This is a genomic window from Nocardia salmonicida NBRC 13393, assembly GCF_001613085.1.
In the GTDB taxonomy this organism is placed as follows: Bacteria; Actinomycetota; Actinomycetes; order Mycobacteriales; family Mycobacteriaceae; genus Nocardia; species Nocardia salmonicida.
Genome location: NZ_BDBR01000004.1, coordinates 229,379 through 344,721, shown reverse-complemented (window position 1 = coordinate 344,721; position 115,343 = coordinate 229,379). Strand labels below are relative to the sequence as shown.

Genomic DNA, 115,343 nt, shown 5'->3' with positions numbered 1-115,343 from the left:
ATAGCGCCGCTATTCGCAGTTTCGGGAGACGTTGGAGTGTTCCGGGATTCTCGATATTGAAACGATGAGTGAATTGCGGACAATTCCTGCGATGTGGAATCGTATTGTGCACGGCCAAGAAAATTCTTACTCGCTCGCCGATGTCGAGAATGCGACAGATCGGCTGGCTGACCTTACAACACACCTCGTTCAACAAGTTGATGGGCGAAGGCCGCCGGAAGACACAGGAGAGCCCGAAGCTGATTCAGATGCGGAGCTCTAACTGAGGAAGGAGCAGTTGAATGTCTCCTTTTTGGTTATCGGCTGGTACCGCATCTCTACACCATGTTCAGCCCGGATCTCCGGACAACTGGAACCCGCGACAGGTGGTGGCCTGTCAAAATCCCGTCAACCCGACAGAAAACCACTCTGACCTCGGGTGGAGGGCCTTCTGTGCCCGGAAACTTGGCGTGTTCTGCCCGATATGGTCGTGAGCAGTTCGCGGCACTCGTCGAAGTTCGGCAGCGCGGATGCGCACGGCCAGCGTCTCCGTGCCACTCCCTGCAGTGCGGCCACCACAGCCACGGTCGGGTCGAGCTGTCCCTGACCGTGAAGTAGCCACCGCGCTTCGATCCGCGCGAGGGCGCCGTCTACCGCAGGGCGATGAGGGTGGTCATCGTGGGGCGGTAGGGGAAATCCGCGACTGAGCACTGATTCGGCGAGAGGTGTGCGGCGGTCATTCTGGAGTTCGTTCGATCGACCGACGAACGGCTTCACTACCTGAGAAGGGTTGGACCGCAATGCTTCACGACGCCGCGTTCTTGCTCGCCGACCCCGACTACTTCCAGCCCGTCGAGCGCACCGATCCTGGTCGGCGATATGCCCCCACAGTGCCACCGGCTGGGTGGGCGCGGGGGGAATCGGGGGTGTGGACCTATTGGATGCCGCCCGAGGTTGTACTGCCTGATCAGGGCTGGAAGGTTCATGTCTCCAGTTCGCTGGACAACACCCATCTGGTGTTGGACGTCGTCGCGGGTGTGTGTGGCGAGCTCGGGGTGCCGTTCAAGCATCTGACCGGGCGGACCTTCTTCGGGTGGTTGCACAGCAAGCACGGCAGTCGGGTGCAGAGCGGGAAATTCTGTGCGCTCTATCCGCCGACACCGCAGTGTGCGCACGAGGTGCTGGTGCGGCTGGAGCGGGAACTCGCCGGCATCGCCGGACCGTATGTGCTGACCGACCGCCGGTTCGGGAGCTCACAGTGTGTGTCCTATCGGTTCGGTGCGTTCCGCCCGAGCTATCGACTGCAGGCCGACGGTTCCAAGTTGCCCACGTTGCGGGGTGTCGACGGTACGGAGGTCCCCGACGAGCGACGTCCCGAATTCTTTTTGCCTGCCGGGGTGGTGGATCCGTTCGCGTCGTCGCCGGAGCCGCTCGACGAGGAGTCCGAGGTCAGCTTTCACGGTTACACCTTCGAGGCGGTGCTGCGCCACAGCAATGCGGGCGGCGCCTATCGGGCCCGTGATCTGGAGGGGGCAGCCTGTTTCGTCAAGGAGGCCCGCGGCCACAACGGCTACGTCGGCGTGCAGGATGCGCGGCGACGTCTCGAGCAGGAGTACCTGACGTTGCGCGCGCTGCACGCGGCGGCGCCCGGACTGGCGCCGCGACCTGTCGAGTTGTTCACCGAGTGGGAGCACACCTACCTCGTCACCGAGTTCGTGCCGGGCCGCACGCTCACCAGCTGGATGGTCGCCACGACACCGCTGATCCACGCGGGCGCGAACGCGACGACGATCGCCGACTACTACCAGCGGTGCCGCCATATCCTCGACCAGGTCACCGCGCAGATCGCCACCTTGCACCGGCTCGGCTACGCCTTCGTCGACATCAGCCCGGGCAACGTGCTCGTCGCCGACGACGACACCGTGCGGCTGATCGACGTGGAAGCTGTTCAGCGACTGGACCATCCACTCGGACTCCTGTCCACCCCGGGCTTCATCCCGCCGGAGTTGCGAACGACCGCGGGGCGCTCGAAGGCCGACCCACGCTATGTCGATTCCTACGGGCTGGCCGCGCTCGCGCAGATGCTCATCTTCCCGATGCACGAAGTGGCCGAGCGGTCACCGCAGTGCTTGGACCATCTCCTCGCCGATCTCACTGAACTGGCGGCACCACCGCGGCAGCTGTGGGACGCGGTAGTGCGCTATCGGGGCAGCGAACACGGGCCGAGTCTGCCGGATCCGGGTGCTGTACGGGCCGACCCCGTTGCCGCGCTGCACTGGCTGCGCGACCGCACCGCTGATGCGCTGGTTCAGACGTCCGATCCGTATCCCTTCGGGCCGGAGGGACACAGGACCAATACGCGCGGTATCGCCCACGGTACGGCAGGCGTGCTGCACGCATTGCGACTGGCGGGATGCGCCATCGACCCGGCGGTGGTCACGCGATTACGCGATGAATCCCTGGCCGCCCGCGGCGACACCTGCCCCGGCCTGCTGTTCGGCAATGCCGGAATCGCCTGGGTCCTCGACGATCTCGGTGAACGCGAGGCAGGCTTGACCTTGCTCGCTGCCGCGAGCGAGCATCGATTGAGTACCGAATCTGCCACCTGGGGCGGAGGTGCGGCCGGTGTTGCCATGGCGCACTTGGCATTTCACCATCGGACCGGCGACTTCGCCCACCTCGAACACGCCCACCGACTGCTCAGCGGGTTGCCCGAGGATCTGGTTCCCCTGCTGGGCGCCGACAATGCTTCCGGGCTGGTGCACGGCCGCCCCGGTGTCGCGTTGGCGCTGTACTATCTGGCCGCGTTCACCGGCGAGCAGCACCACTTCGAGCGCGGCCTGCGGCTGCTGCGCGAGGAACTCGTCCATGCTGAGCCGATCCCGGTGGACGCCCTGGGTTTTCGCGCCTCGCAGCGCGACCTCCGCGTGATGCCCTACCTCGCATCCGGGAGCGCAGGCTATGCGCAGGTGCTCGCTCGGTATCTGAACAACTACGACGAGCCGGAGCTGGCGGACAGCTTTCGCGGTTGCCTGCGAGCGCTGAGTATCCGATTCACGGCTGCTCCTGGACTCTTCCATGGGCAAGCGGGAATGGCTCTGGTACAAGCGGATTCCGCAATTCGAGCCGACCTCCCGGCCGGTGCGGGGTCGCGATTGACCGCACTGTTCAAATACGCGATTCCCGGTGAGACCGGCGTGCGCTGGCTCGGCGGACACGGTCAACGACTCAGTGCCGACCTGGCGACCGGATCGGCGGGTGTCCTACTGGCCCTGCACCACGCCCTGACCGGCTTCCCTGATCCGTTGTTCACCCTCGACGCGGCCGTGCCTGCACCAGTAGCCCAGCCCGTCGAGCGGTAGACGACCACCGGACCACACACCCCACCACATCCCAGAGGAGGTGAAACATCATGATCCAGATCCTGAAGCTGCAGGCCGAGACCGCCAAGAACGACGGCGAAGACGCCGGCTGGAGCACCCTCAGCATGGCCAACTGCACCAACGGCCACGAAATGCAGTGAGCCCCGGACGATCCGAATACACCTGAAGGGAGGTGATCACCATGGTCGAGATCTTGAAGCTGCAAGCCGCGACCGCCAAGAACGAGGGCGAGGACGGCGGCTGGAGCACCTGGAGTGTCCAGAACTGCACCAATGTTCACGAAATGTAGTGAGCACCAGTTATTCGAAGGGAGGTGAACACCATGACCCAGATCCTGAAGCTGCAGGCCGAGACCGCCAAGAACGACGGCGAGGACGCCGGCTGGAGCACCCTCAGCATGCAGAACTGCACCAACGCCGTCGAGGCGTAGAGGCACGAAACAACTACTGGGCGCGGGCCTTCCAAGGCCCGCGCCCAGCGAATATCCGCTATCCGGCAAGGAACCGACCATGGGCGATCTACTCTCGACGCGACAGATTTCGGATCTGCGGCGCTACACCGTCGCCCAAGTCGCCTCGACCTTCGGAAGCGCGCTGACCAGCACCACAGTCTCCGTTACCGCTGTCGCTGTCCTCGGAGCAGGGCCGCGCGAGGTGTCATTGGTGGTCGCCGCGTCGGCGGTGCCGCCACTGGTACTCGGACCTTTCGCCGGCGTGCTGCTCGACCGAGTGAGCCGGCCACGAAGGTTGCTGATCGTCGCCGATCTGATCGCGGCTTCGGCGATCACGGTCTGTGCGGTGGCGGTGTTCGCTCGCGTACTGACCGTGACCACCCTGATCGGTCTGTCCCTGACGCTCGGGGTGACCGGGGTTGCGCGAGCGGGACTGTACTTTTCGCACTTGAGCACCCTCGGTGTGCGCGATCTGAGCACCACACGAGCACGGCTGCAATCGAATTCGCTGCTCGCGCGCTCGGCCGGGGCCTCGGTGGCGGGGCCGTTGCTCACCGCCGTCGGCGCCGCGGTGATGTTCGGCTGCGATGTGCTGACGTATCTGTTCAGCGCCTTCTGCCTCGCGGGCCTGTCGACACCCGATCACCGGGAGACCGCTCAACGAGGCGGCATCGCCCGCGAATTCGCCGACGGGGTACGTGTGCTGCGCGACTCGAAGGTGCTGGCCGCTTTGGCGCTGTATCTGCTGATCGGCGGCGCGGCGTCCGGCGGTGTGGCTGCCATGCGTGCGGTGTTCCTGCTCAACGACATACGAATCCCGGTATCCGCGTACGGTATTCCCGCCGTTGCCGCCACCTTGTCCGCAGCTCTCGGCGCGCTCGCGGCACCACGCATCCTCGCTGTCGGGATCTCGGCCGACCGAGTGCTGCGAGCGACCGTTCTCGCCGCGGCGGTCTGCGCGCTCGCGCTACCCCTGACTACCGGATCGTTGCCCCTCGCCCTGCTGATCGTGTGCGCGAGTACCGCACTGCCGACGTTCTTCGGCGCGATCATGAACATCGCCCTGATCACGGTGATGGGCACCGACGTGGGTGACCGCTACTTCGCTCGTGTGGGGGCACTGCTCGGCACCGGCACCACCGCGGCCAACCTGGTGGGCGCGCTACTCGGCGGCGTGCTGGGCGAACACTTCGGCGTCCGCACCGGGATCTGGGTGTTCGTTCTCGCCGACCTGGTGGCCGCCGCCGCCTTCGCCTCGGTGATCGCCCGGCGTCGCTGTGCAGCGTCCGCGAGTTCGCGCAGGCAGACCGCGAAGGCATAGCCCCGAATACCTTGTCGTGGGACACTTCTGCCCATGACAGCACGCACTTTCGTAGTCGTGTACGCAGTGGACGAAGGTGGCGCCACCGGTCTGCCGGTCGGCCGGGCGACGCTGCTCGAGCGGGAATTCGCCCTCGCGCACCCGCCGTTGGCGGCGAGGCTCGCTGAGCGAGAAACGCCACTGCGGCTCGGGGTGTTCAGCGCGGCGCACGAGTATGGCGAAGTGGTCGATGTCTCGGCGACGATTGTCGTGCCGGAAGCACCGGATATCGTGCTGCTCCAACTGGCAGAAATCTCGGCGGCACCGCCCCGCGGGGTTCCGGTCACCCTCGGTGAGATCGACGGCGGGCTGGCCGAACCGAGTCGCGACGACGTCATCGCGGCCGTACGTAACGTACTCACCGACATCGCCGCCGCGACCCCGCCGCCGGCGATGTCGATCGGCAACCCACTGACCTGGGTATGGAAGCTCCTTGGCGGTGGCTGAACTCGGCCCCGAGACCACACCGCTACGCCGCCTCGCCGACGTCGCACTGGTCGTCGCTGTCGGTGGTATCGATCTGGCGGCGTGGGGTGGCGATCGTCAGCTCATCGGCGGCGGTTCGCTTCCGTTGTGGGTGGTGCCGACCGCGGCTGTCCTGCTGAGTACGACGCTGCTGGCGCGCGGACGTTTCCCGATCGCGGTGTGGGCGGTGGCCTGGGGATTCACCGCGATGAATTTCGTTGTGCCGACGTATTTCCCGGTCGGTTATCTGCTCGTCGCCACTTTCGCGGCTGCCTGCCGGGTGTCCGCGTCCGCGGCTCGACTGATCCTCGCCGGGTCCGCGCTCTCGCTCGGACTGTTCACCTATCACAACGGGCTGGCCGGAGCCGCTGGGCCGGAGCTGAGTCACTACCTCATCGCCGGAACGATGTGGGAATTGGCACTCGGTGTCGTGTGGGGTGTGGGCCGCCTGCTCTATCTGCGCGAGCACCGCGCGCTGGCGACGCAGGCGCGCCTGGCCGCCGAGGCCGAGGCCGCATTGGCGGCGCAACGGCTGCGGCTGGCGCACGAGCTCCACGACAGCGTGTCCGGTGCGGTGGCCGCAATGATCCTGCACGCCGCGGCCGCCCGCGCGTTCACCCCCGACGGTCATCCGAAGGTAGCCGAAGCCTTGGCGGTGATCGAACGAGCAGGGACACAGGCGATGGGCGAACTACACGACCTGCTCGGACTGTTGCGCGCCCCCATCGACGTCTCGCGCGCGGCGCACTCCCGTGGCAGCGCACCGGCCACACTCGAGAGCCTGATCGAGCTGAATCGCGCCGGTGGGCTGCGTATTCGCCTCGACACCGATGGCACCCGTCCACCGAACGTCGACCCCGACATCGACCTGGCGGCCTACCGGCTCGTGCAGGAATCGCTGACCAACGTCGCCAAACACGCCGGCGCCGGTGCGACCGTCGATATCAGCATCGGCTGGCATCGCACCAGTGTGACCGTCGCGGTGCGCAGTACAGGCGGGGACGGTCCCGTCGCACAGGTCGATCGACTCTCCACTCACCAGGGCCTGGCCGGGCTCACTCAAAGGTTGCAAACACTCAGTGGCACAGTCGAATACGGACCGGATGGCACCGGCTGGTCCGTGGTCTCGGAGATACCGTTGAGCCCCACCGCAATCCAGGAGAACGCCTCGTGACGATCAGTGTGATCATCGCCGAAGACGAAGCCCTGGTGCGTGCCGGTGTCGTATTGCTACTCGGCGGCATCTCCGACATCGAGGTGGTGGGTGAGGCAAGCGACGGCACCACGGCGGTCGAACTCGCCGCGGCAGTCCAGCCCGATGTGGTTCTGATGGACCTGCGCATGCCAGGGACCGATGGTATCAGCGCCACCCGCGAAATCTGCGAATCCATCGACGCACCAGCAGTTCTCGTGCTCACTACCTTCAACGAACAGCAGGCTGTGCAACAAGCCCTCGCCGCGAGTGCCAGCGGATTTCTCCTCAAGCACGCGGCACCCGCAGACCTCGCCGAGGCGATTCGCGCCTGCGCCGCGGGCGAAGGCTGGCTCGATCCCGCCGTGGTCAGCGGCGTCCTGACCGCACTGAGATCGGCTACCCCGCCCACCTCCGCTACACCAGGAACCGTGGCCGGGCTGACCAACCGGGAGCGCGAGGTGCTGGTGTTGATGGCGATGGGATACGCGAATGCCGAGATCAGCGCTCGCTTGTTCATCAGCGAAGCCACCACCCGCACCCACGTCTCCCACGTCATCGCCAAAACCGGTTCTCGCGACCGCACCCAGGCGGTGGTGCTCGCCTACCGCAGCGGCCTGATGTGCTGAGGCGGGGCGGGAGTCCGCCCGGATGCGCTGTCAGTTGAGCTGGGGCGAAAGAAGCTGTCCGCGAAGGTCTCTAGCCGGGAAACGCTGCGGCTGGTGCCCCGGACTCGCTGAAGCATCCACATCTTTGGTCGCCAGTGCCGCTGCCACGGTAGCCAGCGACGCGAGGGTCGCGATGGATACTCCGGCCATCGCGAAATAGCCGCCGGCGAGCGTGATCTGATCCCACGACAGGATCATCGTCGCGATGAAGGCGATCGTCACGACAGCGTCGATCGCGACGACTCCCACGATCCATCCCCCCTCGCCGACCTCGCGGCTGCCCCACGCAGTGACGAACGCGGCGACGGAGCACAGTGCTCCGATGAGGTACAGCAGCGGGGTCGACAGGCCGTCGTCGAGTTTCCAGAGGTCTGCCGCGAGCGCGAATGACGCTAGGCCGAGACCTGCGTTCGCCGCCGCGGCGACCTGGATGACACTTCGGTTCAACAATGGCGGCCTGCTCGGGCTCTGTTCCTTGGTGGACATACGAGGCTCCTGATCAGTAGGAGAAACGGAGGTTCGCGGTTGTGACCGGTCGTGGGATTTCGTGCGGGAGTGGCTCAGGACAGGGTGGCTGTCCACGTGGCGATGCGGTCGGCGATCGCCGAGCCAATGGCTTTCCGGTGCGCGCCATGCCCCGGAAACACCTGAGCGGGGCCGCGAATGAGTGATCCGCGGCCCCGCTCAGGGGCGCGGTTATGCCTGTGTCGGTGAAGGCTCCGGCTCGGCGATGGCCTCGGCGAGCGGTGCCGAAACGGTCGGACCCATCGGAAGGGCGGCCAGGACTACGGGGATGCACCCGATGGCGCTGAACCAGAACACCGTTTGCAGTCCGTCGAGCCAGCCGGTGGTAACCGACGTGGTGATCGCCGCGAAGGCCGCGACGCCCAGGCCACCGCCCATCTGGCGGGCGGTGGTGCTCATGCCGTAGCCAGAGGCGAACTTCTGCTCCGGCACCGAGGTCGCGGCGGCGCTGGACACCGCCGTCATCACCAGGCCGATGCCGAGGCCGAGGAGCAGGCCGACCGGGAACCACACCGTCCAGAAGTGCGGCGTCTCATCGAGCAGGAGCGCGAACAGAACCGCCGAGACGCCGAAGCAGATGGTGCCCGCGATCGTCGCGAGGCGCGCGATGTCGGGGTGCTTGGACTTGCCGACGATGGCCGCACCGACCGCCGCCGTGAAGGCGCCGGGAGTGTTGGCCAGACCGGTTTCCCAGACGGAGTAGTCCCAGACGAGCAGGGTCCACAGCGGGGTCGCCAGTAGCCAGGCGAACATCACGATGCCGAACAGGAAGGAGACGGCGCTCGCCGAGGCGAAGGTGCGATTGCGCCACAGGTCGACCTCGAAGGTCGGCACCGGCGTGCGCATCGAGCGCAGGATGCCCAGCGCGAGGAGCACGAGCCCGCCGATGGTGCAGCCGAGGAAGGCCGGACTGGTCCAACCCCATGAGCCGCCCTGGGTCAACCCGACTACGGCCGCGCCGACGCCGACCGCGACCAGGATGGCGCCGATCGGATCGGGCCGTACCGAGGAGGGAACCTTGATCTCGGGCAGCCAGGCGCGGCCCGCGATCAGGGCGAAGATCCCGACGGGGACGTTGATGAGGAAGATGGCGGGCCAATCGAAGGCCGATACCAGGAAGCCGCCGACCGCGGGACCGAACGCCGCGGACACCGATGCGGCGCCTGCCCACGCCGCGACCGCCGCGACCCGCTTCTCCGGCGGATACGCGCCGAGAACCAGGCCGAGCGCGGCGGGAATCATGCCACCCGCCGCCATACCTTGCAGTGCGCGAGCGCCGATGAGAACTTCGATGGTCGGCGCCGCGGCGCACAACGTGGACGCGACGGTGAACCCGAGCAGCGACCACAGGAACACTGTCTTGCGGCCGATCAGGTCGGCATAGCGGCCGACCGGGGTGAGTACCGCCGCGAAGAACACGGCGTAGCCGCTCACAACCCAGGACAGCGTGGAGAGCGACGTGTCCGAGAAGTCCTCGGCGATGCTGCGGAACGCGACGTTCACCACGGACATGTCGAGGAACGCCACAAAGGTGGCCAGCGCGGTGATCAGTAGAACGCGACGGGGCTCCACCGCGGACGGCGCTTCGGTCGTGGTCTTGTCGGTCATCGTTTACCTGTCCGATCGTCGCACCGTCCGCGCGGGCGCGCGGTGGAGGGGAAAACGTTCATGACGACCTCTCAGTCTTATGTTGAACCGAACGTTCGTACGCATCTATTAACGCACGGGCATCCTGGACATGCAAGAGATGTTGGCTCCGCCGCCGCGAGGTGCTCTAACTGGCCGCACGATTGTTCGGCTATCGTGGGTGATGGGTACGCCACGACAAACGGGCGTATCGGACTTTTATCAGGAAAGGAGTTCGGTCGATGAGCGATATCCAGACCGCGCGTGGGCAGGACACCCGCCGTGCCATCCTGCGAGAAGCGGTCCGGGTCGGTGCGGTCGAGGGGCTGGACCGGCTCACGATCGGGCGTCTGGCAACTTCGCTGGGTGCCAGCAAGAGCGGCGTTTTCGGGCTCTTCGGTTCCAAAGAGGAATTGCAGCTGGCGGCGATCGAGGAGGCGAAGGCCGAGTTCATCGCGTCGGTGATCAGCCCCGCGTTGCGCCAGCCGTCCGGCCTCGTCCGGTTGCGTACCCTCTGCGATGCGTGGATCGACCATCTCAACGAGGACATCGGTTCGGGTGGGGCGTGCTTCTTCCTGTCGGTCGGCGCGGAATTCGGCGCACGGCCGGGACGGGTACGCGACGCGATCGTGGCGGTCTGGCAGCAGTGGCACGAGTTTCACCGCCAGACCGTGATCGAGGCCAAGCAGCTGGGTGAGATCTCGGCCGAGACCGACCCGGCCCAACTGGCGTTCGAACTGGCCGCGATCGAGCGTGCTGCCGCGTCCGACATGATCTTGCTCGGCGACCCGGACGTCTTCGATCGGGCGCGCGCCACAATGCTGCGGTTGCTGCGTGAATGCGCCACCGGCGGGGATCGCGCGCCGGCCCTGATCGGCTAGGCGGTGTTGGCCTGCTGCGGAATATGGGCCGCGAGCGCCTTGACGGCTTCGGCGGCGAGTACGGCGTGGCCCGACATGTTGAAGTGGATCCGGTCGTTGCTCATCACGTCGGGGCGATGCCCGACCGAGTGATGCCACAGGTCGATGAGGATCGCGTCGTGCTCGGCGGCGATGCTGCGCACCAGTTCGTTGAGCCGCGCCAAGCTGCTCCGAAAGCGCACCATCGCCGCGTCGGGAAAAGCGTCGGCCAGGGTCATTGTCATCGTCTGCGCGCCGATGCTCTTGCCTGCCTCGAACAGTTCGGTGAGATTGGCCGCGATCGCGGCGTAGTCCGGGGTCTCGGCCATCAGGTCGTTGCCGCCGCACGAGATCATCACCAGATCGGGCTTGAACGCCACCATCAGGTCTTTCTGCTCTTCGACGACTTGACGTGAAGTTGCCCACGGGGTGCCGAGGTTCATGTAGTTGATCGGACCGACCGCCATCGCCAACGTATCGGCCATCCGGGCGAACGATGTCAGCCTGCGGTAGCCCCGATAGGGCGCGCCGAGACCTATCGCGGTGCTGTCGCCGATGACGGCGAGCCGCCGCCACGGAGCACCGTCGAGCATCGCCGCGGCGCTGGCGTCGTCGATGCAGTCGGGGTCGGTCTCTTCTGTCCAAGTCTGCGAGGTCATTTCCGGCCCTATCTCCCCTTGGCGTCCGATGGCGATCTTCTGTGCTCTGAACGAACGATCGTTCTTATTTACGCACGCAATGTGGGGGTCGTCAAGTCGTCATGCCGAGACGAACGCTACCCCGGTAGACGGCAGGTAGCCATCCGAACGGTTGTGCGGCAAGTAGGGGAGTAGCTAGGGGTTCCAGCGAGTGCCGGGTCCGTTGACGATGGGTGATGTTGGCCGCCGGAGCAATCGACGGCGAACACGCCAGCCGGAGTGCGATCCACGCGAAGTCGCGTCGGAATCGGCGAACCGCGAATCACATCGTTCATCGGAGGAAACGCGCAATGGCGACCGAAGAGGAGCTTCGGGCATACCTGAAGCGAGCCGCAATCGACTTGCATCGCACCCGGCAGCGTCTGCAGGAGGTGGAAAACCGGTCGAGCGAGCCCATCGCTGTGATCGGCATGGGTTGCCGGTATCCCGGCGGCGTCAAATCTGCCGAGGACCTGTGGCAGATGGTCGCCGACGGGCGTGACGTGATCTCGGAGTTTCCGACCGATCGCGGTTGGGACGTCGACGGTCTCTATCACCCCGACCCCGACCACGAAGGGACGTCGTACTCTTCGCACGGCGGCTTCCTGGACAGCGCTGCCGATTTCGACGCTGCCTTCTTCGGTATCAGCCCGCGTGAAGCGCTGGCGATGGAACCGCAGCAGCGGCACATGCTCGAAGTCGCCTGGGAGGCGCTCGAACGTGCGGGCATAGACCCGAATACTTTGCGCGGCACCGATACCGGTGTGTTCGCGGGCATCATCGAGGTCGAATACGGCCCGACCATCATGGAAGACCGCAGTGGTCTGGCGGGCTGGTTGCTGATCGGCCGGACCTCCAGCGTCGCGTCGGGCCGAGTGGCGTACTCACTCGGCCTCGAGGGCCCCGCGGTCTCGCTGGACACCGCGTGCTCGTCGTCGCTGGTGGCGATTCATCAGGCAGCGAATTCGCTGCGGTCGGGCGAATGTTCGTTGGCACTGGCCGGCGGCGCGACGATCATGCCGACACCGGAGGCGTTCATCGCCTTCTCCCGTCAGCGCGTGATCTCGGCGGACGGGCGGGCCAAGGCGTTCGCGGCCGCCGCCGACGGCACCACCTGGTCCGAAGGTGTCGGACTGCTTGTCCTGGAACGACTCTCGGACGCGCAGAAGAACGGCCACCCCATCCTGGCCGTGTTGCGCGGATCCGCGGTGAACCAGGACGGTGCGTCCAACGGTCTGACCGCACCGAACGGCCCGTCGCAGCGGCGGGTCATCGAAGCCGCGCTGCGCAATGCCAAGATTCCGGCGTCCGGCGTCGATGTCGTCGAGGCGCACGGCACCGGTACCCCATTGGGTGACCCGATCGAGGCGAACGCGCTGCTGGCCACCTACGGCCAGGACCGCACGACGCCGCTGCTGCTCGGCTCGATCAAGTCGAACATCGGGCACAGCAGTGCCGCGGCCGGTGTGGCCGGCGCGATCAAGATGATCATGGCGATGCGGCACGGGACGGTGCCGCCGACCCTGCACGTCGACGAGCCGTCGCACCAGGTGGACTGGGACGCGGGTGCGGTGGAGCTGGTGACCGAGGCCACGCAGTGGCCCGAGGTCGACCGTCCGCGCCGGGCAGCGGTGTCCGCCTTCGGTATCAGCGGCACCAACTCGCACGTCATCTTCGAACAGGCGCCCGCCCCCGCCACCGAGGCGAGCGGGCCCGAGGAGACCGGTGTCCAGGTCGAGCCCGCGGCGACGGCATGGGTCGTCTCCGCGGCCACCGCGCCCGCGCTGTCGGATCAGATCGCCCGGTTGAGCACCTTCCTCGACGATCACCCCGAGCATTCGCCCGCCGACATCGGGTATTCGCTGGCCACCCAGCGAGCCAGGTTCGCTCATCGCGCGGTGGTGCTCGGTAGCACCCGCGAGGAACTGATCGCGGCGCTGAAGACGGCCGGTGCGATTGTCGAAGACGCCGCGACGGCCGATTCCGGGGCCAACGTCGCGGTCGGTGTGGCGGGCAGCTCGGCCAAGACCGCGGTGATGTTCCCCGGCCAGGGCGCGCAGCGCGTCGGCATGGGACGCGCGCTGTACGAGCGGTATCCGGTGTATGCCGACGCCTTCGACGAGGTGTGCGCCCGGCTCGACCCCGCACTGGGGCGGTCGCTGCGCGAGGTCGTCTTCGCCGAGCCCGACACCGACGAGGCGGCGCTGCTCGACCACACCGCCTTCACCCAGGCCGCGTTGTTCGCCGTCGAGGTGGCGCTGTTCCGGTTGGCCGAGAGTTTCGGTGTGCGACCGGATCTGGTGCTCGGACACTCGATCGGCGAGATCTCGGCAGCCCATGTCGCCGGCGTGCTGTCGCTGGACGACGCGGCCACCCTGGTCGCCGCGCGCGGGCGACTCATGCAGGCACTGCCCGAGGGTGGCGCGATGCTGTCGGTGCGCGCGGACGAGCAGACGGTGCTGCCGCTGCTGTCCGGTCGCGAGAGCAATGTGGCCATCGCCGCGATCAACAGCCCGTCGGCGCTGACGATCTCGGGGGTGGCCGAGGTCGTCGACGACATCGCGGCAGAGCTGCGCTCGCTCGGGCACACGGTCAAACCGCTGCGGGTGAGCCATGCGTTCCACTCGCCGCTCATGGAGCCGATGCTCGCCGAGTTCGCCGCGGTCGCCGCGTCACTCACCTACCAGCGGCCGGCTATTCCGATCATCTCCAATGTCACCGGCGCGGTCGCCGAGCCCGAGCAGCTGTGCACCCCGGAATACTGGGTGCGCCATGTCCGCGAGGCGGTCCGCTTCGCCGACGGCGTGCGCGCCGCGCATGATTTCGGCGCGACGGTGTTCCTCGAGGTCGGCCCCGGCGCGAGTTCGACCACCCTGGTCGACGAGGTGCTCAACGACGGTGTCGACGAGGCAGTCGCCGTGGCGACCTCATTGCTGAGGCCCAAGCACGACGAGCCGATCGCGTTCTACGCGGGTCTGGCCGCCGCGCACGCCGCGGGCACCGCGGTCGACTGGACGCAGGGCATCGATGTGCGCGCGGTCGCGCAGGTCGACCTGCCGACTTACGCGTTCCAGCACCGGCGTTACTGGCTGGACAAGCCGACCGGGACCGGCGATGTCGCCGGTGTCGGCCTCGGCGTGGTCGATCACCCGCTGCTCGGCGCGAAGATCACGCAGGCGAGCGGCGGCGACGATGTGCTGGTGACCGGTCTGTTGTCGACTCGGGCCCAGCCGTGGCTGGCCGATCACGTGGTCGGCGGCTCGATCCTGGTGCCGGGCACCGCGTTCGTGGAGATCGCCCTGCTGGCGGGTGGCCAGGTCGGTGTCCCTCGGATCGGTGAACTGGTGCTGCAGGCGCCGCTGGTGTTGCCAGAGCGGGGCGGTGTCGAGGTGCAGGCCGTCGTCGGTGGTTCCGGCGACGATCGGCCCATCACCATCTACTCGCGGCCACAGCAGCTCGACGACGAGGGTGAGCAGGCGGAGTGGACAGTGCACGCCACCGGTTCGCTGGTCGTCGATGATGTACCCGCGGTCGTGACAGCGGAGCTGGCCACCTGGCCCGTGTCCGGCGCCACTGCGGTCGAGATCGGTGATCCTTACGCCGAACTCGCCGACGCGGGCTATGGCTACGGCCCGGTGTTCCAGGGCCTGCGCGCCGTCTGGCGACGTGGCGAGGAATTGTTCGCCGAGGTGGAACTGCCGGAGCAGGCGCGCGGCGCGGCGGGAGCCTTCGGGATCCACCCGGCGCTGCTCGACGCGGCGTTGCACGCGATGGCCGTCGCCGGTGGCGATACCGACGGCGACCAGATCCGGTTGCCGTTCGCGTGGGAGGGCGTCACCCTGCACGCGGTCGGCGCCACGGCGGTGCGCGTTCGACTCGCCGCCACCGGCACGGATCGGATGTCGATCACCGCGGTCGACGCGGCGGGCGCACCGGTCGTCACGGTGGACGGACTGTCGCTGCGGGCAATGTCACGTGACGCGCTCGGCGGGTCCACGAAGACGGCGGCCGCCGAGGGTCTGTACGCCCTCACCTGGGTGCCGCAGCCGGTTATCGAAGCGGCACAGGGGAACTGGGAGCCCTACGCCGACGTCGAGAACGAGTACGAAGAGGTGGTCACCACCGGGAGCGACAAGGCCGTGGTGCTGCGCTTCGGCAGCGACACCCCCGAAGTGCCCGGCCCGGACGCGGTGCGCACCACGGTGACCACGGTGCTGCGGCGGGTACAGGACGTGCTCGCCGACGAGCGCAACGCCGACGCCACCCTCGTGGTGGTCACCAGCCACGCGGTCTCGATCGAAGGAGCCGAGGCGATCGGCGACCTTGCGGTGGCACCGGTGTGGGGCTTGCTGCGCAGCGCACAGGCCGAGCAGCCCGACCGCATCCAGCTTGTCGACGTCGACGACGCGGACGACTACCGCGCCGCCGTCGCCGCGACGCTCGGCGGTTCCGAGGGGCAGGTAGCGTTCCGGCGCGGCGTGCCGCACGTCCCCCGCCTCGCCCGTCCCGGCGCGGACAGCGCGGCCGGGTCCGCCCGGGTCGGTACCCAGCCATGGCTGCTGACCTCGCTCGGCAAGGGCACGCTGCACGGCGACAACATCGTGCTGGTCGAGAGTTCCGACAGCGAGCCCTTGCAGTCGGGTGAGGTGCGGGTGCAACTGCGTGCCTCCGGAATGAACTTCCGCGACGTGCTGATCGTGCTCGGCATGTACCCGGATCCGGACGCGCCGATCGGCGGTGAAGGCGCCGGCATCATCGTCGACGTCGCCGACGATGTCACCGAGTTCGCCATCGGCGACAAGGTGATGGGCCTGTTCTCCGGGCTCGGTTCCACCGTCGTTTCCGATCAGCGCATGGTGGCCGCGATGCCCGAAGGGTGGACCTACGCGCAAGCGGCGGCCGTTCCCGCGGTCTTCGGTACCGCCTACTACTCGCTGGTCGACCTGGCCGGCGTGCAGGCAGGGGAGTCGCTGCTCATCCACGCCGCCACCGGTGGTGTCGGTATGGCGGCGACCCAGCTGGCCAGGCACCTCGGGCTCGAGGTCTACGCGACGGCCAGCGAGCCGAAGTGGAAGACCCTGCGCGAGATCGGCTACGACGACGCCCACATCGGGAACTCGCGCACCCTCGACTTCGAGCAGAAGTTCTTGGCCGCGACCGACGGGCGCGGCGTGGACGTGGTGCTCGACTCGCTGGCAGGCGATTTCGTCGACGCGTCCCTGCGGCTGCTGCCGCGCGGCGGTCGGTTCATCGAGATGGGCCAGACCGACGTGCGTGATCCGGAGAAGATCGCGCAGGAGTATCCCGGTGTCGCCTACCGCGGATTCGTGCTGATGGAAGCCGGACCCGACCGGCTGCACGAGATCCTCACCGACCTGGTGGCGCTGTTCGCATCCGGTGCGCTGCAGCCACTTCCGGTCACCACCTGGGATGTGCGCCGGGCACCGGAGGCGTTCCGCTTCCTCAGCCAGGCCAGGCACGTCGGCAAGAACGTGCTGACGATTCCGGCCCTGCTCGATCCCGAAGGCACGGTGCTCGTCACCGGCGGTACGGGCGTGCTCGGCGGGGAGATCGCTCGCCACCTGGTGCAGGCCAGGGGCATGCGTCACCTGCTGCTGACCAGCCGTAGTGGTTCGGCGGCGGCGGGTGCGAGCGCGCTGCGCGAGGAATTGATCGCGCTCGGTGCCGAAGTCGAGATCGCCGCGTGTGATGTCGCCGACCGCGACGCACTGGCAGCGCTGCTGGCCGACATCCCGCAGGCACACCCGCTGACCGCGGTCGTGCACACGGCGGGCGTGACCGACGACGCGGTGTTCGGGGCACAGACCCCGAAGAGCCTGGAGACCGCGCTGCGGCCGAAGGTCGATGCCGCGTGGAACCTCCACGAGGCCACCCAGGATCTGGCGTTGGCGGAGTTCGTGCTCTATTCCTCGGTAGCCGGTGTGCTCGGCGGTCCGGGTCAGGCGAACTACGCCGCGGCCAACGTCTATCTCGACGCGCTGGCCCAGCACCGGCAGCGACTCGGATTGCCCGCGACCTCGATCGCGTGGGGACTGTGGGCGCAGGCCAGCGGCATCACCGCCGAACTGTCGGACATCGACCGGGCACGCATGCGTCGCGACGGCATGATCGGCATCGACACCACCGACGGTGTGGTCATGTTCGACAACGCGCTGTCGATGGGTGCGGCACTCACAGTGGCCGCGCGACTCGATCTCGCGGCGATCAGGGCCGCGGGTGCCGACGACCCGACGCTGTTGCCACCGCCGCTGCGTGGTCTGCTGCGGGCCGCGCCTCGCCGGGCCAGTGGTGGCGCGGGCGAGGCGGGCGAGTCCTCGTCGTTGGCGAAGAGCCTGCTCGCGATGAGTCCGGTGGATCAGGAGCGCACGATGCTCAACCTGATCAGGTCGCATGCCGCCGCGGTGCTCGGGCACGATTCGCCCGACGAGATCGGACCGGGCCAGGCGTTCACCGACCTCGGCTTCGACTCCCTCGGCGCGGTGGAGTTCCGTAACCGGCTCAAGTCGGCGACCGGGCTCAAACTGACCACGACCGTGGTGTTCGACTACCCGACGCCGGCCATCCTGGCGCAGTACATGTGCGAGGAGATCGTCCCGGCCGACGCGGCCGCGGCGCGCATCCTCGCCGAGATCGACACCGTCGCTTCGGGTTTCGCGGCAGCGGCACTGAGCAGTGCCGAACGGGTGGACATCGCCGACCGCCTCGACGCGCTCCTTCGCGCGGTGCGGGGCGAGGAAGACGATGCCGTGATCTCCGAACTCGGCAGCGCCGCCGACGACGAACTGTTCGAGTTCTTCGACAACGACCCCGCGAGCCTGGGGTAGGTCGGCCGCCGCCGCATCCCGGGCACCGCAGCGGACGGCGGCGGCACAGTTTGTCATTTCACCCCTGACCCGGCGTCGTCGAAGACGGCGTCGGGTCGTCAGAAAGGAAATACCGACCTCATGCGAATGCGACATCATGGTGCCGCCGGAGCGATGCGCACCGCACCGGGAGCGTGGCGCCGACGGCTGACGGTGCCCGGAACCCTCCTGGTGTCCGCGTTGGCGGTGATCACCAACGTCGTGGCGTCACCGACTGCCGTGGCGAAACCGGGAGTGCCGATCGCGAGCGATCGGTGTACCGCCGAACAGCGCACCGAGTCGCTGCGGGCCGACCAGCAGCGCGTGTTCGACCTGCTCGGTCCGCTGCGGACGCTCAACGGCCCGGAGGACCTGGCGCCGCTGGCGGCCGCGGGCACCTATGGTCCCGACTCGCACGGCTGGGTGCAGTACGAGCGGATGGGTGTGGCGCTGCTCGACCTGAACCAGGCACTGCAGATCATCGGCAAGCAGATGCCCGGCATGAACCCGGGCCGCGACACCGTGGTCAGCGGCAAGCCCGCGGGGTTGTTCTACCGCTCACGACAGACCGGCTTCGACTACCACGACGCCGTGACGCCTGCGTTCCCGTACGACCTGGTCGGCTGGTTCTACGCCGGTGTCTACATCCCCGGTGAGACCCCGAACGAGGTGGGACTGTGCATGTTCCGCGGCGACTGGGCCTTCCATGAGCGTGGCGTGCACACCTTCCCCAAGTTCGACATGTACATGATGCCGCCGCAGGAGGACTATCTCGGCCAGAAGCGGGGCGAGACCCCACTGCCGGGTGGGTCGACACCGTCCGGGCTGGTCCATCCGCGCGGCTGGGACGTACACATTTTCCTCGACCCTTCGAACCCCACGACGCCGGTGGCCACGGACCTGAGCCCGTTCGGCGACATTCCCGGGGTGGTCGGCGGCATGGACACCGCGTTCCCGTACCCGGTCTGGCCCGACGAGCTCGAGGCCGGTGCCGATCCGCATCCGGTCACACCCGGTATGGCCGCCGGGCACAGCCACAATTGATCGGAGCGCACCAATGACACAGTCGGACAACGTCACCGTACTGATCGTCGGCGCGGGCGGGTGTGGGTTGTCCACGTCGATCTTCCTCTCCAATCTCGGCGTGGATCATCTGCTGATCGAGCAACGTGGCGAGACGTCGCGGCTGCCGAAGGCCCATTACCTGAGCCAGCGGACGATGGAGCTGTACCGCCAGCACGGGGTCGCCGACGCGATCACCGCGGTCGGCGCGCCACTGGACAAGTTCGGCAAGGTGGTGTGGCAGACCTCGCTGACCGGCCGAGGCCCCTACGACGGCAAGGTGCTCTACGAACTCGACGCCTTCGGGGCGGGCTCGCTGAGCGAACGCTACGCGGGCGACAGCCCGGTCGATTCGACCAACCTGCCACAGATCCGGCTGGAGCCGATCCTGCGTGACCTGGCGGAGCAGCGTGCGCCCGGTCGCGTCCGGTACGGGTGTGAACTGCTCGACTGGGTCGACGAGGGATCGACGATCGTGGCCCGGCTGCGCGACGCCGACGGCGTGGAGTCGACGGTGCGGGCCAAGTACCTGATCGCCGCCGACGGCGGTCGCACCGTGGGGCCGCGGCTGAAGGTGAAGATGGAGGGGTGGCCGAAGTTCCACCAGGTCACGACGGCGCATTTCTCGGCCGACCTGTCGCGCTGGCAGCACGACGGCGCCCTGATCACCTTCTTCATCAACCCCGAACAGGCCGAGTTGTCCGGCGCGATGCTGGTGCAGATGGGCCCCACCTGGGGCAAATTCTCCGAGGAATGGGGTCTGCACTTCACCGCGGACGCCGACGATCCGGCCCGTACCCGCAAAGACGCGCTGCTGCAACGGATTCGCGATGTGCTCAAGGCGCCGGACCTGCCGATCACTCTGCACAAGGTGAGCAGCTGGACCGTCGACGCGGTGCTCGCGGCGAAGTACCGGGTGGGCAATGTGTTCCTGGCCGGCGACGCGGCGCACCGCATGCCACCGGCCGCGGGTCTCGGCCTGAACACCGCCATCCAGGACGGACACAATCTGGCCTGGAAGATCGCGGCCGTGGAGTCGGGGCGGTCGCAGGCCTCCCTGCTCGACAGCTACGAATCCGAGCGGCGCCCGATCGGCCGGGACAACCTGGACTGGGCGCTGGGCATCCTGAAGAACACCGAGCTGATCACCGAGAACGCGCTCGGCTTCGGTCCCCAGGTGCCGCGGCTGGTGCGGCCCGCGTTCTTCCACGTGTACTTCGAGGATTCCCGTCGTGGCGCGACGACCAGGGCGCGCGCCGGTGAGGTGTTCCGCACCCACCGGGTCGACTGCCAGGCGCACGACATGGAACTCGGCCTGGCCTACGCCGAGGGCGCCCTCACCCCCGATGGCACCACGGCACCGCCCCGCGAGCCGATGGGCGATATCTACCACCCCACCACGCGGCCGGGGCACCGGTTGCCGCACGCGTGGGTGGAAAAGGACGGCACCCGGCTCTCGACATTGGACCTGGTTCCCCGCGACCGCCCGGTGCTGCTGGTCGGTCCCGCGGGGCAGCCGTGGCTCGACGCCGTGCGTGAGCTCAGCGCCGATCCTGCTGCCCCGTTCGTGGTCGCGACCATCGGCGACGACCACAGCGCGGCCACCTATCGCGAAAACGGCGCCTGGTCGCGGGTCCGCGAGATCGCCGACGACGGGGCGATCCTGGTCCGCCCCGACCACCATGTGTGCTGGCGCAGCCTGGGTACGAACGACAATCCGGCGGCCGCGTTGCGCGCCGCCTTCGCGAACATAGGAGCAAGTGGATGGCGATGACACGCCGACGCAACCGGGCCAACTGGCGAGTGCTGGCGATAGTGCCGCTGTTCGCGGGGTTCGTCGCGGTCACCGCTGGGTCTGCCGGGTCGGCTCCGGTCGGCGGTGGTTGCGGGGGAGACCACTGGGTGGCGACCTGGATGGCCGCGCCGTCGGATTCGGCGTCGCTGGCGGACTTCTCGTTCGATCCGATCACGTCGGTGGGTGACCAGACCTACCGCATGGTGATCACCCCGCATCGGGCGGGCGCGACCCTGCGCGTGCACCTGACCAACCGGCTCAGCCCCGCCGAGGTGACCTTCACCTCGGTGACGGTCGGCAAACAGGCCGGGGGACCGCAGGTCTCGTCCGACTCGCTGCGGACGGTGACCTTCGACGGTGCGTCGTCGGTGACGGTCCCGGCGGGCGGCGACGTGGTCAGTGACCCGGTCTCCCTGTCGTTCGGTTCGTTCGAACCGCTGGCGGTGAGCGTGTACGTTCCCGGCAGCTCACGCGCGCCGACCGAACACCTGCAGGGCATGGCGACCAGTTACTACGGTTCGCCGGGCACCGGTGATCAGACGCACGAGCTCGGCGGCGGATCGCTGGACCGCACAACGACTTCGGTGCTGTACGTCGCCGGTGTCGACGTGCTCGCCCCGGCTTCTGCGTCGACGCTGGTGGCCTTCGGCGATTCGATCACCGAGGGTTTCGTCGGCAGCGGCTACTCCGAGGTGCCGCAGTCACCGGCGGCCGTGGACCAGAACCTGCGCCCGACCGACTTCCTGCAACATCGACTCGACGCGGCGGGTATCCCGGTCTCGGTGGTCAACTCGGGTATCTGGGGCAATCGGCTGCTCGACGATCCGTTGCGTACCCTGCCGCAACTCGGACCCCGTGGCCTGACCCGGATCCAGCCCGACGTGCTCGAGGTGGCCGGAGTCACCGACGCGATCGTCATGTTCGGCGCCAACGACTTCGCGATCCCCGAGTGGGCGACGACCGCGGAGATGATCGCCGGCTACACCGAGGCCGTGTACCGGTTGCAGGCCGCGGGCATCCGGGTGGTGCTCGGCACCAATCCGCCGCTGAAGTACTCGCTGCTGGCGGGCAACTTCGCACCGTTCTCCGATCAGCGCCGGGTCGAACTCAACGACTGGGTGCGCACGCAGCAGATCGCTGACGGCGTCGTCGACTACGACGCGTTGCTGGCCGACCCGAACGCCGACGCGATCATCCTGTCGCAGTACCGGGGCCTGGACAACCACGTCGGTCCCGCGGGTTACGCCGCCATGGCCGACCTCATCGATATCGCCGCGCTGCGTGGCAGCGGCTGCGGCCGCAACTAGGAGCCGTAGCCATGACGCCACACGACAACGAACTGGTCGAAGCGCTCCGTAGTTCGCTGCTGGAAGGCGATCAGCTACGCAAGCGCAACGATCAGCTCAGTGCCCAGCTGTCCGAACCGATCGCCATTGTGGGCATGGCCTGCCGACTACCCGGCGGCGCCGATTCGCCGGACCGGTGGTGGACGCAGTTGCTCGAAGGCGCGGACAGCATCGGCGACTTCCCCGGTGACCGGGGCTGGGCCGACGAACCGGACGCGCCGCCGTATCCCCATCTCGGTGGATTCCTGTACGACGCCATGGATTTCGATCCGGCGTTCTTCGGGATCTCGCCGCGTGAGGCGCTCGCGATGGACCCCCAGCAGCGGCTGCTGCTCGAGGTCGGGTGGGAGGCGATCGAGAGCGCGGGTATCGATCCGGTCAGCCTGCGCGGCAGCGAGACCGGCGTGTACGCGGGGGTGATGTACCACGATTACGCCGATCGCCTGCACGCCGTGCCCCAGCAGGTGGAGGGCCATCTGCGCACGGGCAGTCTGGCCAGTGTCGTGTCCGGCCGGGTCGCCTTCGCGCTCGGGCTCACAGGTCCGGCGGTGACCATCGACACGGCGTGTTCGTCGTCGTTGGTGGCGTTGCATACCGCGGCGCAGGAGTTGCGTCGTGGTGGCTGTTCGATGGCACTGGTCGGCGGCGTCACGGTGATGTCGACGCCGAAGGTGTTCGCCGAGTTCGCGATGCAGGGCGGGCTGGCCACCGACGGCCGGTGCAAGTCCTATGCCGCGGCCGCCGATGGGACCGGGTGGTCCGAGGGCGCGGCGGTCCTGCTGGTCGAAAAGCTCTCGGACGCACGACGTCTCGGCCACCAAGTCCTCGCCGTGTTGCGCGGCAGCGCGGTGAATCAGGACGGTGCGTCGAACGGTTTGACCGCGCCGAGCCGACCGGCGCAGGAACGGGTGATCGGGCGGGCGCTGGCGGCCGCGGGCCTGACCGCCGACGACATCGACCTCGTCGAAGGGCACGGCACGGGCACCCGGCTGGGCGATCCGATCGAGGTGCAGGCACTGCTGGCCACCTACGGGCAGGGGCGGACCCGTCCGCTGCTGCTCGGATCGGCGAAATCGAACATCGGCCACACCCAGGCCGCCGCGGGCGTGGCCGGGGTGATCAAGGCTGTGCTTGCGATGCGTGGCGGAGTCGTCCCGCCCACGCTGCACGTCGATGACCGCACGCCGCACGCGGATTGGGACAGCGGCGCGATCGAACTCGTCACTACGGCCCGGCCGTGGCCCGAGACCGGCAGGCCCCGGCGCGCGGCGGTGTCGTCGTTCGGGATCAGCGGCACCAACGCGCACGTGATCCTCGAATCCGACACAGTCGACGCCATGGCCGGCGAACCGCTGACCGTTGCCCCGGTCGACGCACCGCTGACGCCGTGGATCCTGTCCGCCAAGACTTCGGCGGCGTTGCGCGCCAACGCCACCCGGCTCGCCGAGGTGCTCGCCGAGCATCCCGAACACGTGGCCGCCGATGTGGGCTTCAGCGCGGCGGTGAGCCGTTCTCGGTTCAGTCACCGAGCCGTGATCCTGGGCCACGGTCGCGACGAGCTCGAATCCGGGCTGGCGGCGCTGGCGGCGGGCACCGAATCCAGCGCGGTCCACCTCGGCTCGGCGGACTCCTCGGCCCGCGTGGCGATGCTGTTCCCTGGCCAGGGCGCTCAGCGGGTCGGCATGGGCGCGACGCTCGCTGCGCGCTATCCGGTCTTCGCCGCCGCCTTCGACGAGGTGTGCGCCCACCTGGACGACACACTGGGTCGATCCCTGCGCGAGCTCGTCATCGACGGCGCGGGCGAGCCGGGACTGCTCGACCGCACCGGCTACGCCCAGGCCGCGTTGTTCGCGACCGAGGTGGCACTGTTCCGGTTGCTCGAATCATTCGGTGTGCGACCGGATTTCCTCGTCGGACACTCCATCGGCGAGGTGAGCGCGGCGTATCTGGCCGGGGTCTGGTCGTTGGCCGACGCCACCCGCTTGGTCGCGGCGCGCGGCACCCTGATGCAGTCGCTGCCCGAAGGTGGGGCGATGCTGTCGATCGCGAGCGACGAGCAGACCGTCGCGGCGCTGATCGCCGAGCGGTCCACCCAGGTGAGCATCGCCGCGGTGAACGCGCGCCGGTCGGTGGTGATCTCGGGGGCCGACGCTGCCGTCGCCGAGATCGCCGCGCACTTCGACGAGGCGTCGGTGAAACGCCTGCGGGTGAGCCATGCGTTCCATTCGCCGTTGATGGCGCCGATGCTCGCCGAGTTCGCCGCCGTGTGCGCCGATCTCACCTATCACGCGCCGAAGATTCCGGTGGTGTCCAACCGCACCGGCGCACGCGCCACCGCGGCGGAGCTGTGCTCGCCCGAGTACTGGGTGGGCCATGTCAGCGACCCGGTGCGCTTCGCCGATGGGTTGAGTTGGTTGCGCGGATCCGGTCGGGTGGGCGTTTTCCTGGAGGTCGGGCCGGGTGCGGCGCTGTCGTCGCTGGTCCTCGCCGACGACGACGGTTCGTCGAACGCGGTTGTCGCGCCGTTGCTGCGCCCCGCGCAGGACGAGGAACTCTCGGTGTACACCGCGCTGGCCCGCGCCTATTCGGCCGGCGTCGCAGTGAATTGGGCCGGACTGCCCGCGCTGGCGAGCGGGCGACGAATCACGTTGCCTACCTACGCTTTCGAGCACCAGCGCTTCTGGTTGACGGTCGAGGCCGGTGCCGGTGATGTCACGGCCTCGGGTCTGGACGCGGCGGCGCATCCCCTGCTCGGGGCGGAGATCTCGGTCGCCGACAGCGGTCGCGTCGTCCTGACCGGCGTGTTGTCTACGCGGACGCACCCGTGGCTGGCCGATCACCGGATCGACGGCCAGATCGTGGTGGCGGGCACGGTGTTCGTCGAATTGTTGTTGCGGGCGGCCGACAGTGTCGGATGTGACCGCGTCGACGACCTCATCGTCGTCGCCCCGCTGACGCTGACCGGCACCGATGACGTGCGCGTCCAACTCATCGTCGATGTACCGCAAGACGGCCGTTACTCGGTGACGGTGCACTCCAGCGAGGGTGCGGGCTGGCGCCGCCATGCCGAAGCCACCCTCAGCTCGTGCGGCGAGCTCGGCGAGCGCGCCGCGACCGACACCGGCTCGGCGGCGCCGTGGCCGCCCGAAGGCGCGGTGCCGGTCGAGACCGCCGACTTCTATCAGCGGCTCGAGCGACTCGGCTATCAGTACGGACCGTTGTTCCGGGGTGTTCGCCAGTTGTGGCGCCGTGGGGACGACGTGTTCGCCACCGTCACCGCGCCAGACCACCTCGACACCACCGCGTTCCACCTGCACCCCGCGTTGCTCGACGCCGCGCTGCACGGCATGGTCGACACCGAACCCGGTGCACGCCTGCGGTTGCCGTTCAGCTGGGAGGGCGTGCGGCTGCACGCGGTGGGTGCGTCGGTTCTGCGCGTCTCGCTCACGGCGACGGCGCCCGATCGTCTCCGGGTCACCGCCGACGACACCGCGGGCCGACCGGTGCTGTCGGTGGACGCCCTGCTGCTGCGCGAGTCGGCGGGATCCGACGAGCGGACCCGATCGAGCGCGCATCCGCTCTACGCGGTGGAGTGGATTCCACTGCCCGGCGTAGCGCTGCCGAGTACGCCCTCGGCGCCCGTGCCGAGCATCGCCGACCTCGAGGGCACGCAGAGCGCACCCGAGCACGCGGTCCTGGTCGTCGCATCACACGGCACCGACGAGCCCTCGGAGGTGCGCGCCACCACGGCGCTGGTCTTGGACCAGGTCCAGCGATTCCTCGCGACCGAACGGCTGACCGACACCACGCTGGTCGTGGTGACGCGCGGTGCGGTGGCGGTCGAGGTGACCGATACCGTCGATCTGCGCGGTGCGGCGATCTGGGGACTGCTGCGGTCGGCCCAGACCGAGAACCCGGATCGGCTGGTGCTGCTCGACCTCGGCCCCGACACCGTGCTCGATGACGCTGTCGCCGCGACCGTCGCGGCCGGCGAGCCGCAGGTGGCCTGGCGCGGAGCGAGTGCCTCGGTGCCGAGAATGATCCGCCACGACATACACGACGTGGCCGACCCGATCCGTGATCCGCACTGGCGGTTGACGATCGGAGAGAAGGGCACGCTGACCACGATCGGTCTGACCCGCCTCGCCGAGGATCCCGTTCCGGTGTTGGCCCCGGGCCGGGTACGGGTGCGGATGCGGGCGGCCGGCATCAATTTCCGCGACGTGCTGATCAGCATCGGCATGTATCCGAATCCGGACGCCGTACTCGGCGGCGAGGGCGCCGGTGTGGTCGTCGACGTGGCGCCCGACGTCACCGACTTCGCGCCCGGCGATCGAGTGATGGGTCTGTTCGACGGTGTGGGGTCGACGGTGGTCACCGACCACCGCACGATCGTGCGGATTCCGGCGGGCTGGTCTTTCCATCAGGCCGCCTCGGTCCCGGTGGTGTACCTGACCGCGTACTACGGTCTGCTCGACCTGGCGAACCTGCGCGCGGGTCAGTCCCTGCTGATCCACGCCGCGACCGGTGGCGTCGGTACCGCCGCTCGGCAATTGGCGAAGCACTGGGGTGCGCGGGTCTACGCGACCGCGAGTCCGGGCAAGCAGAACGTGCTGGTCGCGGACGGGTTGGCGCCCGAGCGGATCGCCAATTCGCGGACCCTGGACTTCGAGGAACAGTTCCGTGTCGCGACCGACGGCGACGGTGTCGACGTCGTCCTCGATTCGCTGGCAGGCGAATTCGTCGACGCGTCGCTGCGGCTGCTGCCGCGCGGCGGGCAGTTCGTCGAGATGGGCATGACCGATCGCCGCGATCCCGCCGTGATCGCCGCCGAGTATCCGGGTGTCGGCTACCACTCGTTCCTCATCACCGAGGTCGCGCCCGACCGGATCGCGCAGATGCTGGCCGAGATCGTGGCCCTGTTCGACGCGGGCGCGCTCACCCCACCGCCGGTCACCACCTGGGACGTCCGGCAGGCCACCAGCGCCCTGCGGTTCGTGAGCCAGGCCCGCCAGGTCGGCAAGGTGGTCCTCACCGTGCCGCCGCCGCTGGACCCGAGCCGCACCGTCATGATCACCGGCGGTGTCGGCACGATCGGTGCCGCGCTCGCCCGACATGTCGTGGCCGAGTACGGAGTTCAGCGGGTGCTGCTGACGTCCCGACGCGGTGCCGAGACGCCGGGTGCGGCGGAACTCGTCGCCGAGCTGCGCGAGGGCGGCGCCGAAGCCACGGTCGCCGCGTGCGATGTCGCTGACCGGGCCGCGTTGGCAGCCGTGCTCGCCGGTATCGATCCCGAGCGCCCGCTCGGCGCTGTCATCCACTGCGCGGGCACCGTGAGCGACGCGGCGTTCGAGAAGTTGACCGTCGAGGATCTGGATCGGGTGCTGCCCGCGAAGGTCGACGCCGCGTGGAACCTGTACGAGCAGACCCGCGACCTCGACCTGTCGGCGCTGGTCCTGTTCTCCTCGGCGGCAGGCGTTCTCGGCAACGCGGGCCAGGCCAACTACGCGGCGGGCAACGCCTACCTGGACGGACTCGCGGTGCGCGCCGCCCGATCCGCGGTGCCCGCGACATCGTTGGCGTGGGGGCTGTGGGCACAGCGAAGCGGCGTGAGTGGACATCTGGCGCAGCGAGATCTGGACCGGATGGCCCGCAACGGGTTCACGCCACTGTCCACCGCGGAGGCGTTGGGGCTGTTCGACGCGGCGCTGACGTCGGGCACGCCGGCATCGGTGCCGATGCGCATCGATGTCGCGGCGGCGAGGGCGTCGGCCACGGCCGGGTCGCCGGTACCCACGATGTTGAGTACGATCGTTCGTATGCGTCGCAATGCGCAGTCGGCGTCGGTGTCGGAGAACACCGCGTTGCTGCTCGTGGGGCGCAGTGGCGCCGACCAGCGTCGCGTCGTGTCGGAGCTACTGGCACGACATGTGGCCACCGTGCTCGGTCGGGTGGCCGATGAAGCACTCGATCCACAACAGAGATTCGTAGACATGGGGTTCGACTCGTTGACAACGGTCGAGCTCCGTAACCACCTGAAGAAATCGATGGGCGTCATGCTGTCGACGACAGTGATGTTCGACTATCCGACACCGTATGCGCTCACTGAACACCTGTGTGGCCTGCTGGCATCCGATGCCGACGCGGTCGCGCCGCTGCTCGGCGAATTGACCGCTCTGCTCGACAGATTGGGCGGGGCCGATCCGTCGGACGCCGAACGCGATCGTGCCGTCGCCGGACTGCTCGAGGCCGCGCAACGACTGCGTGGCCCACAACAACCCGACGTCGTCGGTGATCGGATCGATCTGGCCGACGACACCGCGATTTTCGAGTTCATCGACAGCAACCCCGCGTCGGCATGACCCCGGCGCGTCGTTCCACCCTGAGCGAAGGAGCTTGCCTTGCCTGTTACCAGCCGTGAATGGCGTTTGATCGCCCGTCCAGACGGAACCCCCTCGCTCGCCGATGTCGAACTGGCCACGGTGACGCTGGCCGATCCCGCCCCCGGCCAGGCACTGATCCGCAACGACTGGATGTCGGTCGACCCGTATATGCGCAGCCGGATGAACGCGGGCGTCGGCTATCTGCCGCCGTTCGATCTCGACGTCGCGCTGACCGGTGCCGCCGTCGGTACGGTGATCGCCTCGGCCAACGACGCTCTTCCGGTCGGCGCGGTAGTCAGCCACTTCGACGGCTGGCGCGAGTACACCCTGGCGGCCTGGGCGCAGCCCCTCGACGTGACCTCCGTTGCGCCCCAGGCGTATCTGGGCGTGCTCGGCACGACCGGGCTCACCGCGTACGTCGGGCTCACCGAGGTGGCGAAGGTGAGCGAGGGTGACGTGGTGTTCATCTCGGCGGCGGCGGGCGCTGTCGGTTCGGTGGCCGGTCAGCTGGCGCGCAAGCTCGGGGCCAAGCTGGTGATCGGGTCGGCGGGTGGACCGGAGAAGACCCGAAAGCTGGTGGAGGAGTTCGGGTTCGACGCGGCGATCGACTACCGCGCCGGCGATGTGGCGGGCCAGTTGGCCGCTGCCGCACCGGGCGGTATCGACGTCTACTTCGACAATGTCGGCGGCGAGCAGCTCGATGCCGCGCTCGGCGCGATCAAACCCCACGGCCGCGTGGTCCTGTCCGGCTCGCTCGCGACCATCGACGCCGACACCGACTCGCTGCCCCCCGGCCCGAAGAACCTGCCATTGATCATCGGCAAGCGGGTGTCGCTGTTCAGCATGAACGCCGCCGACTACTTCGCGGTCCTGCCCGACTATCTCGCCCAGGCGAAGGGCTGGCTGGCCGACGGCTCGCTGAAGGCCGAGGAGACGGTGTTCGACGGGATCGAGAACGCGTTCGAGGCGTATTCGGCGATGATCCGCGGCGAGAACATCGGCAAGACCGTGGTGTCGCTGTCCGAGTCGGCCGAGGGCTGAGATGGCTGACCCGGCGCCCGGATCGATGTCCGGGCGCACTGTCGTCATCACCGGTTCGACCAGCGGTATCGGCTACGCGGCCGCGGCGGCCCTCGGCGGCGCGGGCGCGACAGTGCTCGTGCACGGGCGTGATCGGCGGCGGACAGCGACCGCGGCGCAGCAGTTGGGCGCCGCGGGCGCGGGGCGTTTCGTTCCGGTCGCCGCCGATCTCGGCTCGTTGAGCGGGGTGCGCGCGTTCGCCGAACAGGTGGGGAGGGCCGCGCCCGGCGGAGTGCACGTGTTGCTCAACAACGCGGGCGGCGGTTTCGCCGACCGTGAGCTCTCACCGGACGGGGTGGAGCGGTCGTTCGCCCTCAACCACATCGCCGTCGCGGCGGTGACGCACCGGCTGTTCGACGGACTGCGTACCGGCGCCGACTCGGCCGGGGTGCCGTCGCGGGTGATCGTGACGTCGTCGTTCATGGAGAAACGCGGCAACCCGAACCTGGACGACTGGTCCTACGACCGGAAGTTCCGCCAGGTCGCGGCGTACTGTGACGCGAAGTTGGCCGCCCTCGCCTACAGCTACGCGCTCGCGCTGCGGTGGCAGGGCTCCGGGGTCACCGTGAACGGGGCCGATCCGGGCGCGGTGGCGACCCAGTTCGGCGTGGCGGCAGGCGGATTGTTCCGGGTGATCCAGACCGTGGGGCGCCCGTTCATGACCAGTGCGCACAGCGGGGCGGCCCCGCTCGTCCGGTTGGCCACCGACCCGGAGTTGGCACACGACAGTGGCGGCTACTACGACAAGAACGGACCTGCCCGTTCGTCGTCAGCGTCGCGGGACCCCGCGTTCGGCGCCCGCGTTGTCGAACGCACCGCCGCTGTCGTCGGTGTGGACTGATCTCCTGGTACCGATACGAGAAACGGGGCCTGTCACCAGGCCCCGTTTCTCGTATCAGCGGGAATCTATCGTGGGCAGGTAGGCGCCCTGGTGGATGAGATGTTTCTGGACCGCGCCGACGGCGAGCGCCGTTGTGCGGTCGGCGTAGACCGCCGCGGCGATGCCCGCGGCGTGCCCGGTGGCGAACGCGGTGCCCATCACCCGCAGTGACGCCCCGGCGAGGCGGTCGGCGTCGACGACGCGGCCCGCGGCGAACAGGTTGACGGTGTCGATGCTCTGGAGCACGCCGAACGGGATGTCGTAGAAGCCGTCGTCGTCGATGAACTCCCACTGCGGAAGGACACCGGCGCCGGGGTGGTATTCGATCGGCCAGGCGCCGAGGGCGATGGCGTCCTCGGACCGGGCGCCGCTGCGGACCTGGTCCACTGTCAGCTGATAGGTGCCGACGACGTGGCGTGACTCCCTGGTACCGATCTCGGGGCCGGTGCTCACGATGTAGGCGCGCTCCCATCCCGGGACGGCGCGCAGCGCGGTGAGATAGTCGCGCGCCTGGATCCGCGCGTGGGTCTGCGCGCGGGCCAGCTGCCCCACGTCGCGGGCGTCGTATCCTTCGTCGACCACATAGGTGATGACGTCACCCGACACCGGCAGGCGCGCGACGAGTCCGCGTTCGGCCAGCAGCGGAGCGCCGCCGGATTTGGCGGCCCGGATGGCCGCCGACAGTGTGTCGCGGGCGATGTCGGCGTCCGCCGCGATACCACCGAATCGGACACCGAGCGTGCCGTTCTGGACGATTCCGTCGTTGCCGTAGCGCACCGTGGCGCCGCTGAACGTCGCCAGATCGGCCTCGCCGGTCGCATCGACGAACGCGGCCGCGCTGATCTGGCGAACACCCTGATGATCGGCGACGCGAATCGACATGATCTCGCCGGCGCCACGATCGGCGGCGACGAGCTGGCTGTCGAGATGGACCTCGACGCCTGCCTCCGCGCAGATCTCGTCGAGGACGACTTTCACCGCTTCCGGATCGAAAACGACGGCGACCGAAGTGAATCGGGTCGGCGGGGTCACCGCGTCCATCGCCCGCAGGCCGGCCAACACCTCGTCGGCGATGCCGAACACCACCTGCTGCGGCGGGTCCGACCTGGTGTAGATCCCGCAGTAGGTGAGCACATTGCGCAGCGTGGCCGCCCCGCCGAGGCACGGACCGCGTTCCACCAGCAGTGTTCTCGCGCCCGCCCGGCCGGCGCCGACGGCGGCGGCAACCCCGGCGGATCCGCCACCGACCACGACGACGTCGTATTCCTGATCGTTCACGCTACGGTCCTGTCGTTGTCGCCGCGAGCCATCCGGATCAGCTCGGCCGCCGACATCGCCGCGATCGCGGCGGTGCCGGGGTCGGCCACTTCGGCGAAGCGGTCGGGGGCGGTCGGTTCGTGGCTCGCCGGTTCGTCGGCCAGCCGCAACACCGAATCGAGCAATCCGACCTCGCGTAGTCGCTGGATCGGAATCCGTGCCAGTGTCGCGCGCACGGCATCATCGGAAAGTCCTGTTGTGGAAGGGATCTCGGCCTCGAGACGTTCCTCGAGATGAGCGGCCACGTCATCCGGTGTCGGATAGTCGAAGACCAGGGTGGCGGGCAGGCGCAAGCCGGTCGCCGCACCCAACCGGGTGCGCAACTCCATTCCGGTGAGCGAGTCGAAACCGAGTTCCTTGAACGAGCGGTCGGCGTCGACAGTCGAGTCCGCGGCGTGGCCGAGGACGGTCGCGATGTTGTCGCGCACCAGATCTCGCACGTATTCGCGGCGGCTGTCGGTGTCCATCACAGCGATTCGGGCGGACAGGTCGGCCGGATCGGTGGCGCCGGTGTCGTGGCGCCGGGTGGCGCCCGCGCCGATATCGGTGCGCCGACGCGGGCGGATCAGGTCGCGCAACGGCGGTGGCGCACCGGCCGGATCGAGCGCGCCGGCCTCGAGTGCGCCCGCGGCCAGGAAGGTCTCCTCGCGCTCGCACGCCGCGTCGAACAGGCGCAGCCCCTCGGTGTCGGACAGCGCGACGATGCCGGTGCGCGCCAGACGGGCGTGATCGGTGGCGTCGAGGTGGCCGGTGATGCCGGTTTGACGGGCCCACAGCCCCCAGGCCAGCGCCGTCGCGGGCAGCCCTTCGGCGCGGCGTTGACCGGCGAGGGCGTCCAGGTAGGCGTTCGCGGCCGCGTAGTTGCCCTGACCGGCCGCGCCCAGGACGCTCGCGACCGAGGAGAACAGCACGAAAGCGGTCAGATTCAGCTCGCGGGTGGCGTTGTGCAGGTTCCATGCTCCGTCCACCTTGGGACGCAGCACCCGCTCGAACTGCTCGGGGGTCAGCGTGTCGACCACACCGTCGTCGACCACACCGGCCGCGTGCACCACCGCGATGAGCGGGTGCTCGGCCGGGATCGTCGCGATCGCCTCGGCCAGGGCGGCACTGTCGGTGACGTCGCAGGCAGCCGTGCTGACCTGGACCCCACGGGCCGTCAGCTCGGCGGTGTCGATGGCGCCGCGGCTCACCAGCAGCAGATGCCGGACCCCGTGCTCGTCGGCGAGGTGTCGTGCGACCAGCCCACCGAGGCCGCCGCTCGCACCGGTGATGAGCACGGTTCCCTCGGGGTTCCATACCGATGCGCGCTGGTCGGACTCGGCCGCGCGCCGCTGCGCGGGAACCAGTCGTGGCGCGAGGAATCGGTCGGCGCGGACCGCGATCTGGGGTTCGCCGTAGGGCAGGGTGGCCGGTTCGCCGTCCAGCACGTCGACCAGGACGAACCGGCCAGGATGCTCGGTCTGCGCCGAGCGCACCAGGCCCCAGACCGCAGCGCCGCCCGGATCGCCCACGGTCTCCGCGTCGACGGCGACAGCGCCGCGGGTACGGATGGTCAGGACGGCGGATTCCTCCTCGGCCAGCCATGATCGCAGCCGGTCCAGGGTCGCGGTCAGCGCGACGCGAACCCCGGCCGGCGTCGGGTCGCTCGCGGGCACATCGAACCAGGTCGGCGCCGCGCCGGTGATGTCGGCGGTGCGTCCCTGCGCCGGGCGGGCGGTACCGGGCAGTTCCACCCAGGAGAGCCCGAACAGCGAGTCGACGGTGCGTCCGTTCGCCGACCCGGCCTCGAGCATCTTCGGGTCGACGGTCCGCAGCACCAGTGCCGCCGCCGACAGCACCGGGCGATCGGCGGTGTCGAGGATTTCGACGGTCGAATGATCGTCGACGATGCTCAGCCGGGCACGCAGCGGACCTGGCCCCGGCACGCGATGCAGTCGAATACCCCGCCAGGAGAAGGGAAGTCGCGTTCGCTCGGCGTCCACCGAGGCGAGCGGGTGCAGTGCGGCATCCAGGATCGCCGGATGGACGCGGTGTCCGTCGCTGTCCAGCTCGGGTGCGAGCACCACGTCGGCGAACAGGTCGTCACCGCGCGTGAACAGCGCGGTGGCGCGGAAGGTCGACCCGTAGTGGAAACCGGCCGCCGCGAGTTCCCGGTAGCGCGCGTCGACGTCGATCGGCACCGCGCCCGTGGGCGGCCAATCGCGCACCGCTGTGGGACCGGTCGAATCGTGTACCGGGCCGTCGGCGCCGAGGGTGGCCTCCACGTGGCGCGTCCACGGATCCGCCGCGTCGTCGCCGACGCGGGAGTGGATGGTCAGCGATCGGGTGCCGTCGGGCTCGGGCGCACCGACCACGGCCTGCAACGACAGCGTCGCGTGCGCGGGCACGATCAACGGCGCCACCACCGTGAGTTCGTCGACGGAGCCGAGCTCGTCCTGGCCGCACCAGCTCGCGGCGAACAGCGCAATGTCGACGAAGGCGGTCGCGGGCAGCAGCGCGGCGCCGTGGATGACGTGGTCGTCGATCCACGGGCAGCCCTCGCGCGACAACGACCCGGAGAACAACACCGCGTCGTCGGCCAGCGTCATCGCGCGGTCGAGCAGCCGGTGCCCGGTCGTGGTGGCGCCGGGCAGCTCGTCCGAGCCCGCGTCGAGCCAGTACCGGCGACGTTGGAAGGCGTGCGTCGGCAGCGGCACCGGATCGGCGCCGGTGGGTTCGGGGTACCAGTCGACCGGTGTTCCGGCCGCGAAGACGGTCGCGAGGCCGGCGATCACCGCGTCGGTCTCGTCGCGACGTCCCGGCAGCAGCGGCGCTGTGGTCACGCCGGTCTGTCCGGTGAACGCCTCCCTGGCCAGTGCCGTCAGGGTGGTTCCCGGTCCGATCTCGAGGAACATGCGCACGTCGCGATCGGCGTGCAGGCCGGTGATCCCGTCGTAGAAGCGCACCGGCTGACGAACCTGCGCGGCCCAATACTCGGGCGTGCACAGCACCTCCGGATCGGCCACCGCGCCGGTCACGTCGGACACGAGGGAGATCCGGGGCGGGTGGTATTCGAGGCGACGGCACACCTCGGTGAACTCGGCGAGCATCGGATCCATCAGCGGTGAATGGAACGCGTGCGCCACCTGGAGTCGTTTCGTGCGGCGGCCCAAGGTCTCCAAGGTGGCCGCGATCTCGTCCACCGCCGTGTCGGTGCCGGAGAGCACCACCGCGGCCGTGCCGTTGATCGCCGCCACCGATACCGTGTGTTCGCGGCCGACCAGCAGCGGCGCCACCTTGTGTTCCCCGGCCGCCACCGCGAGCATCGCGCCGCGGCCGGGTAGGCGGTCCATCATGCGCCCGCGCGCGACCACCAGCTCTGCCGCGTCGGCCAGGCTCCACACGCCGGCCAGATAGGCGGCGGTCAGTTCGCCGATGGAATGGCCGATCAGGAAATCGGGTCGCAGACCGAAGGATTCGGCCAACCGGTAGAGCGCCACTTCCACCGTGAACAATGCGGCCTGGGTGTAGCTGGTGCGGTCGAGGCGCTGCGCGGGCGCGGTGCCGGGCTCGGCGAAGATCACGTCGGCCAGACCGATGCCGTCGAAGCGCCGATCGAATTCGGCGCATATCTCGTCGAAAGCCGCTGCGTAGGTAGGACTTGTCGCATAGAGCGTGCGAGTCATGCCGTTGCGCTGGGCGCCCTGGCCGGGGAACATCACCGCGATCCGACCTTCGTGGGCGACGCCGCGCACGACACTGGGGGATTCGCCGCCGACCGCCAAGGTGTCCAAGCCGGCCAGCAACTCGCCGCGGTCGCGTCCGAAGATCACGGCGCGGTGGGCGAATATCGACCGGGTGGCGGTGAGCGCGCGCCCGGTCGGGGTGGGGGCGAGGTCAGGTCGCGCGCGGACCCACTGTGCGAGCCGTCCCGCCTGGTCGGCGAGGGCCGCGTCGGACTTGGCCGACACGACCCACGTCGCCAGCGGCGAGGCTTGCTCCCGTGCGGCCGGTGTCGAATTCAACTGTGCCGGTTCGGTTTCCGGTGCCTGCTCCACGATGACGTGGGCGTTGGTCCCGCTGATCCCGAACGACGACACCCCACCGCGCCGTGGTCTGCCGGTCTGCGGCCACGCCCGGCTCTCGGTGATGGGCTGTACGGCGCCATCCGCCCAGTCGACGTGCGGTGTCGGGGCGTCGACGTGCAGCGTGGCGGGCACTGTCGCGTGCTGGATCGCCATGATGGTCTTGATCACGCCCGCGACGCCCGCTGCCGCCTGGGTATGTCCGAGGTTCGATTTCACAGATCCCAGCCACAGCGGCTCGGCATCGCGTTCCCCGCCGAACACATCGAGTAGGGCGCGGACCTCGATGGGATCGCCGAGGGTGGTACCGGTGCCGTGTCCATCGAGCATGTCGATGTCGCCGGGCTGTATACCCGCGGCGCTCAGCGCCTGCCGGATCACGCGCTGCTGAGCGGCCCCGTTCGGCACCGTGAGTCCGGTGGAGGCGCCGTCGGAATTCACCGCGGATCCGCGCAACACCGCCCGTACCTGATGGCCGTTGCGGATCGCGTCGGAAAGACGTTCCAGGACCAGGATGCCGACACCTTCGGAGAATCCGGTGCCGTCCGCGCCTGCCGCGTACGCCTTGCAGCGACCGTCACGGGCGAGGCCCCGCTGGCGACTGAATTCTACGAAGCTCGACGGGCTCGACATCACGGTAACCCCGCCCGCCAGTGCCAGTTCGCACTCGCCGCCGCGCAACGCCCCGATCGCCTGGTGCATCGCCACCAGCGACGAGGAGCACGCCGTGTCCACTGTCACCGTGGGCCCGGTGAACCCGTAGACGTAGGACAGCCGACCCGACAACACACCGCTCGCGCTACCGGTGCCGAGTTGGGCTTCCAGCTCGACGGGCACGGTGCGCAGCCTGCTCGCGTAATCGTGGTACATCGCGCCGACGTACACACCGCATTCGCTGCCGCGCAGCTGCGTCGGGTCGAGGCCCGCGTGTTCGAGCGCTTCCCACGACACCTCGAGCAGCAGCCGTTGCTGCGGATCCATCGCCAGTGCCTCGCGTGGTGCGATGCCGAAGAAGCCGGCGTCGAAATCAAGGGCGTCGTCGAGGAATCCGCCGGTGCGGGCATAGACGGTGCCGGGATGATCGGGATCGTCGTCGAACAGCGAATCCAGTCGCCAGCCGCGGTCATCGGGGAAATCCGACACCACATCGGCGCCGGAGTTCACCAAGTCCCACAGGTCGTCCGGCGATTGGATGCCACCGGGATAGCGGCAGCCGATGCCGACGACGGCGATCGGTTCGCTGCGTGCGGCTTCCAACCGGTGCAGGTCGTTTCTGGTCTGCAGTAGTGCGCTGGCAGTGCGCCGCAGATAGTGCCGCAGCGTTGTCTCGTCGGTCATCGACAGGTACCTCTCAGGCCGGGATCGGGGTACTCAGACCGATCCGAGTTCAGCGTCGAGCAGGGTGAACAATTCGGAATCGGATGCTTCGGCTACGGGGTCTGGTCGGGTCATCGTGGCTTCGGTCGTCGCGAGACGATTGAGCGAACTACGCAGCCGGGTGCGAAGTTCGGTGCGCAGCGCGTCACTCGGCGGGTCCTGCCGGACCACCCGCTCGAACTCGGTCAGATGCTCGAGGGCAGGGAAGCGGCGGACTTCGGCGGCCAGTTGGGTTTGCAGGTGCTTCACCAGGGCGCCGACCGTCGCGTGGTCGAAGACCACAGTGGTCGGCAGACGCCGACCCAGCGCGACGCCGAGCCCGCGGCTCAGCTCGACCGCCGCGAGTGAACTCAACCCGAGGTCGTCGAAGCGGTCCTGTGCCGTGAGCGTGGCGGGCGCGGCGTGCAGGGTGCGGGCGATGCTCGCGGTCACCAGATCGAAGACCGCGCGGCGCTGTTCGTCGGGCGGCAGGGAAGCCAGGGTTCGCAATCCGCCCGCGCGCGGCTCCGATGCGGTGCCGGCTGTTCGCGCGGGCCCGCCCGCTGCCGCTTCGCTGAAGCGGTGTTCGTCGCCATCGGCGAGCACGGCGCGAATATCGACCTTGTCGATCTTGCCCATCGCGTTGCGGGGGATCTTTTCGGCGTGTACCACGCGGGTCGGCAGTTTGTACCGGGCCAGCTCGGTTCGGGCGAAGCGGCGCAGTTCGACCAAGCTCGGCTCGATCCCCTTCTGGCACAGCACGATCGCGACGACACTCTCACCCTCGTGCGGGTCGGGCACGCCGACCACCGCCACATCGACGATGCCGGGGAAGCGGGCGAGTACCTGCTCGACTTCGGCGGAGTACACGTTGTCCCCGCCCACGATGATCATGTCCTTGAGCCGGTCGACTAGGTAGAGGCAGCCGTCGTCGTCGAGATAACCCACGTCACCGGTGTGGAACCAGCCATCCGCGTCGAACGAGGCGGCGGTGGCGACATCGTTGTTGCGGTAGCCCCCTGCCACGGTCGGACCGCGCAGGCACACCTCGCCGCGGGCGCCCGGCTCGTCGAGAACATTTCGGCTCGTCGGGTCGATCACCCGGATCTCGGTGTAGGGCAACGGCAGTCCTGCCGAGGCAGGCGCCGTCGCGGCCTGTTGGGCGGGCAGACAGGTCGCGAACAAGGTCTCGGTCAGGCCGTATGCCTGTTGCAGGGTGACGCCGCGGTCGAGGTAGCGGCCGATGAGTTCGGCGTGTGCCGGGGCTCCTGCGGTGACAGCGGTGCGCAGCGCCGACAGGTCGGCGTCGGCGAATTCGGGTACCGCGGCCGCCGCCGCGAACATCGCGGGTACCGCGAACACCGTGTTGACCCGGTAGTCGACGAGGTCTGCCAGCAGATGCGTCGGCTCGAAGTCGCGGCGCAGCACCACCGTTCCGCCGCGCAGCAGGGTGCGCAAGGTGAAGCAGCCGAACGGCGCGGTGTGGAACAGCGGTGCCACCACCAAGGTGATGTCCCCAGGCATCGCGGGTGCGACCATGTCCAGGTTCACGCCGTTCCACCAGAGGTTGCCGTGGGTGAGTTCCACGCCCTTGGGGCGGCCGGTGGTGCCCGAGGTGTAGGTGAGCATCGCGACCCGGTCCGCGTCGCAGCGCAGTGGGGTCGACCGGTCGTCGGCGAATTCCTCGGAGGGTGTGCGGTCGGCGAAGGCGGGGGAAGTGGCCGGTCCGTCGAGAACCGGATCGCCGGGCGCCCACAGCAGCCGCACCCGGTCGTTCTCTGTCTCGGCCAGTGCTTCGGCCACGATCTGGCGATGGCCGGGCTCCACGATCAGCGCATGTGGGGCGCAGTCATCGAGAATCAGCGCGAGCTCCGGCGATGTCAGCCGCGAGTTCACCGGCACGAAAACCGCACCGATCCGAGCCGCGGCCAGGAAGGTGGTCAGAAAGGCGAGGCTATTGCCGCCGAGATAGCCGATCCGCTCGCCTTCCACCGCACCGCTGTCCGACAGCGTGGCGGCCAATCGCCTGGACTGTGCCGCGACCACGGCATAGCTGTAGGTAGCGCCCTCGTACACCACCGCGACCTGTTTGCCGCGATTCCTGGCCAGCTCGTCGACGCGCGCGGCCGGACTCAGATCGCTGCTGAATGGTGACCCGTGAAATGGCATCACTATCTCCTTCGTCGGTCTCGGCTCAGGCCGAATCGAGCAGCGTCGTAAAAACATCCACCGGAAAGCCCGCCGCGGGGCCGCCCACCCGCGCCGCGAACTCGGCGATGCCGGCGAGGTGTCGTGGGCCGAGTCCGAAGTCGAGTGCGTCGGTGTAGTACCGGCGCAGGGTGGAGGCGTCGAACTCCTCCCAGTGAGCCAGGCGTTCGCAGAGCTCGTCCATCTCTGACATGGCGATGTCGCGGGCGGCGAGCAGGTCGGCGTGGACGCGGCGCACGGTTTCTGGTTCTCGCTCGACGAAGTCGCGCCGGGCCGCGATCACCGCGAACACGAAGGGCAGTCCGGTCCAGTCCCGCCACATCTGCCCGAGGTCGTGCACCAGCAGTCCTGCGGCGGGAGCGTCGAACAGCGCGGCGCGCAAGGCCATGTCACCGATCAGCACCGCCGCGGGCGCCTGCGCCAGCATTGTTTCCAGGTTCGGCGGACTCACGAAATACTCGGGCTGGACCCCGACATGTTCCGAGAGGAGTAGTTTCGTCAGCCGCACCGAGGTCCTGCTGGTGGAGGTGAGCGCGACGCGTTCGCCGTCGAGCTGATCGAGCGGAATCTTGCTCACGATCAGACAGGACATGACCGGGCCGTCGCAGCCGATCGCGATGTCGGGCAACATCACGAGTTGGTCGGAGTGGCTCAGGAACTCCATCAGGCTGATGGGACCCATGTCGAGATCGTCGGCGACCAGTGCGTCGCTGAGGTTCTCCGGCGTGTCGCGGACTAGATCCAGATCGATGAGATTGCCTGTGCGAGCGAGCCCCCAGAGGATCGGCAGCCAGTTCAGGAACTCGATGTGCCCGACTCGTGGCCGTCGCTGACCGGGGGATCGACGGCGGGGGGACCGGTTTGTCGAGCCGGCACCGGAGATTGTGCGCATGACCTCACTGTCGCGTCATCGGTGATGCGTGCAAACCCCTATGCGTCCCCTAATGGGCTTGTTACCGGTCCTAGCTGGCTTCCGATTCGATCGTCCACTGCGCCGGATCACCCAGCACCATCATCAGATCGGCGCGTCGATGCACTCCGACTTTGCGGTAGATCCGGGTCAGGTGTTGTTCGACTGTGCTCTGCGTGATGTGCAGCTCGCGCGCCACGTCGCGGTTGCGGCTGCCCGTCGCGACCAGCCTGGCGACCTTGAGTTCGGCCGGGCTGAGTGTCTCGGTGGTCCGGTCCGTTCGTTCGGTCTCGAGGAGCGGACCCGGGCCGTTCGTCGTCCCGGCCAATCGACGTTGCAGGGGTTCGGCGCCGCACTGCTCGGCCAGGAGCTGTGCGCGTCGCGTCGCGGCCCGCGCCCGGTCACGCTCGCCGAGCGAGCGATAGGTCTGCGCGAGATCGGCCAGCGCCGTCGCCAGTTCGAAGGTGTCGTTGCCCGCCGACGCGATATCGACGGAGAGGCGTCGCAATTCCAGGTGCCGTTCGCACAGGTCGGTGGCGGCGATCAGCCGCAGCGACACCCCGCCGCTCGAATGCTTGGTGACGGACCCGAGGTGCGTCAAGTGCGCCAGCGCCCAATAGTGGGCGCCATGGCGGTCGCCCTGTGCCAGCGAGACCATGGCCAGGTCGTTACGCCAGGCCATCAGACCGGGGATGTCCATGTTCCATCGCTGCATCCGACCGCCGCAGGCCGCGAAGTCCGCGTAGGCCTGTTCGTAGTTGCTCGTGGCCAGCATGTACTGGCCGCGCGCGCGCAGCCACGGCAGCGCGACCCGTGAGTTCAGGACGGTCTCCGGTAGTTCGATGTCGAGGTAGCCTGCCGCTTCCTGATAGCGGCCCGCCGCGGTCAACGCGGAGACCAGTGCGGCCACTGCCAGGCCGACATAGTTGCCCAGGTTCTCGTCGCGCACCCGAACCAGCGCGCCGTCGCCGAGCGCGATCGTCGCCTCCAGCTTGCCTTCTCGCAGCAGGATCGCCGACCGCCAGATCGCGAAGATGGAACGCCAGGCAGGTGCCCGCCGCGCGGTCGCCTCCAGCATCAACGCCTCGCACCAATACCCGGCCACATCGAGCCGATCGATGTAGATCAGCGCATCGAGGGCCATCAGCAACGCGCCCAATGTCGTGTCGTCGAGCCGGTGTTCGCGGATCAGCCGCTCCGCCCGCGCGACGATGGAGTCGGACGCGCCGTTCGCGAAGACATCGAGCAGCAGCCGAGCTGCTTCCTCGTCGGGTTCGGCCCAACCCTGCTGCGGGAACAGCGCGGAGTCTTCCTGGAACTGCGCGCGCAGCAGAACCGCGGGCGAATCCGCAGAGTGGTTGTCGCGGATCTCGAGCAGCCCCGGATAGTTGCACGACAGCCATTCCTGCATGGCGCCGCGCGCCGCGACGCCGGATTCCTCACCTGCGGAGGCCGCGTCGTCGAGCATCCGCAGAGCGATGCGGGCTTCACCGAGTCGGCCGTGCCAGAGCAGATAGCGCGCCGTTGTCGGGAGACACTGCACCGGGATCGCCCCGTTGCGCAATGCGGTGACAAGCCGCGCGAAGCTGCGGTTCGCCGTAGACGGATTCAGCCGCCAGCGTACGACCGCGATGATCAGCAGGATTACCGCGCCCTCGCTCCCGTCGCGGGTCAGCCGCCAGGCGAGCTCGAGGTAGTCGATCGCCTTGGAGACTTGGTCCTCGGCGATGGCGGCCGCGGCCGCTCGACGCAGAACCGGTACGGCCCAAGGGAATCGGATGTCGTCGGCGCCCAGTAGCTGGTCGGCGACCCGCACATCCGGCGCTTCGCGATCGTGCAGCACCTCCGCCGCTCGGTGGCGTAGCCGTTTCCGTGTCGACAACGGTGTCTCACGGAGCACCGCTTCGCGCAAATCGCGGCGCCGAAACTCTGTGTAGGCAATGAGTTTCGCGTCGGTCAGCTCACCGATGACCGCGCGTAGCGACTCGATGTCGATGGCGAGGATCTGAGCCAGGATCGGCAATGAGACAGCCTCGTCGAGTACTGCGAGTAACTGGGCGACTTGAAATTGTCGCGGTCCGCCTTTTCGTAGTTCTGCCAATACGGCTGCCGCTGGTCGCGGCCACTGCACCGAACTTTCCCCTGGGTCTTTCGATGTTGACCCTGCGCTGCTTCCGATAACGCTCAACGTGGCGACCCCCGATAGCTGTTCGTGAGCCTTGCTCACGAAAATCGATCTCGAACCATCGTGGACAACATCGTCCCTTGGATGACGATAGCGGCACCCGAGGGCTTTTGTTAACGGAGGATCCGGCGGCGGTGGTATGTGAGCGAAAGTAATAAAGCTGTGAAAGGTCTTGTCTCCCAACACTTCCCGGGATCATCCTAGGTGTGATTCACGCCGCTCCAGCGGGCATGTGAGGCGCCTGCGTTCTATCGTGATGGTTCGACTACATCGACCACGACATACGGACGCGCTGACTATGGCAGGTACACGAAGCATCGACAGTGTGTGGATTCGTCGCTACCGGGAGGCTGATGGTGGTGCGCCACAACTGATCTGTCTGCCGCACGCGGGCGGCAGTGCGCCCTACTACCTCCCGATGGCCCGCGCGTTGGCGCCGCGGCACGAGGTCATGGCTATCCAATATCCCGGCCGCCAGGATCGCTTCCGCGAGCCCGGCCTCGAGACCGTCGACGACCTAGCTGACCAGATCTTCCCGGTGCTACAGCGCAACGTTGCAGACGATTTCGCCTTATTCGGACACAGTTTGGGCGCTACCCTCGCCTTCGAGCTGGCCCGTCGCTTCCATGCGGCGGACATGATTCCACGTGTGACGTTCGTCTCAGGTCGACCGGCGCCCTCTCGGCATCGGTTCGGCTGCACCGTTCACCTCGCGTCAGCGGCCGGAATCGTCGCCGAGGTCCGCTCGCTCAGCGGGACCGACGATCGGATCCTCGACGACCCCGAGGTGCTGGCCATGGCGCTACCCGCCCTCCGTAGCGACTACAAGGCCGCCGAGACTTACGATTACCGCCCCGGTCCCGCACTGACCTCTCCGATCCACGCGATGATCGGGGACGCGGACCCGATGGTGACCGAGGATGAGGCGCGGGCGTGGGCCGACCACACCACCGCACCGTTCACCCTTGACGTCTACCGCGGCGGCCACTTCTACCTCGCCGAGCACGGCGGCCAGATCATGCGCACGATCGCCGACCGTCTCAGCGGCCACCACCCCGTCGTCGCAGACTGAGAAACCTCGGCACCAGCCGCGGACGCCAACGATGTGAATGCAGTAAGCGTCCGTTCAGCAATACTCCAGGTTCCGCTCGCGACAACTACTTCCCGTCGTCAGGCGCCGGCGAACATGTCGACGCCGATACCGAGGATCGACTTGGGATCGTAACGACGCTTGCGGGCGAGCAGTTCGGGCCAGCGGTCGCCGTATTCGGCCGCCCAGTCCGCCGTGGTGAAGTCTTGGGAGTCGGCCGCGTATCGGACGCCGCCGAGTGCGCGTGCCCGCTCGTACATCTGGCGATTGCGGGTCAGCCAGTACTCGACGTAGGCGGGGTCGGGGCCCGGATGCAGCGAGGTCCGCAGCACGCTCAGCGTGTGGTAGATATCGCTGCCGTCCGGGTCGGGCAGCCGGAACATCGGGTTGGACACTCGGGATCGCCGCACCGTTTTCAGGTCGATCACGCCGAGACCCATGATCTCGGGTGTCCATTCGGGAAATTCCGCGGCGATGAATTCCGCGGCGACCGAGTCGGGCAGCATCACGTCGAACCAGGGCTTGAGCAGTTGGTCGTAGCCGAGGTTCGAGAATGGATCGACCAGGGCGTCGCTGCGGAGCAGATACGGCAACCAGTCGTAGTCCTCCTGGATCGCCAGCACACCGGGGACGGTCCCGCCGCGCAGATAATGTCCGCCATCGGGTTCGGCACCGGGTTCGAAATACTTCGCGACCGTCACCAGCCGCACCGGGCCGGTGGACCCCGGCAGCCATTCCGAGTGCACCTCGTCGAGTTCACCGCGCAGGGTGAACAGGCGGGTGTCGGTGACATGATCGGCGTTGGAGATGTAGTTGAATCGCCACTCCCGCACCCGCGTCGGCGCGGGGATCAGCGGGATGGTGGCGCGAACGATCACGCCGAACTGACCCAGACCGCCCAGCACCGCCTCGAACAGATCCCGGTTCCGGGTCGCGGAACAGGTGCGCAGGGTGCCGGTGCCGTCGACGATGTCGAGCTCGAGCACGTTGTCGGTCTGCAGCCCGAAATGGACGTTGGCGCCCGCGCCGCCGACCGAGAGGGTGCCACCCACAGTCAATTTGGTGATCGTGGTGATCACCGGCGGCGTGCGTCGACGCGCGTTGTACGTCGCGACGGCCAGGTCGCCCCAGAAGATCCCCGGATCCACGACGACGTGGTCGTCGGACATCTCGTGAATCGCGGTCAACGAACGGGTCTCGATCGCGAGCCCGTCGGTCAGGGACTGGCCGTGGGTGGCGTGGCCGTCACCGCGCGCGCTCACCGGGATCCCCCGCTGACAGCAGAACTGGATCATCTTCTGGATGTCTGTGGCCGAGCCGGGACGCAGGACGGCCGCGGGTATCCTGGTGACGATCTGGCCGCGGTCGGTGGACATACTGGCGCGTGCGCCGTTGTCCAGGAGAAGTTCGCCGTCCAGCTCCGGCACATTGTCGAACGGGGATTGCGCCGCGGCGGTGCCGTGGGTGATCCACTGGCCGGCCACGATGTCGAAGCCGATCACCGCGGCGGTGACCGCGAGCATACGACGTCGACTCATACCGCTACGGTCGGGATTCGGTTCGGTCGAGTAAATCTCGGACAATCCAGCTCTCCGTATCGCGAATACGTTGCCTACCAACGTGATACGGACATCACAGGCGACAGCCGATGCCGTCGCCACCCCTAGCCGACCCCTACCTCGGCGCACCTCCCGATGGCGGGGTCCGGACAAGTGGAACCCGCGCCAAGTGGTCGCAGGTGAGGGCTACGGCCGGCGGGACGACCACGGCTTCGCTGTCGCTGCGCACCAGTACGCTCGATTCCGGGTGTCCGCGCGGTGTTCGGATCGAGCTGATCCGCCTTGATCACGCGGACACCGTTGTGCTGTAGTCGGGAACTCTGTGTTCGGCGAAAGGTCGGCCGGGTTCTCCTAGTTCTGATCGTTCAGATGGTGATGGAACGACGTACGCAACGCCGTGATTTCTGTGTGAGTTCGATGCGTTGGAGCCAGTTGATCGCAGGGGAAACCGCGATCATGGACTGTAGCGTCGGATCTTGGGCAGCGGGCGCTACCGCAGCGAACGGTGCCCTACTCCGAAGGCGACTGTCGCACATTCGAGAAGGGAGTCTGCCACGCAGCCGGGTCCACAACGGGAAACCGGCGACCGGTCACCACGGTGGGTACGAGTCGAATGAAGAAGTCCTTTGCCCCGGCCTGCCACGGAAAGAGGGGCAGATCTACGGTATCCATCACCTCGCCGATCTCACGGATCCCTTCGGCACGACCTTTGACTACCACGCTCCAGGCTTCGTGAGACCCAGAAATGTAGCCGTCGACTTCCAGCGCGACGGGTGCGTCCGACAACGCGGCCGACATCTTGGTACCCCGCGCGGATCGAAACACAATGGTTCCGTGATCGACCGCGTAATTGAGGGGGAAAATGTCCGGATGGTCCTCCACCCACACCGCGAGGCGACCTACCTCCCCGTCGCGGAGTAACGCCCAGCACTCGTCGACAGCGAGTTCCTTGACACTCGGATCGTCGATCCCCATCATTTCCGCCTTCCTGTCAGCGTTGTTTCGCGCATCCTCGTGGACTGGTCCACAGGCTGAAATTCTTCGAGCTACACCGGGATCGGACCGCAGCGTACATCGAATCGTGTGCGCACAGTGTCCAGGGTTTGCCGGAGGTGCTCGCGTCCGCGGCGATGGGTGAGCAGGAACCGCGTCGTTCCGATCATGCGGCGCGGCAGCGGGTACCAGCGATCGAGATCGAATCCGCAACCGAGGAACACTGTGTTCGGGACGCTGTCGACGACGAGGCTGAGGTTGTGCATGGCCAGGGAGCCGAGCACATACGGAAGTGCCGCACTCGACTTCGTCCGTAGGTCCAGTGCGTCGAGTTCGTACAGCGGGACTTCCCTGAGCTTGTCCAAGAACAGTAGATGGGTCAAGAAGTAGCCCATGTAGGACGTCAGATGGAATGTCGCGGAGCGCGGCTGCACCGAGACGACCGCACCGCTGCCGGAAACGTAGGGCTCGTAGGGCGGTGGCGGGTCGCCGCGCAGCAGATATCCGGTGCAGTTCACTATCCAGCTGCCCGGTTGAATCTTCTTCGCCGATCCGCTGCGGAACACCAAGTCGATATCGCCGTCGCGGTCGACGGCATCGACGACGTGATCCATGATCACCTCGTTCAGGCCGTCGGCAATCGTCTTGTTCTCCGATTCGGACAGCAAGCCCAGCAGGTAGTTGCCTGTGGTGGGGGTCAACCACGTGCCGTAGGTCGTGCGAAACCAGGTCGCGACATCGGTCTCGTTGGTCCCGTCGAAGCGCCGACCCAACTCCCGGAAAACGCCGGATGCCAGCGCGCCGCCCCACCATCGTCGTCCGCCGGCCGGGAACAGGCGGTCACGGTCGGAAAAGAACGTGCCTGAACCTGCCACGAGGTTCACTTCCCGACCGGGGTATTCCGTGATCAGCGTGTGAGCGGTGTCCATCGCGGTCTTCCCCCCGCCCACGATCCACACGGGGGCGTCGCTCGCCCGCATCTCGTCCCTCCGCATATCGCAGAAGTCGGGTGACACCGACACGATGCGTGCGCTGGAAATCTCGAGCGGGTCGTTGGGCACAATCCCGAATCCGATGGCTTTGATCAGTCGCTTCGCCTCGACAACCATGAGCCGGCCATCCGAGGACTTGCAGGTGAGGCGAACAGTCCCGGCGGACTCCTCCTGTGAATCCAACGCCCAGCCGAAGTACTCCTCCACCTGAACTCGTTGTCTGACAATCTCGAGGCAGTGTTCGAAGTGGGCGAGCACCTCGTCCTTGGTTGCCAGGTAGGAGCGATCCTGGTCAAGTGTCCACTTGATGTTTCCGGCGGTGAAAAGGCCGTGCGGTTGGTGCAGTCGAACGTAGGCATAGGTGTCGACCCACATACCGCCGGAACGATCGCGGCGATCGACCAGGATGATCTTCTGCGAGCGAGACAGGTATCGACTGGCGACGAACAAGGCATTGACCCCGGCGATGCCGGCTCCGACAACGCAGACGTCGCAGCGCTCTATCCGAACGGACGTCTCGGCTGACGCTACGCCATCTGTCACCGCAACCTCCTGGAGAGCCTCGAAATTCAGCCAGAGTGGGCTCTAGTGACGTCACGCTCCAGCGCGTCTTGGTTGCGACCAGTTGATTCTCAGTCGATCTTCCTCGTAGCCGGCACGAATGTCACCGATGGTTCGCTGCGCTAAGAGCTTCTATCAGGTGTCGGTCGATGCGCCTGGCGCGACCCGACCAACTTGTCGCCGGAGCCGTCGGCCAGGCTCGTCGGGCGTCTTCGATAGAGATTCAGCGCAGGACGCGCGTGAACAGGTCGGTCAGTTCGGTCCAGTGCCGGGCATCTGCCTCGGCGTTGTAGACATCGGTGTCGGATTGGGTGAAGCCGTGGTGGGCGCCGGGATACACCTCGGTGCGAAAGGTGGTGCCCGAGGCGGTGAAGGCGGCGTCGAGTCGGTCGATCTGTTCCGGTGGGAGGCCGGGGTCGGCGTCGGCGTGCGCGAGGTAGACCTCAGCGGAGATTCGGTCGACCACGGTGTGTGGACTGGTGGGGTCCTCGGTAGCCAGTCTGCCGCCGTGGAAGCCGGCCACCGCGGCTACGCGGTCGGGGTAGGCGGCGGCGGTGTGCAGTGCGTTGCGCACGCCCATGCAGTATCCGGACAGTCCCACCGGATTGCCGGTGGTCAAGGGGGAATCGGCCAGCCACGACAGATACGCCTCGGCGTCCGCGACAACGAGTTCGGGTGTCAACGCGGTCAGCAGCGGGCGCAGTGCGCCGAAGATCTCGCCGCGTCGGTCGGCCCCGATGAAGTCGGGAAGCTCGATTACCGGTGCGGAACCGTTGCGGTAGAACATATTCGGAACGAGCACGGTGAAGCCGAGGGCCGCGAGGCGTTCGGCGTCACGGCGGACCACCGGCCGCAGCCCGAACGCGTCGGAGAACACCAGAACCGCGGGGTGTGGAGCGTTGTCGTCGGGGTAGGCGAGGAAGGCATCGGCCTTGCCGTCGGCCGTAGCCACATCGAGGGTGAGCGTGTGCACCGCCACGGCGGAACCTCCTGAGCGCATCGAGTTGGGCACACCCTACTTTTCGCACGGCAGTGATTCGGCGCTCGAGCCGGTCGGGACCGGCATCTGTGCACGCAGCGAATTCGGCGCAGCGCAAGCACATCGCGGTGGAGACCGAGCGGCTGGCGAATCGCCGCTGCCTGTTCCCGTGCCGCGCTGATCGACGTGGCGAAGAGGTCGGCCAAGATGGCGGAATGTCTGGTGTGAAGTTCGTGCGACGCGTCGTGGGTTGACCTATGAGTTCGTCCGCGAGGGGGACGCGTACGGGTTCCCGTCGTATAGGCGGGTCGACCTCGATATTTGGTGTCGCCGACTGCCCGACTTCGGTTGGGTGGTGTGCGACGCGGCCGATGAGGTATCGAGCCGCCCGTTCGACGAACCCGGGCAAGGCGAGCTTCCTCCCGAGGGCGTGTGGGTGAGCCGCAAGGGCGAACGATCCTATGTTTACGACCTCGTGCGCGCCGATCCTCGAGCGGCAACCGGTTCCGAAATTCGTTAGGGCTGCTCGGTTTTCAGCATCGCCGAGAGAACGTCGCAGCGGCACCCGGCCGGCGACTTCACCGAATACCCGCACCACCTCGTAGTCCGGCACGTCGTTCGTCGACGCCAGAATCGGGGACTGTGGTCCGGGCTGTTGCTGCCTGTAAGGCAAGGTGGGTGCCTTCCCAGCGGCTGCGCAGTCGCCGGTCGTGGCTGACGACGACGATGGCTCCCGGGAAATGGGCGAGCGCGGTTTCCAACTCCTCGACCAGACCGGGCGACAGGTGGTTGGTCGGCTCGTCGAGGAGCAGCACGTCGACGGGTTCGGTGACCAGGCGCGCCAGAGCGAGGCGCTGGCGCTGGCCGGTGGACAGGTCCTCGACTCGTGTCGTGAACTGCGAGACGTCGAACAGGCCGAGTGAGAGCAGTTGGTTGCCGTGGAATTCTGGGTCACCCGGGCGATCGCGCGCGAAGGCGACGAACATCATGCGTCCGCGGACGGCGGGCGGTGGTTCCTGCGCGAGGTAGCCGATCTTGCCGGTCCGGGCGACGGTGCCGGTGTCGGGTGCGAGTTGACCGGCCAGCACGCGTAGCAGGGTGGTCTTGCCCGCGCCGTTCGGGCCGGTGATCAGCAGGCGGTCGCCCGCGGCGAGCGTCAGGCTGGTCGGTTCGAGTCTGCCCGCGACGGAGATGTCGGTGGCCTCGAGCCCGGTCCCAGCTCCGCCGGCGGTCGCCAGGGTGGGCGCGAATCGTAGGGGTTGCGGCGGTGCAGGCACCGGGTCGGCGAGCAGGCGCCGCAGCCGTTCCTGCGCGTTGCGCACCCGGCTGGCCACTGATTGCTGCACCCGTCCACCGGCTCGGCTGTAAGCCATCTTGTTGTTGTCAGCCATCGCCCGGCCCGGTGCGACCCTGCGGGCGGTGGTGTCGGCGGCCTCGCGGAATCGTTCGGTATCGGCCAGCCACTGCGCGTGCGCCTGCACCCATCGTGCTCGCTCGGCTGCCTTTTCCGCCAGGAATCCTGGGTAACCGTCGCTGTAGCGGACGACGCGCTGCCGGTCCGCGTCGACCTCCAGCAGGCTGGTTGTCACCCGTTCGAGGAAGGCCCGGTCATGGGAGACCGCCACCGTCGTGCCGCGCCGTGCGATCAGATGGTCTTCGAGCCAGGTCAGGGCGACGTCGTCGAGGTGGTTGGTCGGTTCGTCCAGCAACAGCAGTTCCGGAGCTGCCGCCAGCACCGCGGCCAGGCGCAGTCGGACCTGCTCACCGCCCGACAGCTCGCCGATCGTGCGGTCGCGATCTACCAGGCTCAATCCCAGTCCGTGGAAAGCCTGTTCCACTCGCGCGTCGGCGTCGTAGCCGCCGTGAAGTTCGAAAAGTAGTGTCAGATCACCGTATTCGTCGATTCCGGACTCGTCGCCGTCGGCCATCGCGATCTCGAGGCGGCGCATCTGGGCTTCGACCGCTCGCAGCTCGGTGAGGGCTCGGTCGATGAGCTGCTGCACAGTGAGGTGCTGGGGGAGTTGCTCGTCTTGCGCGAGGTAGCCGATGCCACCCTCGGCGTGGACGATGATCTCGCCGCTGTCGGGCTGCACCCGCCCGGCGAACAACCGCAGCAGGGTGGTCTTGCCGGAGCCGTTTTCGCCGATGATCCCGGTGCGCTCGCCGACGTCGAGCGAACATGTCACATCCGTGAGAACGGGATCGCCGTCGAACGACTTACTGACCGCGAGCGCGGTGATCTGAGTTGGCATGGCACTCTCCGAAGCATTCGAGGACGACGCGGTCAGGGGACTGCGTGGCCGGGTGAAAAGCTCGGAAGAACAATCGGGCAACCTCGCTCGCGTACGACAACTGTCGCACCACGGTAGCAAGACGACGATGGCCTGGTCGTAGCGAACCCAAAAGGTTGCGAGTGCTCGCTATCTAAGTTAGCGTGCAGGGAATCTATGACGGAGGTCACATGAACGCTCACCTCTTCGACGTGATCATCAGCGGTGGCACGGTGTACGACGGGAGTGGCGGCCCCGGCGTCGTGCGCCACGTGGGGATTCGCGACGGTGTCGTCTGTGCCCTCTCCGTGGAACCTCTCGATTCCTCCGCTGCCGGAGAAGTGATCGACGCGACCGGCCAGTGGGTGATGCCCGGCTTCGTGGACGTCCACACCCATTACGACGCCGAGGTTCTCGTCAGCCCCGGGCTCAAAGAGTCTGTCCGACACGGTGTTACCACCGTCATGCTCGGCAACTGCTCGCTGTCGACCATCTACAGCACCGCCGTGGACATCGCCGATCTGTTCTCACGCGTGGAGGCGTTGCCGCGAGATCACGTCCTCAAAGCTGTCGATACCGCGAAAACATGGTCCGGGCCGCAGGAGTATATCGAATCCCTCGAGCGTCTGCCGCTGGGACCGAATGTCGCCTTGCTCGTGGGGCACTCCGACTTGCGCGCGCACGTCATGGGACTCGATCGGTCGACCGATCGTCGCCAGAAGCCCACCGGTGCGGAATCTCGGGCGATGGCCGAGGCGTTGAGCGAAGCCCTGGACGCGGGAATGCTCGGTATGTCGACGATGACCAATCCATGGGACAAGCTGGACGGCGATCGATATCGTTCGAGGTCGCTGCCGTCGTCCTATGCCAGATGGAGCGAGTTCCGTCGGTTGCACAAGATCCTGCGCAAGCGAGGACGACTGTTGCAGAGCATCCCGAATCTCAACACCAAATACGACATGATCTTCTTCCTCGGCGCCGCAACAGGTCTCGGCCGCGAGTCGTTGAAGGTGTCGTTGCTGGCCGCGGCCGATCCCAAGGCGTCGCCGTGGATCCATCGGATCTTCGGACCGATCGCGGCCGCTGTCAACGGCCCGGGCCGAGGTCAGTTCCGATGGCAGCATCTGCCCACGCCGTTCGACGTCTACTCCGACGGCATCGACCTGGTGGTGTTCGAAGAATTCGGCTCCGGCCGGGCGGCACTGCACCTGCGCGACGAGTTGGAGCGCAACGAACTTCTGTCCGACGAAGCGTATCGACGATGGTTCCGCGCCGACTTCGAAAAGAAGTTCAGCTCACGGGTCTGGCACCGCGACTTCGCGGATGTGCAGATAACCGAATGCCCCGACGGTTCGCTCGTGGGCAAGACGGTCGCCGATATCGCGAAATCTCGTGATATCCACGTCGTCGATGCCTTCCTCGATCTGGTGGTCGAGCATGGACGCGCATTGCGCTGGCACACCACCATCGCCAACTATCGGCCCCGAGCCATGGACCGACTGATCAACGCGCCCGGTGTAACCGTCGGATTCTCCGACGCGGGTGCGCATCTGCGCAATATGGCGTTCTACAACTTCGGTATCCGGCTGCTCCACCGTGTGAAAAGCGCGCGAGGTGAACGGAATCCGTTCATGAGCGTGGAGAAGGCGGTGCACAAGCTCACCGGTGAACTCGGCGATTTCTACGGCGTCGACGCCGGGCATCTGCGGCTCGGTGGACGTGCCGATGTGGTGATCATCGATCCCGCGGGCCTCGATGACGACGTCACCGCCTATCACGAGGAGATCATGCCCGAGTTCGGCGGCCTCAGCCGCATGGTCAACCGCAATGATCGAGCGGTGACGGCGACGTTGATAGCCGGCAAGATCGCCTATCGACAGGGGCAGTTCGCGCCGTGGTTCGGTGTGTCCGAACGTGCCGGTCGATACCTGCGGGCCGGCGCCGACGACTCCATCGCCGTCACGGTGAACACGTGAGTCGAACCCAGCAGCAACGTCGCACCGAAACCATCGGCAATCTGATCGACGCCACTATCGATTCGCTGTGCGAAAAAGGTTATGCCGCAACGACAGTCAGCGAGATCGTCGCGCGGGCAGGGGTGTCCTCCGGGGCGCTGTTCCGCCATTTCCCCACGCGACTCGACCTTTTGGTGGCAGCAGCAGAAGAGGTCCGTTCTCGGCAGTTCACCGAATTCCGCGCCGGACTGAGCGGACTCGGCACCGATTCCATCGACCACTGCCTCACACTGCTTCGAGCGGCATGCCGTGCTCCGATCAACGGGGCGTGGTACGAGCTACTCATCGCCGCCCGCAGCGACCCCGCGCTCCGGGAACGGCTGACGCCGTTCACCATTCGGTACCACGAGCAGATCGCACAGTTGGCGAGGACATTGCCGTTCGCGGCCACCATCGCTGCGGAGCGCTTGGATACCGTCATCTTCAGCGTGGTCTACCTCCTCGACGGAGAAGCCCTCGCCGCCGTGGTCCATCCTGACCCCGGGCAAGACGAGCTGCGGCTCACGGTGATCGCGAATCTGCTCCGGGCCGAGGCCGCGAATCAGGAATTCGTCAGCGCGTGACACGGTGGACAGTGCGAACCGATGGCGCCACGATCGCCGTCTTCGAATACGGGAATCCGGACGCCGAGAACACCGTGCTGCTCGCGCACGGGTACCCGGATGATCATCGACTGTTCCTGCCGATGATCGATGCTCTCGGCGATCGGGTGCGAATCATCGCCTACGACACGCGAGGCGGCGGCGATACCGTGGTCGACGGTCCCGACTCCCTGCGCTCGTTCACCCTGCCGCGACTGGCCGAAGATGTCTTTGCCGTGGTGGATTCGATTCCGGCCCAACGAACTCCGATCCACGTCTTCGCCCACGACTGGGGCTCTGTGCAGATGTGGGAGGCGATGTCCGCACCTCGCGCGGCATCGACCTTCGCTTCGTATACCTCAGTCTCCGGGCCGAGCCTGGATCATCTACGTCAGCTGGCGAGGGCCCGCGCTGTCGTGCTGTCCCGCTGGCCGTCGGTGATTTCGCAGCTCGCGCGTTCCTGGTATATCTGGGGCTTCCATGTTCCCGTTCTTTCGCGGCGAATCCCCAGACTGCTCGCGGCCGCCGGATACTTCGAGGACGCACCGCCGCGATCGCCGGAGAATCAGCGACGGGGCATCGCGCTCTATCGCGCGAACGTCGTCGCACGGCTTGTGGGTGGACCCGCATCGGTCTGCGCTGTCCCCACTACGATCGTGGCCCCACGCCGGGATCGATTCCTGGCTCCAGACCTCACTGACGCTGTGCACGACTGGGTCAGCGACGTCGAGGTCGTCGCTGTGGATGCGGGACATTGGTGGCCCTACTCCCACCCGGGCGAAGCGGCGCAATTGCTGCTGTCGCGCATGTAACGCCCGCTCGGGGAATCCTTCGTCCTATCGCCGCCGTCGCTGTCTGGTTCGGATCCTGCCGGTCCTGGAATCGATGCTTGCGGGATTATTGCGAGACTGAGGAAGGGTGCTCGAGCGGTCGCCTCTCATGCCGACCGAATTGGTCGTAGTCCCATTTCGGCTGGGGTATTTTCGCGCCATGCCGCTGGACCGAAGGTCGATTTGCTGAAGGTGTGCTGTGTGTATCCTTTGCGCGTCCTGGTCGACAGAGACGAGCGAGTGACCGTTCGTCTCATGAGGTTCGGAGGTTTGTGCATACATGGTTCGGCATCGCTCGGTTCCGCGTCCGAAAGTACTCACGCCCGGCGCTGCAACATCACATTTCCTTCCCGTGCTGCTCGATGCGTCGAGCCCGGAAGGACTGCGTGATCTGGAAGCGTTGGCAGCGTCGAGTTCTGTGAGTGCCGTGCACGACACGATCGAAGATCAGCTCGACGAACTGATCCGCTGCGAGGAGCCCGCGGTCGCGCATTCGACGGGTTCGCTGGCAGCGGCGCGTCGTCGGATCTGTGGTGGGACTCCGCTGTGGCAGTGGGGAACGTGGGTGTTCTATCCGTGGAACGGCCGGTTGGTACATGTGCTGCCGCGCGAGGGTTTTCAGCGGGTGCGGACCGATCGGAATCGCAACAAGATCGACCGAGCGCAGCAGCGAGATCTGCGCGAGCGGCGGATCGGGGTGGTCGGGCTGTCGGTGGGCAACAGTGCGGCAGTGACGCTGGCGATGGAGGGGGTCGGCGGATCGTTCCGATTGGCCGACTTCGACAACCTCGGGCTGTCGAATCTGAACCGGCTGCGGGCCGGGGTGGGTGATCTCGGGGTTTCCAAGGCTGTGCTGGCGGCGCGTCAGATGTTCGAGATCGACCCCTATCTCGACATCGAGGTGTTCACGGACGGGTTGACCGAGGAATCGATCGGACCGTTCTTCGACGGCGTGAGCGGCACCCGGCCGCTGGACCTGGTGGTGGAGGAATGCGACACGGTATGGGCGAAAGTCGCTGTCCGTGAGTACGCGCGGCGCCGCGCCGTCCCAGTACTGATGGACACCAACGATCGCGGCTTGCTGGATGTGGAGCGTTTCGATCGTGAACCCCATCGCCCGCTGTTCCACGGCCGCACCGGCGGGTCGACCTCCGCCGATGTCGCGAGGATGAACCGGGGCGAGCGGCTGTCGTTTCTGCTGGCAGTGGTCGACGAGCCGCGGCTGAGTCCGGCGATGCGCGACGCTGTCGGTGAGATCGGCCGGAGCCTGTCCAGCTGGCCTCAACTCGCCTCCGGGGTGATGCTCGGCGGCGCCTTGGTGGCGGACACGGCTCGCCGGATCCTGCTCGGCGAGCTGATCCCGTCGGGGCGAACCTATGTCGACCTCGACGAGCTCGTACCCGCGGTAGGTCCACGGGTTGCTCCGGCATGCGTGCGGGCGATGGAGGAAGTCCGTTGACGATCGACCTGCGCAACGTGGAACTGGTCGGCGCGCGGCTGCGGTTGCGTGATCTGCGTGCCGGTGATCTCGGCGTCTATCAGCGGATTTTCACCGACCCGCACCTGACCCGATATATGGGCACCGACAGCATGGGTGTCCGGGCGGCCGCGACGTCGTTCGATGCCGCCCTGCGCTCCCGCGGCGAGAGTCCGCGGCGCAGGTACACGCTGGCGATCACCGCACCCGGTGAGGACGCCATGGTCGGCACCATCGGTCTGCTGGTAGAGGATTTCGGCAGCAACGCGATGATCGGCGGTCTGGTCGTGGTTCCGGAAGGGGCGCTGCGGGCGGGTGGTATCGAGGCGGGGCGGCTCTTGGCGGCATTCGCCTTCGGGCCGCTCGGGATTCACCGGGTATGGGCGGGGCACCGGCACGATCATCCGGTGATGGACACGGTGATGTCGGGAGTGGGCTTGACGCCGGAGGCGCGGCTGCGGCAGCTCTACCGAACCCAGGGTCGGTGGCGCGATGTGTGCACCTATGCGGCTTTGCGGCCGGAATGGGCTGCGACGGCGACACCTGCCGAACGTCGAATCCTGACGTTACGGCCTACCGCGGCAAAGGAACACGCCATCGTGGGTCGGTGAAGTCGGTGCGCAATCCCTACCGAATCGGGCTCCGGGCGCGCCGGAGCGCGATAACATCGCCGACTACGAACCCACGCAAGCGCTTTGCCTGAATTTCCACCACCCGAAACGCGTAGCGGCCGGCGACGGGAGGGGCTCCACCGCCGGCGAGAATCCGAAGTAGAGATCACAAATGGCAGTGCTGATCGACTCCGACTTCTTCACGCCGGCGGACCGGCGGGAGGCGGTCACCGCAATCCTGCAGGAAGCCGATATCGGGGCGAACCTGCAGATGTTGGATTCGCCGGCCGAGGTGGTCAGCCGACATCAGGCCTGGATGCTGGGTCCGATCGCGCTGACCCGCTCGGAGGTATCCGGTCACCAGGTCTGCCGAACCAGTCGCCATGAGCGAGCCACGCCCAGCGACACGTTGACGGTTACCGTTCAGAACGGACAGGTCCGCAAGCACGAACAGTTCGGTGCGCAAACGCTGATCGAACCCGGCGCCTGCGAAGTGATCGATTTGGCCACCGCGTTCGCCTCCGGCTGGCACGGTCTCGGCGGAACGTTGTGCCTGCAGCTGTCCAGGGAGCGCCTCGGCATTTCCGCGGAGACGGTCGTCGCGGCTCATGGGCGGCTGGCGGCATCGCCGCTGTACCCGATGGTCACGGCGCAGATCCAGCATCTCGTCGGGATCGCCGACCAGCTCGAAGCTGATCCGGCCGCCGCCTCTGTGGGTGAGTCGTGTCTGGAAATGGTTCGGGCACTGTTGATCTCGGCGGCGGGCCGCGGACCGGGTGACGGAGCCGCCATACCTGAGCAACTGCTGATCGAGCAGATCCTCGGGTATGTGCGGACAAACCTGTCCGATTCGACCTTGAAGATCCCCGGTATCGCCGCCGCCAACAACATCTCCGTGCGGCACCTGTACAAGGTATGCGCGCAGTCGGGTATCAGCCTCGAGCAGTGGATCATCGAACAACGCCTGGTCCGGGCCCGTGACATGCTGATCGACATCGGCTACGCGCACCGGTCCATCGCGTCGGTGGCCGGCGCCGTGGGTTTCCGCGATGCCGCCCACTTCGCCCGGCGATTCCGCGAAGCATTCGGCATGACACCTCGTGACTGGCGCCGCAGCGCCACCGCTGCGGACAACCCACCGAAATAGCCGGGAGTTGTGTGCCTGACGGCGCGCAAATTTTGTGCGTGCACAGTCAGCTGCCGTGCAGTCACAGTCTCCTTCGAAGGTCGATTCACCGATATCTTTCGAATGTGGCTGCGCGAGACCACATCAGCAGTACGAGTGTTCGCCCACGGGGCACTCGCACCGATGCGGTCCGTGCTGAGGGCATCGAGAGAGAGGGGAGACCATGTCCACGACGATCGGCAAAGCTATTCGGGCGGCGAGGATGGCCTCCGGATTCACCCAGGCGGAGTTGGCCGACTGGATCGGAATCGCGGACGGAAACCAGATCAGCCGTTGGGAACGTGATGTGGTGACACCCAGTGCGAACAATGTCGGCGAATTATCGCGAGTTCTGGGAGTGCGGCTCGGCAACTCGGTCGGAGATGCAGTGTCGTGCTGATCTGAAAGCCGTTGTGTCGGCTCGATGCAGGTCGAGCCGACACAACGGGCTACGAAACGACCTGGGAGCTGAGGTAGTTCAGGAGGATTTGGACGTCGTCGCGATAGTCCATGTGGGCGTCGGAGGCGTAGAAGTTGGCAACGTCCACGCCTTGGCGGCCAAGCTGAACGAGCTCGTCGACGGTGTCGGGGTCGGTGATGCTGAGCAGGGTTCGGGTGGTTGCGCGGAGGTCTGCTCGGATGCCCGCGGCGAGGGGGCCGAGTACTGAGCCGGTGAGGTCGGCGCCGGTGGCGGCCAGGGGCGCCAGGTCTGCGGCGGCGGCGAGTGGGTCGTTGCGATCGAGGGATTCGACCGCACGCCACAGGATTTCCTGAATTCGGCCGACATTGTCGGCGATACTCAGAAAATCGATGTCCATGAGAGCGTCGGCGATCACGCTGAGGCCTGCGGTCCGACCGGAGGGGTCGACGGCGGCGGCTGCGCGGATGACCTGGGCGACAAGGACTCGGTCTACACCCGCGGCGGCCTGAACCAATGGGGTAAGGGCAACGTTGACCGCACGCGCGCTCCGGTGCGCACCGCGAATGTCACCGGCCGCGAGGAACTCCGGGAGGCGTGTGAGGTTGTCGAGAATGGTGGGCAGGTTCGCCGCGGTGGCGGTCCAGCCGGCGCCCATGGTGACGGCTTGAGTGATCAGGCTGCTGGGATCGGTCGTAGCGGGGACGAGGTTCGCGATCGGTGTGGGATCACCGCTCAGAACCCTGCCCAACACGGCGAGGAACGGAGAAGTGGCGGCATCGAGGGAGCAGTACAGGTCGCCGTCGGCACACAGGGTGCGAACTCGCTCGGTCAACGCACCGAAATCCCGGCTCCGTGTTCCGGCGATGCCGCGGCCGGGCTGCGTATTTCCCAGGGAGAGTGTGGTATTCGGGTCGCGATGCGGATCCGACAGTAGCCCGACCCCGACCACGCGATCGGCACCGATGGGACCGTCGCCGTTGCCGATCTCGGTGGCGAGATCGCCGATGCCGTCCGCGCCCTGGCTGTAGCCGGCGAGGATGACCCGCGTCGAGCCGCAGAGGCCACGCAGCATCTGGCCCAAGCGGGATTCCAGGGTGCTCAGGGACTCCGCGTAGGTCAGACCCTGGTCGAAAGCACTTGCGGCATAAGGGGTGTAGAGAATAGTGATGTCGCGACCGAACTGCCGTTGCAGTCCGTCGCCGACGGGCCCGAGCATGCCGACGGGCACCTCGGGATCGGCGCCCGGCGTGGTCTCCCAGGTCCCCGGCCCGAAAATTGCGGTGTACGGGGTGCAGGGCTGCGCGCCAGGCGTTTCCGCTCCTGCGACGCCGACTGCCGCAGTCCCGGCCGCGACGACGGCGGCAACCAATGTCGCCGCGGCGGATCTCGACAACCTGTTCATCGTCCAATACCTCTGTTGCCGAAGGGGATTCGAGACGGTACGGCAGGTGCTGAATCGTGTCGAACCGTCGGGGCCAATTCTCGCCACTCGCCGTCGGTTCCGTAGACACTTTCAGACACATTTTCATTTCAGATTAGGTGCGTGGGTGCGCCGGGCTGCACGGTGGCGTGGTCGAGCCCATCAGAAGTCGTGGTTGGCCAAGGTGTCGCGTCAGTGGCTTCGTATCAACAAAGTGACGTCTCGTTCTGGAGTCCTGCAACCCCTGTAGCGGATTGGCGGATGTTGACAGGGCACTTCCTGGGACTCTATGTTAATCACAATTCTCGCAAAGTGTCGGCTGTATGAGAAACCTGCCCGGAGACATCCTGAGCCGGTGCCGCCCTGCTCATCACCTCGGCGCTCCGCGCTCAGGAGGCCTGACCCCGTTCGAGGAGAACATGTCCGAGCAAGACGCGATCGATGCTGGTGCCGTTCTCACGCGGACCGATCTGACAGCGCTGACCACCTGGATGGATACCCGTGGCCTCGGATCGGGGCCGCTGGTGTCGGTCGAGCCGGTGACCGGCGGGACCCAGAACGTGATGCTCCGATTCGAGCGCGAAGACCGCGGCTACATCCTGCGTCGCGGTCCGCGCCACCTCCGTCCGCGCAGCAACGATGTCATCCGGCGCGAGTTCACCATCCTGGATGCCCTGGCGAAAACCGATGTCCCGCATGCGGGTTTGATCGCCGCGTGTGGCGACGAGTCGGTCCTCGGTGGCGCGGTCTTCTATCTCATGGAACCGGTCGCCGGGTTCAATGCCGGGGTCGAACTGCCCGACCTGCACGCGAGCGATGTCGCCGTGCGTCGAGAAATGTGCTTCAGCCTCATCGACGCGCAGACCAGGCTCGGTGCGGTCGACCACATCGCGGTCGGGCTCGGCGATCTCGGTCGACCGGACGGCTTCCTCGAACGTCAGGTGCCTCGATGGCTCGCCGAACTCGACTCCTACTCGGCGTTCGCGGAATATCCTGGCCCGGACATCGGGTCGGTCGCCGAGGTCGCGCGCTGGCTCGACGAGCACCGGCCCACGGCGTATTCGCCGGGCATCCTGCATGGTGACTTCCATGCGTCGAATGTGATGTTCTCCCGCACCGGGCCCGACGTGGTGGCGGTGGTCGACTGGGAGATGTGCACGATCGGTGACCCGCTGCTCGACCTCGGTTGGCTCCTGGCGACCTGGCAGCTACCTGGTGCGCCGAACGAGTTCGCCGGCGAATTGACCCGGATGGGCGGCCTGCCCACGGCCCGAGAACTGGTCGCCCGCTACGCCGAGCAGTCCGATCGCGATGTCGCGGCGATCGATTGGTACACCGTGCTGGCGTGCTTCAAACTCGGCATCGTGCTCGAGGGCAGCTATGCCAGGGCGCTGGCGGGCAAGGCGCCGATGAGTCTCGGTGAGCGACTGCATATGACAACTCTGCGCCTGTTCGAACGTGCGCAATCCTTGATGAGTGGAGAGTGATGATCGACTTCGAGATCCCTGCCGAGCTTGCTGAACTGGGTGCCCGGGTACGGAGGTTCGTCGAAACCGAAGTTGTTCCGTACGAACGTGACCCCCGCGTCACCTCGCACGGTCCGACCGACGAGCTGCGCAGTGAGCTGGTAGCGAAGGCGAAGGCGGCCGGTCTGCTGACCATCCAGCAGCGGCCCGAGGGGATGTCGCATCTGGAGCAGGCGGTGGTCTTCGAGGCCGCCGGGTGGTCGACGCTGGGTCCGGTCGCGATGAACTGCGCCGCGCCCGACGAGGGCAACATGTTCCTGCTGTCGAAGGTCGCCTCTCCTGAGCAGGCCGCCGAGTACCTGCAGCCCGTCATCGACGGCACTCGCCGTTCGGTCTTCGCGATGACCGAACCCGATGGCGCGGGTTCGGATCCCAGCCAGTTGACGACGACAGTGGTCCGCGACGGCGGCAAGTTCGTGATCAACGGCCGTAAGTGGCTGATCACCGGCGCGATCAACGCCGACACCTGGATCATCATGGCCGATGTTCCCGATGAAGGCGCGACGCTGTTCCTGTGTCACGGGAATACGCCGGGCATCGTCATCGAGCGGGTCATGAACACGATGGATCGCAATTATGTCGAAGGACATTGCGTCGTCAGGTTCGAAGATCTGGTGTTGCCCGAGTCGGCGATCCTCGGCTCGGTCGGGGAAGCGTTCCGCTACGCGCAGCTGCGGCTGGCCCCGGCTCGCCTCACGCACTGCATGCGCTGGCTCGGCGCGGCTTCCCGTGCGCAGGCGATCGCCATCGAACACGCGAAGACCCGCACGTCGTTCGGCAAGCCGATCGGTGAGCACCAGGGTGTCGGTTTCATGTTGGCCGACAACGAGATCGCGCTGCAGCAATGCCGACTGATGATCTGGTGGGCTTGCTGGACTCTGGACAAGGGAGGCAAGGGCCGCCACGAGTCCTCGATGGCGAAGTCGATGGTCTCCGAGGAACTGTTCAAGGTCGCCGATCGCTGCGTGCAGGTACTCGGCGGAATCGGAATCAGTGACGAGACTCCGGTCTCGGCGATCTTCACCGATATCCGCGCCTTCCGGCTCTACGACGGTCCGACCGAGGTACACAAGTACGCCATCTCACGCCAACTCCTGCGGGACGTCGCGAAGTAGAAAAGCAGTCCCGTCGCCGAGCGCCACCGTGTGCGCCCGGCGACGGTGACCGCGTCAGGTGACCAAGCCTTGGGTGCTTTCCGAACGCGGGTCCTTCGACTGTGTGGCCGCTGTCGTCGACTCGACGCCGAGCAGAATCCGGTCGCGGTATATGCGCAGTGCCGCGACCACGGCGAACAGTGCGGTGAGTGCTCCCAGCACCACACGCACTGTGTGCGCGACCTCGATTTCCTGTGCCGTGCGGTGCAATTCGTCGACTGTGTGCAGCGCGCGATCATCGAACAGAATCGTCCACCGCAGCCACAGATACAGCGCCGACCGCAGGAACAGTCCTGAGACCAACGAGAGCATCGAGGCGAGATTCTGAGGTTCTGCAGTAGACGGTAGGCAGGCTCCGAGTCGATGACATCCGGCGTAAGCCCGGAAAACTACATCAGGGAACTCCCTGACTCCACCGTCGGTGAGAGGTCCATCCGGCCTCGAGGCGTCGGGGTGGGGGAGGCGTCGGAGCCACCGTCCTATTCGTCCCATCGACGGCCCGGCCCCGGGGTAGGTTTTTAACCACACGTGGTCGAAACTGTTTGCGGCACTGTCGATCACGGGCCGCGAACCCTGGTATTGAGGAGATCGTCATGGAACCGATCGTGCTGGATACGACCGGTGCCGACATCCAAGGTGAGTCGGCGCGCATTCAGCAGCGTGGCCCGGTGGCGCTGGTCGAGCTGCCTGGCGGCGTGCCCGCCTGGTCGGTCACCGATCAGGCCGTACTCCGGAGCCTGCTCGCCGATCCTCGGGTGTCGAAAGACCCCAGACAGCACTGGATGTCGTTCATCAACGGCGAGATCACCGAGGCGTGGCCCTTGCTGCCATGGGTGGCCGTAGACAGCATGTTCACCGCCTACGGCGCCGATCACCGCAGGCTGCGCCGCCTGGTCGCCCCGGCTTTCAGTCATCGCCGCAGTACCGCGCTGCGTCCGCGGATCGCCGAGATCACCGAGTACCTGCTCGACGCACTGGCGGCCGCCCCTGTCGGCGAGCCGGTAGACCTGCGCGACGGCTTCGCCTACCCGGTTCCGATCCGGGTCATCACCGAATTGGTCGGTGTCCCCGAAGGTTTCGGGCCTGCGCTGCACAAGTGCGTGGACGGGTTCTTCGACGGCTCGTTCACCGCCGAGCAGGCGCAGGCCAACTATCTCGAAATGTATGGATTGGTCGGCGAACTCGTTGCCTACCGGCGTGCGCATCCCGGTGACGACGTCACCAGCGTGCTGATCGCCACGCGCGACGAGGACGACTCTCAGCTGTCCGAGAAGGAGCTCGTCGACACCTTGATGCTGGTCATCAACGCCGGCCACGAGACCACGGTCAATTTGCTCGACCAAGCGATCGTCGCCCTGCTCACCCATCCCGAGCAGCGCGCCGCGGTAGCAGCCGGTCGGGTGTCGTGGACAGACGTGGTCGAGGAGACACTGCGCTTCCAGGCACCGGTGGCACACCTGCCCCTGCGGTACGCGGTCGAGGATATCGACATCGCCGGGGAGTATCGGATCGCCAAGGGCGAGGCCATCTTGGCCTCCTACGCCGGCGCAAGCCGTGACCCGAAAGTGCACGGCGCCGACACCGCAGAGTTCGACCCCACCCGCGCCACCCGCGAGCAGCACCTCGCGTTCGGCTACGGGGCGCACCACTGCATCGGCGCATCACTGGCCCGTCTGGAAGCGGCCGTTGCGCTGCCCGCGCTGTTCGATCGGTTTCCACAGATGCGCCTGGCCACCAGCCAGGCCGAGTTGGCGCCGGTACCGAGCTTCATCTCCAACGGACACGCGACTGTTCCGGTGTATCTGCACGCCTACTAGTTCGATTTCGCCGCCTCCGCGTAGACCTACGGAGGCGGCGAGATGATCGGGCCTGGTTGGCAGCGCTGATCGCCGACACTCCCACACTCGCCGAACAGACCGTGAAACCCACGTGGGTCGGATTCTCGACAAGCTCAGGCCGAAGTATCGAAGGCAAATTCTCGGCAATGGGATGTCGATGTCAGGTGGGGGAGCTGGTCCGACGGTCCGATCAGAGGGATGCGCGCACGTCCCTCGTGAAGCGGTGCGGGCTTGACACGGTGCCGGACACGGCTTTGACTTATTCGGAAACCGGTGTTACCTCCTACGACAGTGTTCTGAGAGGTCGGCTATGGCCAACACTTGGACAGTGAGCTCGGGGCGTCGGCGTGGATCGTTCGCCCGCCGCGGAGCCCTCTCGGTATCGGCACTGATCGGTGCGTGCCTGCTCTCCTTGACGCCCACTCAGACCGTCTCCGGGCAACCCATGGCAAACCCCTCGGACACCGGATTCGCTATCCCCTTCGCCGGTGCGCCCGCCTACGAATACGTGGCACCGCCGCTGATGACGAGTCCGGAGCAGCTCAACCAGCCGCTCGGTCAGGCCCGGGCCGACACGATCGCCGGTCAGATAGGTCTCGACAGAACCGACGCGCTGACCGAGCAGCAGTATCGCGACCTCAGCACCGGCGGCGGTGTCGGCGGCAGCCGCGAGGCGGCCGAGGTGATCGTCGCCTGCGTCGAGATCCTCACCAATACGGTCGGCAACCCACTCTATTCCGAGGTCGACGGGCAGAGCACGCCCTCGGTGCTGGGCAGCTACGGACTGTATGTGAACCCCGGTGGGCTATTGGAGAGCCCGGCCAACACGGACGCGCCGACCAGGCAGGTGAACACCTTGCTCGCGCCCGGCGGTTACGTCGGCACCTGGTTGCGCGACAACGGTGCGGTTCGAACCCTGGCCGCGCTCTACCGGTCGGCCTACACGGTGCAAGCTGCCTACGGCTTCGCGGCACAGCAGATTTCGGGCGAGGCTCAACTGGTGCCCAACACCAAGGGGGGCGTGAGCACCGTGGTCGGCATGTCGATGGCACCGCCGCTGTGGATTGTGAACTTCGCCCTGATCTACATCTTGAACCCGGCCCTGGCGGCCGAGATGCCGGCCTACTGGGCTCCGATACCCGCGCAGGTCGTCGAGGCCATCAATGCGAGCCCGACCGGCCAGGTTCCATTCGGCGACTACGCGGCCTACTTCGGCTGATCGGACCGCCCGGCCGCGGGAATGCCGCGGCCGGGCGCATCAGTGGGTCAGGGCTGGCCGCTGACGGCCGCGGTGACGGCGTCGAGGAAGGGCTGTCCGCCCATGGCGTAACCGCCGGCGATAGCGCCGAGGACCAGGCCGACAGGGCCGGTGATGATGCTGAGGAAACCGAAGCCGAGGACTGTGCCGATGAGGCCGCCGAGGATGCCGCCCGCGACGACGCCGACCACGTTGCGGTTGATCTCGTTCGACAGCTGCGACATGGGGCTGATGGCCTGCATCTCGCCGATCTCGGCGGTGCGCGCCTGCGGGGCGAGGACGAGGTGGTGGCCGTCGTCGGAGATCGTCTGCGCCACCCGCATCTCCTTGCCGGAGATCTGATAGATGAGCGGGATACGGGTGACGACGGCGCCGGAGTCGGCGACGAGGGTCACCGCGGTGTTGTCGTCCGTGGTGGCAAAGGTGCCGCCGGCGACGGTGGTGGTCAGCACCCGGGAGAACTCGGTGAGGGTGGCCTCGTAGCGCACGGACTGGTCGACTCCGGACGTGGTGGCCTGGGGGGTCGGTGCGACCGGCTGCGCGGCGGTGGTTCCCGCACTGATCCAGACGGTGGCGCCGACAAGGAGCGTGGCAGCGGGGAGGTAACCGAGCTTCATCAGGGAATTCCTTTACGCATCACGAATAATTGCGCGGCAGAACGGCGTGCTCCTGTAGGGGCACGAACCATGTTGTCCGCCAGAGAGATCGGGCAGACCCTAGCACCCTTTTCCGGCCGTTGGTTAACCCTGCCGAATTGGGCAGCGGACCAGGATTTCTCATTGTTAAAAGACGTAGATTCACAATTAGACACGTTCGAGTGTGCCGTGTAAGAACTGTCAGCGAGTGGGACGTCTGTCGGGGACGTCCAGCGGATGAGTAGGGACAACGCAGATGGCGCGTCGGAGAAACCTAGCCTTACTCGGCGTGTCCATGGGGGCGGTGTTTGCCCTGGCAGGCACCTTCTACCTGGCGCTTTCCGTCGTCGTGGGGTTCGCCGCGGAAGACTCCGAACAGCCTGGCAATGCCGCTGCCGCAGAAACTTTGCCGACAGAGGTTTCAGCGACTCAACCAGTGGGAACTAATAATGATTTCTATGGCGGTGTCGCGTCCACATTGACCAAGTCCGCGACGCGGATTCCCTGGGTGGAACTCAGTGTCGGCGATTGTGTGGATTTGAATGCGAATTCGGCCGATATTCGGCAGGTCGCGTGCGGCGAAGCCAACTCCCGCTACCGCGTGACGGAATTGGCGTCCACGGGCAGTCACTGCCCGGGCGATGTCGACCGCGCACAACCTCGGACGCTGCCGGGCGGCGTGGACCAGACCGTTTGCCTGGACATCGATTGGACCGTCGGCGAATGCCTCGACCTGGAGGGTGACGCGGTCAGGCACGTGGACTGCGCCGCCGACATCCCCGGTCGGGTCCGCGTCCTCGAGGTCCGCCGTGACACGACGGATGTGAACGTCTGCACGATCGGCGACCGCGGTGTCGTCTACGACCAGCGCCGCTACGTGGTCTGCGTCAGCACCCGCTGATCCGATGCGATCGGAAGTCGGCCGCCCCATGCGGACTCAGGAATCGCCAGGATCCGCCGTGAGGCCGGGAAGGATGTAGCGCCGCACGTGCCGCAGCACCGCCACTCTGTCATCGGGGTCGATGGTGTCACCGGGGATCGTGCCCAGACTGATCAGCACGCGCGCCACCCACTCGGAGACCTGAGCGAGGTCGTGACCGGGATGAATCTCGCCCCGCGCTGCCGCGGCTTCGACGTAGGGACGCCAGAAGGACGCCAGATCGGGGATCAGGCCGGAAACGCCCGCGTCGGTGCACAGGGCGAATTCCTCGGGCTCGTCGGTTCGTAGCCGAATGAGCAATGCGCCGGGATCGTCGTATGCCCCTCTGCCGATGCGCACCCCCGCCGCGAGTTGTTCGCCGAAGGTGTCGATCGCATCGAGTTGTCCCCGCGCATCGGTCCAGAAAGCGTCGGTCAGCCGCACGAGCGCCGCGCCGAGCAGTGTCGTCTTGTCGGGGAAGTGCCGGTAGAGCCAGGCTCGCGAGACTCCGGCCTCCTCGGCGACCTCGCTCACCGTCGTGGCCCGGATTCCCTTGGTTGCCAACAACTTCTGTGCGGCGTGGAGTAACCGATCCACGACCGTCGCCGTCGGGGCTTCGGTCACGCTCCTCGCCTTCCATGGTCGTCGTTCACGCGGGAACGACATCGGGTTTCTCGAAACCCTAGCAAGCAGTGGACAGATCTGAGAATGTGACAACTGCGAGTAGACACTCTTGCGAATCTGTCTACGGATCGGCTCGGAGGGATCGGGATATGTATCAACCGCGGACCGCGGTCATCGGCGCCGGTATCAGCGGCCTCACCGCGGGAAAGATGCTCAACGACTACGGCATGCCCTATACCTGCTTCGAGTCCTCGGACCGGGTGGGCGGCAATTGGGCCTTCGGCAATCCGAACGGGCACAGCAGTGCCTATCGGTCGCTGCACATCGACACCTCGAAACATCAGCTGTCGTTCCGGGATTTCCCCATGCCCGAGCACTACCCGGACTTCCCGCACCACACGCAGATCAAGCAGTACCTCGACGATTACAGCACCGCCTTCGAGCTGACCGAGCACATCGAATTCGAGAACGGCGTCGAACACGCGCGCCGCCTGCCCGACGGTGGCTGGGAGCTGGGCACCCAACGCACCGGGACGCGGTATTTCGATCTGCTCGTCCGCGAACGGACACCACTGGGATCCGCGGTATCCCCAGTTTCCCGGCGAGTTCGCGGGCGCCACCCTGCACGCGCACCAGTACGTCGACCTACGCACACCGATGGACTTCTCGAACCAGCGGATTCTCGTGGTCGGTCTCGGCAACAGCGCGGCCGATATCGCCGTGGAACTGTCGTCGAAAGCCCTGGGCAACACCCTGACTCTGTCGACCCGCTCCGGCGGGTGGATCGTGCCCAAATACATCGCGGGCCGACCGGCGGACAAGTACTACCGGACCAGCCCCCACATCCCGTACTCGTGGCAGCGCAAGATCGCGCAATGGGGCCAGCCGCTCATCTCGGGACGCCCGGAGAGCTACGGCCTACCGACGCCCAATCACAAGTTCTTCGAGGCACATCCGACCCAATCGGTCGAACTCCCGTTGCGCCTGGGATCCGGTGATGTGATCCCGAAACCCGATATCGCGCGGTTCGATGGGCACACGGTGCACTTCACCGACGGCACCAGCGACGATTTCGACATCGTCATCTATGCCACCGGCTACAACATCACCTTCCCGTTCTTCGATCCGGAGTTCCTCAGCGCACCCGACAATCGGATCGATCTCTACAAGCGGATGTTCGTGCCGGGCATCGACGACCTGGTCTTCGCCGGATTCGCCCAGTCGACGCCCACCCTGTTCCCCTTCGTGGAATCCCAGGCGCGGCTGGTCGGGGCGTACGCGGTCGGACGGTACCGGCTGCCCGAGCCACAGCGGATGCGCGAGGTGATCGTCGCCGATCAGCAGCGCTACACCGGGCACATGCTCGACCGTCCCCGCCACACCCAGCAGGTCGACTACTTCCTCTACGAACACGATATGCGGACACGAGAACTACCGGCGGGAGCGGAACGGGCCCGGGTCCACGGACCGCCGCCGTGGGCCCGGGTGGCCGATACCGACACCACGACCGTAGGAGCGCCCCGATGACCGACGAGTACCGGCAGATCTCCTTTCTCTCCCAGGGAACCACCTGCGATGCCTGGTTCTTTTCTCCGGCATCGGACAGTTCTCTCACCGGGCCGACCGGCTCGCCCGTCGTGGTCATGGCGCACGGATTCGGCGGCACCAAGGATTCCGGTCTCGCTCCGTTCGCGCAGCACCTCGCCGACTCCGGCCTGGCCGTTCTGGCTTTCGATTACCGCGGCTTCGGCGCGTCCGAAGGTCAACCGCGCCAACGGGTTTCGATGGCCGCTCAGGTCCAGGACTATCACGCCGCGATCGCCGCGGCGATCGCGCAGCCCGGCGTCGATCCGGCGCGGACAGTGTTGTGGGGCATCTCCCAGTCCGCGGGCCACGTGTTGAGCGTGGCCGCCGAGCGGACCGACATCCGCGCGGTGATCGCGATGGCGCCCATGATCGACGGCATCTCAGCGGGTCGCAACGCCCTGAGGCAAGTGGGCGTCGGCGCGGTCACCCGCTCCGCGATGACCGGTGTGCGCAGCGCGATCGCGGGGCGCCTGGGCGGCTCGCCGATCATGATGCCGCTGGTCGGCAAACCCGGCGAGCGGGCCGCCTTGACCGCCGCGGGCTATTTCGAGTCCTACACCGCGTTGGCCGGGCCGACCTGGCGCAACAAAGTCGACGCCGCCGTCGGACTCGAGCTCGGCGGCTATCGGGCCGATCGGCACGCGGACCGCATCACCGCCGCTGTCCTCGTGCAGATCGCCGATTTCGACCGCGCCGCGCCCCCACACGCCGCGGCCAAGGCGGCGTTCAAGGCCCGCGCCGAGGTCAGGCACTACCCGTGCGACCATTTCGATCTCTTCGCGGGCAACCAGTGGTTCGAGACCGCCGTCGCCCACCAGGCGCATTTCCTACGACGACATCTGCTCGACGCAGCGCACAGCCAGGTTCGGATTACGGAGGGAACAGCATGACCGGCGATCGACGTTCAGCACTGGTGATCGGCGGTGCGTCCGGAATCGGCCTGGCAACCGCACGCACCTTGGCAGCCGACGGGTACCAGGTGATCATCGCCGACATCGACGAAGGTGCGGCCCGTGACGCCGCGGCGCTGCTCGGCGGCGATGTCACGGCGATCGGAATGGATGTCACCGACGAGGACTCGGTGGCGACAGGATTCGAGTCCGCGCACAGTGTGCATACCGTGGTGAACTGTGCCGGGCTCTCGATTCCGGGCGCGATCACCGAACTCGACCTGGCGCACTGGCGGACCACCATCGATGTCTGCCTGACCGGAACCTTCCTGGTCCTCAAACACGCGGGTCGCCACATCACCGAGGGCGGCAGCATCATCTGCATCGCCTCACTCAACGGTCGCCAACCAGGGACAGGTATGGCCTCCTACTGCTCGGCCAAAGCCGGCGTGCTCATGCTGGTCGAGGTCGCCGCGCTGGAACTGGCCGAGCGTGGCATTCGCGTCAACGCGATCTCTCCCGGCCTGGTCGACACCCCACTGGTCGCCGGAATCTCGATGGTGCCGGGGCTGACCGAGGAGTACCTGGACAACACTCCGCTCGGCCGCAGCGGACGACCGGAGGAGATCGCCGAAGCGGTCGCCTTCCTCGCCTCCGACCGCGCGAGTTGGATGACCGGAGCGGCGATCGATCTCAACGGCGGCGCACACCTGCGTCGCTACCCGGATGTGCTGGGCCGGGTACGGGCGATGGCGGCGAACCCGGAGCAGCCGTAAGTCGTTGCCGCACCGGCTTTCTCCGCCGCGATCGCACCGAGTATCGGATTCAGCGCAGTGCGCCCGGTACGAGGTCGTCGATCGCGGCGGCGCTGCGCGTGAGCATCGTGTGGAACATCTGGTCGCCGCGTGGAGTGGGAGCGGCCGCGCCGCAACCGAATACGACGATCAGCGGTGCGTGGATCAGCGACGACAGGTAGTCGGCCCAACACTGCTCGGCGCTGTAGCCGGTGACGCCGTGCCGGGTGAGTTCCCGGTGGTAGTCGGCGACGATGGCGCGCTCGTGCAGGCGACGGTCCTCGATCGTGAGACTCGTCGAGAGCAGGAAGGCGATATCGCGCAACGGTTGCCCAGGGGTGATCGTCTGCCAGTCCAGCACCGTCACTGTGCCGTCCGGCGCGAACATCACATTGTCGACGCGGAGATCCCCGTGCAGCAGCGCGAAATGCCGCAGCGGGGCGATCAGCCACGCACCGGCGGACGCGACCAGCCACGCGACGGCGGCCCGTTCGAGGTCGGTGAGCCGATCGTCGAAACGCTCGACGAAGGCGTCGGCCATCGGGCCGAGGACCGAGTCCATCAGGTCGCGATCCTCGGCAGTGGGCAGCGACAGGCCCGATACCTGGAACAACGTGTCGTCACACCAGCGCGGGCCGTGCAGTCCCGCAGCGGCGACGGCGACCGCGCGCGCCTGTTCGACGGTGCAGCCCGCGATCTGGTCACCCTGCACCGCCGGCGCGAGATCATCGAGTAGCAGCACGAATTCGCTGCCGGATTCCGAGACGACCGCGGCGTGACAGCCCGGCACCGGCGTCCGCAGCGTCGACGCCAGGTCGCGATAGAAGCGCACCTCGTTGCGGAAGGCGCCCGCTCCGAACCGGCGATGCTCCTCGGAGCCGATGGCGAGTTTGGCGATCATGCTCACCGGCAAGCTGGTGTTGTCGCGATAGCGCAGCAGCAGCCGGTACGAGCCGGCCATCTGACCCGAACCCACCGGCGTCACGGTCACGCTGTCGACCTCCACGGCGTGACCGTGTGCCCGTAGTGTCGCGGTGAGCCAGGCGGGGGTGAGCGCATCCGGATCGGTCGGGATGTCCTCCGACACCGTTCCGGGAGGGGTGTATTCGGCGGTCATGCGACAACTCCTGACGAGACCGGCAGCGTGACCGAGCCCGGGTTGGCCGGCAGTGCGCGCCGGGTCGAGCGGATCGCTCGGTAGGCCTCGACGACCGGGACCAGTTCGGTGGGGGTAGCGCCGTGCATGATCACCGAGTCGACGCCGAGTTCGAATTGTCGGTCGACCGCCGTGGCGCAGGCGTGCGGGGAACCGGTCGCGCAGTCGCTCACCCATTCCCGCGGAATCACCGCGGCGAGTTCGGCGAGTTCGGCGGCATCGGCAGTCGCGTCGATCGCGCCACGCGCCGAAGTGAAGGCCGTGCTCGCCCGCACCCGCTCCAGATCGTCGCTGCGCCAGCCGTTGGCTCGCATCAGAATCTCGGGATAGCCCTGCAGGTAGGTGGCCAGGCGGCCGTAGAGCCGCCGCAGTTGATCCTGCTCGTCGAGGTCGTCACCGACAGTGGCCACGACCGACCAGATCCGCACCGAGGCAGGATCGCGCCCCGCGCGTTCCGCGGCCTCGCGCACCGTCGACACCGCGGTCGCGGTGGCTTCGGCGCTGAGGAAGGTGTGCAGGACAACCGCGTCCGCGATGCGGCCCGCCAATCGCAGAGTCCGTGGGCTCATGGTGACCAGCAGCACCGGCGGTGGCGAATCGAGTGCCACGCCGAGATGCAGAACCGGATAGGAACCGATCGCGCCGTCGTGGCCGATGACCGTCTCCCCGCGCCACAACCTACGCACGATGTCGGTGATCTCGGCCAGTTGCGCGCCGGTCACGTTCGGTATCCCGAGAACCTGCCACAGTGGCGCGATTCCGCGTCCGAGGCCGAGCGCGAAACGTCCGCCACTGAGTTCGGCGAGGGTCGCGCCCATGTTCGCGGTGACGATCGGATGACGCGTGTTGTGGTTGGTCGCCGCGGTGGCGATACCCAGCCTGGTCGACACAGCGGCGAGTGCGCCAGACAGAACCGCGGCGTCTTTGATGTTGAACCGCTCGGAGACGAAGGCGGTGCCCAGCCCGATCCGGTCGGCCAGCACCGCCTCGGCCGCGAGATCGGCGGGGGTGACGGGATGCCGCGACAGCGCGTAGTAGCCGAGTTCGGTCAGCTGTGGCGGGAGTTGTTCATCTGCTGACATCGGCAGGCACCTCCGGTGCGGCGATTTCGTAAGTGGTCGAGCGTGATTCGCGTCGCCAGAGGGTGCCCTCGCCTGCCGTGGCCCCCTGCTCGACGAGCGTGCGTTTGAGGATCTTGTTGGTGGCCGTCGTCGGCAGGTCGGCGGCCAAGCGCACGAAGCGCGGCCAGGCCTTGGGGGAGAGGTCGAGTTGCTCGCCGAGAAACACGGTGAGCTCGCCCGGATCGAGAGAGGCGTTGTCGCGCAAGACGATCGCGGCCATGACCGCGTCGCCGACCCGGTCGTCGGGAACTGCGTAGACGGCGCACCGGCTGACCGCGTCGAGCCGTTGCAGGATCCGTTCGATCGGACCCGCGGCGAGGTTCTCACCGTCGACGCGCATCCAGTCGGCGGTACGACCGGCGAGATAGAGGAAGCCGTCCGCGTCCTTGTAGGCCAGATCGCCCGACCAGTAGAGACCGCCGCGGGTCCGCTCGGCGGTGGCTTCCTCGTCGCCGTAGTAGCCCATGAACAGGCCCGTCCCGTCGGCGTTGACCAGTTCGCCGACGGCTTCGTCCGGATTGGCCAGGGCGCCGTGTTCGTCGAAGACGGCGCACGGGCATTCGGTGACAGTCACCGAGTTGTACACGGCCACACCGGGATAACCCTTGCCGATGGAACCCGGCGGGGTACCTGGTTCCCTGGTGATGATGATCGCCAGTTCGGTCGAGCCGAATCCGTCCCACACCGTGCAGTCGAAGCGCCGGGTGAACTCGTCGATATCGCGGTCGGTCGCCTCGTTGCCGAAAGCGACGCGCAGCGGATTGTCGGCATCGTCGGGCTGCTGCTCGGTAGCGAGAATGTAGGACAGCGGTTTGCCGACGTAGTTCATGTATGTCGCGCCGCTTCGCCGGATATCGGCGAGGAATGTCGAGGCCGAGAATTTGGCGGGCGCCATGGCTGCCCCGCTGGCGAGGGCCACGCAGTAGCCGCCGAGTATCGCGGCCGAATGAAACAGCGGCATCGACAGATAGCAGATGTCGTCGGCGCCGAGGCCGAACCGGTCGACCAGCGGCGGTCCCGCGAACGGCACCATCATGTGCGCGAGCCGCACGGGCTTCGGGTTCCCACTCGTGCCCGAGGTGAAGATGAGCATGAAGGTATCCATCGCGCCCGGCACGCTGTGCGGCGTCAATTCGGCTGCACTGTCCAGTAATTCGGCCCAGCGTGGTAGCGAGACGTCGAAGACGGTGACGCCGTCGAGGTCGAGTCCGTCGAGCAGTGCTCGGTGTTCGGCGTCGGTGAGCAGGATCTGGACATCGCCGCGCCGGATGTCGTCGGCGAGGGCAGCGCCGCGCCGGGTGTTGTTGATGCCGACCGTGACGTATCCGCCGAGCGCACCGGCGGCGAGGCTGGTGAGCATCTCGGCCGTGTTGCCCAGCAGCGTTCCCACATGCATCGGACGGGCGGGATCGGCGACGGACAGTATCGTCGCGGCCTGGCGTCGCGCCTCGGCGATGTGCTCGCGCCACGTCCAGGTCCGACCGGGACAGGTGATCGCGAGGGAATCGTCCTCGGCTCGCGCGAGCAGAAGTTCGGTGACCGTTGCAGCCATGGGCCGAATTTAGAACACGCTATCGTCGGATGTATACAGATTTCAAAAATTGTCTACTCGCCGGATCGGCCGTGCGGGGGAGGGATGGTCATTGCCATTCGAGTGCGCCTCATGCTAGCGTCCAGACAAGTGTCCAGGTGAGTGTCCAACCGTAGTCCCTTCTCGCCTGTCGTGTCGAAGATTCGGTCGGGTGCTCGGCATCGACACCTCGAAGACCTAGTTGAGGAGATCGACATGGCGATTGTGCAAGCGCTGCCGCAGGCGTCGGATGGTCGACGTCGTCTCGGGTTGAGCAGTCCGGTGCACGGGGGAGCGGTCGGCGACATCCTCGTGAGCACGGCCGAAGAAGTCGGGCAAGCGGTCGCCCGTGCCCGGGTCGCCCAAGTGGCGTGGGCGGCGCGGCCGGTGCGCGAGCGCGCTGCCATCATCCGTGCGGCGGTCGAGGTCTTGATCGCCCGGCAGGACGAAGTCGTCGACACTCTTCGGGCCGAATCCGGCAAGCCGCGCGTCGAAGCCTTGGCGATCGAGATCTTGGCCTCGTGCGACTTCCTGAACTATTGGAGCCGCCGAGCCAAGCGGGATCTCGCCGATCATCGTGAACGCTTGCACGGCTATATCCGTCCGTTCAAGAAGCTCACCGTGCACTACCGCCCGTTGGGCGTGATCGGCGTGATCACGCCGTGGAACGCGCCCTTCGTGCTGTCGATGAATCCGGTGGCGCAGGCGCTGCTGGCGGGCAACGCCGTACTGCTCAAGCCCTCGGAGGTCACGCCGCATTCGGGCGGCTGGGTGGCGAAGATCCTGCACGAAGCCGGTGTTCCGGCGGATGTGCTGCAGCTGATCCACGGCGACGGCGAAACGGGCGCCGCTCTCGTCGACGCCGGGGTGGACAAGATCTCGTTCACGGGCAGTGTCGCCACCGGCCGAAAGGTCGCCGAAGCCTGTGCGCGGCAGCTGATTCCGTGCACTTTGGAACTGGGCGGCAAGGACGCCATGATCGTCTGCGACGACGCCGACATCGAACGGGCCGCGGAGGGGCGGTGTACCTGTCGATGTTCAACAGCGGCCAGGTATGTCTGAGCGTAGAGCGCATCTATGTCGTGGAAAGCGTTGCCGACGAGTTCATTCGGCTGGTCCAGCAGAAGGCGAAGTCGCTGACCTACGGTGCCGGTGACGGCACAGATATGGGTCCGATGTGCTGGGATCGCCAGGTGGCGATCGTCACCCGCCACCTCGAAGACGCGAAACGCCGTGGCGCCGTGCTGCTGGTCGGAGGGGAAGCCGACACCGCCGGTGGCCTGTTCTTCGAGCCGACGGTCGCGGTCGAGGTCACCCATGACATGGAACTGATGCGGGAGGAGACTTTCGGCCCCGTCGCGGCGATCATGCGGGTCGCGGACGAGGAGGAAGCGATCCGACTGGCCAACGACTCTCAGTACGGGCTCAGCGGCAGCGTCTTCACCAAGGACACAGCGAAAGCGCTGCGTATCGCCAAGCGTCTCGACACCGGATCGGTTGTTCACAACGACGCCGCCGTGATCTACGGAGTGCCGGAGGCGCCGTTCGGCGGCCGCAAACGCAGCGGCCTCGGACAGACGAACGGCCGCCATGGCCTGCGCGGATTCACCCACGCTCAGCCGATTCTGCTCGATCGGTGGCAGTTGAAGCGGGAGCGGATCTGGTACCCGTACACCGAGGAGTCGGTCGCGATGATCGCAGGCACTCTGAAGTACGGGTTCGGCAGCGCGATCGCGCGACGCTTGATGTCCTGACGGGAACTCGGATTTACGGCAGGAATTCTTCTGGACCACAGCGCGATTCGACGCGGTGTGGATGTGGTCGACGTGAGTGGAGAACGGGATGAACGGCGAGCGATCGTTGAGTGGGCGCGGGGCGGTCGTGGTCGGCGGCAGTCGGGGGATCGGCTTCGCAGTTGCCGCACTGCTGGCCAAAAACGGTGCGGGGGTGGTGATCAACGGGCGTGACGAGGCGGCCGTCGACAGGGCGGCCAAGGCGATCACGCTCTCCGGACATTCGGCTGTGGGAGTGGCGGGATCCGCGGCCGATGTGGCCGTCGCGACCCGAGCGATCGATGTCTGTGTCGAGAAATTCGGCGCCATAGACGTTCTCGTCAACTGCGCGGGAATCGCCGAGCCGCCCGCCTCGTCGATTCTGGATGCGAAGCCATGGGATTGGCGGGCCCTGCTGGATTCGCATCTCACCACGGTGTTCAACACCTGTCGCGCCGCCGCGCCCCGGATGGTCGAGCAGGGGCGCGGTTCGATGATCAATACGAGCTCTTTCGCCTACCTCGGTGACTACGGCGGGACGGGATACCCAGCGGGCAAAGGAGCGGTGACCAGCCTGACGTTGGCGATCGCGGCGGAGCTGAAAGAGCACGGAGTTCGGGCGAACGTGGTGTGCCCCGGCGCGAAGACGCGCCTTTCCTCCGGATTTGCCTACGAGGCCAAGATTCTCGAACTCTATCGGCGGCAGATGCTCGATGAGATAACGATGCGCAGTTCGCTCGACGCGCCTCCCGCGGACTACGTGGCGCCGCTCTATCAGTTCTTGGCCAGCGATATCGCGGCCGATATCACCGGTGAAATCTACATCGCGGCAGGCGGATTCGTCGGCCGCTTCGAACGCCCTACCCCCACCATCGTGGGCTACCGGGACCATCGGGATGCACCTCCGTGGACCATGGCGGAGTTGCGTCAGATGATCCCCGACCGTGGGGCGGATCGCTCGCAAGCCGCGGGCTGACCCTGTCCGATCTACCGTCCATGGAAGGTGTGCTCATGGCCTTTGTCATCACCCAGCGATGCTGCAACGACGCGAGTTGCGTCGCGGAGTGTCCGGTCGACTGCATCCGGCCGCGACCCGGCGATCCCGATTTCGCGAACGCCGAGATGCTGCATATCGATCCCGATACCTGCATCGACTGCGGCGCCTGCATGGACGCCTGTCCCGTGGACTCGATCTATGACGCCGACGACCTGCCGGTGAACCTGCTGCGCTATGCCGAGATCAATGCCGCCTACTTCCAGCACCGCCCGCTCGACACCGATATCGCCGTCGACGCCGCGCCCGCCCGACTGTCGCGTGCGGCGGGCCGGTTGCGCGTGGCGATCGTGGGCACCGGGCCCGCGGCCTGCTACGCCGCCGAGCATCTGCTCGGCCGGGGCGATGTGGAGGTCGAGATGTTCGATCGCCTGCCGACGCCGTGGGGGCTGGCTCGGTACGGAGTCGCTCCCGACCACCCCGAAACCCGCGGCGTCACCACCATGTTCGCGTCGGCGTTCAAACGCGACTCGGTCCGATTCCACCTCAATGTCGAAGTCGGACGCGATATTTCGCATGCCGAACTGCTGGAGCACTGCCACGCGGTGATCTACGCGGTCGGCGCCTCCGCGGACGGGCGACTGCACATACCCGGTGAGGATCTGCCGGGCAGTCACTCGGCCACCGAATTCGTGGCCTGGTACAACGGGCACCCCGATTACGCCGACCACCGTTTCGACCTGTCCGGTGAGCGGGCGGTCATCGTCGGCAACGGCAATGTGGCGCTGGACATCGCGCGAGTGCTGACCACTGATCCCGATCAGCTCGCGGGCACCGATATCGCCGATCACGCGGTGGAAGCGTTGCGCCACAGCAATATCCGCCAGGTCCTGCTGCTGGGCAGACGTGGCCTTCGCCAGGCCGCCTACACCGGCCCGGAATTCCTCGCGCTCGGGCACTCGTCCGGTACCGGCGTCGTCATCGATCCCGCCGACATCGATGACGACGTGGTCGCCGCACTGTCGGATCCGGCCATCGATCCGACGACCCGCCTCAAGCTGACCCTGGCGCACGAATACAGCACGCGGGGTATCACCGGCGCACCTCGGCTCGTCGACTTCCGTTTCCGTGTCACCCCTGTCGCGCTGACCGGCGAAGGCAGGGTCGAATCACTTCAGCTGGCACACAACGAGATTCACAGCGGCCCCCAGGGGCCGGTGGCCGTGGCGACGGAGCGCGTAGAAACCATCGATACCTCCCTGGTGCTACGTGCCGTCGGCTACCGCGGCAGGCAGGTACCCGGTGTGCCGTTCGACCCGGCCAAGGGCATCATCCCCAACGACGGCGGCCGGGTGCTCGACAGCGCGGGCGCGGTACTACCCGGTGCTTATGCCGCCGGGTGGATCAAGCGCGGGGCGCGAGGCGTGATCGGCACCAACCGTGGTGACGCGGAGCAGACCGTCGCCGGGATCGTCGAGGACTTCACCGCCGGACGCCTGGCCACGCCAGCGGGCGACCGGGAAGACCTGCTGGCCCTGCTGTCGCGTCGTTGCCCGAATCTCGTCGACCGGGACGGATGGGCGCTGATCGACGCCGCGGAGCGCGCCAACGGCGCTGCGGCGGGCCGTCCTCGGGTCAAGTTCACCCGGGTCGAGGACATGGTCGACACCGCACGTGCGCGATAGCGAGATGCGGGCCGGGCTGTAGTAGCCCGGCCCGCATCTCGGGGCGCTGTTCTCGGGTCAGAACCCGGTCAGATCGGCGAGTTTCGCCGCGAGCCGGTCGAGATACTGCAGCACCTCGGTCTCGGTGCGGTCGGGTAGCCCGTACAGCACGTCGGTGACCCCGGACCCGGCCCACAGCGCCAACTTGGCCGGGTCGGGTTTGAAGTCCAGTGCGACCACGCGTGGTCGGTCACTGCGCCCGGCGTCGGCCCAGATCTTGTGCAGCAGCGCCAATCGTGCGGTGATGTCGGTTTCGGTCGGCGTGGTGATCCAGCCGTCCGCGTTGCGAGCGATCCACTCGAAGGTGCGCTCGGTGCCTGCCGCGCCGATGAGGACAGGGACGTGGCGCTGGACAGGTTTGGGCCACGCCCAACTCGGTCCGAACGACACGTAGTCACCCTGATAGGCGGCTTCCTCCTCGGTCCACAGCGCTCGCATCGCTTCGATGTACTCGCGCAGCACCGTGCGCCGCTTGTTCGGCGGCACCCCGTGGTCGGCGAGTTCATCGGTGTTCCAACCGAATCCGGCTCCGAGCGTCACCCGCCCGTCGGAGAGATGATCCAGGGTCGCGACCGTTTTGGCCAAGGTGATCGGGTCGTGCTCGACGGGCAGCGCCACGGCGGTGGACAGCTCGATCCGCTCGGTGACCGCCGCCGCCATGGCCAACGACACCCAGGGGTCGAGGGTTCGGGTGTACCGGTCATCGGGCAGCGACGCGTCGCCGGTCGACGGGTGGGCCGCCTCCCGCTTGATGGGGATATGGGTGTGCTCGGGCACGAAGAACGAAGCGAAGCCGCGCTCCTCCGCCGCCCGGGCGGCCACCGCGGGCCGAATGCCGCGGTCGCTGGTGAACAGAACGATCCCGAATTTCATGAGTGTCAACTCTTTCCGGTTCACCACGTCACCACGGAGCGCAATACGCGGCCGGATTTCATGGTCTCGAAGGCCTTTTCGACGTCGGCCAGGCCGATGCGTTCGGTGACGAACAGGTCGAGGGGCAGGCGCTGTTGGCGATACAGTTCGATCAGCGTCGGGAAATCGCGTTCCGGGAGGCAGTCGCCGTACCAGGAGGATTTCAGCGCGCCGCCGTGGGAGAAGAAGTCCAGCAGTGGCATCTCCAGCTGCATCTGCGGCGTCGGTACGCCGACGAGGACGACTGTTCCGGCCAGATCGCGGGCGTAGAACGCCTGCTTCCACGTCTCGGGGCGGCCCACCGCATCGATCACGACGTCGGCGCCGAAACCGTTGGTGAGCTCGCGGATTCGCTCGATGGGATCCTCGGTTCCGGCATCGACGGTGTGGGTCGCACCCAGTGTGGTCGCGCCGGTCAGTTTGGTCGGATCACGGTCGACGGCAACGATGGTGCTCGCTCCCGCCAAGCGCGCCCCCGCGATCGCGGCCGCCCCCACGCCGCCACAGCCGATCACGGCGACCGAGTCGCCACGGCTGACGTTTCCGGTGTTGAGAGCGGCCCCCAACCCGGCCATGACGCCGCAGCCGAGCAGGCCGGCCACGGCGGGGTCGGTGGTGGAATCGATGACAGTGCACTGTTTTTCGTGCACCAGCGTCTTGTCCGCGAAGGCCCCGATCCCGAGTGCGGGGGTGAGCGGTGACCCGTCGGCGAGTGTCATCTTCTGCTCGGCGTTGAAGGTATCGAAGCAGTACCAGGGGCGGCCGCGACGGCACGCGCGGCAACTCCCGCAGACCGCACGCCAGTTCAGAACCACGAAATCGCCTACGGCGACATGGGTTACGGCGGTGCCGATCCGATCGACGACCCCGGCTGCTTCGTGGCCGAGCAGGAACGGGAACTCGTCGTTGATCCCGCCTTCGCGGTAGGTGAGGTCGGTGTGGCAGACCCCGCAGGCCAGCACCTTGACGACGACATCATGGGCTCCGGGTTCGGGGATGATGATGTCGACCATCTCCACCTCGGCACCGGCTCGGCGCGCGATAACGCCCCGCACTGTTTCAGTCATCGCGTTCACCACAGGGGGACCGGAGAGGCGCCCAGGCGGTACCAGCCGGGCAGCTTGCCTTTGGAGTTCACTACGCGCTCGATGCGCTTGGTCACGCCGGCGGGCAGGTCGTCGTTGGCGATCATCTCGGTGAACAGCACGGTGAGATTGCCGTAGTCGAAGAAGTCACGCTGCCACTTCCATTGGAAGTCGCCGCCGTACTTGAACCAGCTGCCCTGAATGCCGTCGAGGGCGTAGTTCGTGCCGTCGGCGCGTTTGACCTCGCAGACCTGCTTCCACAGGCCGAGCATGTCGCCGGTCTTCTCGTCGGTGACCCAGGCCTGATAGGGGTAGGTCCAGCCATCGAGGCCGTCCATTTCCAGGCCGATCGCGTAATCGCGGATCTCGGTGCGCCCGATCGCCATGAAGTCGTGCTTGGGCCCGTAGTTCCAGCCGTAGGTGGCGTCCTCGGTATAGAACTCAGCCAGTGGCCGCCAGTCACCTGCCTGCTCGCACTCGATGTTCGCCTGCAACCACCGTTGGACCATTTCGTCGAGTTCGGCGCGGGGAAAGGGCATGAACATTGCTCCGATCTGTACAGCGGACTCCGCACCGCATAGCGCCGAGTCCGAGAGATAGCACGTACGGTACACACGGTGTGAACAAGTGTATAGACACATGTCCAATTTAACGTCCATATTTTGATGGCTGTGCGCAGTACACGGTCGACGAGGGCGTCGAGTTCGGCCCTAGGCCGTGATGAAGGCGGCCCACAGCAACGCCGTGATCGCGATCAGGACCGGTGTGGTGATCCGCGCGACCCGCGCTCGCTGATGGCGAGCGAAAACGAAGGGGACAGCCACCGCGGTGACGAGCGCGGCGGGCACCGACAGCACGGTTCCCGCGACGAGTCCGTATCCGTGGGGATCGAAGCCGGGGTCGGTCACGAGGCGAAATGCGAGCACAACGTAGATGCATCGCAACCAGACCAACCCGGCGGCAGCACCCACGGCACCGGCCATCGGCCGAACTACCCAGCGCAGAACGGACGGCGGGAAGGAGGCGGGTGGGTTCATCGGAGTCGCTGGGCGATCATTTCGGCGATCTCGCTCGCCTGACCCGGCCACAGAGTTTTTTGTGCATGGTTGCCCTCCCGGTGACAATCACAGCACAGCGCCCGAGTCGATGGAACCGTGTGGCCGAGATCGGCGTCAGCGAGCAGCCTCGTTCAGAACGACTGCCCAGGTAGCGGCAATATGCCGAGGTTGGCATCGAGGCCGCCATCGACGACGAGGGTCGTGCCGGTGATGTATCCGGCGGCGGGCGAGGCGAGAAACCAGATCGCCTCGGCCTGTTCTCGGGGCTCTGCGAATCGTCCGAGCGGAATCCGGCGCTCGATCGCGGCGAGCAGCGCCGGGTCCTGCTGGACCCCTGCGGTGACACCGGTGCGGGTGAGCCCGGAGGCGATGGCATTGATCCGAACGCCCTGGGCCGCATAGTCGATCGCGACCGCGCGGACCAGATTGATCAACGCGCCTTTGGACGCGCGTCGTAGGCCCAGTTCCCTGCATCGCCCCGCAGTCCGGCCACCGACGGGGTCAGCACCGCCGAGCCCCCGAATCGACGCAACGGCCTGTGCGCCTACGGCCGGTCGCCCTTACTTTTCGTCTCCGGGATCGGTCGTGTGGTGATGATCCAGCGGCGGGGTGAGTTCGTCGACCACGACCAGATTCCCGCCGGACTGTTTGGCCCGGTACATCGCCGCGTCGGCGGATTGCAGCAGCCGGTCCGCAGTCGGATGGGGACATCGCGCACAGGCTGTCGCGTCGAACACCGCCACCCCGACGCTGGCGGTAACCCCCACCGCGGCCTCTGCGGGTTCGGCGACCGCACAGCGCAACCGTTCGGCTTCGCCGCGCGCGGCAGCCGCGGCGGCGGGGACTGCGACCACGAACTCCTCGCCCCCCGTACGGGCCACCACCGCCGTCTCACCGGCCGCATCGCGCAACCGCCGCGCCGTCCGAACCAGGACGATGTCGCCGATGCGGTGGCCCCAGGTGTCGTTGACACTCTTGAAGCGGTCGAGATCGAAACAGATGACACAGATCGAGAGGTTGCGGTCCATCAGCAGCGGGAGTTGGTTCTCGAGGCCGCGTCGGTTCAGCAGTTCGGTCAGCGGGTCCGACAACGATTCCGTGCGCAACAGCCAATAGAGGAACTGGAACGCGGGGACCGCGATGAATACCGACGAGAGCAGCAGCGCGACCGCGACCGCCAGGTGGACGCCACCGCCGCCGGTGGCGATTCGCACCGACAACACCAGCACCGACAGCAACGACCAGGCCGAATGCACGGCCAGCGCCCGGGTGTTGTGGAAAAAGCTCAGATAGCTGCCGGTGCCGAGGAGTAGCACCGTGCCCATCGCCCCGAACAGCCGATCCTGCAACTGCAGGAACTCCATCGTGAACAGCACATCGGCACAGGCGATCAGCACCAGCGACTCGGTCCTGCTCGGCCAGGGCAGCAGCCACCAGCGCAGCGCCCACAGGGTTCCGGACAGCACTCCGACTGTCGACGCGACGCCGGGATGACCGGGCGGCCCCACCGGTGTTCCCGCGATCACCGCGCCCATCACCGCGATCGTCGCTCCCGCGAGGCCGATCAGCACCTTCAGCGGGAGCAGCGCCGATCGAGCCGCGAGGGTGCGCACGAGCCATCGGTAGTCGACCGGGTCCACCCACCAGGCCCGCAGCGTCTTGCTGTCATTCATCGACTCACCCTTGGTCCCGACCGCATCGCCCGCCTCGTTTCCTTGTCGAGAGCGAGAACTCCAGGAGATCCCACCAGCTGATCGGCAGTAGTCTAGGTCGGACCTGCGCATACCCGACGCGTGCGTACGTGTCACAGTAGGCGCGGACATACCGAGGCGGGCTACGTTGCAGCGCGTGACGGAAATTTCAGGAAGCGCATCCCGTGATGAACGGCGACCGGACGTCGAACGGCGGCTGATCGCGGCCGTCTCGGATCTCTGCGCTGACGGTGCGCGCTTCGCCGATCTGAGCATTTCGCGGATTGTCAGGGCGGCGGCGATCGGACGTGCGACGTTCTATCTGTACTTTCCGGATCGCTCGGCGTTCTCGCTGCGCCTTGTCGATCACGTTCGCGCGGAGTTGGCCGGGAGTGTCGCAGCAGTGTGGCGAGCCGCCGGGGATCGCGGCGCGTTGGAAGCGGCCCTCGCCGATTTCGTCGAGATATTCGCGCGCGAGTACCCGTTGATCACCGCGGTCATGGATGCGGCTGTCACTGATGCCCAGGTAGCCGGGCGTATGGAGGACAACGTGCAAGCGTTCATCGCCGAATCCGCTCGCACTATCGAACTCGCTCAACAGCGGGAAACTGTTCGCGGCGATCTGCCTGCCGTCGAGACCGCCTCGGCACTGGTCTGGATGGTGGAGCGCACCTGCTCCCGAATGATCGGTGGCAGCGATGAGCAGGAACGTGCGCGCCTGACCCGAGCGCTGACGACCATTATCTGGCACAGCCTCCATGCGTGAGTATTTGAGGTTGGACAGCGTGTCTAACCCCTGTTAACGGCGTAGTGCATGACGACCACGCGCTTTCTGAACCGAGACCTCGCGCACAGCCGTTTCGATCCTCGTCTCGTGCGGCGGTTGGAACAGGGTCTCGAAGAGGCGGACTCGCTCGCCGACGCGGTGGTCGCTTCCTTCGGCTCGAGTCCGCAACACTCGTTCCGCGCCGTCAACGCGTGGCTCGACGGTGAAACCGGTGTTCCGGACAGTCTCGCGACCATGCTGGAGCCGATCGCCGAGCTCCCTGATTGGCTCGATGAGGACGCGCTCGAGCGGGGTTCGACGGCGTTGTGGCGCAATGGGATCCTGTGGATCGGGCTAAGTTTCAACTGCGCGGCCCTGGCGGCCGGATATCAATCGGGGGCAGGGGTCAAACCACTCACCTTCACCGGCGAATTGAACTACCGGTCTCGCCGACGAATGCAGGAGACCGGACGGTGGTTTCTCGCGGCGACGTCACCCGGGGCATTGCGACGAAACGGCGAAGGCTTTCGGGAGACCGTGCGCGTCCGATTCATGCATGCCGGCGTGCGAAAGCGCATTCTTCAGTCCGGCGAATGGAATCAGGAGGCGTGGGGGGTGCCGATCAACCTCACCGATACCGCCTACGGCGTGTCGGGGGAATTCTCGACGATTCCGCTGGCCGCTATGCGCGACGCGGGAGTGCACTTCACCGAGCGCGACCTCGATGACATCCAACATATGTGGCGCTATATCGGCTACCTGCTCGGCGTACCCGACGACCTGCTGCCCTACAACGCGGCACGTGCCAGGGAAATCATCGCGATCAAAGACCTCACGGACACACCCGCCGACGCGGATTCGCGACAGCTGGTGAAGGCGTTGATCGAAAATGGTTTCGACCCGGCTACCGTGCTGCCGAAGTCGATGATCGGCATCGGCACCCGCCCTCTCGTCGCGACGCTGTACGCACTGACCCGGCGATGGGCCGGCGAGGATGTGGCCGACAGTCTCGGCTTGCCGAACACGAGTCTGAAGTACCTACCGACGCTCCTGCGACCCGCGGTGCGGGCGGGCGAGGTCGCGCGGCGATGGGGCCTGCGCGACGAACAGAGACTGGCCAGCCGGACCCGGGCGAGCTTTCGAGAGCTGCTCGACGACGCCCGAGCACCATCGACCGTCGCCGCCGAAGCCGTTGTGCAAGCTGCCTTGTGAAACGTCGGTGTCGGTCTCGGAATAGTCGGGAGGAGGCCCGCGTTGCCTTCGGCATGACCGGTGATGATCTCGGAAAATTCGGTGTGTGGCGGCATTACAAGGGGTCCACCCCAGCGGCGGCCCGCGAGATCGAAGAATTGGGATACAGCGCGTTGTGGCTCGGCGGTTCGCCGCCCGCTGATCTGCCGGTGACCGAATCGCTGCTGGAAGCGACGGAGTCGCTGACTGTCGGTACCAGCATCGTGAACATCTGGACGGCACCGGCGGACATCGTCGCCGAATCTTTTCACCGGATCGACCAGCGATTTCCTGGCCGCTTCCTGCTCGGCATCGGGGTCGGCCATCGGGAGGCCAACGGCACGGAGGCGATCAAGCTGTATGACGCGCTCGTGGCCTACCTGGACGAACTCGACGCGGCGGGTGTGCCGAAGGAGCGCAGGGCATTGGCGGCGCTCGGCCCCCGCGTCCTGAAACTCGCCCGAGACCGGACCGCGGGCGCTCTGCCCTACCTCGCCCCGCCGACACACACCACGATCGCCCGCGAAACCCTTGGTGGGAGCGCGTTACTCGTCGCGGAGCAGAAGGTGGTCCTGGACGATGATGTGGCGCGGGCGCGTGAGATTGCCAGGGGCACGCTGTCGATGTATCTGGGTTTGGTGAATTATCTGGGCAATCTGCGCCGCTTGGGATTCTCCGAGGAGGACATCACCAAGCCCGGCAGCGACAGGCTCGTCGATGCTCTCGCCGTCCACGGCACACCCACCGAGGTAGCAGCCGGACTGGTGGCGCACCTGGACGCGGGCGCCGATCATGTCGCGATCCAGCCGTTGAACGAGGACTACCTCGCGGCACTACGCGCGCTGGCCGCGGTGCTGCCCTTCGAGCAATGAAGTAGCAGAACGGTCAGCCACTGAGGCGCTGACCGCGCAGCGCCGCAAGCGCACTCGGCCACGGCAGGTCAGATGGTGGCGACGATTTTGCCGGTGTGATGTCCCTGTTCCAAGTATTTGTGGGCAGCGACAATGTCGTCGAGGGTGAACGCGGTGTCGATGGTGGGCCGCAGTGCGCCGGTGCGGATGCCTGCGGTCAGAAATGCGGCGATACGGCGCACGACCACCGGATCGAGGGTGTTCGAAGCTCATGCACCGGGTCATGGTGATCGGGTCGGCGGGATACGGCGCCGGCCGGGGGTCCAGCCAGCCGACGGTGACCAGTCGGCCACCCGCGCTGTCGCGCTCGCGCACCGTGTTCTACACCCACCGTAGCGGCTGCCTCACGTGAACTGCGCGACGACCTCAAACGCCTGCACAGCCGAGTCAATAGCTGTATCGACCAGCACGTGGACACCCAGCCCCGTCCACGGCCGATGCCCGACTACATCGAGCTGGTCGTCATCGACGAGTCCGAACGCCTCTCCGCCACCTCTCACCGGCGAAGAGCTCACCTTCGTCCTGAACCGGCACTGGCACAAACTCGGCCTCGAACTCGACCCCGACAACTTCACCGACGCCCAAGCCGTGACTGCGGTCGCCCGCATAACCGGCGGCAATTTCCGTCTCCTGCAACGATTGTTCGCTCAGATCCACCGCATTCTGAAGATCAACGAACTCCATACCATCACTGCCGACGTCGTTAGACCGCCCGCTGCACACTGGTCATTGGCGCCACCTGAGAGTGAGAACACCGCTATCTACCGCTGCGAGTCACCTGGCCCGCGCCGCATGGCGTCAGACGTGTCGAGAAACCGTGTCCAGCAGGAGAGGTGTCCGACAGGTCGGGCTGACCGCTTGTCGGACAGCCTCCCGGGAGGATGATCGCTCATCGGCATGAGCGGACGTTCAGAAGCCGACAACTCAGCCTAGAACAGGACCAGGTCTTGCGTGGTTCGGCCCATGGGGTGATTGACACGGCGGTGACACAACAGGGGCAGTTTCGGGCGGACAGAGGCAGACATGAGCACCCCGTTTTGCCTCACAACCGGACCCCCGAATACATCCCCGTCCTGGCTTAATGTGCCTCCGGAGCAGACGCGCGCCCAGCGGCATGTGCGTGCGTTCAGCCGACCACGGCCTGACTGGTCGGAACGGCCCGGCAAGCGGGTGTGCGTGCAGCTCAGCCAGCTTGGTCGAGCGACCGATCGCGTCCGAGAGGGAATGGCCACTCATGAATCGGGATTGCCGCCCCAGCTTGCCGCTCGCGCGGGCTGATTCGGTTCGGTGAGGCGGCGCGGATCGCTGCCGTCGGGGTTCATCACCCAGATCTCGGCGCCGGTCATCACCTTTGCCGAATTTTGGGTCCAGCGGGTGACGAGCAGGTGGGTGCCGTCGGGGGAGAACGCCGGAAGGGTCGTGGAATAATAGGGGTCGGGCGAGGGAAGTGCTGTGCCCTCGCCGGTGAGGGGGCGGATATTGCCGCCGTCGGCATCCATCAGATAGGTCTCGGTCCGGTTATGGCCGCGTCGTCCGCTGGCGAAGACGATCCCGGATCCATCCGAAGTGAAGGCCGGAGTGATCGCATCCTCGAGCAGCGCGCGCAGCTCTGTGCCGTCGGAATTCATCACATACACCGACGGGCCGGAGGGTCCTCCGTTGTCGGTGAACGCGATCTTCGACGGATGCATCGACGATCCAGACTTCGTGACCGGTGCCGGAGTCGGTACTACCCGGTCTCCGCTTCACAGCCCGTCAGCAGGCCCACCGACACGACGATGGCGGTCATGGCCTGTGGGGTCCGGCGTCTTCGATAAAGCCTGTCACTCAATGTATTTCACCTTCAAAGACGCACACGCGGTGCGTCGACGACGTGCTCGGCGAACCGGGGACCAGCGCGTCGAGATCGAGGTTCGGTGTCGGCCGCGGGCGAGAAGCTGACGGATCGACACACGCTGAAATCGGCAGATGAGGACGTACTCGACCTCGCGATATGCGGTAATACCGTGCGTTCATTCAGCGATCCGCGCGGGTATTCAGTCGAACACCACACCGCGTAGCCGAGCCGTGTACTGGGCAGCTCTCTCCATTGCGTCGCTGGCCGCGTCCAGCTCGATGAGTACTTCGTCCAGCACTTCCCGCGCCCCGGCGACACAGTAGCCCGGAGTAGTCAAAGCGCCCGCACCAACGGTGTCGATGATCAGCCCCGACTCGGGGAGAACCGCATACCCATCAGACAATTCCGCGACCGCGCGGCGCAGCTCACCCAACTGAGCCAACAACTGCCCGCGCTCACCCTCGAGCTCGATCGGATCCTTCGCCATGGGCTCCAGTCTGCATCAGGATGTCGGCGCCGTCGTTCTGGAATCTGCGACGACGGTAGATGAAACGCCCTCGATTCGGCATTACCGTGCGTTGGGTTGAGTATCTGGCTGGCCGGACGAACCGCGCGGGTCGCGGGAACTCCAGCGTGCGCTCAGGCGAGCGGTACAGCCGCGGTTGCCCATTCAGGTAGCAGCTCGCAACGCGCGAACCATTCAGGCGGCACGCCGTCGATGACGGGGCCGGCACCGATAATTCCGCCGATGATTGCGCAGGTGGTGTCGCTGTCACCACCTGCGGAGGCGGCTGTCCAGCACGAGTCGGCGAAGTCATGGCCGTGGTGAGCCGCGACCCAGAGACAGAACGGGACGGTATCGAGCGCGGAGGTGTCGTGTCCGACTCCTAATTCCACAGCTGCAGTGACAGCATCGCGAACATCCTGGGCATTGGTGATCTTGTCTCGGACCGGGCCGGATGGCGTCCAGGCGGCGACCGTTTCGAGAAACTGACTACGGCGTAGCTGCGGTTGCGCCGAGAACAGGGCAGCAGCGACAGCTACCGCGACCGCACCGGCTACAGCATCGGGGTGGGTATGAGTGACTACCGCTGAAGCTGTCGCCTCGTCGACGACCCGGTCCAGGTCGTCAGCGAACCACGCACCCAGCGGCGCTACCCGCATCGAGGCACCATTGCCCCAGGACCCCCGCCCCTCACGTGCCTGTTGAGCGAGTTCACGCCAGTGATAGCCCTTTTGGCGCATGAGCCGCAGGATCCGGCTGGTTCCGGGCCCGTATCGGCGATAGATGTCGTAATGCTCAGCGAAGGAACCGGCCAGCACCCCCTGATCGATGCGACCGTGGGCACTGAGCACAGCGAAGATCGAGCACGCCATCTGCGTATCGTCGGTCCACAACCACGGCCCGGGCAACAGGGTTCGCGATCGCAACGCGCCATGATTGATCGCGTCGTCGAAACATGCCCCGAACGCGTCCCCTACCGCCAAACCACGCAACGAGGACAGTGCCCGCGCCTGTCCATCAGGGTTCATCCAGCCAGTCTGACAGTCGCTGCGACTACCGGACCGAATCCGATGTTGCCCGCACGTACATAGACCACAGTCGGATCTACTGCCGCTGCGGTCTCTGGCCAGCACTGTCAAGGCGGCAAATCGAAATAGGCGTCTGGCTCAGACGCTGGGCGGCCGAGAGTTTGTCGGATCGAGAATATCCAGAAGCACTTCGAAGACGAAAGGTACGTGGTCGGGGCCGCCGGTGAACCAGTCCGCTGTGCTGACCGTTGCGAGGTCGTCGTCGATGTCCTCGATTGTGCACCGGATGCTTGTCGGGCACGGATAGGGCGACGTTGGAAGAAGCTCCCCACCGAAGTAGACGCTCTTGCCGACCAGTTGATGAGGTCGGCCGTGTGCATCTAGCAATTCGACGAGAACGATGCCCGGTTGTGGGTCGTCCGTAAGCCAATAAACGGCGACGGCGGGCAGTTCGCAGCCATCGCCCTGTCTCAGTCTCGCTACCACAGCGGTACCGTATCTATGCGAAGCCCGGCTGGCTGCCCATGATGCTCACGTCATCGGCATTTCAGGATCCTCAGATCGACTCGGTGGTAGCGATGTGGTTGAAGACCGGTCGGACGGGCGAGGTGACGTTGTCGTCTCCCGTGCTCGGGTTCGAGGAGTATGAACTATCAGCTCACTCCAGCGGGTCGTACCACCTCCGCACTCCTTATAGCTGGAGCTGCTAACGATCCGCTGGCGTGTAACCGCGCCCTCAGTCGCTGCGAGCGGTCATCCGCCGCGAGGCTCTGGGGGTACGTCGACAGTGCAGAGCACAGGTAACCAGGACATCGTCTAGCGGCGTTCTGCGGTCAGTCCAAGGGCTCGGGCCCATATCAGCGTGCAGGACTGAGATGACTTCCGAGCCAAGTGTGGATGTCGTCGATTGCGGCGCGCGCCATCGGGGTCGGGTGTCCGGTGAACCCATGGGGCGAATCGGGGTAGATGCGGAGATCGACCTCTGCCCCCGAGGCTGATAGTCGAGCGGCCATAGCCAGGTTGTCCTGCAGCAGGATGTCGAAATCGCCGACGACCATGAGGATCGGGGGCAGGTTGGAGAGCTCGGCGTAGATCGGGGAAAGGTCGGGGTCGGTTCGATCTGACGCCGTACCGGCGTACGTTTCGAGGAAGTATTCGTCTGCGATCAGACGTCCGGCCGGTGTCTGTGCGCTCAGGTCGTAGGTTCCGAATTGCAGCACGGCACAGTCGAATGCGGTGACCCCCTGGTCACGCAGGCGCAGCAGCGTCGTCATCGCCAGCGTTGCGCCGGCCGAGAACCCGCCGACAGCGAGCTTTGCCGTACCGAAGCGGTGCCCGGCATTCTCGATCAGCCATCGCGCGGCGGTTTCGCAATCGTCCGGCGCAGCGGGCCACGGATGTTCGGGCGCGAGCCGATATTCGACGCTCACGACAGCGAGGCCGAGAGTGTCCGCGAGTCTGCGGTTGCGGACATCGCTGTCGGCAGCCGATCCCATGTAGAAGCCGCCCCCGTGGATCTCCAAGAACACACCGTTCACCGCTCCGCTCACGGGTGTGTGGATCCGCAGTGGGACACGGCGTCCGTCGACAACCACAAGCTCTTCGACGGGCGGTGGATTCACTGGGGCAGGATCTGCGGCACTGGATCGGACTGCGCGAAGCTCCTCCAAACAATTCGGACCTCGTCCGGCCGAGCGTTTTTCGTAGAAGGCGCGTGACTCGTCGGCAAGAAGCCGCAGGCGAGGATCGATCAGATCGGCCAGTCCGAGTCGCATGGAACCGATCGTATGGGAGAGATCGCGATCTGTACCGGCTCGTCGAACGTCACGTGTTCAGGTAGGTGTGGACGCGTTCGCGGTCGTCGTCGGTTGCCGGAAGTTGGACGACGAGTAGCAGTTCCGGGTTCTCGACCAGCCGCAGTTGGAATAGTTCCAGGTCGATCGGCCCTGCCTCGGGGTGGTCGATGCTGATGATGGTCGGCTTGAAGTCCTGTATCGGATACTCCGACCACCAGGTGCGGAATTCCGGGCTGGCGGCGCTCAATTCGGTCACCACTTGGGTCAGGCGTGGGTCACCCGGACTGTTGCCGAGCAGAACTCGGAACTGGCTGATGATCGCCCGGGCGGCGGCTTCCCAGCGGCGCATCATGGCGCGGTTACGTTCGTCGGTGTACATCCACCACAGCAGATTCCGGTGCTCGGGCGCCAGCGCGGCCGGGTCGGCGCGGATCCGGCTGAACGCACTGTTCCACACGACGAAATCCAACCGCGCATCGTGCACCACCGCCGGGGTCGGATACGTCGCGTCGACCAACCGTTGCAAACGCGTGATCTCATCCCCTGCCTGATATTTCACCACCGGATCGGCGAGCCCAGCGAGCCTCCGCAACTGCCTGTGCTGGACAGGCTCCAGACGCAACGCCCGCGCCAGCGCGTCCACTACCTGCGGGCTGGCCGCGATCTTGCGGCCTTGCTCCAGCCACGTGTACCAAGTGAGACTCACCCCGGCCAACTCGGCAACCTCTTCACGACGCAGCCCCGGGGTGCGCCTCCGGCCTGGGATCAGATCCTCAGGCAGACCGACATCGGCGGGTTGCAAGCGGGAGCGGTGTGCCTTGAGGAAATCGGCGAGTTCGGCGCGGTGCTTGTCGATCATCAGGTGGTTCCCTCACCGGGTCAATCAGTGAACATTGCTGTTCTGGGTAGCAGTATTCGTACCAGGACCAGCGTCGCTGGGCGATCTAGCGTCGATATCAGCAGGTGATCGACGACATCACCGACGACGAGGAAGCAGTTACCATGAGTAGCAACGAATTCCGGCCAATTCTGGTCATCGGCGCCACGGGTCGTCAGGGGAGTGCGACCGTGCGTCAGCTGCTGGCGCAGAGGCGTCCGGTCCGTGCGTTCGTCCGCGATCCCGCGGCTCCGGCGGCTCAGCGGTTGGCGGCGGCCGGCGCGGAGCTGGTCATCGGTGATCTCGACGATCCGGCCGCGGTGAAGTCCGCGCTGGACGGCGCTTACGGTGTCTTCCTCATGCTGACCATGATGGAAGGGGTTCACATCACCGAGGCGGGGCTGGCTGCCGAGCGGCGACGCGGCGAGCTCGTGGTCGATCTGGCGCGTGCGGCCGGTGTCGAGCATCTGGTCTACAGCTCGCTGCGCGGCGCCGGGCTCGGCACGAAGGTCACCTATTACAAGGTGAAGGAACACCTCGAGGCCTACATCGCGGACAGCGGGGTGCCCGCCACGGTGTTGCGGCCTACCTTCTTCATGGACAACTTCGACACCTTGAACCGGCCCGCCGTCGGTGACGACGGCACCCTGATCGTCAACCTGGCTGTGCGGGAAGACATTCCGCTGTCGCTGATCGCGGTGGAGGACATCGCGGCGTTCGCGGCGATCGCCTTCGCCCGGCCGGTGGACTACCTCGGTGCCACGGTGTCGCTGGCGGGCGACCGGCTCACCGCGCCGGAGATCGCCTCGGCCTTCGGCGCGGTGAGCGGGCGACCGGCCCGGAGCAATCGGCTGTCGATCGAGATGGTGCGAGCTTTCGATGAACATGTTGCCGAGATGTTCGAGGCGTTCGACACCGTACCGGATCTCGGCATCGACATCGACGAGCTGCGCCGTCTCCGTCCGGAGCTGCTGGACTTCCCGGGATGGCTCGCGCGCAGCGGGTGGAAGTCCTGACAATTCGATGAGCGAACGCATTCAGCTGCGGTCGGTATGCGGCGATCGCGTGGAGGAAGGCGGTGGACGAGGAGCTATTCCGGGTCCGCGGCAGAGCGGCTCTCGGCGGTGGTGGCGAGGTATTCGCCCAATTCCTGGGTCAACGTGCGGTCGAGCGCTTGGACGAGACTGTGCTGCACGGCGGCAACGGCAACGTCACGCAGGTGATTGATCATGGTGGTGGTTTCGGCGATCTCGGCGTCGGTGGTCGGTAGCCAGCCGGGGCCGTGCAGTTCGACGAGATGGTCGCGGGTGACGGTGAACATCTGGTGGGCGATGTCGTCGAGGCGGTCCTGGACCACTGCCTGCAGGTCGGCGAGGCGGCGGAGGTCGAACTTGTACTCGCGCAGGTCGGCGAAGGTCTCGAGCAGGAGCGGATCGGTGAATTCCACCATGTCGCCGCGGACTCGGAGCACCCCGAGCTCGCTGAGACGAGTCAGCATCGTCGGGTCGTTCGCCTCGGCGCCGAGGAAGGTCGCGACCAGTTCGAGGGGGACCTCGAGTGAGGCGTCGACCGGGTCGGGGGTCGCCGTACGCGGCAAACCGAGGACATCGACGAGATCCTTGCCGGTTTCCCAGCTGGTGATGAAGTCGGCGATGTGCGCGGTGGTGAAGCCGCGTTGCAGCAGCGCGTCGATGAGTTTCAGGCGCTCGAGGTGGGTGTCGTCGTAGATCAGGGCGCGCCCGGCGCGGGCGGTCGGCACCGGGAGCAGTCCGCGCTCTTGATACGAGCGCACGTTGCGGGCGGTGGTTCCTGCGGCGCGGGCGAGATCATCGATGCGGTACTCCGACACCCGTCTCGTCTCCTGTTCGTCTCGCGGCCACCGAGCAGGCACCGGCTGTGTCCATGTCCCCGGGATGCGTCCTCGGGGACATGGACACAGGGATCGTTGTCACCCTAGCCGAGCGGGACCACGGCATGGTCGCTGGTTCCGATCACCGATTCCCCGTCGGCGGGGGTGAACAGGAAGTCGTCGGGGTCGACGACAGCCAATTGCTGAACGTACTGGGTGCCGAAGCCGGGAAACATCGTCGCGTTGAAGCCGTCCTCGGTGAGATACCAACTGCGGCAGCCGGAATTCCACGTCGTCGCCGTCAGGCGCTGCTGTAGCTGCTCGTTGTACCGGTCCTGTCTATCGCGCCGCACTTCGAGGGTGCGCAGATTCTGCGTCAGGATCATGCCGATGGCGTCGGTCAGGTAGTCGATCTGCGCTTCCATGTACACCAGCGCCGAATTGTGGCCGGGTCCCGAATTCGGTCCGAACGTGAGGAACAGGTTCGGGTATCCGGCCACGGCGACACTCTTGAACGCGTAGGCCCCCTTGCTCCATTCGTCAGCGAGGACCCGTCCGTCGCGGCCGGTCACCGGGATCGGGCTGCCGGTCTTGGAAACCTCGAATCCGGTGGCGAAGACGATGGCGTCGAAACGGTGCTCGATACCCTCGGCGGTGCGGATGCCGTGTTCGCTGATGCGGGCGATCGGCCAGGTGACCAGGGTGCAGTTGTCCTTCTGCAGTGCCGGGTAGTAGTCGCTGGTCATCAGCAGCCGCTTGCAGCCGGCGCGGAATCCCGGGGTGAGCTGGCGGCGCAACCACGGGTCGCGCACCTGGGAACGCAGGTGCAGCTTGGCCACCGATTCCACGACCCGGGTCAGCGGCGTGTTCCAGACGACCCCGAGCGCCACCGACTCATGCCCCCAGAACCAGCCTCGGCGGGCGAGGGACTGGGTGACCGGCAGCCGACGATACATCTGCTTGGTTCGTTGGCTGGTCGGTCGGTTGACCCGGGGTAGCACCCACCCCGGAGTCCGCTGGAATACCTTGACCGCCGCGGCACGACGTACGAGTTCGGGAACGATCTGCACGGCACTCGCGCCGGTGCCGACCACCGCGACCCGCTTACCGGTGAAGTCGTAGTCGTGATCCCAGCGCGCGCTGTGGATCTTGTGCCCCTGGTAGTCCTCGATCCCGGGAATACTGGGAAGACTGGCATTGGACAATGGTCCAGAGGCGATGACGATCGTGCGCGCCTGCACTGCGCGCTTACGCCCTGCCATGGCGATGGTCCACAGGCCGCTCACCTCGTCGAAGGTGGTTCCGGTGACGTTGTGCCCGAACCTGATCCGGGGCCGCAGGTCGAATTCGTCGACCATCGACTCGATGTAGTCGAGTATCTCGGAACTGCCGGAGTAGGTGTGCGACCAGTCGGGATTGGGCGCGAAGCTGTAGGAGTACAACCGCGAGGGAATGTCACACGCGGCGCCGGGATAGGTGTTGTCGCGCCAGGTTCCGCCCACCTGTGACCCGCGTTCGAAAATCGCGAAGTCGGTGATCCCTTTCTGGCGCAACCGAATCGCGGTACCGATCCCCGCGAAACCCGCGCCGATGATGGCCACATCCAGCGGCTCGGCGGCGCTCACGCGACCGGCTCGTAGGTCAGTTCCTTGGACCAGGTCGGCTGCGGTCCGAGGAAGCGGTCGGGAACACGTGCGGTCAGTTTCACCAGCGCGTCGGCGAGCAGGTGGTAAGGGTGATCGCGGTTGATCACCCAATTCGCGTGCATCTTGACGATGCGGTACATCGGTACGCGGTTAGCGATCGGATTACGTTCACCGACAGCCCTGAAGCGTCGCATAGCCGCGTACAGGCGTTCCTCGTCCACGCCCATGTCGACGACATTGTCGCGCATCTTGTTCAACAGCGGCACATAGCTCAGAACGCCTATGAGGAACGAGGGCTTGGCCCAGCCGCCGACCAGGTCGATGAGCAGTTTGCGGGCGGGGGAGTGGCCGAGCAGTTCCATGACCGCGTAGTCGGTGGCCAGGTGCCGGGATTCGTCGGCATTGATCTTCTTGAACGCGTCCTGCGCGACCGGGTCGGTGACCTCGTCGGTGATGAATTTGATCAGCGCGCCGTCGAGCGCGACCTCGAGCATCGGAATGACCGTGCCGAGGAAGGAAAGCGACATGCCGTCGGCGTGCTTGTCGAGGAAGTCGATCACCAGTTTGACGTTGATATTCGGTTCCGGGATCTCGTCGCCGTCGAGCATTCCCCAGCGGCGCATCAGCGCCAGTTCGGCGTTGGCGTGGCGCTGTTCTTCGGCGTGGAAGTAGCGGTAGATCTCGCGCAAGGTCTCGGTGGGCGCCTTTTGCGCCATGGCGGCGAATCCGCGGGCGCCGACGTTTTCTATCCACATCAGATCGGCCATGAACGGCTTCAGTTTGGCGTGCAACGCGGGGTCGACGAGTTCGGCGCCCGGTGCGTCCCAGTCGATATCGGCCAGTGCCCACTGTCGAGCCTTGATCTTGGCCAGCATGTCGTCGAAGTCGAAGGACATCTCAGACTCCTGTCTTCTCGGTGTCGGTCGTGACGGGCTTCGGGTTCGAATCGGCTTGCGGGAGAAGGCGATTGAGGGCGCCGAGGCCGCGGGTATAGAGGGTGGGGAATTGCCGCTTGAGCAGCCAGATCAGCCGAGCGTCGAGCTGGGGCAACACATAGAGCCGGCCTCGGTCGTTGGCATCGAGGGTCATCCGGGCGACACGCTCGGGGGAGTAGCCGGTCCAGCGCATCAGCGTTTCGGCCAGGTTCATCGCCGTGGTGTCGATGCGGCCGTCGCGGGCGACATTGGTCTTGACGAAGGTCGGGCACAGCACGGTGACCGCGACTCCGCTGCCGGTGAGCTCAGCGGCCAGTGTTTCCGACAGCGACATGACCGCGGCCTTGGAGACGTTGTAGGGCCCCATGGTCGGTGCGGCGGCGAAGCCCGCCGCCGACGCGACATTGATGATGCCGCCGCGTTCGGCGGCACGCAGTTGCGGGGTGAACAGCTCACAGCCGTGGACCACACCCCACAGGTTGATGCCGAGTGCCCATTGCCAGTCGTCGAGACCGATGTCGCCGACAGGGCTACCGCCGATGCCGACGCCGGCGTTGTTGATCACCAGGGTGGGTGGGCCGCCCAGGAGCAATTCGGTGTGCAGTGCCAGGCTCTCCATGTCGCCGCGGGAGGCGACATCACAGAACAGGGCATGCGCGGTCGCGCCGTGCATGCGTTCGATCAATCGCACCGTCCGCTCGGCCCGGTCTTTGTCGATATCGGCGCACACCACTTGGCCGCCGCGGGCCGCGAGCTCGAGCGCGAACGCCCGGCCGATGCCGCTGCCCGCCCCGGTGACCACGGCCTTGGCGCCATAGGATCGACGGCTGTTGCCCGGTAGATAATCCAGTATTCCCACGGTCAGCTCACTCGCTCTCGGGTCGAGGTATCGGATGCCGCCAGTGCGTCGGCGATGAAACGGGCCGCTCGGCGCAGCGCCGGTGCGGCCTCTGGCACCAACAGCGGCAGGGCCTGGAACACGTGGACCTGTCCGGGCCACAGCTCGAGTTCGCAGGAGCCGCCGGCCGCAGTCACCATCTCGCGCAGGTGCACGGCATCGCCGACCAGCATTTCCGTGTCACTGGCCTGCACGAACAGCGGCGGCAGCGCCGTGCCGGGCGGGATTGTCAGCCGCAGTCGCGGCGAGTCGGCCGGTTCCTGCGCCATGTACAGTTCGGCAGCGCTGCGGCCTACGCGCGCCGAGGCCATGGCTTCGGCGCCGTGGCGCTGATGGTGCTCGGCCAACCTGAACGAAAGATCGATCAGCGGCGAGAACAGCACGGCACCGGCGGGCTGCGGGATGGTGGTCCTGGCGTTGTCCAGCAGGAGGTCCACCGTCAGATGGCCACCGGCGGAGTCAGCCGCGATGAGCACATCCGTTGCGCGATAACCGTTTCCGAGCAGCCACCGATACCCGGCTGCGACATCGTCGGCCGCGGCCGGGAACCGGTGCTCCGGCGCGAGCCGGTAGTCGATCACGAATACCGGCAACCCGGTCTCCCGTGACAGCCGGGCCGCCAGACCGCGGTGCGTCCGCGCCGAGCAGAGCACGTATCCGCTTCCGTGGACGAAATAGATTGCCCGGTCGCCGAATTCGACATCCGCGGCCCGAACCCATTCTCCGCGCACCGCACCGGACCGCACGGGCGTGACCCGGGTTCCCCTAGGGGGCGGTCCGCCCACGGCCATGATCGCGGCTGTCACCGTTCTGGCCGCGGCTATGCCGAGTCGATTGTGTGGAAGCGCGCAGTTGATAGGACGCAGCACGTGGTGGCCCGCTGTCAGTGCCAGTCGCGATCGTCGTGAAGGTGGCACCGCCACCACATTCGCCAACCGTGAGGTCGCCGTTGACCTTGTTGTTGTCATGGCCCCCAGTGTCATCAGCTTATGTGCCATTTGTCAATGGCGCATTTGTGGTCCACACTGTGGCTGCAGGGGCGCCGAGACTCGATACCCGCCACGAGGGAGTAGCACGACGATGTCAGCCACAGGGCTCGAACAGCACATCTACCAGGTGAAAGTCCGCGATGTCATCCGGGAGACAGCGGATGCGGTGTCGTTGACGCTGGATGCGGTGGCGGGTCCGGAAACCCCGTTCGACTACCAGCCGGGACAGTTCCTGACACTGCGGGTGCCATGCCCGAACGGGTCGCTCGCTCGCTGCTACTCATTGTCGAGTTCGCCGCATCTACTGGCCCGCCCGACCATCACGGTCAAACGTGTCCCTGACGGCCGCGCATCCAACTGGATCTTCGACAATGCCTCGCCCGGAACGGTTTTCGACGTTCTCGCGCCGACTGGCAGCTTCGTTCCGCGGGACTGGACCGCGCCGTTCCTGCTGGTGGCCGCGGGAAGCGGAATCACCCCGATCATGTCCATCCTGCGGACTGCCCTTGCCCTGCACCACAATCCGATCACGGTGGCCTACGCGAACCGCACTGCCGAGTCCGTCATCTTCATTCGCGAACTCGATGCGCTGGCCCGATGCCACCCCGATCGTCTCACCCTCACGCACTGGCTGGAATCGGAATCCGGCCGCCCCACCGAGGTCGCGCTACGGTCCTGGCTCATCGCACCCGTGGAGTCACACGCCTACCTCTGTGGTCCGGCGCCCTTCATGGCGGCAGCTCGCGGCGCACTGGTCGACAACGGCCTTGCCGCGCAGCATATTCACGCCGAGACCTTCCTGTCGCTGACCATCGATGCTTTCAGCCCACCCACTCGGGTGGTCTGCGACAGTGCGTCGAGCTCGACAGCGACGGTCGAACTCGACGATGAGATCCATTCCATCACCTGGCCGACTGACGCCGTGCTCCTCGATGTGCTGCTCGCTCGCGGATTGGACGCGCCCTATGTGTGCCGCGAGGGAACCTGCGGCGGCTGCGCGTACACCCTGCGCCGAGGCGAGGTCCACCTGCGTGAAAACCACACCCTCGACGAGCACGATCTGGCTCGCGGTACCCGACTCGCCTGTCAGTCACTGCCGCGAAGCGAAATTCTCGACGTCGCATTCGACCTATGACCCGGGCTCGAAGGGGTCGCGCTCACTCGGCGTCAGCGGGCGAACTCCTGGTAGAGCTGCGGCAGAAATCCGGCCAGATGATTCATCTCCTGACCGCAGTGCAGGAGTAGTTCGCGGGCGAGGTCGACATCGAGGAGGAGGTCTCGGGGGTCGACGGCAGGCCCGCGTTCGATTGCTTGTGCGGCCTGGGACAGGTCGGGTTGGTGGAGGCCGTGCATATTGAGGTAGAAGCGACTGCGCATCTCGCATCCCGCGGGTGTCGGCCTCACCTGGTGCGCCAGCCATCCGAGGTCGACCGGTGCGACGATGCTGCCGACCCGTCCGAGAATGATCGTGTGCTGATCGGGGACGTGGAAGCCATGGGCGCGTGGATCGGTGAAGGCAATCGCCAGTTGCTGGAGTTTCGGGCCGATGTACTCGTCGACGTAGGCGATGTTGCCGATGTACTTCTCGCGGTCGGGGATGCGTTCCGCCGACCGGTCTCGGGCGATGGCGCAGTAGAGGTGCGCGTCGGGGTGCCAGAGTTTGTAGCGCGCGGATTCGACGGTGTGCCAGGCGAACCACCAGTCCCACATGGCGGCGGTGACGCCCCGCATCTCGGTATGTACCGCGACCCAGATCGCGCCGGATGCGGTTGTGCCGTAGCCGGTTTCCACCGCGGCGACACCGTGCGGTGAGAGGTCCGTCGGAAGTGCGGAGAACTCGGGAATCTGCTCTGGTGGTGTCGGGCCGCCGAGATAGGCCGCAGCCACCGACGGCAGAACGGGAGCAGTGTGCGTGGCCATGAATTTCGCGTACGGTTCGGCGCGGTCCTCGGCGGAGTATCCACGGTATCGAACGTTCGGATCGGCGGCGGCGGAGACCGGGAGACCGGACAGTGCCAAACCTGCGCCGACGATCGCCGCCAACTGGATCGCACCGCGCCTGTTGGGTTTCGGTTGACTCGGCATCCGTCGACCCTATGGTCACGGAGAACGGGTACCGAGGCCTTGGATCAGGTCTGTGAAGTACCACAACTTGCGGAGGTGGCATCGGTGCCGAGCCGACCTTCGGCCACAGCGAACAGAGGATCGTCGATGAAGTTGCGTCGTGTTCGGACCGAGGACGGTTTGCAGACACAGTCTTTCCGTGATGGGCAGTGGTCTGCGCATCACGAACCGATGGTGGGCACGGTCTTCAGTGATCAGTGGGAGCTCGGCGTCGCTGACGGGCACCTGCGGGAGTCCGAGCTGTTGCTGCCGTTCAACCCGGCCTCATTTCGGGACTTCATGTTGTTCGAGCAACGCAATATCGACGCCAGCCGCGGTCTGGTGCGCCGATTCCATCCGACGCAGTACCGGTTGGCCGCCGCGGTAGAACGGCTGAGCGGTCGGAGTTTTCCGCTGTTCAAGCCGAAGCCGTTGTTCTATCAGCAGCCGATCTACTACATGGGAAACCATCTGACATTCGTTCCGTCGGGTACCCCGATCTGCGCACCGGCCTACTCGTCGGCATTGGATTACGAACTCGAGATCGGATTCGTTCTCGCTGAGCCGTTGTACTGTGCGACGCCGGAGCAGGCCGCCGCCGCGATCGGCGCGTTCGTCCTGCTCAACGACTTCAGCGCGCGAGACATTCAACGAGCCGAGATGGCCAGCGGATTCGGGCCACAGAAATCCAAGCATTTCGCCAGTTCGATGTCGGCGACAGCCGTGACCGCGGACGAAATCCTGTCCCGCATCGACAATCTCACCGGGTCGGTCAGAATCAACGGAGACACCGTCGAGACGGTGTCGAGCGCCGGGATGCGATGGAGCCTCGGTGAAGTCCTCGCCCACGCTTCCCGCAGCGAACATCTCTATCCCGGAGAGTTGTTCGGAACCGGCACGCTGCCCGGCCGCAGCGGTATGGAAACCGGCCACTGGCTCGAACCGGGAGACGTCCTCACCTTGACTCTCGACGATATCGGCGAGGTCGAACACCTCATCACCGGCTGATAGGTATCCGCTACGGCGAATCCCACCCGCTCAACCCTGTTCGAGTTCCCCGCGCACGGTCGCGGCGATGCGGGTGAGTGCGGTCCCGAGGTTGCGGCGCTGAGCGGTGGTCAGCGGATCGAATACGAGCCGCTTCACGTGCGCGACGTGCTCCGGGGCGGTCTCGGCGAGCTTCCGGCGGCCGCCGTCGGTGAGGGTGGCGAAGGTGTATCGGCCGTCGCTCGGGTCGGGTCGGCGGGTGACCCAGTCGCGGGCTTCGAAGCGGTCCATCGCTTTCGACAAGCGGGGCTGGGTGCTGTCGCAGACCCGGGCGAGGTCGCTCAGACGCATCGTGTCGTCGTCAGCCATGGACAGTTGGGCGAGCACCCCGTACTCGAAGTTGGAGATGCTCGCGTCGCGTTGTAGCTGGCGGTCGAGAGCTGCCGGCAGGGCGATGACGACCGTCAGCAGTGCCTGCCACAGCTCCTGTTGTTCGTCATCGAGCCAGGGTGAGGGGGTGTTCATGCGCTCATGGTACTTGCCTGGGAAACCTTGACTTGCCTGGGCAAGTCAAGGTGCGCTACATTTTGACTTGCCTAGGAAAGTAAAAACACTTCCTCGGGCAAGCTGAGGAGCTGATTTCGATGACTACGAGCCGAGGGCCTTCCATGAACGACCGAGCTTCCAACAGGCCCGCCGCGGCCTACGCGGATCTCCTCGCTCGCGTTGTGCCACAGGCGCGCGACCAACGCCTGTGGAGTCCGGCCGATGGGCCACTGCCGAGCCTGTTCGTCAGCCACGGCGCCCCGTTCACCCTCGACGATCCGCAATGGCTCGGCGACCTCTACGCCTGGGCTCGATCGATGCCCAAACCCCGTGCGATCGTGGTCGTTTCGGCTCACTGGGAACGGGCACCGGCCGCGATCACCGCAGCCGCGGCAGGCACCCCGCTCTACTACGACTTCAGCGGCTTCGACCCCCACTACAAGACCCTTCCCTACGCGACCCCGGACGCCACCGACCTCGCTCGCCGACTCGCTGGTCTACTGGGCTCCACGCCCGTGCACGAGTTCGCCGACCGCGGCCTGGACCACGGCGCGTTCATCCCGCTCATGGCCATGTATCCCGCAGCCGACGTCCCGGTCGTGCAGCTGTCGATGCCCAGCCTCGACCCCCGCGCGCTTCTCGAACTCGGCGCACGTCTGCGGCCGCTGCGCGAAGAAGGTGTCCTCGTACTCGGCTCGGGCTTCATGACGCACAGCTTCGCCGTCTTCCGCCGACCGGAGCTCGTCACCGAGACAACAGCTTTCGACGAATGGGCAACCGATGCTCTCGCTCGCGGCGACGTCGATGCCCTCGCCGATTACCGCGTGAAGGCACCCGGGGCCGCCGTCGCCCACCCGACGGCCGAACACTTCGTCCCGCTGCTGCTCACTGTGGGTGCCGCTACCGACCCCGCCAGCGCGGTGAGCGCCATCGACCGTCTGGTCATGGGCAACTCCATCCGCTCGGTCCAACTGACCTGAGCCGGAACGACTTTCCCCTTCCCACTCGATCGCCTCATCTCGGGGCGACGACATCGAAACACCCCGGAGGACAGTTCCATGAAGGCAATCCGTTTCCACGAGTTCGGCGCCAGTGAAGTCCTGCGTTACGAAGACGTCGACCGTCCAGTTCCCGCGCTCGGGCAGGTGCTCGTGCAGGTCGAGGCCACTTCGTTCAACCCGGTCGACGATCACATCCGCGCCGGCCATCTGGCGGAGATGATTCCGATCGCGCTGCCCTATGTACCGGGCATCGACCTGGCAGGCACCGTCGTCGAACTCGGTGCGGACGTGACGAGCTGGGCAGTCGGCGACCGGGTCGTGGCGATGCTGCCCCTCGACTCCGCTGGCGGCGCAGCCGAATTCGCGCTGGTCCCCGCCGAGTCCCTGGCCACGGCACCGCAGACGATCGAGTTGGTCGACGCCGCGGCGCTGCCGCTGACCGGCCTCGCGGCCTGGCAGTTGGCATTCGAGCTCGCCGAGCTGAAACCGGGTCAGACGGTCCTGGTCAACGGGGCGGCGGGTGCGGTGGGCAGTCTCGTGGTGCAGCTCGCCGTCGATGCGGGAGCGCAGGTGACCGCGGTGGACGCGCCGGAACACGCCGACCGGCTCCGCGGCTACGGCGCGGTCCGGGTCGAAGGCCCCCTCGATCTCGCCGACGGTCCGGACGCGGTGGGTGGTCCGTTCCAGGTCGTGGTGAACCACGTCCGGGTTTCCCCTGAGGAACTCGCACAACTGACGAACTATGTCGCCGACGGCGGGATCGCCACAAGCTCGGCAGGCCCGATTCCCGAGGACACTGCCCGCGGGGTCCGCAGCGAGAGCCTGTGGGTCCGCAGCGACGGAGCGCAGCTGAGCGAGCTGGTCGCCAAGGTGGACGCAGGCAAGCTCCACCTCCACATCGCCGAACGCCGCACGGTGGCAGAGCTGGCCGACGTGCACGCGGACGCAGGCGAAGGCCGCCTGACCGGAAAGACCGTCCTGCTCGCCCCCTGATCATCGTCATCCGAGGTGAGGTGCGCACCCTGCCGGAAGGTGCGCGTGCTCATGTACCGAGACCGGCAGAGCGGAGATCCTGGAACGAGCGACGGTCGCCGGGGGAGAGTCCGTCGGCTCAGGCCGCCACTACCTCGGCGGCGCCGTTGAGTCGGGCGTAGCGTCCCCCGCCGTCGACCAGCGTCGTGTGATCGCCGAGCTCGACGACCCGGCCGTGGTCGAGTACGGCGATCTGGTCGGCGTCGCGGATGGTGCTGAGCCGGTGGGCGATCGTGATCACCGTGCGGCCCTGGGCCACCACGTCGATGGCGGCCTGCACCGCGCGCTCGGTCTCGTTGTCGAGGGCACTGGTCGCCTCGTCGAGCACCAGCACGCGCGGGTCGCGCAACAGGGTGCGGGCCAGGGCGATGCGCTGCTTCTCGCCCCCGGAGAACCGGTGTCCACGCGACCCGACCACGGTGTCGTAGCCCTGCGGCAGCGAGGCGATCAGCTCGTGGATCTGGGCGGCGCGGGCCGCGCGCTCGATCTCGGCGTCGGTGGCGCTCGGCGCGGCGAAGCGGAGGTTCTCGCGAATGGTCGTATGCAGCAGGTAGGACTCCTGCGACACCACACCGACTATGCGAGCCAGGGTGCCGAGCTCCAAGTCGCGGACGTCGACGCCGTCGATGCTCACCCGCCCGGCGGTCGCGTCGTGCAGTCGGGCGACGAGCGAGGCGAGGGTGGTCTTGCCCGAGCCGGTCTCGCCGACCAGGGCCAGTGTCGACCCGGCCGGCACGACGAGCGAGACGCCGTCGAGCACGTCGGGGCCCGCGGCGTCGTAGCGGAAACCGACATCCTCGAACCGGACCTCGCCCACGACATCGCGCGGGTCGAGGTCGACCGGCTGGGTGGGCTCATCGATCTCGACCGGAAGGTCGAGGTAGCCGAAGATCCGGCTGAACAACGCCATCGAACTGGTGACTTCGACACCCACGTTGAGCAGGGCCATCAGCGGCCGGAAGAGCCCGGCTTGCAGCGTGGTGAAGGCGACAAGCGTGCCGATCGTCATGCCGCTACTGGTCGCCGGAAGGCCGGCGGCGAGATAGAGCAGGGCGGGGATGGCCGCGAAGAGGATGCTCATCGTGGCCATCCGCCAGCGGCCCGCGAGCTGCGAGCGCACTTCGAGGCCGACCAGATCGTGCGAGGTCTTCTCGAACTGGGCCGAGGCGAGGGGACCGGTGCCGAGGGTCTTGCCCAGCTGCACGCCGCTCACCGAGAGCCCCTCCTCGACCTGACCGTGCAGGTCGGCGAGGTGGCGTTGGCGCTGGGCGGTGATGTCGCGGCGAAGCAGGGCGACGCGTCGGGTCAGCCAGATCGCCGGTGGCAGCACCACCAGCGACAGCAGCGACAACCGCCACGACAGCACGGCCATCGCGACGGCGGTGCCGACCACGGTGGTGACGTTGCTCGCGATGGAGGTCGCGGTGCTGGTGACCACCGACTGCATGCCGCCGACATCGTTGATCAGGCGGGACTGGACCTCACCGCCGCGCGTGCGGGTGAAGAACGCCAGCGACTGCCGCTGCAGGTGGCGGAACACATCGGCCCGCAGCACATGCATGACCTGCTGCCCGACGGTGGTGGAGATGAGCGTCTGGCCGACGCCGAGCACCGCGGTGAGCACGGTGACGGCGAGCATGCCGCCCACGGCCCAGAGCAACAGCGACACGTCCTGGTGGGGCAGCGCGTCATCGATCACCAGTCGCAGCAGGAACGGTGAGGCGAGGCTGATCGTCGAACCCGCCACGATCAGGACGGTCAGCAGGGTCAGCTGAAGCCGGTACGGCGCGAAGAGCGCGGCGATCCGGCGCAGAGACACCGGGGACTCGCGCAATTGTGCGCGGTCGGCCGGGTCAGGTCGGCGGGTGCGGCCGCCAGAGACTTTCACTTCCATATGCAACCCCCTTGGGTTGTGTTTATGCTGAGGTTACCTCACTATCTGGTAGGGGGAACAAGGCGAGAGGCGGGTTTATGCCCGACAACGAGAGCGACCTGCTGATGCAGGTGGCCAGGACGCTGCGTCGGCGCTGGTCGGCGGTGTACGCGCCGATGGGGCTGACCCCGCACCAGGCCCGCGCGCTGCGGGTGGCAGGCGAGCACGACGGACTCCGGTTGTCGGCTGTCGCCGACGCGTTGCGGATCAGCCCCCGGTCGGCCACGGAGGTGGTGGACGCGCTCGAGAAGGCGGAGTTGGTCACGCGCGAGCCCGACCCGACAGACCGCCGCGCCACTCTCGTGTCCGTGACCGCACGGGGTAGGCGAATCCTCGACACCCTGACCGAGGCCCGGACGAAGGACGCCGACGATTTCTTCGGAAGACTCACCGACGTGGAGCGTGCCTCGCTGCGTGACATCCTCGGCAAGCTCGTCTCCTGAGCGGGGCGCGGCGAGAAGTGCAGATGCCCGAGTGGTTCGGCCGCTCGGGCAGTCTCACCCGAGGATCAGTCGAGCACTTCGTTCAGTTTCCCGGTTGCGACGTCGAAGACGAATCCGCGCAGGGATGTGGTTTTGGTGATGAAAGGGCTGCGTTCGATCCGGCGCAACGAGTTGCGGACGTCCTCGTCGAGATCGCCGAAGGCCTCGGCGGACCAGGTCGGCTTGATGCCGATCTCGTCCTGAATGGCCCGTTTGAAATCGTCGTCGGTGAAGGTGAGCATGCCGCAGTCGCTGTGGTGGATCAGGATGATCTCGGTGGTACCGAGCAGCCGCTGGCTGATGGCCAGCGAGCGGATCTCGTCGTCGGTGACCACGCCGCCCGCATTGCGGATGACGTGCGCCTCACCGTCCTGTAGACCCAGGATGCGGTAAACGTCGAGGCGGGCGTCCATGCACGCCACCACGGCGACGTGCTTGCTGGGAGGCAGGGGGAGTGGGCCCTTGAATTGCGCTGCGTACGCGGTGTTGTTGCTCAGGTATTCGTCTGTGACGGTCATGGCGGCGTCCTCGGGTCGATGGGTTGCGACATACGAATCTCCGCATTCATGGTTGGTGCAGTGCCGGAGAGCGGCCAGAGATTCGCGCAGATCGAAAAGAAGGGTCGTTCGCAGCGATGCGAACGAGTAGAAGCGCGCATTCTGCGGTGCCTGATCTGCGAGTCCGTGCTTGCCTGATGGCGCTGCGCCGATCAGTCCGTCGTGACATCGCGGCGGGAAAGCCTCCTGAGTTGACAACGTCGGCCGAACGCTCACCAGGATCTAGAACACGTTCTACAATCCGGCCATGGACCTTGTCGCGATCGAGGAGATCAAGCGTCTCAAGCACCGCTACTTCCGCACACTCGACCTGAAGCTGTGGGACGAGTTCGCGGACTGCCTCGCCGAAGACGTCTCCGCGCGCTATGGCACGCAAGCTATGGGCGAGCCGCTGCACTACGACAACCGGGCCGACGTCGTGGCGTTCATGGAGAAGAACCTCGGGCCCGGGATCGTCACGATCCACATCGCCAACCACCCCGAGATCGAGGTCGACGGCGATACTGCGAAGGGTTCCTGGGCCTTCGAGGACACTGTCCTCGTGCCGAGCGCGAAGGTTCAGATCCGCGGCGGCGGATACTATTCCGACACCTATCGTCGCGACCGGGACGGGGCGTGGCGGATCGCCTCGACGCGGTACGAGCGCATCTACGAGGCATTGACCTCGCTGGAGGACCTGCCGAGCTTCACACTGCTCGCCAACCGCTGGGATCCCTCGCTCGAGCACTGACTTTCCGAACGTCATGCCGGACTGCGCATGTCGGACATCGTTTCTACAATCTCAGCGTGACGCTCACCCTCGCCGACCTCGTCGGCTACACCGATCGTGGCCTCGATGCCGATCTCGCCCGCTGGTTCCCGGATGACAGCGAACCCGTTGCCGTCTCGGCCGAAACCCGTTCGGTGGAGCCATTTCTCGAAAAACTGGCCCCTGTCGATGCTGCCGCGCTGGCGGCCTTCGACCGCCGGGTGCGCTCCGGTCGGCTGCCGCAGTTCCTCGACATCTTCGACTGGTCCTACGCTTTCGACTTCGCCGACAACGGCTGCGGGATTCTCGATGCCGACTACACCACCGAACTGACCGACGAGGACGTGTTCTCCCTCGGTGCCGACGGCGGCGGCAACCTCTATGTCTTGCTCACCACCGGCCAGATCGCGGTGTGGTTCCACGAGGAGGAAGTGCTCGAGGGCGGCACCCGCTTCGACAACCTCGACGTCTTCCTCTGGTCGTATGTGCGCTACCGAGCGGTGCGCGCGGGCAAGCTCGCCCTCTCCGACGTCGAGGCCGACTTCGCCGCGCTCGGCCAGGACGGCGCGCTGGCCGAGGACCTGGGGTTGCTGAGTCTGATGGCCTAGGGCACGGTTGACCCTGACGCTGGGTAAACCCCGCAGCATGGTCGGCATGACTACGACAGCCGATCACTTCACGGTCCGCCACGACGGCGTCACGATCCCGGTGTCTCGCGGTGGCGAAGGGCGACCCTTGGTTCTGTGTCCTGGCCTGGCTTCGACACAGGCCGACCTGCACGAACTCATCGACCTGTTGCGGCGCGACTTCGACGTAGTGACCTTCGACCTCCGGGGCCACGGCCTTTCCTCCGCCGGGGACCGCTATTCCTTCGAGGCGTTCTTCGGCGATTTCGTCGCCGTGATGGCGGAGCTGGGCCGCCGCGACCTGCCCGCCGCGCCCGTGCTCGCCGGTCACTCGTACGGTGCGGATCTGGTCGTGCACTACGCCAGCGAATATCCCGACGCTGTCAGCGAACTCGTTGTCATCGACGGGGCGAATCCGATCCCCGAACCGTTCATCACCGAGATCGACCTGCCGGAATTTCGCGTGCTCTGGGAGGAATTCTCGACCGGTACCGCCGGATCGACCGTTCGATCCGCGTGATCATGTCGACCTCGATGGCCGGTGACAGCGTCGAGGTGCGAGCGCCGCGGCACAATCGGCTCTGGCGGGCAGGCATCGACCGGCTGGTCCGCGAGCGGCCGGACATCTGCCCCTCCTGGCTCGATGCCGGTCACGCGCTGGTCCTCACGCACGCTCCGGACATCGCCCGGATCATTCGGAGCGAGCGAACTCCCGCCGACCAGGCGGCTTCCTGAACTGGTCGCGGGCCGGGGAGACTGATCCGATGCTGACGATCGGCGAGCTCGCATCGTATGCCGGAGTGACCGTGCGTGCTGTGCGGCACTATCACGCCAAAGGGCTACTGCCGGAGCCTGAACGAGACCACTCCGGATATCGCAGGTACGACGCGGGGACCGTGGTGGAGCTGATAAGAATCCGGACCCTCGCCGGGGCGGGGGTTCCGTTGGCGCGCGTGCGACAACTGCTCCAGGCCGACGCCGAAGAATTCGCGGCGGCGATCGCGGACATCGATACGCGGTTGCGGGCGGAGATCTGGCAACGGCAGCGACACCGCGAACGGATCGCCCGCCTCGCCGCGGGGGACAGTCTGGCGTTGCCGCCGGAGGTGGTGGAGTTACTCGACCACCTGCGGGCACTCGGTCTACCGCACCCTGGGCGAAGCCCTCGACCGAACCGACAACGACCCGATGCTGATCGAACTGGTCGACAATATGGCCGCCTACCTCACACAGCTCGCTGATGAGCAGGGCGAGGACTAAGTCGGCGGCGGCTTCGAGCCGTCTCTGGTCGAATTGCTCGACGCGCTGGCATTCGACGCCGCGCCGCCGACCCGTCGACTGATCGAGTTGCTGAAGCAGCGGGGCTGGACCGGTTGGACCGAGCTCGAGCGCGTGGATCCGAGACGGAGCGGTGTTCCAGCCACTGAGAGCGATCGATAGGCGGCCGCACAGCGCATCGGAGCCGGTCCGGGCGAAGCTGCCTGTGCCACTTGTGATTGCGCTGGCGCGGCTCCCGCGTTCGAGCCCCTGAAGCGCCTAGAGTGAACCTTGCCCCGCGACGTGGCGGCGGAGTGTGGGTGCATGGGGAAGGGTTCGCCTCGGTCGGCTGGCCGGTCGAGGCGAACCGCATCGCCCCGCAACGTCATGCTCGACCGATCAGCTTCGGGAGCTGCGCTCCTGCGCTACTTCGGGGGTGGTGCCGGGTGAGTCTTCCAGTGCCACCGCGCTGATCCAGAGCCCGATCATGTCGGCGGTCTGGTCGATCACCGCGTCGCGGTCCATGCCCTCTTCTTCCATCTTGACCGAGCGCAGCGCGGTGGAGAAGCCAGCGTTGAGCACGATGTAGGCCATCGTGTCGACGTCGAGACCATGGGTCGGGCCGAGGGACTGGATCAGGTAGAGCTTGATGAGCATGCGCAGCCGCGGTTCGAATTCGGGGATACCGCTGCCGTAGAACTGCAGATCGGCCACCAGAGCCCGCACGAGTGGGCCGTTGGCCACGAGGATCTCGACCCCGACGCGGATGATCTCGGCAACCGTGTCTCGCCGCGGTTTGTCGACGACCGACATGGTGAGCAGCCGAGCGTATTCTTCCTCCGCCTGCACGAACAGGCTGTCGGTGAGCTCCTTGACGATCTCCTCGCGGTCGGTGAAATACCGGTACAGGGTGCCGATGCTCATGCCCGCTTCGGCGGCGATCCGGTTGGTCGAGGTGTTGCCGATACCGCGGGCGCCGAACAGCTCGGCGGCCACCTCGAGAATCCGTGCTCGTGTCTCCTTCGCACGATCCTGCTGGGGACGCTTGCGCTGTGGATCGGCGTGGATCGGCATCAGGTTGACCTCGAGACAAAGCGGAACCAAGTGAGCGGGAACTCGATACATCATCATCACGCCGACACCGAATCGGTCAATCCCCCATTTGTCGCGAGAGTCCCGGGCAGATCGACGCGCCGACACCGGCCTGTCCTGACAGATGTCATGCCGCATCCGTGGCGTTGTCACTCGAAACAGTGTTGGGACGCACTGTTTTTCGGCCTCCGCGGCGACGAACGTTGGAACTGTGCCTCGCACAACATCTTTCTCGCGCAACAGCTTGGAGAACACCATGCTTCAGCCCGAATCCCACCGCACACTCGGCAGCGTCGACGAGACCGCAGCCCCGCGCGTAGCGACGACCGATCCGACGCAGAGCCTGATCGACCAACTGGGCGGTCCGACAGGCATGATCTACACGGCCATCCCGGTCGTTGCCTTCGTCGTGGCGAACGCGCTGGTCGCACTACCGATTGCCATCGGGTCGGCCATCGCCATCGCCCTCGGCATCATGGGGCTCAGGATCGCTCGCGGTGAGCCGGTGGTGCAGGCGAGCGGCGGGCTCGCCGGGGTCGTCGTCGCGGGTGGGGTCGCCGCGTGGACCGGCTCGGCAGGCGGGTTCTTCCTGGTCGGCATCTGGGCCAGTCTGGCCGGTGCCGTTGTCACACTCGTCTCGCTGCTGGTACGTCGGCCGCTGACCGGGTTGCTGTGGAACATATTGCACGGCAACAAGTTCGACTGGCGACACGACCGTCCGTCACTGCGCGGGCACGATCTCGCCACCCTCGCACTCACCGTGATGTTCGCGGCACGCTACTTCGTCCAGGACTGGCTCTACGACATCGAAGCCACGGGCCGACTGGCCACCGCCAGGATCGTCATGGGAACCCCACTGCTGGCGCTGGCTCTGGTGGTTGTCGTCTGGGCGTTTCGTCGCTCGACCAAGCGACTGGCCGCATGAGCGCTGCGGATGGTTGACAGTACTCCAATTGTAGTACTACGTTCTTAACACTACGAACGCAGTGGTTTAGTCAATGGCTAGGAGACGCAATGCGCGACGTGAACATCTGGAGTGAAGAGTTCGGACTGGAAACGGACGTGCCGGTCCTGTTGATCATGGGGTCGATGTCTCAAGGGGTTCTGTGGCCGGACGAGTTCGTGGACCTGATGGTGAGCATGGAGAGCGCGCACCTGGTGTGTCATTCGGCGGGCGGGTTGCTCGGCCAGTTCGTCGCGGTGGAGCGACCCGAGCGGGTGCGCTCGCTGACCGTCATCGGATCTTCGCCGCTGGGTGGCGGCGAGGGGCAGGTGCTCATGCGGGCACTGCTGGGTCAGTCGCAACCGGAAGGCAGTCTGCCCGAACCGACACCGGAGTTCGTGGCGTTCTATCGCACGCTGATGACCGCCGCTCCGCCGACGGAGCGAGAAGCACGCATCGAGGGCATGATCGCCGAACAGCGTTTGCTGCACGGTGCCGAGTTGCCGTTCGACGAGGACGCGGCACGCGCGCTGCAGGAGCGGATCCACGACCGGGCCCGCGACCTGTCGGCGGTGATCAACCACCGACTGGCCGCGGCGGCCGACCCCGACTTCGAACCGGTGGGCGTCCTGTCTCGGATCCAGGCGCCCACGCTGGTCATCGAAGGCACTCAGGAGCCCGTCAAGCGTGGCCACGGTGTGTTCATCGCCGAACAGATCCCCGACGCGCGCTTGATGACGGTGGCGGGCATGGGTCACACGCTCCCGAGCGAAGTGCTCGCGGAACTGTCCGCCGCCGTCCTCGCGCACACTGCCGGATGATCCTTGCTTCGGGCGGCACCGGCGGGTCGCTAGGGTCAGTAGCGGGTGGGGGAGCAGGGATCCGGAAGGGCCGAGAACGTGGCCAGATCGCAGATGCCGCCGGTCAGCATGTGGATCGGGGTGATACCGAGCAGGACTATCAACCCGATGATGTCGCCGCGCTCGACGAAACTGCCGGCCGACTGCACTGCCGACGAGCCGTAATCGACTGCCGCCGAGCCGGTTTGCCCTTCGGCGACAGCGGTAGCGGTGCCGACAAGCGCCGCTGCCGCGACAGTGACGGCGGCGATATTCAAGGTGGTACGCATCATGTGGTCCTCGGTTTCAGTGGGTGAGGCGAACGGTGGATGGGGCCTCGGTCACGGGCCCGAGCAGATGTCATCGGCTAGCGGTGACACCACGGCAAGGATCTGCGCCAGCAAATCCGACCGGACTCCGGCGACAGTCATGGCATCGGCGAGGTGCCCTGCGACGAGGTCGAAGTGGACCTGCGTGATGCCGCGGCCACGATGTACCTGCTTCATCGCAGCGCCGATGTAGGGGTCCGGACCACCGAGGGCGGCGGAGAAGAACTCGACCTGACGACCTTTCATGCGAGTCATGTTGGTGCCGGCGAAGAATGGGCCGAGCGCCTCGTCGGCGAGTACTCGCGTGTAGAACGCGTCGACGACAGCCTGTAATGCTTCATAGCCGCCGATCTGCTCGTAGATCGACGAGGTCTCGCACGGTTCGGGGGTTTCGGACGGTAGCGGGTAGAACATCATTGCAGCGCCTGCCGTAGTTCAGCGGTGGGGTTGGTTCATGTCGCGGTTCATCGTCGGAATCTCGATGCTGATCGGCATCCGCAGTTCGGCCAGATAGACCAGGGCGGCCTTGCGCAGGAATTCGTCGAGGAGCCAGTAGGGGTCGCCCAGGGGCGGGACCGCGGTCAGCAGACCCTCGCGAACGGCGATGAACGGACCCCAACTGAACCGCAGTAGCGGGTCCCAGACCGGTTCCCGCGGAATCGCGAGTCCGTCGGCGATGGCGTCGCCGAGCAGGAAGCGGGTGAACGCGCCGAGGATCGGCTTGCTCAGCAGCGCGAAGTCGATGTTGGCGCCCAATCCCAGCAGTCGGTCGGCGAGCTTCGCCCCTTCCGGCGTTGCCTCGATGATGGGGTCGAGGACCTGTGCCGCTTGGGAATTCGCGTCGGGCCACGTCTTGGGGATGTATTCGTTGCGGACGCCGAGCAGATGCGCGGCCACCTGCCACGAATGCAGGAACGCCGCCGATTCGTGCGCCGGGATCGGCACGTTCCAGGCGGTCAGGTGCTTCATGACGGTGGTGGGCAGGCTGTGCCAGGTGACCATGATGTCGTTCTGGCTGATCGGGATGTCCTCGGTGGCCGACTGCACCCAGTGCGGTGACTGCGGCAGCAGGTGGCGCACCGCGGCATGAACGAGCCGGGTCTTCACGCAGGTGACGATCATTTCCCCGTCAGGGGTGTAGGCATTCGCGCTACCGATGTCATAACCGAGTTTCGCGGTCTTGGTAATACGGTCTTTGAGGTCGTGGCCGCCCTTGGAGTAGTAGACCGCTCGCGCTTCCTTCGGGATGACGGTGCTCATCATGCCGCTGGCGAACCCGTAGAGGACACCGAGATACAGTCCGCGCTTCTTGTTGAACTCGATCGCGGTCCCCAGTGCGCCCAGATCGGTCCATTGCGGCAGTTGGCGGGCGTACTCCATGAAGTCGCGCAGCTCTGTCGGTAAACCGTCCGGCAACGATTGACCGTTTCTGGTCCAGGTCCGCAACAGTTCGTTGACCCTCGGCACTTCGCCGCGATCGATCAGTCCGGCGACGAGCTCGTCGGCTTCGGGATCCCACACGGTCATCGGGTCGACGCCGGACCCGCTCCCGGCCACCGACCCTTGTGGGGACCAGGTCCACGGCTCGGCTCGCACGGGCGTCACGATCGACAGCGCGCCGATCGCACCCAGGATTCCGCCGGTTTTCAACGCGT

93 protein-coding genes and 2 pseudogenes (1 of these 95 cut by a window edge) are annotated in these 115,343 nt (G+C 66.6%); 48 read left to right on the top strand and 47 right to left on the bottom strand.

Annotated elements, in window-relative coordinates; translation table 11 throughout:
- Positions 1 to 779: 779 nt before the first annotated feature.
- From lanKC to NS1_RS05515, 5 genes are all read left to right on the top strand, one after another.
- Entirely contained in the window at positions 780 to 3,341 is a 2,562-nt protein-coding gene (gene lanKC / locus NS1_RS05535) for a class III lanthionine synthetase LanKC (RefSeq protein ID WP_062982218.1), read from the top strand.
- A gap of 530 nt (positions 3,342 to 3,871) precedes the next feature.
- Positions 3,872 to 5,134, top strand: coding sequence for an MFS transporter (locus NS1_RS05530; protein ID WP_062982216.1), 1,263 nt, complete (start codon positions 3,872 to 3,874; stop codon positions 5,132 to 5,134).
- Between the two features lie 33 nt (positions 5,135 to 5,167).
- On the top strand, positions 5,168 to 5,620 hold the full coding sequence (locus NS1_RS05525) for a hypothetical protein (protein ID WP_131816552.1): 453 nt from the start codon (positions 5,168 to 5,170) through the stop codon (positions 5,618 to 5,620).
- Positions 5,613 to 6,812, top strand: a complete 1,200-nt coding sequence (locus NS1_RS05520) for a sensor histidine kinase (RefSeq protein WP_255284435.1) — start codon at positions 5,613 to 5,615, stop codon at positions 6,810 to 6,812. Before NS1_RS05525 ends, NS1_RS05520 begins: the two co-directional genes overlap by 8 nt.
- Positions 6,809 to 7,459 carry a response regulator gene (locus tag NS1_RS05515; protein ID WP_062982210.1) on the top strand — a complete coding sequence of 217 codons (651 nt, stop codon included), beginning with the start codon at positions 6,809 to 6,811 and terminating at the stop codon, positions 7,457 to 7,459. Before NS1_RS05520 ends, NS1_RS05515 begins: the two co-directional genes overlap by 4 nt.
- Before the next feature lie 30 nt (positions 7,460 to 7,489).
- Here the strand turns inward: NS1_RS05515 and NS1_RS05510 are convergent, their stop codons facing one another.
- Positions 7,490 to 7,984 (bottom strand): hypothetical protein, encoded by a 495-nt coding sequence (locus NS1_RS05510; RefSeq protein WP_062982208.1) that lies wholly within the window; start codon positions 7,982 to 7,984, stop codon positions 7,490 to 7,492.
- Positions 7,985 to 8,194: 210 nt separating this feature from the next.
- The gene (locus NS1_RS05505) at positions 8,195 to 9,631 is read right to left on the bottom strand and encodes a DHA2 family efflux MFS transporter permease subunit (protein ID WP_062982206.1); all 1,437 of its coding nucleotides are present in this window, start codon (positions 9,629 to 9,631) and stop codon (positions 8,195 to 8,197) included.
- 260 nt (positions 9,632 to 9,891) lie between these two features.
- Between NS1_RS05505 and NS1_RS05500 the strand changes: the two genes are divergently transcribed.
- Positions 9,892 to 10,530, top strand: coding sequence for a TetR/AcrR family transcriptional regulator (locus tag NS1_RS05500; RefSeq protein WP_062982204.1), 639 nt, complete (start codon positions 9,892 to 9,894; stop codon positions 10,528 to 10,530).
- Here the strand turns inward: NS1_RS05500 and NS1_RS05495 are convergent.
- Positions 10,527 to 11,207 (bottom strand): SGNH/GDSL hydrolase family protein, encoded by a 681-nt coding sequence (locus tag NS1_RS05495; protein WP_062982202.1) that lies wholly within the window; start codon positions 11,205 to 11,207, stop codon positions 10,527 to 10,529. The two genes, NS1_RS05500 and NS1_RS05495, sit on opposite strands and share 4 nt — an antisense overlap.
- A 329-nt stretch (positions 11,208 to 11,536) precedes the next feature.
- Here NS1_RS05495 and NS1_RS05490 point away from each other — a divergent pair, with 329 nt between their 5' ends.
- The 7 genes from NS1_RS05490 (at position 11,537) to NS1_RS05460 (ending at position 30,595) form a co-directional block, all read left to right on the top strand.
- The gene (locus NS1_RS05490; RefSeq protein ID WP_062982200.1) at positions 11,537 to 18,070 is read left to right on the top strand and encodes a type I polyketide synthase; all 6,534 of its coding nucleotides are present in this window, start codon (positions 11,537 to 11,539) and stop codon (positions 18,068 to 18,070) included.
- A 120-nt stretch (positions 18,071 to 18,190) separates the two neighbouring features.
- A complete protein-coding gene (locus NS1_RS05485; RefSeq protein ID WP_062982198.1) occupies positions 18,191 to 19,132 on the top strand; it encodes a hypothetical protein in 942 nt (313 codons plus the stop codon).
- A 13-nt stretch (positions 19,133 to 19,145) separates the two neighbouring features.
- The gene (locus tag NS1_RS05480; RefSeq protein WP_062982196.1) at positions 19,146 to 20,924 is read left to right on the top strand and encodes an FAD-dependent monooxygenase; all 1,779 of its coding nucleotides are present in this window, start codon (positions 19,146 to 19,148) and stop codon (positions 20,922 to 20,924) included.
- The gene (locus NS1_RS05475; protein WP_255284432.1) at positions 20,915 to 22,252 is read left to right on the top strand and encodes a GDSL-type esterase/lipase family protein; all 1,338 of its coding nucleotides are present in this window, start codon (positions 20,915 to 20,917) and stop codon (positions 22,250 to 22,252) included. The genes NS1_RS05480 and NS1_RS05475 overlap by 10 nt, the downstream gene beginning before the upstream one ends.
- Positions 22,253 to 22,263: 11 nt before the next feature.
- Positions 22,264 to 28,653 carry a type I polyketide synthase gene (locus NS1_RS05470; RefSeq protein ID WP_062982194.1) on the top strand — a complete coding sequence of 2,130 codons (6,390 nt, stop codon included), beginning with the start codon at positions 22,264 to 22,266 and terminating at the stop codon, positions 28,651 to 28,653.
- A 39-nt stretch (positions 28,654 to 28,692) separates the two neighbouring features.
- Positions 28,693 to 29,715 carry an NADP-dependent oxidoreductase gene (locus tag NS1_RS05465; RefSeq protein ID WP_056820868.1) on the top strand — a complete coding sequence of 341 codons (1,023 nt, stop codon included), beginning with the start codon at positions 28,693 to 28,695 and terminating at the stop codon, positions 29,713 to 29,715.
- 1 nt (position 29,716) lies between these two features.
- Positions 29,717 to 30,595, top strand: a complete 879-nt coding sequence (locus NS1_RS05460; RefSeq protein ID WP_062982192.1) for an SDR family NAD(P)-dependent oxidoreductase — start codon at positions 29,717 to 29,719, stop codon at positions 30,593 to 30,595.
- 54 nt (positions 30,596 to 30,649) lie between these two features.
- Here NS1_RS05460 and NS1_RS05455 read toward each other — a convergent pair whose 3' ends face one another.
- From NS1_RS05455 to NS1_RS05435, 5 genes are all read right to left on the bottom strand, one after another.
- The gene (locus NS1_RS05455; protein WP_062982190.1) at positions 30,650 to 31,912 is read right to left on the bottom strand and encodes an FAD-dependent oxidoreductase; all 1,263 of its coding nucleotides are present in this window, start codon (positions 31,910 to 31,912) and stop codon (positions 30,650 to 30,652) included.
- Entirely contained in the window at positions 31,909 to 37,353 is a 5,445-nt protein-coding gene (locus tag NS1_RS05450; RefSeq protein WP_062982188.1) for a type I polyketide synthase, read from the bottom strand. The genes NS1_RS05455 and NS1_RS05450 overlap by 4 nt, the downstream gene beginning before the upstream one ends.
- 33 nt (positions 37,354 to 37,386) lie before the next feature.
- Complete coding sequence (locus tag NS1_RS05445) at positions 37,387 to 39,540, bottom strand: AMP-binding protein (RefSeq protein ID WP_063816074.1); 2,154 nt, start codon at positions 39,538 to 39,540, stop codon at positions 37,387 to 37,389.
- Between the two features lie 25 nt (positions 39,541 to 39,565).
- Positions 39,566 to 40,471, bottom strand: coding sequence for a menaquinone biosynthetic enzyme MqnA/MqnD family protein (locus tag NS1_RS05440; RefSeq protein WP_062982185.1), 906 nt, complete (start codon positions 40,469 to 40,471; stop codon positions 39,566 to 39,568).
- A gap of 70 nt (positions 40,472 to 40,541) precedes the next feature.
- Complete coding sequence (locus NS1_RS05435) at positions 40,542 to 42,512, bottom strand: helix-turn-helix transcriptional regulator (protein WP_062982183.1); 1,971 nt, start codon at positions 42,510 to 42,512, stop codon at positions 40,542 to 40,544.
- 460 nt (positions 42,513 to 42,972) lie between these two features.
- Here NS1_RS05435 and NS1_RS05430 point away from each other — a divergent pair, with 460 nt between their 5' ends.
- Entirely contained in the window at positions 42,973 to 43,746 is a 774-nt protein-coding gene (locus NS1_RS05430) for a thioesterase II family protein (RefSeq protein ID WP_062982181.1), read from the top strand.
- A 98-nt stretch (positions 43,747 to 43,844) separates the two neighbouring features.
- On the opposite strand, the gene NS1_RS05425 is transcribed toward NS1_RS05430, so the two are convergent.
- From NS1_RS05425 to abc-f, 5 genes are all read right to left on the bottom strand, one after another.
- Positions 43,845 to 45,302 carry an FAD-binding protein gene (locus NS1_RS05425; protein WP_063816073.1) on the bottom strand — a complete coding sequence of 486 codons (1,458 nt, stop codon included), beginning with the start codon at positions 45,300 to 45,302 and terminating at the stop codon, positions 43,845 to 43,847.
- A 531-nt stretch (positions 45,303 to 45,833) separates the two neighbouring features.
- Positions 45,834 to 46,298 carry a pyridoxamine 5'-phosphate oxidase family protein gene (locus NS1_RS05420; protein WP_084503538.1) on the bottom strand — a complete coding sequence of 155 codons (465 nt, stop codon included), beginning with the start codon at positions 46,296 to 46,298 and terminating at the stop codon, positions 45,834 to 45,836.
- A 71-nt stretch (positions 46,299 to 46,369) separates the two neighbouring features.
- On the bottom strand, positions 46,370 to 47,851 hold the full coding sequence (locus tag NS1_RS05415; RefSeq protein ID WP_062982175.1) for an FAD-dependent oxidoreductase: 1,482 nt from the start codon (positions 47,849 to 47,851) through the stop codon (positions 46,370 to 46,372).
- A gap of 241 nt (positions 47,852 to 48,092) precedes the next feature.
- Positions 48,093 to 48,848 (bottom strand): dienelactone hydrolase family protein, encoded by a 756-nt coding sequence (locus tag NS1_RS05410; protein WP_255284431.1) that lies wholly within the window; start codon positions 48,846 to 48,848, stop codon positions 48,093 to 48,095.
- 578 nt (positions 48,849 to 49,426) lie between these two features.
- The gene (abc-f, locus tag NS1_RS05400) at positions 49,427 to 51,100 is read right to left on the bottom strand and encodes a ribosomal protection-like ABC-F family protein (RefSeq protein WP_062982172.1); all 1,674 of its coding nucleotides are present in this window, start codon (positions 51,098 to 51,100) and stop codon (positions 49,427 to 49,429) included.
- A 209-nt stretch (positions 51,101 to 51,309) separates the two neighbouring features.
- Between abc-f and NS1_RS05395 the strand changes: the two genes are divergently transcribed.
- The 7 genes from NS1_RS05395 (at position 51,310) to NS1_RS05365 (ending at position 58,197) form a co-directional block, all read left to right on the top strand.
- Positions 51,310 to 53,094, top strand: a complete 1,785-nt coding sequence (locus NS1_RS05395; RefSeq protein ID WP_062982376.1) for an N-acyl-D-amino-acid deacylase family protein — start codon at positions 51,310 to 51,312, stop codon at positions 53,092 to 53,094.
- Positions 53,091 to 53,696, top strand: a complete 606-nt coding sequence (locus NS1_RS05390) for a TetR/AcrR family transcriptional regulator (protein WP_062982170.1) — start codon at positions 53,091 to 53,093, stop codon at positions 53,694 to 53,696. The genes NS1_RS05395 and NS1_RS05390 overlap by 4 nt, the downstream gene beginning before the upstream one ends.
- Positions 53,693 to 54,526 carry an alpha/beta fold hydrolase gene (locus tag NS1_RS05385; RefSeq protein WP_169812747.1) on the top strand — a complete coding sequence of 278 codons (834 nt, stop codon included), beginning with the start codon at positions 53,693 to 53,695 and terminating at the stop codon, positions 54,524 to 54,526. The genes NS1_RS05390 and NS1_RS05385 overlap by 4 nt, the downstream gene beginning before the upstream one ends.
- 298 nt (positions 54,527 to 54,824) lie before the next feature.
- Positions 54,825 to 56,003, top strand: coding sequence for a ThiF family adenylyltransferase (locus NS1_RS05380; RefSeq protein WP_218019898.1), 1,179 nt, complete (start codon positions 54,825 to 54,827; stop codon positions 56,001 to 56,003).
- Positions 56,000 to 56,632 (top strand): GNAT family N-acetyltransferase, encoded by a 633-nt coding sequence (locus NS1_RS05375; protein ID WP_084503514.1) that lies wholly within the window; start codon positions 56,000 to 56,002, stop codon positions 56,630 to 56,632. The genes NS1_RS05380 and NS1_RS05375 overlap by 4 nt, the downstream gene beginning before the upstream one ends.
- Before the next feature lie 172 nt (positions 56,633 to 56,804).
- On the top strand, positions 56,805 to 57,779 hold the full coding sequence (locus NS1_RS05370; RefSeq protein WP_062982164.1) for a helix-turn-helix domain-containing protein: 975 nt from the start codon (positions 56,805 to 56,807) through the stop codon (positions 57,777 to 57,779).
- A 202-nt stretch (positions 57,780 to 57,981) separates the two neighbouring features.
- Positions 57,982 to 58,197, top strand: coding sequence for a helix-turn-helix domain-containing protein (locus NS1_RS05365; protein WP_056820842.1), 216 nt, complete (start codon positions 57,982 to 57,984; stop codon positions 58,195 to 58,197).
- Positions 58,198 to 58,246: 49 nt separating this feature from the next.
- Here NS1_RS05365 and NS1_RS05360 read toward each other — a convergent pair whose 3' ends face one another.
- A complete protein-coding gene (locus NS1_RS05360) occupies positions 58,247 to 59,620 on the bottom strand; it encodes a cutinase family protein (protein WP_062982162.1) in 1,374 nt (457 codons plus the stop codon).
- A gap of 437 nt (positions 59,621 to 60,057) precedes the next feature.
- On the opposite strand from NS1_RS05360, the gene NS1_RS05355 reads away from it, so the two are divergent.
- Together NS1_RS05355 and NS1_RS05350 are read left to right on the top strand one after the other, a co-directional pair.
- Positions 60,058 to 61,125: a phosphotransferase family protein gene (locus tag NS1_RS05355; RefSeq protein ID WP_062982160.1), complete on the top strand. Its 1,068-nt coding sequence runs from the start codon at positions 60,058 to 60,060 to the stop codon at positions 61,123 to 61,125.
- Entirely contained in the window at positions 61,125 to 62,279 is a 1,155-nt protein-coding gene (locus NS1_RS05350) for an acyl-CoA dehydrogenase family protein (protein ID WP_062982158.1), read from the top strand. The genes NS1_RS05355 and NS1_RS05350 overlap by 1 nt, the downstream gene beginning before the upstream one ends.
- Positions 62,280 to 62,333: 54 nt before the next feature.
- Here the strand turns inward: NS1_RS05350 and NS1_RS05345 are convergent, their stop codons facing one another.
- Positions 62,334 to 62,630 (bottom strand): hypothetical protein, encoded by a 297-nt coding sequence (locus tag NS1_RS05345; protein ID WP_062982156.1) that lies wholly within the window; start codon positions 62,628 to 62,630, stop codon positions 62,334 to 62,336.
- Between the two features lie 281 nt (positions 62,631 to 62,911).
- On the opposite strand from NS1_RS05345, the gene NS1_RS05340 reads away from it, so the two are divergent.
- A complete protein-coding gene (locus tag NS1_RS05340; protein WP_062982154.1) occupies positions 62,912 to 64,135 on the top strand; it encodes a cytochrome P450 family protein in 1,224 nt (407 codons plus the stop codon).
- Positions 64,136 to 64,601: 466 nt separating this feature from the next.
- Entirely contained in the window at positions 64,602 to 65,375 is a 774-nt protein-coding gene (locus tag NS1_RS05335; RefSeq protein ID WP_373864328.1) for a hypothetical protein, read from the top strand.
- Between the two features lie 47 nt (positions 65,376 to 65,422).
- On the opposite strand, the gene NS1_RS05330 is transcribed toward NS1_RS05335, so the two are convergent.
- The gene (locus NS1_RS05330; RefSeq protein ID WP_062982150.1) at positions 65,423 to 66,031 is read right to left on the bottom strand and encodes a DUF8020 domain-containing protein; all 609 of its coding nucleotides are present in this window, start codon (positions 66,029 to 66,031) and stop codon (positions 65,423 to 65,425) included.
- 313 nt (positions 66,032 to 66,344) lie between these two features.
- Here NS1_RS05330 and NS1_RS39865 point away from each other — a divergent pair, with 313 nt between their 5' ends.
- Entirely contained in the window at positions 66,345 to 66,950 is a 606-nt protein-coding gene (locus NS1_RS39865; protein WP_444980719.1) for an LppU/SCO3897 family protein, read from the top strand.
- Between the two features lie 36 nt (positions 66,951 to 66,986).
- On the opposite strand, the gene NS1_RS05320 is transcribed toward NS1_RS39865, so the two are convergent.
- Positions 66,987 to 67,592 (bottom strand): TetR/AcrR family transcriptional regulator, encoded by a 606-nt coding sequence (locus NS1_RS05320; protein WP_255284430.1) that lies wholly within the window; start codon positions 67,590 to 67,592, stop codon positions 66,987 to 66,989.
- A gap of 149 nt (positions 67,593 to 67,741) precedes the next feature.
- Between NS1_RS05320 and NS1_RS05315 the strand changes: the two are divergent.
- The 3 genes and pseudogenes from NS1_RS05315 (at position 67,742) to NS1_RS05305 (ending at position 70,845) form a co-directional block, all read left to right on the top strand.
- Positions 67,742 to 69,119: pseudogene (locus NS1_RS05315) on the top strand (flavin-containing monooxygenase).
- Positions 69,116 to 70,069, top strand: coding sequence for an alpha/beta hydrolase (locus NS1_RS05310; protein ID WP_062982144.1), 954 nt, complete (start codon positions 69,116 to 69,118; stop codon positions 70,067 to 70,069). Before NS1_RS05315 ends, NS1_RS05310 begins: the two are co-directional and overlap by 4 nt.
- Entirely contained in the window at positions 70,066 to 70,845 is a 780-nt protein-coding gene (locus tag NS1_RS05305) for an SDR family NAD(P)-dependent oxidoreductase (RefSeq protein ID WP_174562625.1), read from the top strand. The genes NS1_RS05310 and NS1_RS05305 overlap by 4 nt, the downstream gene beginning before the upstream one ends.
- A gap of 49 nt (positions 70,846 to 70,894) precedes the next feature.
- On the opposite strand, the gene NS1_RS05300 is transcribed toward NS1_RS05305, so the two are convergent.
- Genes NS1_RS05300 through fadD1 form a run of 3 tightly spaced genes read right to left on the bottom strand, consistent with a single transcriptional unit; the run spans position 70,895 to position 74,692 of the window.
- Positions 70,895 to 71,980: a phosphotransferase gene (locus tag NS1_RS05300; RefSeq protein ID WP_062982142.1), complete on the bottom strand. Its 1,086-nt coding sequence runs from the start codon at positions 71,978 to 71,980 to the stop codon at positions 70,895 to 70,897.
- Positions 71,977 to 73,101, bottom strand: a complete 1,125-nt coding sequence (locus tag NS1_RS05295) for a TIGR03857 family LLM class F420-dependent oxidoreductase (protein WP_062982140.1) — start codon at positions 73,099 to 73,101, stop codon at positions 71,977 to 71,979. Before NS1_RS05295 ends, NS1_RS05300 begins: the two co-directional genes overlap by 4 nt.
- Positions 73,088 to 74,692, bottom strand: coding sequence for a fatty-acid--CoA ligase FadD1 (gene fadD1, locus NS1_RS05290; protein WP_062982138.1), 1,605 nt, complete (start codon positions 74,690 to 74,692; stop codon positions 73,088 to 73,090). The genes NS1_RS05295 and fadD1 overlap by 14 nt, the downstream gene beginning before the upstream one ends.
- A gap of 234 nt (positions 74,693 to 74,926) precedes the next feature.
- On the opposite strand from fadD1, the pseudogene NS1_RS05285 reads away from it, so the two are divergent.
- From NS1_RS05285 to NS1_RS05275, 3 genes and pseudogenes are all read left to right on the top strand, one after another.
- Positions 74,927 to 76,464, top strand: a pseudogene (locus NS1_RS05285) (aldehyde dehydrogenase family protein).
- A gap of 88 nt (positions 76,465 to 76,552) precedes the next feature.
- The gene (locus NS1_RS05280; protein ID WP_062982370.1) at positions 76,553 to 77,458 is read left to right on the top strand and encodes an SDR family NAD(P)-dependent oxidoreductase; all 906 of its coding nucleotides are present in this window, start codon (positions 76,553 to 76,555) and stop codon (positions 77,456 to 77,458) included.
- 35 nt (positions 77,459 to 77,493) lie between these two features.
- Entirely contained in the window at positions 77,494 to 79,161 is a 1,668-nt protein-coding gene (locus NS1_RS05275) for an FAD-dependent oxidoreductase (protein ID WP_062982368.1), read from the top strand.
- 57 nt (positions 79,162 to 79,218) lie between these two features.
- On the opposite strand, the gene NS1_RS05270 is transcribed toward NS1_RS05275, so the two are convergent.
- The 6 genes from NS1_RS05270 to NS1_RS05245 all read right to left on the bottom strand — a co-directional run bounded on the left by NS1_RS05270 (position 79,219) and on the right by NS1_RS05245 (position 83,928).
- Entirely contained in the window at positions 79,219 to 80,073 is an 855-nt protein-coding gene (locus NS1_RS05270; RefSeq protein WP_062982136.1) for an LLM class F420-dependent oxidoreductase, read from the bottom strand.
- A gap of 20 nt (positions 80,074 to 80,093) precedes the next feature.
- Complete coding sequence (locus NS1_RS05265) at positions 80,094 to 81,179, bottom strand: S-(hydroxymethyl)mycothiol dehydrogenase (protein WP_062982364.1); 1,086 nt, start codon at positions 81,177 to 81,179, stop codon at positions 80,094 to 80,096.
- Positions 81,180 to 81,184: 5 nt separating this feature from the next.
- Positions 81,185 to 81,736 carry a Cif family virulence factor gene (locus NS1_RS05260; protein ID WP_062982366.1) on the bottom strand — a complete coding sequence of 184 codons (552 nt, stop codon included), beginning with the start codon at positions 81,734 to 81,736 and terminating at the stop codon, positions 81,185 to 81,187.
- A gap of 171 nt (positions 81,737 to 81,907) precedes the next feature.
- Complete coding sequence (locus NS1_RS05255) at positions 81,908 to 82,180, bottom strand: hypothetical protein (protein ID WP_062982134.1); 273 nt, start codon at positions 82,178 to 82,180, stop codon at positions 81,908 to 81,910.
- Between the two features lie 206 nt (positions 82,181 to 82,386).
- Positions 82,387 to 82,689, bottom strand: a complete 303-nt coding sequence (locus NS1_RS05250; RefSeq protein ID WP_062982132.1) for an SDR family oxidoreductase — start codon at positions 82,687 to 82,689, stop codon at positions 82,387 to 82,389.
- Between the two features lie 126 nt (positions 82,690 to 82,815).
- Complete coding sequence (locus NS1_RS05245; protein WP_062982130.1) at positions 82,816 to 83,928, bottom strand: GGDEF domain-containing protein; 1,113 nt, start codon at positions 83,926 to 83,928, stop codon at positions 82,816 to 82,818.
- Between the two features lie 175 nt (positions 83,929 to 84,103).
- Between NS1_RS05245 and NS1_RS05240 the strand changes: the two genes are divergently transcribed.
- The 3 genes from NS1_RS05240 to NS1_RS05230 are packed head-to-tail and all read left to right on the top strand — an operon-like array spanning position 84,104 to position 86,814.
- Entirely contained in the window at positions 84,104 to 84,712 is a 609-nt protein-coding gene (locus NS1_RS05240) for a TetR/AcrR family transcriptional regulator (RefSeq protein ID WP_062982128.1), read from the top strand.
- A gap of 48 nt (positions 84,713 to 84,760) precedes the next feature.
- Positions 84,761 to 85,924 carry an oxygenase MpaB family protein gene (locus tag NS1_RS05235; RefSeq protein ID WP_084503512.1) on the top strand — a complete coding sequence of 388 codons (1,164 nt, stop codon included), beginning with the start codon at positions 84,761 to 84,763 and terminating at the stop codon, positions 85,922 to 85,924.
- Between the two features lie 53 nt (positions 85,925 to 85,977).
- Positions 85,978 to 86,814 (top strand): LLM class F420-dependent oxidoreductase, encoded by an 837-nt coding sequence (locus NS1_RS05230; protein WP_062982124.1) that lies wholly within the window; start codon positions 85,978 to 85,980, stop codon positions 86,812 to 86,814.
- A gap of 68 nt (positions 86,815 to 86,882) precedes the next feature.
- Here NS1_RS05230 and NS1_RS38845 read toward each other — a convergent pair whose 3' ends face one another.
- From NS1_RS38845 to NS1_RS05195, 8 genes are all read right to left on the bottom strand, one after another.
- Positions 86,883 to 87,041, bottom strand: a complete 159-nt coding sequence (locus tag NS1_RS38845) for a zinc-binding dehydrogenase (protein WP_255284429.1) — start codon at positions 87,039 to 87,041, stop codon at positions 86,883 to 86,885.
- 274 nt (positions 87,042 to 87,315) lie between these two features.
- Positions 87,316 to 87,537, bottom strand: a complete 222-nt coding sequence (locus NS1_RS39860; protein ID WP_157125102.1) for a hypothetical protein — start codon at positions 87,535 to 87,537, stop codon at positions 87,316 to 87,318.
- Between the two features lie 548 nt (positions 87,538 to 88,085).
- The gene (locus tag NS1_RS05220) at positions 88,086 to 88,544 is read right to left on the bottom strand and encodes a TolB family protein (protein WP_062982120.1); all 459 of its coding nucleotides are present in this window, start codon (positions 88,542 to 88,544) and stop codon (positions 88,086 to 88,088) included.
- Between the two features lie 345 nt (positions 88,545 to 88,889).
- A complete protein-coding gene (locus NS1_RS05215; protein ID WP_062982119.1) occupies positions 88,890 to 89,177 on the bottom strand; it encodes a hypothetical protein in 288 nt (95 codons plus the stop codon).
- Between the two features lie 152 nt (positions 89,178 to 89,329).
- Entirely contained in the window at positions 89,330 to 90,223 is an 894-nt protein-coding gene (locus NS1_RS05210) for an ADP-ribosylglycohydrolase family protein (RefSeq protein WP_062982116.1), read from the bottom strand.
- Positions 90,224 to 90,361: 138 nt separating this feature from the next.
- Complete coding sequence (locus tag NS1_RS05205; protein ID WP_062982114.1) at positions 90,362 to 90,709, bottom strand: hypothetical protein; 348 nt, start codon at positions 90,707 to 90,709, stop codon at positions 90,362 to 90,364.
- Between the two features lie 371 nt (positions 90,710 to 91,080).
- Positions 91,081 to 91,998: an alpha/beta hydrolase gene (locus NS1_RS05200; RefSeq protein WP_062982112.1), complete on the bottom strand. Its 918-nt coding sequence runs from the start codon at positions 91,996 to 91,998 to the stop codon at positions 91,081 to 91,083.
- Between the two features lie 49 nt (positions 91,999 to 92,047).
- The gene (locus NS1_RS05195) at positions 92,048 to 92,878 is read right to left on the bottom strand and encodes a helix-turn-helix transcriptional regulator (RefSeq protein ID WP_062982109.1); all 831 of its coding nucleotides are present in this window, start codon (positions 92,876 to 92,878) and stop codon (positions 92,048 to 92,050) included.
- A gap of 143 nt (positions 92,879 to 93,021) precedes the next feature.
- Here NS1_RS05195 and NS1_RS05190 point away from each other — a divergent pair, with 143 nt between their 5' ends.
- On the top strand, positions 93,022 to 93,912 hold the full coding sequence (locus NS1_RS05190; RefSeq protein ID WP_062982362.1) for an NmrA/HSCARG family protein: 891 nt from the start codon (positions 93,022 to 93,024) through the stop codon (positions 93,910 to 93,912).
- A 74-nt stretch (positions 93,913 to 93,986) separates the two neighbouring features.
- Here the strand turns inward: NS1_RS05190 and NS1_RS05185 are convergent, their stop codons facing one another.
- The 5 genes from NS1_RS05185 to NS1_RS05165 form a co-directional block, all read right to left on the bottom strand.
- Complete coding sequence (locus tag NS1_RS05185; protein WP_062982107.1) at positions 93,987 to 94,745, bottom strand: MerR family transcriptional regulator; 759 nt, start codon at positions 94,743 to 94,745, stop codon at positions 93,987 to 93,989.
- 104 nt (positions 94,746 to 94,849) lie between these two features.
- Entirely contained in the window at positions 94,850 to 96,370 is a 1,521-nt protein-coding gene (locus tag NS1_RS05180; RefSeq protein ID WP_084503509.1) for a flavin-containing monooxygenase, read from the bottom strand.
- Positions 96,367 to 97,287 (bottom strand): ferritin family protein, encoded by a 921-nt coding sequence (locus tag NS1_RS05175; RefSeq protein WP_062982358.1) that lies wholly within the window; start codon positions 97,285 to 97,287, stop codon positions 96,367 to 96,369. Before NS1_RS05175 ends, NS1_RS05180 begins: the two co-directional genes overlap by 4 nt.
- A 1-nt stretch (position 97,288) precedes the next feature.
- Positions 97,289 to 98,185 carry an SDR family NAD(P)-dependent oxidoreductase gene (locus NS1_RS05170; RefSeq protein WP_084503507.1) on the bottom strand — a complete coding sequence of 299 codons (897 nt, stop codon included), beginning with the start codon at positions 98,183 to 98,185 and terminating at the stop codon, positions 97,289 to 97,291.
- Positions 98,186 to 98,187: 2 nt separating this feature from the next.
- Complete coding sequence (locus NS1_RS05165; RefSeq protein WP_255284428.1) at positions 98,188 to 99,030, bottom strand: alpha/beta hydrolase; 843 nt, start codon at positions 99,028 to 99,030, stop codon at positions 98,188 to 98,190.
- Between the two features lie 274 nt (positions 99,031 to 99,304).
- On the opposite strand from NS1_RS05165, the gene NS1_RS05160 reads away from it, so the two are divergent.
- Complete coding sequence (locus tag NS1_RS05160) at positions 99,305 to 100,348, top strand: ferredoxin--NADP reductase (protein ID WP_062982104.1); 1,044 nt, start codon at positions 99,305 to 99,307, stop codon at positions 100,346 to 100,348.
- A gap of 32 nt (positions 100,349 to 100,380) precedes the next feature.
- Here NS1_RS05160 and NS1_RS05155 read toward each other — a convergent pair whose 3' ends face one another.
- Positions 100,381 to 101,298 (bottom strand): DAPG hydrolase family protein, encoded by a 918-nt coding sequence (locus NS1_RS05155; RefSeq protein WP_169812745.1) that lies wholly within the window; start codon positions 101,296 to 101,298, stop codon positions 100,381 to 100,383.
- 126 nt (positions 101,299 to 101,424) lie between these two features.
- Between NS1_RS05155 and NS1_RS05150 the strand changes: the two genes are divergently transcribed.
- Entirely contained in the window at positions 101,425 to 102,324 is a 900-nt protein-coding gene (locus tag NS1_RS05150) for a fumarylacetoacetate hydrolase family protein (RefSeq protein ID WP_062982102.1), read from the top strand.
- Positions 102,325 to 102,354: 30 nt separating this feature from the next.
- On the opposite strand, the gene NS1_RS05145 is transcribed toward NS1_RS05150, so the two are convergent.
- Positions 102,355 to 102,828 (bottom strand): MarR family winged helix-turn-helix transcriptional regulator, encoded by a 474-nt coding sequence (locus NS1_RS05145; protein WP_062982101.1) that lies wholly within the window; start codon positions 102,826 to 102,828, stop codon positions 102,355 to 102,357.
- A gap of 143 nt (positions 102,829 to 102,971) precedes the next feature.
- Here NS1_RS05145 and NS1_RS05140 point away from each other — a divergent pair, with 143 nt between their 5' ends.
- Positions 102,972 to 103,829 (top strand): dioxygenase family protein, encoded by an 858-nt coding sequence (locus tag NS1_RS05140; protein ID WP_157125100.1) that lies wholly within the window; start codon positions 102,972 to 102,974, stop codon positions 103,827 to 103,829.
- Between the two features lie 78 nt (positions 103,830 to 103,907).
- Positions 103,908 to 104,843 carry an NADP-dependent oxidoreductase gene (locus tag NS1_RS05135; protein ID WP_062982096.1) on the top strand — a complete coding sequence of 312 codons (936 nt, stop codon included), beginning with the start codon at positions 103,908 to 103,910 and terminating at the stop codon, positions 104,841 to 104,843.
- A 118-nt stretch (positions 104,844 to 104,961) separates the two neighbouring features.
- Here the strand turns inward: NS1_RS05135 and NS1_RS05130 are convergent, their stop codons facing one another.
- Entirely contained in the window at positions 104,962 to 106,776 is a 1,815-nt protein-coding gene (locus NS1_RS05130; protein WP_062982094.1) for an ABC transporter ATP-binding protein, read from the bottom strand.
- A 77-nt stretch (positions 106,777 to 106,853) separates the two neighbouring features.
- Here NS1_RS05130 and NS1_RS05125 point away from each other — a divergent pair, with 77 nt between their 5' ends.
- Positions 106,854 to 107,258, top strand: a complete 405-nt coding sequence (locus tag NS1_RS05125) for a MarR family winged helix-turn-helix transcriptional regulator (RefSeq protein WP_062982092.1) — start codon at positions 106,854 to 106,856, stop codon at positions 107,256 to 107,258.
- A gap of 65 nt (positions 107,259 to 107,323) precedes the next feature.
- Here the strand turns inward: NS1_RS05125 and NS1_RS05120 are convergent, their stop codons facing one another.
- Positions 107,324 to 107,815 (bottom strand): beta-class carbonic anhydrase, encoded by a 492-nt coding sequence (locus NS1_RS05120; protein ID WP_062982090.1) that lies wholly within the window; start codon positions 107,813 to 107,815, stop codon positions 107,324 to 107,326.
- A 286-nt stretch (positions 107,816 to 108,101) separates the two neighbouring features.
- Here NS1_RS05120 and NS1_RS05115 point away from each other — a divergent pair, with 286 nt between their 5' ends.
- The 5 genes from NS1_RS05115 to NS1_RS05100 are packed head-to-tail and all read left to right on the top strand — an operon-like array spanning position 108,102 to position 110,469.
- Complete coding sequence (locus NS1_RS05115) at positions 108,102 to 108,584, top strand: nuclear transport factor 2 family protein (protein ID WP_062982088.1); 483 nt, start codon at positions 108,102 to 108,104, stop codon at positions 108,582 to 108,584.
- 56 nt (positions 108,585 to 108,640) lie between these two features.
- Entirely contained in the window at positions 108,641 to 109,210 is a 570-nt protein-coding gene (locus NS1_RS05110; RefSeq protein WP_062982086.1) for a hypothetical protein, read from the top strand.
- A 46-nt stretch (positions 109,211 to 109,256) separates the two neighbouring features.
- Positions 109,257 to 109,748: an alpha/beta fold hydrolase gene (locus NS1_RS05105; RefSeq protein WP_255284427.1), complete on the top strand. Its 492-nt coding sequence runs from the start codon at positions 109,257 to 109,259 to the stop codon at positions 109,746 to 109,748.
- A gap of 2 nt (positions 109,749 to 109,750) precedes the next feature.
- Positions 109,751 to 109,963 carry a hypothetical protein gene (locus tag NS1_RS41510; RefSeq protein ID WP_255284426.1) on the top strand — a complete coding sequence of 71 codons (213 nt, stop codon included), beginning with the start codon at positions 109,751 to 109,753 and terminating at the stop codon, positions 109,961 to 109,963.
- 29 nt (positions 109,964 to 109,992) lie between these two features.
- Positions 109,993 to 110,469 carry a MerR family transcriptional regulator gene (locus NS1_RS05100; protein WP_255284425.1) on the top strand — a complete coding sequence of 159 codons (477 nt, stop codon included), beginning with the start codon at positions 109,993 to 109,995 and terminating at the stop codon, positions 110,467 to 110,469.
- 415 nt (positions 110,470 to 110,884) lie between these two features.
- Here NS1_RS05100 and NS1_RS05095 read toward each other — a convergent pair whose 3' ends face one another.
- On the bottom strand, positions 110,885 to 111,559 hold the full coding sequence (locus NS1_RS05095; protein WP_063816080.1) for a TetR/AcrR family transcriptional regulator: 675 nt from the start codon (positions 111,557 to 111,559) through the stop codon (positions 110,885 to 110,887).
- Between the two features lie 274 nt (positions 111,560 to 111,833).
- Between NS1_RS05095 and NS1_RS05090 the strand changes: the two genes are divergently transcribed.
- The gene (locus tag NS1_RS05090) at positions 111,834 to 112,502 is read left to right on the top strand and encodes a DUF3159 domain-containing protein (protein ID WP_062982351.1); all 669 of its coding nucleotides are present in this window, start codon (positions 111,834 to 111,836) and stop codon (positions 112,500 to 112,502) included.
- A gap of 89 nt (positions 112,503 to 112,591) precedes the next feature.
- Positions 112,592 to 113,341 carry an alpha/beta hydrolase gene (locus tag NS1_RS05085; protein ID WP_062982082.1) on the top strand — a complete coding sequence of 250 codons (750 nt, stop codon included), beginning with the start codon at positions 112,592 to 112,594 and terminating at the stop codon, positions 113,339 to 113,341.
- A 35-nt stretch (positions 113,342 to 113,376) separates the two neighbouring features.
- On the opposite strand, the gene NS1_RS05080 is transcribed toward NS1_RS05085, so the two are convergent.
- The 3 genes in view from NS1_RS05080 to NS1_RS05070 are tightly spaced (at most 51 nt apart) and all read right to left on the bottom strand, a layout consistent with a single transcriptional unit that may run on beyond the window.
- Complete coding sequence (locus tag NS1_RS05080) at positions 113,377 to 113,649, bottom strand: hypothetical protein (protein WP_131816546.1); 273 nt, start codon at positions 113,647 to 113,649, stop codon at positions 113,377 to 113,379.
- A gap of 51 nt (positions 113,650 to 113,700) precedes the next feature.
- Positions 113,701 to 114,102 (bottom strand): group I truncated hemoglobin, encoded by a 402-nt coding sequence (locus NS1_RS05075; protein WP_062982349.1) that lies wholly within the window; start codon positions 114,100 to 114,102, stop codon positions 113,701 to 113,703.
- A gap of 21 nt (positions 114,103 to 114,123) precedes the next feature.
- Positions 114,124 to 115,343, bottom strand: the 3' portion of a protein-coding gene (locus NS1_RS05070) for an oxygenase MpaB family protein (protein ID WP_062982080.1). The gene runs 22 nt beyond the window's last position; only the last 1,220 of its 1,242 coding nucleotides appear in the window; its start codon lies beyond the right edge, outside the window — the gene reads right to left on this strand; its stop codon occupies positions 114,124 to 114,126.

Bases quoted from the DNA above. Each gene is read 5' to 3' on its own strand.
- NS1_RS05430 (WP_062982181.1), top strand. From the start codon at position 42,973: ATGGCAGGTACACGAAGCATCGACAGTGTGTGGATTCGTCGCTACCGG.
- NS1_RS05425 (WP_063816073.1), bottom strand. From the start codon at position 45,302: ATGAGTCGACGTCGTATGCTCGCGGTCACCGCCGCGGTGATCGGCTTC.
- NS1_RS05365 (WP_056820842.1), top strand. From the start codon at position 57,982: ATGTCCACGACGATCGGCAAAGCTATTCGGGCGGCGAGGATGGCCTCC.
- NS1_RS05370 (WP_062982164.1), top strand. From the start codon at position 56,805: ATGGCAGTGCTGATCGACTCCGACTTCTTCACGCCGGCGGACCGGCGG.
- NS1_RS05305 (WP_174562625.1), top strand. From the start codon at position 70,066: ATGACCGGCGATCGACGTTCAGCACTGGTGATCGGCGGTGCGTCCGGA.
- NS1_RS05215 (WP_062982119.1), bottom strand. From the start codon at position 89,177: ATGGCGAAGGATCCGATCGAGCTCGAGGGTGAGCGCGGGCAGTTGTTG.
- NS1_RS05120 (WP_062982090.1), bottom strand. From the start codon at position 107,815: ATGACCGTCACAGACGAATACCTGAGCAACAACACCGCGTACGCAGCG.
- NS1_RS05150 (WP_062982102.1), top strand. From the start codon at position 101,425: ATGAAGTTGCGTCGTGTTCGGACCGAGGACGGTTTGCAGACACAGTCT.
- NS1_RS05235 (WP_084503512.1), top strand. From the start codon at position 84,761: ATGACGACCACGCGCTTTCTGAACCGAGACCTCGCGCACAGCCGTTTC.
- NS1_RS05340 (WP_062982154.1), top strand. From the start codon at position 62,912: ATGGAACCGATCGTGCTGGATACGACCGGTGCCGACATCCAAGGTGAG.
- NS1_RS05160 (WP_062982104.1), top strand. From the start codon at position 99,305: ATGTCAGCCACAGGGCTCGAACAGCACATCTACCAGGTGAAAGTCCGC.
- NS1_RS39865 (WP_444980719.1), top strand. From the start codon at position 66,345: ATGGGGGCGGTGTTTGCCCTGGCAGGCACCTTCTACCTGGCGCTTTCC.
- NS1_RS05190 (WP_062982362.1), top strand. From the start codon at position 93,022: ATGAGTAGCAACGAATTCCGGCCAATTCTGGTCATCGGCGCCACGGGT.
- NS1_RS05230 (WP_062982124.1), top strand. From the start codon at position 85,978: ATGACCGGTGATGATCTCGGAAAATTCGGTGTGTGGCGGCATTACAAG.
- NS1_RS05260 (WP_062982366.1), bottom strand. From the start codon at position 81,736: ATGCCCTTTCCCCGCGCCGAACTCGACGAAATGGTCCAACGGTGGTTG.
- NS1_RS05080 (WP_131816546.1), bottom strand. From the start codon at position 113,649: ATGCGTACCACCTTGAATATCGCCGCCGTCACTGTCGCGGCAGCGGCG.
- NS1_RS05125 (WP_062982092.1), top strand. From the start codon at position 106,854: ATGCCCGACAACGAGAGCGACCTGCTGATGCAGGTGGCCAGGACGCTG.
- NS1_RS41510 (WP_255284426.1), top strand. From the start codon at position 109,751: ATGTCGACCTCGATGGCCGGTGACAGCGTCGAGGTGCGAGCGCCGCGG.
- NS1_RS05330 (WP_062982150.1), bottom strand. From the start codon at position 66,031: ATGAAGCTCGGTTACCTCCCCGCTGCCACGCTCCTTGTCGGCGCCACC.
- NS1_RS05090 (WP_062982351.1), top strand. From the start codon at position 111,834: ATGCTTCAGCCCGAATCCCACCGCACACTCGGCAGCGTCGACGAGACC.
- NS1_RS05475 (WP_255284432.1), top strand. From the start codon at position 20,915: ATGGCGATGACACGCCGACGCAACCGGGCCAACTGGCGAGTGCTGGCG.
- NS1_RS05420 (WP_084503538.1), bottom strand. From the start codon at position 46,298: ATGGGGATCGACGATCCGAGTGTCAAGGAACTCGCTGTCGACGAGTGC.
- NS1_RS05470 (WP_062982194.1), top strand. From the start codon at position 22,264: ATGACGCCACACGACAACGAACTGGTCGAAGCGCTCCGTAGTTCGCTG.
- NS1_RS05105 (WP_255284427.1), top strand. From the start codon at position 109,257: ATGACTACGACAGCCGATCACTTCACGGTCCGCCACGACGGCGTCACG.
- NS1_RS05360 (WP_062982162.1), bottom strand. From the start codon at position 59,620: ATGAACAGGTTGTCGAGATCCGCCGCGGCGACATTGGTTGCCGCCGTC.
- NS1_RS05270 (WP_062982136.1), bottom strand. From the start codon at position 80,073: ATGAAATTCGGGATCGTTCTGTTCACCAGCGACCGCGGCATTCGGCCC.
- NS1_RS05275 (WP_062982368.1), top strand. From the start codon at position 77,494: ATGGCCTTTGTCATCACCCAGCGATGCTGCAACGACGCGAGTTGCGTC.
- NS1_RS05335 (WP_373864328.1), top strand. From the start codon at position 64,602: ATGGCAAACCCCTCGGACACCGGATTCGCTATCCCCTTCGCCGGTGCG.
- NS1_RS05495 (WP_062982202.1), bottom strand. From the start codon at position 11,207: ATGACCTCGCAGACTTGGACAGAAGAGACCGACCCCGACTGCATCGAC.
- NS1_RS05310 (WP_062982144.1), top strand. From the start codon at position 69,116: ATGACCGACGAGTACCGGCAGATCTCCTTTCTCTCCCAGGGAACCACC.
- NS1_RS05195 (WP_062982109.1), bottom strand. From the start codon at position 92,878: ATGATCGACAAGCACCGCGCCGAACTCGCCGATTTCCTCAAGGCACAC.
- NS1_RS05440 (WP_062982185.1), bottom strand. From the start codon at position 40,471: ATGCGCACAATCTCCGGTGCCGGCTCGACAAACCGGTCCCCCCGCCGT.
- NS1_RS05350 (WP_062982158.1), top strand. From the start codon at position 61,125: ATGATCGACTTCGAGATCCCTGCCGAGCTTGCTGAACTGGGTGCCCGG.
- NS1_RS05115 (WP_062982088.1), top strand. From the start codon at position 108,102: ATGGACCTTGTCGCGATCGAGGAGATCAAGCGTCTCAAGCACCGCTAC.
- NS1_RS05175 (WP_062982358.1), bottom strand. From the start codon at position 97,287: ATGTCCTTCGACTTCGACGACATGCTGGCCAAGATCAAGGCTCGACAG.
- fadD1 (WP_062982138.1), bottom strand. From the start codon at position 74,692: ATGGCTGCAACGGTCACCGAACTTCTGCTCGCGCGAGCCGAGGACGAT.
- NS1_RS05130 (WP_062982094.1), bottom strand. From the start codon at position 106,776: ATGGAAGTGAAAGTCTCTGGCGGCCGCACCCGCCGACCTGACCCGGCC.
- NS1_RS05445 (WP_063816074.1), bottom strand. From the start codon at position 39,540: ATGCCATTTCACGGGTCACCATTCAGCAGCGATCTGAGTCCGGCCGCG.
- NS1_RS05490 (WP_062982200.1), top strand. From the start codon at position 11,537: ATGGCGACCGAAGAGGAGCTTCGGGCATACCTGAAGCGAGCCGCAATC.
- NS1_RS05095 (WP_063816080.1), bottom strand. From the start codon at position 111,559: ATGCCGATCCACGCCGATCCACAGCGCAAGCGTCCCCAGCAGGATCGT.
- NS1_RS05140 (WP_157125100.1), top strand. From the start codon at position 102,972: ATGAACGACCGAGCTTCCAACAGGCCCGCCGCGGCCTACGCGGATCTC.
- NS1_RS05255 (WP_062982134.1), bottom strand. From the start codon at position 82,180: ATGGCCGGTGCCGTGGGTGCTGCCGCCGGGTTGGTCTGGTTGCGATGC.
- lanKC (WP_062982218.1), top strand. From the start codon at position 780: ATGCTTCACGACGCCGCGTTCTTGCTCGCCGACCCCGACTACTTCCAG.
- NS1_RS05075 (WP_062982349.1), bottom strand. From the start codon at position 114,102: ATGTTCTACCCGCTACCGTCCGAAACCCCCGAACCGTGCGAGACCTCG.
- NS1_RS05505 (WP_062982206.1), bottom strand. From the start codon at position 9,631: ATGACCGACAAGACCACGACCGAAGCGCCGTCCGCGGTGGAGCCCCGT.
- abc-f (WP_062982172.1), bottom strand. From the start codon at position 51,100: ATGCCAACTCAGATCACCGCGCTCGCGGTCAGTAAGTCGTTCGACGGC.
- NS1_RS05265 (WP_062982364.1), bottom strand. From the start codon at position 81,179: ATGACTGAAACAGTGCGGGGCGTTATCGCGCGCCGAGCCGGTGCCGAG.
- NS1_RS05345 (WP_062982156.1), bottom strand. From the start codon at position 62,630: ATGCTCTCGTTGGTCTCAGGACTGTTCCTGCGGTCGGCGCTGTATCTG.
- NS1_RS05295 (WP_062982140.1), bottom strand. From the start codon at position 73,101: ATGTCAGCAGATGAACAACTCCCGCCACAGCTGACCGAACTCGGCTAC.
- NS1_RS05480 (WP_062982196.1), top strand. From the start codon at position 19,146: ATGACACAGTCGGACAACGTCACCGTACTGATCGTCGGCGCGGGCGGG.
- NS1_RS05210 (WP_062982116.1), bottom strand. From the start codon at position 90,223: ATGAACCCTGATGGACAGGCGCGGGCACTGTCCTCGTTGCGTGGTTTG.
- NS1_RS05135 (WP_062982096.1), top strand. From the start codon at position 103,908: ATGAAGGCAATCCGTTTCCACGAGTTCGGCGCCAGTGAAGTCCTGCGT.
- NS1_RS39860 (WP_157125102.1), bottom strand. From the start codon at position 87,537: ATGGAGTTCGTTGATCTTCAGAATGCGGTGGATCTGAGCGAACAATCG.
- NS1_RS05500 (WP_062982204.1), top strand. From the start codon at position 9,892: ATGAGCGATATCCAGACCGCGCGTGGGCAGGACACCCGCCGTGCCATC.
- NS1_RS05460 (WP_062982192.1), top strand. From the start codon at position 29,717: ATGGCTGACCCGGCGCCCGGATCGATGTCCGGGCGCACTGTCGTCATC.
- NS1_RS05510 (WP_062982208.1), bottom strand. From the start codon at position 7,984: ATGTCCACCAAGGAACAGAGCCCGAGCAGGCCGCCATTGTTGAACCGA.
- NS1_RS05245 (WP_062982130.1), bottom strand. From the start codon at position 83,928: ATGAATGACAGCAAGACGCTGCGGGCCTGGTGGGTGGACCCGGTCGAC.
- NS1_RS05200 (WP_062982112.1), bottom strand. From the start codon at position 91,998: ATGCGACTCGGACTGGCCGATCTGATCGATCCTCGCCTGCGGCTTCTT.
- NS1_RS05085 (WP_062982082.1), top strand. From the start codon at position 112,592: ATGCGCGACGTGAACATCTGGAGTGAAGAGTTCGGACTGGAAACGGAC.
- NS1_RS05395 (WP_062982376.1), top strand. From the start codon at position 51,310: ATGAACGCTCACCTCTTCGACGTGATCATCAGCGGTGGCACGGTGTAC.
- NS1_RS05485 (WP_062982198.1), top strand. From the start codon at position 18,191: ATGCGAATGCGACATCATGGTGCCGCCGGAGCGATGCGCACCGCACCG.
- NS1_RS05450 (WP_062982188.1), bottom strand. From the start codon at position 37,353: ATGACCGACGAGACAACGCTGCGGCACTATCTGCGGCGCACTGCCAGC.
- NS1_RS05100 (WP_255284425.1), top strand. From the start codon at position 109,993: ATGCTGACGATCGGCGAGCTCGCATCGTATGCCGGAGTGACCGTGCGT.
- NS1_RS05380 (WP_218019898.1), top strand. From the start codon at position 54,825: ATGGTTCGGCATCGCTCGGTTCCGCGTCCGAAAGTACTCACGCCCGGC.
- NS1_RS05280 (WP_062982370.1), top strand. From the start codon at position 76,553: ATGAACGGCGAGCGATCGTTGAGTGGGCGCGGGGCGGTCGTGGTCGGC.
- NS1_RS05155 (WP_169812745.1), bottom strand. From the start codon at position 101,298: ATGCCGAGTCAACCGAAACCCAACAGGCGCGGTGCGATCCAGTTGGCG.
- NS1_RS05145 (WP_062982101.1), bottom strand. From the start codon at position 102,828: ATGAACACCCCCTCACCCTGGCTCGATGACGAACAACAGGAGCTGTGG.
- NS1_RS05220 (WP_062982120.1), bottom strand. From the start codon at position 88,544: ATGCATCCGTCGAAGATCGCGTTCACCGACAACGGAGGACCCTCCGGC.
- NS1_RS05355 (WP_062982160.1), top strand. From the start codon at position 60,058: ATGTCCGAGCAAGACGCGATCGATGCTGGTGCCGTTCTCACGCGGACC.
- NS1_RS05525 (WP_131816552.1), top strand. From the start codon at position 5,168: ATGACAGCACGCACTTTCGTAGTCGTGTACGCAGTGGACGAAGGTGGC.
- NS1_RS05530 (WP_062982216.1), top strand. From the start codon at position 3,872: ATGGGCGATCTACTCTCGACGCGACAGATTTCGGATCTGCGGCGCTAC.
- NS1_RS05300 (WP_062982142.1), bottom strand. From the start codon at position 71,980: ATGACCGCCGAATACACCCCTCCCGGAACGGTGTCGGAGGACATCCCG.